This is a genomic window from Candidatus Phyllobacterium onerii, assembly GCF_028331445.1.
GTDB classification, from domain to species: domain Bacteria; phylum Pseudomonadota; class Alphaproteobacteria; order Rhizobiales; family Rhizobiaceae; genus Phyllobacterium; species Phyllobacterium onerii.
Genome location: NZ_JAQMHX010000003.1, coordinates 57,672 through 171,821 on the forward strand (window position 1 = coordinate 57,672; position 114,150 = coordinate 171,821).

Annotated in this window: 106 protein-coding genes, 2 pseudogenes and 2 riboswitches (2 of these 110 running past the window's edge); of the genes and pseudogenes, 48 read left to right on the forward strand and 60 right to left on the reverse strand. The window is 55.4% G+C overall.

Going from position 1 to position 114,150, the window contains the following annotated elements; translation table 11 throughout:
* From phnE to phnG, 9 genes are all read right to left on the reverse strand, one after another.
* Positions 1-398, reverse strand: partial view of a phosphonate ABC transporter, permease protein PhnE gene (phnE, locus tag PHA01_RS08335; RefSeq protein ID WP_271894519.1) — the start only. Its footprint begins 562 nt before the window's first position; 398 of the gene's 960 nt are visible here — the first part of the coding sequence; its start codon is at positions 396-398; its stop codon lies beyond the left edge, outside the window.
* A 71-nt stretch (positions 399-469) separates the two neighbouring features.
* Entirely contained in the window at positions 470-1,381 is a 912-nt protein-coding gene (gene phnD, locus PHA01_RS08340) for a phosphonate ABC transporter substrate-binding protein (RefSeq protein WP_376772113.1), read from the reverse strand.
* 81 nt (positions 1,382-1,462) lie between these two features.
* Entirely contained in the window at positions 1,463-2,296 is an 834-nt protein-coding gene (gene phnC, locus PHA01_RS08345; protein ID WP_271894520.1) for a phosphonate ABC transporter ATP-binding protein, read from the reverse strand.
* 227 nt (positions 2,297-2,523) lie between these two features.
* Positions 2,524-3,234 (reverse strand): phosphonate C-P lyase system protein PhnL, encoded by a 711-nt coding sequence (phnL, locus tag PHA01_RS08350; RefSeq protein WP_271894521.1) that lies wholly within the window; start codon positions 3,232-3,234, stop codon positions 2,524-2,526.
* Between the two features lie 9 nt (positions 3,235-3,243).
* The gene (phnK, locus tag PHA01_RS08355) at positions 3,244-4,020 is read right to left on the reverse strand and encodes a phosphonate C-P lyase system protein PhnK (RefSeq protein WP_271894522.1); all 777 of its coding nucleotides are present in this window, start codon (positions 4,018-4,020) and stop codon (positions 3,244-3,246) included.
* Entirely contained in the window at positions 4,017-4,931 is a 915-nt protein-coding gene (locus PHA01_RS08360; protein WP_271894523.1) for an alpha-D-ribose 1-methylphosphonate 5-phosphate C-P-lyase PhnJ, read from the reverse strand. The genes phnK and PHA01_RS08360 overlap by 4 nt, the downstream gene beginning before the upstream one ends.
* A gap of 256 nt (positions 4,932-5,187) precedes the next feature.
* The gene (locus PHA01_RS08365; RefSeq protein ID WP_271894525.1) at positions 5,188-6,294 is read right to left on the reverse strand and encodes a carbon-phosphorus lyase complex subunit; all 1,107 of its coding nucleotides are present in this window, start codon (positions 6,292-6,294) and stop codon (positions 5,188-5,190) included.
* Positions 6,295-6,297: 3 nt separating this feature from the next.
* A complete protein-coding gene (gene phnH / locus PHA01_RS08370) occupies positions 6,298-6,909 on the reverse strand; it encodes a phosphonate C-P lyase system protein PhnH (protein WP_271894526.1) in 612 nt (203 codons plus the stop codon).
* Entirely contained in the window at positions 6,909-7,391 is a 483-nt protein-coding gene (gene phnG / locus PHA01_RS08375) for a phosphonate C-P lyase system protein PhnG (protein WP_271894527.1), read from the reverse strand. The genes phnH and phnG overlap by 1 nt, the downstream gene beginning before the upstream one ends.
* 90 nt (positions 7,392-7,481) lie before the next feature.
* On the opposite strand from phnG, the gene phnF reads away from it, so the two are divergent.
* Positions 7,482-8,228, forward strand: coding sequence for a phosphonate metabolism transcriptional regulator PhnF (phnF, locus tag PHA01_RS08380; protein WP_271894528.1), 747 nt, complete (start codon positions 7,482-7,484; stop codon positions 8,226-8,228).
* A gap of 1 nt (position 8,229) precedes the next feature.
* Here the strand turns inward: phnF and PHA01_RS08385 are convergent, their stop codons facing one another.
* Complete coding sequence (locus PHA01_RS08385; protein ID WP_271894529.1) at positions 8,230-8,844, reverse strand: pyridoxamine 5'-phosphate oxidase family protein; 615 nt, start codon at positions 8,842-8,844, stop codon at positions 8,230-8,232.
* A gap of 134 nt (positions 8,845-8,978) precedes the next feature.
* Between PHA01_RS08385 and PHA01_RS08390 the strand changes: the two genes are divergently transcribed.
* On the forward strand, positions 8,979-9,896 hold the full coding sequence (locus PHA01_RS08390) for a sugar kinase (protein ID WP_271894530.1): 918 nt from the start codon (positions 8,979-8,981) through the stop codon (positions 9,894-9,896).
* Positions 9,897-9,909: 13 nt separating this feature from the next.
* Here the strand turns inward: PHA01_RS08390 and PHA01_RS08395 are convergent, their stop codons facing one another.
* The 3 genes from PHA01_RS08395 to PHA01_RS08405 form a co-directional block, all read right to left on the reverse strand.
* Entirely contained in the window at positions 9,910-10,935 is a 1,026-nt protein-coding gene (locus PHA01_RS08395; RefSeq protein WP_271894531.1) for an aldose epimerase family protein, read from the reverse strand.
* A gap of 1 nt (position 10,936) precedes the next feature.
* On the reverse strand, positions 10,937-12,394 hold the full coding sequence (locus PHA01_RS08400; RefSeq protein ID WP_271895046.1) for an NAD-dependent succinate-semialdehyde dehydrogenase: 1,458 nt from the start codon (positions 12,392-12,394) through the stop codon (positions 10,937-10,939).
* Positions 12,395-12,539: 145 nt separating this feature from the next.
* Positions 12,540-13,496 (reverse strand): AEC family transporter, encoded by a 957-nt coding sequence (locus tag PHA01_RS08405; protein ID WP_271894532.1) that lies wholly within the window; start codon positions 13,494-13,496, stop codon positions 12,540-12,542.
* Positions 13,497-13,595: 99 nt separating this feature from the next.
* On the opposite strand from PHA01_RS08405, the gene PHA01_RS08410 reads away from it, so the two are divergent.
* From PHA01_RS08410 to PHA01_RS08435, 6 genes are all read left to right on the forward strand, one after another.
* The gene (locus PHA01_RS08410; RefSeq protein ID WP_271894533.1) at positions 13,596-14,183 is read left to right on the forward strand and encodes a histidine phosphatase family protein; all 588 of its coding nucleotides are present in this window, start codon (positions 13,596-13,598) and stop codon (positions 14,181-14,183) included.
* A gap of 106 nt (positions 14,184-14,289) precedes the next feature.
* Positions 14,290-14,571, forward strand: a complete 282-nt coding sequence (locus tag PHA01_RS08415; protein WP_008123430.1) for an acyl carrier protein — start codon at positions 14,290-14,292, stop codon at positions 14,569-14,571.
* Between the two features lie 45 nt (positions 14,572-14,616).
* On the forward strand, positions 14,617-15,801 hold the full coding sequence (locus tag PHA01_RS08420) for a beta-ketoacyl-ACP synthase (RefSeq protein ID WP_271894534.1): 1,185 nt from the start codon (positions 14,617-14,619) through the stop codon (positions 15,799-15,801).
* 11 nt (positions 15,802-15,812) lie between these two features.
* A complete protein-coding gene (locus PHA01_RS08425) occupies positions 15,813-17,090 on the forward strand; it encodes a beta-ketoacyl-ACP synthase (protein ID WP_271894535.1) in 1,278 nt (425 codons plus the stop codon).
* 26 nt (positions 17,091-17,116) lie between these two features.
* Positions 17,117-18,145 (forward strand): zinc-binding dehydrogenase, encoded by a 1,029-nt coding sequence (locus PHA01_RS08430; protein ID WP_271894537.1) that lies wholly within the window; start codon positions 17,117-17,119, stop codon positions 18,143-18,145.
* Positions 18,146-18,151: 6 nt separating this feature from the next.
* Entirely contained in the window at positions 18,152-19,087 is a 936-nt protein-coding gene (locus PHA01_RS08435) for a lipid A biosynthesis lauroyl acyltransferase (RefSeq protein ID WP_271894538.1), read from the forward strand.
* Here PHA01_RS08435 and PHA01_RS08440 read toward each other — a convergent pair.
* Genes PHA01_RS08440 through PHA01_RS08450 form a run of 3 tightly spaced genes read right to left on the reverse strand, consistent with a single transcriptional unit; the run spans position 19,084 to position 23,609 of the window.
* Positions 19,084-19,986 (reverse strand): dimethyl sulfoxide reductase anchor subunit family protein, encoded by a 903-nt coding sequence (locus tag PHA01_RS08440; RefSeq protein WP_271894539.1) that lies wholly within the window; start codon positions 19,984-19,986, stop codon positions 19,084-19,086. The genes PHA01_RS08435 and PHA01_RS08440 overlap by 4 nt on opposite strands.
* A 3-nt stretch (positions 19,987-19,989) precedes the next feature.
* Positions 19,990-20,757, reverse strand: a complete 768-nt coding sequence (locus PHA01_RS08445; RefSeq protein ID WP_271894540.1) for a 4Fe-4S dicluster domain-containing protein — start codon at positions 20,755-20,757, stop codon at positions 19,990-19,992.
* Entirely contained in the window at positions 20,754-23,609 is a 2,856-nt protein-coding gene (locus PHA01_RS08450; RefSeq protein WP_271894541.1) for a molybdopterin oxidoreductase family protein, read from the reverse strand. The genes PHA01_RS08445 and PHA01_RS08450 overlap by 4 nt, the downstream gene beginning before the upstream one ends.
* Before the next feature lie 764 nt (positions 23,610-24,373).
* Between PHA01_RS08450 and PHA01_RS08455 the strand changes: the two genes are divergently transcribed.
* The 4 genes from PHA01_RS08455 to PHA01_RS08470 are packed head-to-tail and all read left to right on the forward strand — an operon-like array spanning position 24,374 to position 28,939.
* Positions 24,374-25,645 carry an acetylornithine deacetylase/succinyl-diaminopimelate desuccinylase family protein gene (locus tag PHA01_RS08455; RefSeq protein WP_271894542.1) on the forward strand — a complete coding sequence of 424 codons (1,272 nt, stop codon included), beginning with the start codon at positions 24,374-24,376 and terminating at the stop codon, positions 25,643-25,645.
* A gap of 24 nt (positions 25,646-25,669) precedes the next feature.
* Positions 25,670-27,151 carry an ABC transporter substrate-binding protein gene (locus PHA01_RS08460; protein WP_271894543.1) on the forward strand — a complete coding sequence of 494 codons (1,482 nt, stop codon included), beginning with the start codon at positions 25,670-25,672 and terminating at the stop codon, positions 27,149-27,151.
* 22 nt (positions 27,152-27,173) lie between these two features.
* Positions 27,174-28,121, forward strand: coding sequence for an ABC transporter permease (locus PHA01_RS08465; RefSeq protein WP_271894544.1), 948 nt, complete (start codon positions 27,174-27,176; stop codon positions 28,119-28,121).
* Positions 28,118-28,939, forward strand: coding sequence for an ABC transporter permease (locus PHA01_RS08470; RefSeq protein WP_271894545.1), 822 nt, complete (start codon positions 28,118-28,120; stop codon positions 28,937-28,939). Before PHA01_RS08465 ends, PHA01_RS08470 begins: the two co-directional genes overlap by 4 nt.
* Before the next feature lie 6 nt (positions 28,940-28,945).
* Here PHA01_RS08470 and cbiB read toward each other — a convergent pair whose 3' ends face one another.
* Genes cbiB through cobA form a run of 4 tightly spaced genes read right to left on the reverse strand, consistent with a single transcriptional unit; the run spans position 28,946 to position 33,102 of the window.
* Complete coding sequence (gene cbiB, locus PHA01_RS08475; protein ID WP_271894546.1) at positions 28,946-29,926, reverse strand: adenosylcobinamide-phosphate synthase CbiB; 981 nt, start codon at positions 29,924-29,926, stop codon at positions 28,946-28,948.
* Between the two features lie 28 nt (positions 29,927-29,954).
* A complete protein-coding gene (cobD, locus tag PHA01_RS08480; RefSeq protein WP_271894547.1) occupies positions 29,955-30,968 on the reverse strand; it encodes a threonine-phosphate decarboxylase CobD in 1,014 nt (337 codons plus the stop codon).
* Positions 30,968-32,266 (reverse strand): cobyrinate a,c-diamide synthase, encoded by a 1,299-nt coding sequence (locus tag PHA01_RS08485; protein ID WP_271894548.1) that lies wholly within the window; start codon positions 32,264-32,266, stop codon positions 30,968-30,970. Before PHA01_RS08485 ends, cobD begins: the two co-directional genes overlap by 1 nt.
* The gene (gene cobA / locus PHA01_RS08490) at positions 32,263-33,102 is read right to left on the reverse strand and encodes a uroporphyrinogen-III C-methyltransferase (protein ID WP_271894549.1); all 840 of its coding nucleotides are present in this window, start codon (positions 33,100-33,102) and stop codon (positions 32,263-32,265) included. The genes PHA01_RS08485 and cobA overlap by 4 nt, the downstream gene beginning before the upstream one ends.
* A 104-nt stretch (positions 33,103-33,206) precedes the next feature.
* Here cobA and PHA01_RS08495 point away from each other — a divergent pair, with 104 nt between their 5' ends.
* Both PHA01_RS08495 and PHA01_RS08500 read left to right on the forward strand, forming a co-directional pair.
* Positions 33,207-34,322: a cobalt-precorrin-5B (C(1))-methyltransferase gene (locus PHA01_RS08495; RefSeq protein WP_271895048.1), complete on the forward strand. Its 1,116-nt coding sequence runs from the start codon at positions 33,207-33,209 to the stop codon at positions 34,320-34,322.
* On the forward strand, positions 34,315-35,061 hold the full coding sequence (locus PHA01_RS08500; protein WP_271894550.1) for a cobalt-precorrin-6A reductase: 747 nt from the start codon (positions 34,315-34,317) through the stop codon (positions 35,059-35,061). Before PHA01_RS08495 ends, PHA01_RS08500 begins: the two co-directional genes overlap by 8 nt.
* Here PHA01_RS08500 and cobM read toward each other — a convergent pair.
* From cobM to PHA01_RS08550, 10 genes are all read right to left on the reverse strand, one after another.
* Positions 35,053-35,814: a precorrin-4 C(11)-methyltransferase gene (cobM, locus tag PHA01_RS08505; protein WP_271894551.1), complete on the reverse strand. Its 762-nt coding sequence runs from the start codon at positions 35,812-35,814 to the stop codon at positions 35,053-35,055. The two genes, PHA01_RS08500 and cobM, sit on opposite strands and share 9 nt — an antisense overlap.
* A gap of 2 nt (positions 35,815-35,816) precedes the next feature.
* Entirely contained in the window at positions 35,817-36,209 is a 393-nt protein-coding gene (locus tag PHA01_RS08510; RefSeq protein WP_271894553.1) for a cobalamin biosynthesis protein, read from the reverse strand.
* The gene (locus PHA01_RS08515) at positions 36,206-36,637 is read right to left on the reverse strand and encodes a tellurite resistance TerB family protein (protein ID WP_334312008.1); all 432 of its coding nucleotides are present in this window, start codon (positions 36,635-36,637) and stop codon (positions 36,206-36,208) included. The genes PHA01_RS08510 and PHA01_RS08515 overlap by 4 nt, the downstream gene beginning before the upstream one ends.
* Before the next feature lie 87 nt (positions 36,638-36,724).
* Positions 36,725-37,363: a cob(I)yrinic acid a,c-diamide adenosyltransferase gene (gene cobO, locus PHA01_RS08520; RefSeq protein ID WP_271894555.1), complete on the reverse strand. Its 639-nt coding sequence runs from the start codon at positions 37,361-37,363 to the stop codon at positions 36,725-36,727.
* Positions 37,364-37,389: 26 nt separating this feature from the next.
* Positions 37,390-41,118 (reverse strand): cobaltochelatase subunit CobN, encoded by a 3,729-nt coding sequence (cobN, locus tag PHA01_RS08525; protein ID WP_271894556.1) that lies wholly within the window; start codon positions 41,116-41,118, stop codon positions 37,390-37,392.
* An 11-nt stretch (positions 41,119-41,129) separates the two neighbouring features.
* Complete coding sequence (gene cobW / locus PHA01_RS08530; protein WP_271894557.1) at positions 41,130-42,182, reverse strand: cobalamin biosynthesis protein CobW; 1,053 nt, start codon at positions 42,180-42,182, stop codon at positions 41,130-41,132.
* A 4-nt stretch (positions 42,183-42,186) separates the two neighbouring features.
* Complete coding sequence (cobU, locus tag PHA01_RS08535; RefSeq protein WP_271894558.1) at positions 42,187-42,708, reverse strand: bifunctional adenosylcobinamide kinase/adenosylcobinamide-phosphate guanylyltransferase; 522 nt, start codon at positions 42,706-42,708, stop codon at positions 42,187-42,189.
* Positions 42,708-43,433, reverse strand: a complete 726-nt coding sequence (locus PHA01_RS08540) for a CbtA family protein (protein ID WP_271894559.1) — start codon at positions 43,431-43,433, stop codon at positions 42,708-42,710. The genes cobU and PHA01_RS08540 overlap by 1 nt, the downstream gene beginning before the upstream one ends.
* 126 nt (positions 43,434-43,559) lie before the next feature.
* Complete coding sequence (locus PHA01_RS08545; RefSeq protein WP_112528662.1) at positions 43,560-43,739, reverse strand: CbtB domain-containing protein; 180 nt, start codon at positions 43,737-43,739, stop codon at positions 43,560-43,562.
* 49 nt (positions 43,740-43,788) lie between these two features.
* Positions 43,789-44,024: riboswitch (cobalamin riboswitch) on the reverse strand.
* Between the two features lie 57 nt (positions 44,025-44,081).
* Positions 44,082-45,539 (reverse strand): cobyric acid synthase, encoded by a 1,458-nt coding sequence (locus tag PHA01_RS08550; protein ID WP_271894560.1) that lies wholly within the window; start codon positions 45,537-45,539, stop codon positions 44,082-44,084.
* Between the two features lie 107 nt (positions 45,540-45,646).
* Here PHA01_RS08550 and PHA01_RS08555 point away from each other — a divergent pair, with 107 nt between their 5' ends.
* Together PHA01_RS08555 and mmsB are read left to right on the forward strand one after the other, a co-directional pair.
* Positions 45,647-46,813 carry an isobutyryl-CoA dehydrogenase gene (locus PHA01_RS08555; protein WP_271894561.1) on the forward strand — a complete coding sequence of 389 codons (1,167 nt, stop codon included), beginning with the start codon at positions 45,647-45,649 and terminating at the stop codon, positions 46,811-46,813.
* A 13-nt stretch (positions 46,814-46,826) separates the two neighbouring features.
* Positions 46,827-47,729: pseudogene (gene mmsB, locus PHA01_RS08560) on the forward strand (3-hydroxyisobutyrate dehydrogenase); the annotation flags it as partial.
* 292 nt (positions 47,730-48,021) lie between these two features.
* On the opposite strand, the gene PHA01_RS08565 reads toward mmsB, so the two are convergent.
* Positions 48,022-48,441, reverse strand: a complete 420-nt coding sequence (locus PHA01_RS08565; RefSeq protein WP_271894563.1) for a hypothetical protein — start codon at positions 48,439-48,441, stop codon at positions 48,022-48,024.
* 231 nt (positions 48,442-48,672) lie between these two features.
* On the opposite strand from PHA01_RS08565, the gene PHA01_RS08570 reads away from it, so the two are divergent.
* The 5 genes from PHA01_RS08570 to PHA01_RS08590 all read left to right on the forward strand — a co-directional run bounded on the left by PHA01_RS08570 (position 48,673) and on the right by PHA01_RS08590 (position 56,088).
* A complete protein-coding gene (locus tag PHA01_RS08570; RefSeq protein ID WP_224508364.1) occupies positions 48,673-49,674 on the forward strand; it encodes an ABC transporter substrate-binding protein in 1,002 nt (333 codons plus the stop codon).
* Positions 49,675-49,802: 128 nt separating this feature from the next.
* A complete protein-coding gene (locus PHA01_RS08575; protein ID WP_106710122.1) occupies positions 49,803-50,690 on the forward strand; it encodes an ABC transporter permease in 888 nt (295 codons plus the stop codon).
* Positions 50,683-51,756, forward strand: a complete 1,074-nt coding sequence (locus PHA01_RS08580; protein WP_271894565.1) for a quaternary amine ABC transporter ATP-binding protein — start codon at positions 50,683-50,685, stop codon at positions 51,754-51,756. The genes PHA01_RS08575 and PHA01_RS08580 overlap by 8 nt, the downstream gene beginning before the upstream one ends.
* Positions 51,757-51,873: 117 nt before the next feature.
* Positions 51,874-53,454, forward strand: a complete 1,581-nt coding sequence (locus PHA01_RS08585) for a trimethylamine methyltransferase family protein (protein WP_271894567.1) — start codon at positions 51,874-51,876, stop codon at positions 53,452-53,454.
* Between the two features lie 57 nt (positions 53,455-53,511).
* Positions 53,512-56,088 carry a GcvT family protein gene (locus tag PHA01_RS08590; protein ID WP_271894568.1) on the forward strand — a complete coding sequence of 859 codons (2,577 nt, stop codon included), beginning with the start codon at positions 53,512-53,514 and terminating at the stop codon, positions 56,086-56,088.
* On the opposite strand, the gene PHA01_RS08595 is transcribed toward PHA01_RS08590, so the two are convergent.
* The gene (locus tag PHA01_RS08595; protein WP_271894569.1) at positions 56,065-56,832 is read right to left on the reverse strand and encodes a PhnD/SsuA/transferrin family substrate-binding protein; all 768 of its coding nucleotides are present in this window, start codon (positions 56,830-56,832) and stop codon (positions 56,065-56,067) included. The two genes, PHA01_RS08590 and PHA01_RS08595, sit on opposite strands and share 24 nt — an antisense overlap.
* A 9-nt stretch (positions 56,833-56,841) precedes the next feature.
* Positions 56,842-57,879, reverse strand: a complete 1,038-nt coding sequence (locus PHA01_RS08600) for a fatty acid desaturase (protein WP_465248733.1) — start codon at positions 57,877-57,879, stop codon at positions 56,842-56,844.
* Between the two features lie 115 nt (positions 57,880-57,994).
* Between PHA01_RS08600 and PHA01_RS08605 the strand changes: the two genes are divergently transcribed.
* A complete protein-coding gene (locus PHA01_RS08605; protein WP_271894571.1) occupies positions 57,995-58,831 on the forward strand; it encodes a helix-turn-helix domain-containing protein in 837 nt (278 codons plus the stop codon).
* A 90-nt stretch (positions 58,832-58,921) separates the two neighbouring features.
* Entirely contained in the window at positions 58,922-59,935 is a 1,014-nt protein-coding gene (bmt, locus tag PHA01_RS08610; RefSeq protein WP_271894572.1) for a betaine--homocysteine S-methyltransferase, read from the forward strand.
* Between the two features lie 52 nt (positions 59,936-59,987).
* On the opposite strand, the gene PHA01_RS08615 is transcribed toward bmt, so the two are convergent.
* The 3 genes and pseudogenes from PHA01_RS08615 to PHA01_RS08625 form a co-directional block, all read right to left on the reverse strand.
* A complete protein-coding gene (locus tag PHA01_RS08615) occupies positions 59,988-60,593 on the reverse strand; it encodes a PadR family transcriptional regulator (RefSeq protein ID WP_271894573.1) in 606 nt (201 codons plus the stop codon).
* A 137-nt stretch (positions 60,594-60,730) separates the two neighbouring features.
* Positions 60,731-61,422: pseudogene (locus tag PHA01_RS08620) on the reverse strand (hypothetical protein).
* A 79-nt stretch (positions 61,423-61,501) separates the two neighbouring features.
* On the reverse strand, positions 61,502-63,088 hold the full coding sequence (locus tag PHA01_RS08625) for a trimethylamine methyltransferase family protein (protein WP_271894574.1): 1,587 nt from the start codon (positions 63,086-63,088) through the stop codon (positions 61,502-61,504).
* Between the two features lie 243 nt (positions 63,089-63,331).
* Between PHA01_RS08625 and PHA01_RS08630 the strand changes: the two genes are divergently transcribed.
* Positions 63,332-64,030: a corrinoid protein gene (locus PHA01_RS08630; RefSeq protein ID WP_112528690.1), complete on the forward strand. Its 699-nt coding sequence runs from the start codon at positions 63,332-63,334 to the stop codon at positions 64,028-64,030.
* A gap of 89 nt (positions 64,031-64,119) precedes the next feature.
* Here the strand turns inward: PHA01_RS08630 and PHA01_RS08635 are convergent, their stop codons facing one another.
* Positions 64,120-64,275, reverse strand: a complete 156-nt coding sequence (locus PHA01_RS08635) for an entericidin domain-containing protein (RefSeq protein ID WP_112528692.1) — start codon at positions 64,273-64,275, stop codon at positions 64,120-64,122.
* Between the two features lie 70 nt (positions 64,276-64,345).
* Here PHA01_RS08635 and PHA01_RS08640 point away from each other — a divergent pair, with 70 nt between their 5' ends.
* The 9 genes from PHA01_RS08640 (at position 64,346) to PHA01_RS08680 (ending at position 72,536) form a co-directional block, all read left to right on the forward strand.
* On the forward strand, positions 64,346-64,972 hold the full coding sequence (locus tag PHA01_RS08640) for a DUF1638 domain-containing protein (protein ID WP_271894575.1): 627 nt from the start codon (positions 64,346-64,348) through the stop codon (positions 64,970-64,972).
* Positions 64,973-65,052: 80 nt separating this feature from the next.
* Positions 65,053-65,631 (forward strand): DUF4893 domain-containing protein, encoded by a 579-nt coding sequence (locus PHA01_RS08645; protein ID WP_271894576.1) that lies wholly within the window; start codon positions 65,053-65,055, stop codon positions 65,629-65,631.
* A 68-nt stretch (positions 65,632-65,699) separates the two neighbouring features.
* Positions 65,700-66,371, forward strand: coding sequence for an exopolysaccharide biosynthesis protein (locus tag PHA01_RS08650; protein WP_271894577.1), 672 nt, complete (start codon positions 65,700-65,702; stop codon positions 66,369-66,371).
* Between the two features lie 122 nt (positions 66,372-66,493).
* Complete coding sequence (locus tag PHA01_RS08655; protein WP_183662365.1) at positions 66,494-66,796, forward strand: virulence factor; 303 nt, start codon at positions 66,494-66,496, stop codon at positions 66,794-66,796.
* A complete protein-coding gene (locus PHA01_RS08660) occupies positions 66,783-67,694 on the forward strand; it encodes a methylenetetrahydrofolate reductase (protein ID WP_417020938.1) in 912 nt (303 codons plus the stop codon). The genes PHA01_RS08655 and PHA01_RS08660 overlap by 14 nt, the downstream gene beginning before the upstream one ends.
* 10 nt (positions 67,695-67,704) lie before the next feature.
* Complete coding sequence (locus PHA01_RS08665; protein WP_271894578.1) at positions 67,705-68,667, forward strand: methyltetrahydrofolate cobalamin methyltransferase; 963 nt, start codon at positions 67,705-67,707, stop codon at positions 68,665-68,667.
* 142 nt (positions 68,668-68,809) lie between these two features.
* Positions 68,810-70,837 carry an ASKHA domain-containing protein gene (locus PHA01_RS08670; protein ID WP_271895052.1) on the forward strand — a complete coding sequence of 676 codons (2,028 nt, stop codon included), beginning with the start codon at positions 68,810-68,812 and terminating at the stop codon, positions 70,835-70,837.
* 65 nt (positions 70,838-70,902) lie between these two features.
* Complete coding sequence (locus PHA01_RS08675) at positions 70,903-71,817, forward strand: ROK family protein (protein WP_271894579.1); 915 nt, start codon at positions 70,903-70,905, stop codon at positions 71,815-71,817.
* Positions 71,814-72,536, forward strand: coding sequence for a copper homeostasis protein CutC (locus PHA01_RS08680; RefSeq protein WP_271894581.1), 723 nt, complete (start codon positions 71,814-71,816; stop codon positions 72,534-72,536). The genes PHA01_RS08675 and PHA01_RS08680 overlap by 4 nt, the downstream gene beginning before the upstream one ends.
* Positions 72,537-72,676: 140 nt before the next feature.
* Here PHA01_RS08680 and PHA01_RS08685 read toward each other — a convergent pair whose 3' ends face one another.
* Positions 72,677-73,585, reverse strand: a complete 909-nt coding sequence (locus PHA01_RS08685) for a LysR family transcriptional regulator (RefSeq protein ID WP_112528708.1) — start codon at positions 73,583-73,585, stop codon at positions 72,677-72,679.
* A 140-nt stretch (positions 73,586-73,725) separates the two neighbouring features.
* On the opposite strand from PHA01_RS08685, the gene PHA01_RS08690 reads away from it, so the two are divergent.
* Both PHA01_RS08690 and PHA01_RS08695 read left to right on the forward strand, forming a co-directional pair.
* Positions 73,726-73,986, forward strand: coding sequence for a hypothetical protein (locus PHA01_RS08690; protein ID WP_271894582.1), 261 nt, complete (start codon positions 73,726-73,728; stop codon positions 73,984-73,986).
* Between the two features lie 221 nt (positions 73,987-74,207).
* Positions 74,208-75,206: a GlxA family transcriptional regulator gene (locus PHA01_RS08695; protein WP_112528712.1), complete on the forward strand. Its 999-nt coding sequence runs from the start codon at positions 74,208-74,210 to the stop codon at positions 75,204-75,206.
* A gap of 1 nt (position 75,207) precedes the next feature.
* Here PHA01_RS08695 and PHA01_RS08700 read toward each other — a convergent pair whose 3' ends face one another.
* Positions 75,208-76,059, reverse strand: coding sequence for a DUF1194 domain-containing protein (locus PHA01_RS08700; RefSeq protein ID WP_271894583.1), 852 nt, complete (start codon positions 76,057-76,059; stop codon positions 75,208-75,210).
* Positions 76,060-76,187: 128 nt separating this feature from the next.
* Complete coding sequence (locus PHA01_RS08705) at positions 76,188-78,704, reverse strand: GcvT family protein (RefSeq protein ID WP_271894585.1); 2,517 nt, start codon at positions 78,702-78,704, stop codon at positions 76,188-76,190.
* Positions 78,705-78,990: 286 nt separating this feature from the next.
* On the opposite strand from PHA01_RS08705, the gene PHA01_RS08710 reads away from it, so the two are divergent.
* Positions 78,991-80,676 carry a hypothetical protein gene (locus tag PHA01_RS08710; RefSeq protein WP_271894587.1) on the forward strand — a complete coding sequence of 562 codons (1,686 nt, stop codon included), beginning with the start codon at positions 78,991-78,993 and terminating at the stop codon, positions 80,674-80,676.
* Positions 80,677-80,721: 45 nt separating this feature from the next.
* Here the strand turns inward: PHA01_RS08710 and PHA01_RS08715 are convergent, their stop codons facing one another.
* The 6 genes from PHA01_RS08715 to PHA01_RS08740 form a co-directional block, all read right to left on the reverse strand.
* Complete coding sequence (locus PHA01_RS08715; RefSeq protein ID WP_271894588.1) at positions 80,722-82,161, reverse strand: aspartate aminotransferase family protein; 1,440 nt, start codon at positions 82,159-82,161, stop codon at positions 80,722-80,724.
* Positions 82,162-82,173: 12 nt separating this feature from the next.
* Positions 82,174-83,184, reverse strand: coding sequence for an NAD-dependent epimerase/dehydratase family protein (locus tag PHA01_RS08720; protein ID WP_271894589.1), 1,011 nt, complete (start codon positions 83,182-83,184; stop codon positions 82,174-82,176).
* 13 nt (positions 83,185-83,197) lie between these two features.
* Positions 83,198-83,620, reverse strand: a complete 423-nt coding sequence (locus PHA01_RS08725) for an EamA family transporter (RefSeq protein WP_271894590.1) — start codon at positions 83,618-83,620, stop codon at positions 83,198-83,200.
* Between the two features lie 68 nt (positions 83,621-83,688).
* On the reverse strand, positions 83,689-85,029 hold the full coding sequence (locus PHA01_RS08730; RefSeq protein WP_271894591.1) for an FAD-binding oxidoreductase: 1,341 nt from the start codon (positions 85,027-85,029) through the stop codon (positions 83,689-83,691).
* A complete protein-coding gene (locus PHA01_RS08735; RefSeq protein WP_271894592.1) occupies positions 85,026-86,465 on the reverse strand; it encodes a UbiA family prenyltransferase in 1,440 nt (479 codons plus the stop codon). Before PHA01_RS08735 ends, PHA01_RS08730 begins: the two co-directional genes overlap by 4 nt.
* Positions 86,466-86,688: 223 nt before the next feature.
* Positions 86,689-86,952, reverse strand: a complete 264-nt coding sequence (locus PHA01_RS08740; protein ID WP_271894593.1) for a hypothetical protein — start codon at positions 86,950-86,952, stop codon at positions 86,689-86,691.
* 437 nt (positions 86,953-87,389) lie between these two features.
* On the opposite strand from PHA01_RS08740, the gene PHA01_RS08745 reads away from it, so the two are divergent.
* From PHA01_RS08745 to PHA01_RS08755, 3 genes are read left to right on the forward strand one after another with little or no spacing between them, the layout of a single operon-like run.
* Positions 87,390-87,665, forward strand: coding sequence for a sarcosine oxidase subunit delta (locus PHA01_RS08745; RefSeq protein WP_271894595.1), 276 nt, complete (start codon positions 87,390-87,392; stop codon positions 87,663-87,665).
* Entirely contained in the window at positions 87,662-90,649 is a 2,988-nt protein-coding gene (locus tag PHA01_RS08750; RefSeq protein ID WP_271894596.1) for a sarcosine oxidase subunit alpha family protein, read from the forward strand. Before PHA01_RS08745 ends, PHA01_RS08750 begins: the two co-directional genes overlap by 4 nt.
* Entirely contained in the window at positions 90,642-91,229 is a 588-nt protein-coding gene (locus PHA01_RS08755; protein ID WP_271894597.1) for a sarcosine oxidase subunit gamma, read from the forward strand. Before PHA01_RS08750 ends, PHA01_RS08755 begins: the two co-directional genes overlap by 8 nt.
* 1 nt (position 91,230) lies before the next feature.
* Here PHA01_RS08755 and PHA01_RS08760 read toward each other — a convergent pair whose 3' ends face one another.
* The 4 genes from PHA01_RS08760 to PHA01_RS08775 form a co-directional block, all read right to left on the reverse strand.
* A complete protein-coding gene (locus tag PHA01_RS08760; protein ID WP_271894598.1) occupies positions 91,231-92,442 on the reverse strand; it encodes an NAD(P)/FAD-dependent oxidoreductase in 1,212 nt (403 codons plus the stop codon).
* A 68-nt stretch (positions 92,443-92,510) separates the two neighbouring features.
* On the reverse strand, positions 92,511-93,821 hold the full coding sequence (gene guaD / locus PHA01_RS08765; RefSeq protein WP_271894599.1) for a guanine deaminase: 1,311 nt from the start codon (positions 93,819-93,821) through the stop codon (positions 92,511-92,513).
* A complete protein-coding gene (locus PHA01_RS08770; protein WP_271894600.1) occupies positions 93,818-95,047 on the reverse strand; it encodes a urate hydroxylase PuuD in 1,230 nt (409 codons plus the stop codon). The genes guaD and PHA01_RS08770 overlap by 4 nt, the downstream gene beginning before the upstream one ends.
* Positions 95,048-95,254: 207 nt before the next feature.
* Positions 95,255-95,965: a 2OG-Fe(II) oxygenase gene (locus PHA01_RS08775; protein ID WP_271894601.1), complete on the reverse strand. Its 711-nt coding sequence runs from the start codon at positions 95,963-95,965 to the stop codon at positions 95,255-95,257.
* Between the two features lie 211 nt (positions 95,966-96,176).
* Between PHA01_RS08775 and PHA01_RS08780 the strand changes: the two genes are divergently transcribed.
* The 5 genes from PHA01_RS08780 (at position 96,177) to PHA01_RS08800 (ending at position 102,902) form a co-directional block, all read left to right on the forward strand.
* Positions 96,177-96,605 (forward strand): hypothetical protein, encoded by a 429-nt coding sequence (locus PHA01_RS08780; RefSeq protein WP_271894603.1) that lies wholly within the window; start codon positions 96,177-96,179, stop codon positions 96,603-96,605.
* A 108-nt stretch (positions 96,606-96,713) separates the two neighbouring features.
* Complete coding sequence (gene secD, locus PHA01_RS08785; protein ID WP_271894604.1) at positions 96,714-99,248, forward strand: protein translocase subunit SecD; 2,535 nt, start codon at positions 96,714-96,716, stop codon at positions 99,246-99,248.
* 188 nt (positions 99,249-99,436) lie between these two features.
* Entirely contained in the window at positions 99,437-101,206 is a 1,770-nt protein-coding gene (ybaL, locus tag PHA01_RS08790) for a YbaL family putative K(+) efflux transporter (protein ID WP_271894605.1), read from the forward strand.
* Positions 101,207-101,233: 27 nt separating this feature from the next.
* A complete protein-coding gene (locus PHA01_RS08795) occupies positions 101,234-102,184 on the forward strand; it encodes a lysylphosphatidylglycerol synthase domain-containing protein (RefSeq protein ID WP_271894607.1) in 951 nt (316 codons plus the stop codon).
* 157 nt (positions 102,185-102,341) lie between these two features.
* Positions 102,342-102,902, forward strand: a complete 561-nt coding sequence (locus PHA01_RS08800) for an RBBP9/YdeN family alpha/beta hydrolase (protein ID WP_271894608.1) — start codon at positions 102,342-102,344, stop codon at positions 102,900-102,902.
* A 4-nt stretch (positions 102,903-102,906) separates the two neighbouring features.
* On the opposite strand, the gene cysW is transcribed toward PHA01_RS08800, so the two are convergent.
* The 4 genes from cysW to PHA01_RS08820 all read right to left on the reverse strand — a co-directional run bounded on the left by cysW (position 102,907) and on the right by PHA01_RS08820 (position 106,082).
* Positions 102,907-103,773: a sulfate ABC transporter permease subunit CysW gene (gene cysW, locus PHA01_RS08805; RefSeq protein ID WP_271894609.1), complete on the reverse strand. Its 867-nt coding sequence runs from the start codon at positions 103,771-103,773 to the stop codon at positions 102,907-102,909.
* Complete coding sequence (gene cysT / locus PHA01_RS08810; RefSeq protein ID WP_271894610.1) at positions 103,757-104,593, reverse strand: sulfate ABC transporter permease subunit CysT; 837 nt, start codon at positions 104,591-104,593, stop codon at positions 103,757-103,759. The genes cysW and cysT overlap by 17 nt, the downstream gene beginning before the upstream one ends.
* A 98-nt stretch (positions 104,594-104,691) precedes the next feature.
* On the reverse strand, positions 104,692-105,699 hold the full coding sequence (locus tag PHA01_RS08815; RefSeq protein ID WP_271894612.1) for a sulfate ABC transporter substrate-binding protein: 1,008 nt from the start codon (positions 105,697-105,699) through the stop codon (positions 104,692-104,694).
* A 191-nt stretch (positions 105,700-105,890) separates the two neighbouring features.
* Positions 105,891-106,082 carry a hypothetical protein gene (locus PHA01_RS08820; protein ID WP_271894613.1) on the reverse strand — a complete coding sequence of 64 codons (192 nt, stop codon included), beginning with the start codon at positions 106,080-106,082 and terminating at the stop codon, positions 105,891-105,893.
* 304 nt (positions 106,083-106,386) lie between these two features.
* Between PHA01_RS08820 and PHA01_RS08825 the strand changes: the two genes are divergently transcribed.
* Positions 106,387-106,836, forward strand: coding sequence for an RrF2 family transcriptional regulator (locus PHA01_RS08825; protein WP_271894614.1), 450 nt, complete (start codon positions 106,387-106,389; stop codon positions 106,834-106,836).
* A 13-nt stretch (positions 106,837-106,849) separates the two neighbouring features.
* On the opposite strand, the gene PHA01_RS08830 is transcribed toward PHA01_RS08825, so the two are convergent.
* The 6 genes from PHA01_RS08830 to PHA01_RS08855 form a co-directional block, all read right to left on the reverse strand.
* Positions 106,850-107,623, reverse strand: coding sequence for a thiazole synthase (locus tag PHA01_RS08830; RefSeq protein WP_271894615.1), 774 nt, complete (start codon positions 107,621-107,623; stop codon positions 106,850-106,852).
* A gap of 2 nt (positions 107,624-107,625) precedes the next feature.
* Positions 107,626-107,823, reverse strand: coding sequence for a sulfur carrier protein ThiS (gene thiS, locus PHA01_RS08835; protein WP_271894616.1), 198 nt, complete (start codon positions 107,821-107,823; stop codon positions 107,626-107,628).
* Entirely contained in the window at positions 107,820-108,785 is a 966-nt protein-coding gene (gene thiO, locus PHA01_RS08840; protein WP_271894618.1) for a glycine oxidase ThiO, read from the reverse strand. Before thiO ends, thiS begins: the two co-directional genes overlap by 4 nt.
* Positions 108,786-108,789: 4 nt before the next feature.
* Positions 108,790-110,610 (reverse strand): phosphomethylpyrimidine synthase ThiC, encoded by a 1,821-nt coding sequence (gene thiC / locus PHA01_RS08845; RefSeq protein WP_271894619.1) that lies wholly within the window; start codon positions 110,608-110,610, stop codon positions 108,790-108,792.
* A gap of 206 nt (positions 110,611-110,816) precedes the next feature.
* Positions 110,817-110,933, reverse strand: a riboswitch (TPP riboswitch).
* A gap of 125 nt (positions 110,934-111,058) precedes the next feature.
* Entirely contained in the window at positions 111,059-111,334 is a 276-nt protein-coding gene (gene rpsU / locus PHA01_RS08850; RefSeq protein WP_112528763.1) for a 30S ribosomal protein S21, read from the reverse strand.
* Positions 111,335-111,734: 400 nt separating this feature from the next.
* Positions 111,735-112,079: a RidA family protein gene (locus PHA01_RS08855; RefSeq protein ID WP_112528765.1), complete on the reverse strand. Its 345-nt coding sequence runs from the start codon at positions 112,077-112,079 to the stop codon at positions 111,735-111,737.
* Between the two features lie 327 nt (positions 112,080-112,406).
* On the opposite strand from PHA01_RS08855, the gene PHA01_RS08860 reads away from it, so the two are divergent.
* From PHA01_RS08860 to PHA01_RS08870, 3 genes are all read left to right on the forward strand, one after another.
* On the forward strand, positions 112,407-113,297 hold the full coding sequence (locus tag PHA01_RS08860) for a fatty acid desaturase family protein (protein ID WP_271894620.1): 891 nt from the start codon (positions 112,407-112,409) through the stop codon (positions 113,295-113,297).
* A gap of 37 nt (positions 113,298-113,334) precedes the next feature.
* A complete protein-coding gene (locus PHA01_RS08865) occupies positions 113,335-113,913 on the forward strand; it encodes a histidine phosphatase family protein (RefSeq protein WP_271894622.1) in 579 nt (192 codons plus the stop codon).
* 116 nt (positions 113,914-114,029) lie between these two features.
* Positions 114,030-114,150: the start of a hypothetical protein gene (locus PHA01_RS08870; protein ID WP_271894623.1), read on the forward strand. 233 nt of this gene lie beyond the right edge of the window; only the first 121 of its 354 coding nucleotides appear in the window; its start codon is at positions 114,030-114,032; its stop codon lies off the right edge, out of view.

The following is a 114,150-nucleotide window of genomic DNA, read 5'->3' on the forward strand; positions in this document are numbered from 1 at the left end:
CCGATAATAGTCGAGACCAGTGCAACGTTGAACGTGATGATCATCAACTCGAAGTATTCGGGAATATAGAAATCGCCCCAGATATAGACCCGGCCCTGATCGAAGTTGAACTCCTGGCCGCCCTTGTCATTGGGGCTTGCGATATCGAACAGCGCCCGCCATACATCGCCCCAATCCTTGGGCACGAGCCAGCTGAGAAAATCGAAGAGGTGGGGAAGTCGATCGAAAAAATGTCCTGCGTTGCTTTCGTCGGCAAAACGAACGGAACCTACGAACCCGATGAACAATATGAGGAAGCCAAGGCCCGTATACATACGCCGGCGCGCGACGACCTTGCGCCACGACTCTGCTATGTCGTGCGAACTTTGCAGTTGCGGTTGAGGGTCGGCAAACGTCATGAGTTGATCCGCATGGAGCGCACAAGAAAAAGGGTGGCCGTTACCAGCCACCCCGTGATTGATCGCAAGCGTCAGCCACCGATCGCGTTTTTACGGATGTCGATGACCGCATTGTAGAATTCGGGCTTCACTGGCTGGTAGCCCTTGAAATCACCGCCCTCTACAGCCTCGAAGCATTTCTTGTCGGTTGTTGGCAATTTCATGAAGAAATCGGCAAGCTTGGCGTGCCATTCGTCACCAATACCATTGCGAACAACCAGCGGGCCGTTCGGGATAAGAGGCGAACGCCATACTTCGACCAGCAAGCTGGGATCAACCGCACCCTTGTCAACTTCCTTGCGGAACGTGCCGGAAGTGTAGCCATCCTTGAAATCGCCGAGGCCGGAAGAATCGTCTACCGCAACGTCGACCTTGCCGTCATAAGCAGCAAGAAGATTGTTCTCGTGACCGCCATTGAACTGGGTCTTGGCGAAGAACTTGTCATTCGGCATGCCAGTGGTCTTGGGGATCTGGGTCAATGGAACGAGATAGCCGGAAGTTGAATCCGGATCGGCATAACCGAGGGTCTTGCCCTTGGCATCGGCAATCGTCTTGATACCGGAGTCCTTACGGGCGAGACCGATGGAATAATAACCGGTCGAACCGTCTGTCTGCTGCGTAGTGAGAATCGGCGTAACTGCCTTGGGATCCTTGATATAGACTGCGGCATAGCCGGAAGCGCCAAGTTCGGCGAAATCAAGTGTACCGCCGAGCAGACCCTGGATCACGCCGTCGTAGTCAGCAGCGGGAAACAGCGAAACCTTTTCAAAGCCAAAAGTCTCTTTGAGGTGGTCGGCAAGGCAACCGAAGTTCCGCAAGCGGTCGGTTTCGTTCTCGCCGCCGAGGATGCCGATGCGGAATTCCTTGAGGTCTTCAGCGCGGGCCATTGTGCCGGTTAGCATTGCGCTGAGCGCGATTGCGCCTAGAAGGGCTTTTTTGAACAACATGGTTCTCTCCTGTCAAACGTCCAATGAGTGATCGGTTTCGTATGGGCCCGTAACGTGGGCAAGACGATCTTTTTACGCTCAACGCGCGGCCAGAATGGCCTCCAACTCCGGGATTGGCTTCCGTGAACCGCGTACGATACTCGTCGATGTAATTGCTTCTGAAAACGCATCCTTGAGGCCATCCGCACCGTAAATGCGGCGGGCGGCCAGTTCAGTCAGATCATCCGGACCACCATCGAAAACGATCTTGCCGCCCTGCATGCCTATGATCCGGCTGCAAAAATGCCGGGCGGTATCAAGTGTGTGCAGATTGGTGATAACGGTCAGGCCTTCCTTCTCATTGATATCGCGCAACGACTCCATGACGACCTGCGCATTGCGCGGGTCGAGCGAAGCGATAGGCTCATCGGCAAGAATGACTTTCGGATTCTGCATCAACGCGCGAGCTATGGCGACACGCTGCTGCTGCCCTCCGGAGAGTGTGCCTGCGCGTTGCAGGGCGGTCTTGGCAATATCGAGCCGATCGAGAGCAGCGACCGCCATGGCGCGCTCATCGTTGGAGAAGATGCCGAGAAGACTTTTGATCGTCGAACGATGGTTCAGACGGCCAAGAAGCACATTGGTAAGAACATCGAGACGCGGCACAAGGTTGAACTGCTGGAAGATCATCGCGCAATCACGCTGCCAATTGCGCAGGTGCGAACCGTGCAGCTTGGCGACATCGACGCCCTCGAACAGGATCGAGCCTTCGGAAGGATCGATAAGCCGATTGATCATACGCAGCAACGTCGACTTGCCTGCGCCCGATCGGCCAATAATGCCCACCATCTGGCCCTGCGGAATTTCAACATTGACGTTGTCGATGGCGATGTTACTGCCAAAGCGCCGCGTCACGTTTTCAATCTTCAGCATTCGTCAATCCCTTTTGGCCGCTGCTTCGTCCTAGAGGGATTGTGTGAACCTGCGATGGCAGTTTCATTTCAGTTGCGTGACAACTTCGGATTGCTTTCTCAGCCTATGTGTTATCCACCGAAAACCCAGCTGGAAGGTGCAAAAGAGAACAGGAGCGGCACACAAATTTGCGTGATCCGCTCCCGAAAAACCGATGATCTAGAATTGAATAAAGCCCAAAGATGGACTTATGCCGCTACGCCATTCGCGACAGAAAACGCCGTGACATCGATGATCCTGTCGGCTACAGCTTCCCGCACATCCTGGTCGTGGAAGATGCCAAGCATCGCCACACCCGTGTCCTTCTTCTGCTGGATCATAGAGACCACCACATCGCGGTTCTTGGCATCAAGCGACGCCGTTGGTTCGTCGAGAAGCAGGATCGGATGATCTGTAATGAAGCCGCGAGCAATATTGACGCGCTGCTGTTCGCCGCCCGAAAATGTCGCCGGTGGCAGCGACCACAGCCGTTCAGGCAAATTGAGTCCGGCAAGCAATGATCCGGCCTTGTCGCGTGCGTCTGTACGATCAACACCGCGTGCAATCAGCGGTTCCGCGACAACGTCCAACGCCGAAACGCGCGGTACCGTACGCAGGAATTGGCTGACATAACCGATCATGTCGCGCCTGATGCCGAGCATCGTGCGCGGATCGGCGGCCGCAACGTCAACAAGCCGGTCGCGGTAAGGCACGATGATCTGACCGCGATCGACGGCATAATTGCCGTAGACCATTTTCAGGATCGAGCTCTTGCCCGCTCCTGAGGGACCGCCGAGAACGGCGCACTCACCCGCTTTAATCGAGAAGGAGACGTTCGCTACGACGGGCAGACGAATACCATCGCGCAAGTGCATGGTGAAATTCTTGGCGACGTCGGAAACAACGAGAGGAGTTGGCATGATTGTCTCCTAGACCTGCAGGATGGAGGAAACGAGAAGCTGGGTGTAAGGCGCCTGAGGATCATCAAGAACGCGATCCGTAAGACCGGTCTCGACAATGTGACCATCCTTCATCACCATCATCCGGTGCGAGAGCAAACGCGCCACCGCAAGATCATGCGTCACGACAATGGCTGCCAGACCAAGATCGCTAACGAGACCACGGAGCAGATCGAGAAGTCTTGCCTGGACCGACACATCGAGACCACCTGTCGGCTCATCCATAAAGACGAGCCGCGGATTGGTGACGAGATTTCGTGCGATCTGGAGGCGCTGGCGCATACCTCCAGAAAAAGCGCGCGGCTGATCATCGATACGGTCGGCGGCAATCTCGACACGGCCAAGCCAATCAGTAGCAGTCGCGCGGATCTTGCCATAGTGGCGGTCGCCAACAGCCATCAGCCGTTCGCCGACATTAGCTCCGGCGGAGACAGTCATGCGCAATCCATCCGCTGGATTCTGATGGACGAAGCCCCAATCCGTACGCATCAGAAAGCGCCGCTCCGCCTCGCTCATGCGGTAGAGGTCGCGGAATTGGCCATCACGCATCCGGTATTCGACCGAACCCGTGGAGGGTGCAAGCCGCGTTGCCAGACAGTCCAGCAGTGTTGTCTTGCCTGAACCGGATTCGCCAACGACCGCAAGAACCTCGCCTGGCCACAGCTCGAAGGCCACGTTTTGGCAGCCGATCCGGCTTCCGTAGAATTTCGAAAGCGCTTTGACTTTCAGGAGTGGGATATCGCTCATTCTGCTGCCTCCGCAGGATTGACTGCTGCCTGTGCAGGATTGGCCGAGAGATGGCCGCGATGGCCCTCCGCCTGCCGATCCTCACAAAAATCGGTATCCGAGCAGACAAACATGCTGCCGCCTTTGTCATCAAGAATGACTTCGTCGAGATAACTGCCTTTGGCTCCGCATAGAGCGCAGGGCTCCGAGAATGTCTGAATCTCGAATGGGTGATCCTCAAAATCGAGGCTGACAACTTCCGTGTAGGGCGGGATGGCATAGATACGTTTCTCACGCCCAGCGCCAAATAGTTGCAATGCTGGGGATTGATGCATCTTTGGGTTGTCGAATTTTGGTGTGGGCGATGGATCCATCACATAACGACCTTCGACCTTCACGGGATAGGCATATGTCGTGGCGATGCGACCGTGACGAGCGATGTCTTCATAGAGCTTCACATGCATCAGTCCATATTCTTCAAGCGCATGCATCTTTCGTGTCTCGGTCTCGCGCGGCTCTAGAAAACGCAGCGGTTCCGGGATCGGCACCTGATAGACGAGCGTTTGCCCAGCCTGCAGCGCAGTTTCGGGAATGCGGTGGCGCGTCTGGATGATCGTCGCCTCCGTCGTTTTTGTAGTTACCTGGACATTCGAAACCTTCTGGAAGAAGGCGCGGATCGACACGGCATTGGTCGTATCGTCGGCGCCCTGGTCGATCACTTTCAATGTATCGTTCGGGCCAATCACCGCAGCTGTCACCTGAACACCGCCCGTACCCCAACCATAGGGCATCGGCATTTCGCGCGAAGCGAACGGCACCTGATAACCGGGAATGGCAATTGCCTTGAGGATGGCGCGGCGGATCATCCGTTTCGTCTGTTCGTCGAGATAGGCGAAATTATATGTCGCAAGCTGAGAGTGAGATTCGATCATATTGCACCGTTCTGCCGGAGGGAATTTGGTTCAAGGTCGAGGGATTTGGCGAGGCCGATGCCTTCCCATCGGACGATGCCGAAGCCCGAAGGATTTGAGCAAAATTCACCCGGCCTTATCGGTTTCCGGCTGGCGGCCAACCACGTTGTCAGGCAGCTTCGTCCGATGGAAAGGCATCGGCCTCGCCACCTTCCTAGTGGATTGTCTAGCCATCCGTGAAACAGAACTGGTGCAACATGGTCGAACCTCACTCTCGTCATTCTGCTGCCTCTTTGGTTTCGCTGTTTTCGCTCTCGCGGCGTTCATGCTCTCCACGCATGCGGCGCACGAGGTCAAGCTCTGCCTGGAAGTCGACATAGTGCGGAAGTTTCAGATGCTCGACGAAGCCGGTGGACTGCACATTGTCACTGTGGGAAATGACGAATTCCTCGTCCTGCGCTGCAGCCGTGATGTCCTCGCCGAGTTCCCTTGCCCGCAACGCGCGGTCACACAGCGCCATCGACATGGATTTGCGCTCACTTTGGCCGAATACGAGGCCATAACCCCGGGTAAATTGCGGGGGCTGTTTGGATGAGCCCTTGAATTGATTTATCATCTGGCACTCGGTGACGCGAATGCGGCCCAGCGTCAGAGGAAAATCAAGCTCGGCGACTTCCAATTCGATTTCGACTTCGCCGATACGGATTTCGCCAGCAAAAGGATGGCTGCGCCCGTAGCCTCGCTGTGTCGAATAGGCGAGACCGAGAAGGAACCCTTCATCACCCCGAGCCAGCGCCTGCAAACGCAAATCGCGCTCCAGCGGGAACGACAACGGCTCGCGTGTAAGATCCCCTGTCTCGAGACCCTCGGGCATATCACCATCGGCTTCAATCATACCGTCATGGCCGAGAATATCGGTGACGCGTGGCGTATGCTCCGGTGCTTCCACCCGATGATCAGGCGTCTCCACCACGCCATCCTCGGCGAGTTCGGGATCGAGCAGACGATGCGTATAGTCGAATGTCGGACCGAGTAACTGTCCGCCTGGCAAATCCTTGAAAGTTGCAGATATGCGTCGTTCGATCGCCATCTGCGAGGTCTCCACCGGCTTGGTATAACCAAAGCGCGGCAATGTGGTGCGGTAGGCGCGAACCAGAAAGATCGCCTCGATCACATCGCCCCGCGCCTGCTTTACTGCCAGTGCCGCGAGTTCGGTGTCGTAGAGCGACCCTTCGGCCATGACGCGGTCGACTGCCAATGCAAGCTGTTCTACGATCTGGTCAAGGCCAATCGCCGGCAGCGAACGATCGCCTCGGCGGCGGTCGGCAAGCAGTTTATGCGCATTGCGGATGGCGGCTTCACCGCCCTTGACAGCAACATACATGGCTCACGCCTCCTTCTTTGAAATGCGCGTCGTGCGCGGCAACGCAGCGAGTGCGCCTTTGCCAGCGAAGACAAGATCGATACCGCGCGGAAATGCTCCGCGATTGGCGGCCCATTGATCTACGAACATTTTTGGCAACTGGCTTGGCGCAAAGCCTTGCGTGCCCTTGATGCCTGGGCCGCTCAGCGTCAGTTCTTCTGGCCCGTTAAAACCATCTATCTGGAGAATGATTGTTGTTGAGCGATCCGGATATTCCGAAGTTCCTTTGGCAAAGGATTCTAACGATGGCATCGTCTCAAGGTCGCCGATCAACGCGAATTGTGCGTCCGATGGATTTGACGTCAGTTCAAGTCCGGTATGAAACTTCAGCCAGCCAATGGCAGCCGCCGAGCTGGTAATCGACTTGTCGCACCAGACCGTCGCGTCATGATCGAACAGAGTAGCCGCAACTGACGCTGCAACCGAAGAAATCGGCGACGGAGCAGCCGCCAGATTGCCGATCTCAATTGCCCGGCCAGGGCTGGCCATAGCGTCCATCAGTGCCCGAAAGACCTTTTGCGAATTGAACACGGCGTCACTGAAGCCGCCCTCATACACCTGCGTCACTGCGCGCATCAATTGTCACCTCGCAACATTGTGAAGAAATCGACCTTGGTCGCAGCCGTTTCGGCACGTCTGTCTTCGAGATTGTCGTTGAGGCGCTGCGCAATGGGGGCGAGGATCGTGTCCTCAACCGTCTGGCGATAGGCCGGTTCCTGCCAAAGCGCATCGAAGATCGCCGCGAGTCGGACTTTCTCACTCGATCGTCCAAGGGCGTAAGCGTGACCAACCGCACCATTACCGAGCCGCACAGTTGCACGCGTGACTGTTGCTTCGCCGAGATTGAAAGGAGCGCCGCCACCACCAATGCGTCCCCGCATCATCACGAGGCCGGTTTCCGGCCCACGCAAGGTCTCGACCTGCGGCTTGTCCGCCCAATGTGCCCAGAAATCCTTCATCTCCTGCACAGTTGCCTGTGCCAGCAAGGCCATGGCAGCCTTGCGCCCGAAATCAGCTTCGCCAGCATTCGTAGTGGCGCTTGAATCTTCGTTGCCCATTGACACCTCGCTGAAATTTGTATAGTCATCTATACAACTAGACAATACATATGTTTATAGATCAGGTCAATGACAGGAGCATGACAGAACGTGACATCGGCACGATTCATCACACGCAACAGTGGCGTCGCAATCTGGCGTCAGATCGCGGATCAGATCAGGGGTGATATCTCGGCGGGAAAACTGGCAAATGGCACGCGCATGCCGCCTGAGATAGAAATGGCGACGCGTTTTGCGGTCAACCGCCACACGATCCGCAGTGCTATAGCCGCGCTCACCAAGGAGGGCGTCCTGCGAGCCGAACAAGGACGCGGCACCTTTGTCGCCAACAGCAGGAAGCTCACCTACCGCATCGGCGAGCGCACGCGCTTTTCGCAGATCCTTTCCACACAGGTACGCGAAACCAAGGGCATATTGCTTGCCCACCGCCTTGAAGAAGCACCCGCCGATGTTGCCGAGGCGCTAGATATGCCATCGGGGCAAGTGATCAGGATAGACACGATGCACACGGCAGACGGCAATCCGGTTTCGTGCGCCACGGCCTGGTTTGATGCGGCGCGCGTACCCAATGTGGCAGAAGACTATCGCTCATCCGGCTCAATAACATTTGCTCTCAAAGCGGCGGGAATAGACGACTACCTGCGCAAATCGACACTCATCGCGGCGCGTCACGCCGAAGCAGAGGAGTTGCGCCATTTGAAACTCTCCCCCGGAGCAATTGTTCTCGTTGCAACGGCCATCAACGTCGATACCGAAGGCCATCCAATTCAATATTCAAAAACCCGCTTTGCCGCGGACCGCTTGGAAATTGCTATCGATAACAACAACTCCGCATAACCTACCACATTGTCTTGGCGGCACGCTCCGGCCATTCGCGATCATAGGTTTCTCCCCCTACCCGATCTTCGCTGAGCACCGCCAGTATCTGCCCCGGAGTGGGAAACTCTTTTGCCGAGCGGTGCCTTGCCGGGTTCCATAGTTCGGAGCGAATTAATGCACGAGCGCACTGAAAATAGGCCTCCTCCACTTCGACAACAGTGACGGAACGCGGCGCCTTGCCATCGACAACAAAGCTGTCAAGCAGCGCCTGATCCGTTTCGACAAATGCACGCCCGTTGACGCGAAACGTTGTCGTCAGCCCGGGAATAAGGAAGAGCAAAGCCACGCGCGGGTCTCGAACTATATTGCGGAGCGAGTCAACGCGGTTGTTGCCGCGGCGATCTGGCATCATCAAGGTCGATTCGTCATGAATCCTTACAAAACCCGCGAGATCACCGCGTGGTGAACAATCAAGACCTTCAGGACCACTTGTTGCGAGCGCCACAAAAGGTGAACCCTCGATCAACTTGCGGTATTCCGGCGTAATCCGAGCGGCAACTTTGGCTGTGGATGCTTCAGTTATGCCGCCACCGTAGATGGCTTCGAGCTGATCGATTGTCGTGATCCGCGACATTGAATTCTCCTTCAAGACGTGTTCGCCGACTAACACGGCATGACGAACTGATTATGACAGTTCTCGTTTTTATGAAATGACAACGGCAATGCACTTGTATATCAGTCGCTGCGACCGGAACAGCGGAGGATTTTATGAGTGGATTTGCAGCCATTGGCGAGTGCATGATCGAATTGTCCGGCGCCAATGGCGATCAGTGGCGCATGGGTTTTGCGGGAGACACCCTCAACACTACCTGGTATGTTCGGGCTCTCACCGATACAGATTTTGCTGTCGATTATGTCACCGCCTTCGGCGATGATCCTTTCTCGGTGAAACAGCGCAGATTCCTCCGCGATAATGCTATCAATACCGCCCATAGCCCGACCATCGTCGGCGCTCGTCCCGGAATTTATGCCATCACGCTAACCGGTAGCGAGCGCTCATTCACCTATTGGCGCAATGATGCCGCAGCGCGCCATTTGGCCGATGATCCTGACGCCTTGGCGAAAAGCCTTGATGGTCGGCAAGTCATCTACTTTTCCGGCATCACGATGGGTATTTTGAGCCCCAAAAGTCGCCAGAATGTCCTCAACGCCGTTAGTAATGCCCGCCGTCAAGGTTCGCTTGTCGTCTTCGATGCCAATTACCGCCCTCGCCTGTGGGAAAATGCCGACACCGCGCGGCAGGTTTTGAGCAATGCATTTCACGTCACCGATATCGCGTTACCAACATTTCCGGATGAGAACGCCCTATTCGGTGATACAACGCCTGCCGATACCGCTACACGCATCACTGGTTATGGTGTGCGCGAGATCGTCGTCAAAGATGGCACGGAGCCGGCGTTAGTCATTGCCGGCGGAACAACTACTGAAGTGCCGGCGGTTCGCGCCAACGCTGTCGATACGACAGGCGCTGGTGACAGCTTCAACGGCGGATACATTGCTTCGCGCCTCGCGGGTCTCGATCCACTTGTCGCCGCGATCAACGCACACAAGGTGGCTGCCCGCGTGGTCGAATTCCATGGCGCACTCGCCCCCATGGATGAAGCGAAGAAGGCATTCAAAGCCTAGAGCAAATTTTGCTCTAGGCTTGCGTTTTCTTGAAGCTGTATTTGGTCATCTGGCTGTAGACTTCGTCAGGACGCAATATCGCCTGTGGAAAATACGGGAAGTGAGTGGAGTCGGGCCAGGTCTGCGCTTCGAAGCAAAGGCCTGCATAGTTATCGTAGGTCTTGCCGGTCAGCCCGATGGGTGGTTTCCCGCCTAATGTATTCGCCGCGTAGAATTGCACGCCAGGCTCGGTCGTGGAAACATTCATCTCGACGCCGGAATGGGCACCTTTTACCGAAGCGACAAGGCACAATGGGCGGCGCTGGCTGGCAAGACAGAAATTATTGTCATAGACGACCTGCTTGCCGTCCGCTTCGCGCCGGACGGCTCGATAGTTACGGAAATCGTGCGCTGTCCCGGCAACTGGCATGACACGGCCATCGGGTAGGAGATCACTGTCCGTCGGCAGATAGGCTTGCGCATCGATCCTGACATGATGATCGAGCGCCTCGGTTGCGCCTCCGTCATCGAGATTGAAATAGCTGTGATGCGCAAGATTGCAGATCGTCGGCTTGTCCGTGACTGCATCCATGCGGATCACAAGAGTTCCCTTGGGCTCCAGCATATAAGTACACGTGATTGTCAGATTTCCAGGAAAACCCATCTCGCCGTCACCAAGCTGGACCGTCAATGTGACGTAATCCGGACCAATAGCGACAACATCCCATATGCGTTTGCCAGCACCACGGCTCCCGCCATGGATATTATGCCTGCCATGAAAGTTTTTTTCGAGCTCGTAGGTCTTCCCGTCGATCACAAGCTCACCGTCGCGAATACGGTTGATACAACGGCCGATCGTTGCACCGAGGTAGGGAGAGTGTACGGGATAATCGGCAAAGTCGCGATACCCAAGGACAAGCGGATGCGCATGCCCCTTGAGGCGCAGGTCTTGGATAACTGCGCCCCACGTCAGTACGTCGGCGGTTAATCCACCACCCGAAATTGTAATGCGGTGAACTGCCTCGCCGTCCGGCGTGTGGCCGAAAACTTCCGTATTCATTCTACAACCCCAAGCCGCCAACGCAGACATATTTCGTGTCGAGATAGTCTTCGATACCCTGATGTCCGCCTTCTTTGCCGAGGCCGGATTCCTTCAAGCCGCCGAATGGGGCTTCCACCGTGGTAATCATGCCCTCGTTGACGCCAATCAGACCGTATTTCAGCCCTTCCGAAACGCGGAACACCCGCCCAAGATCCTGTGTGTAGAAGTAACTGGCGAGACCGAATTGCGTATCGTTCGCAAGGTCGACTGCTTCCTGCTCACTTTGAAACTTGTAGATCGGCGCCACCGGCCCAAAGATTTCCTCCTTGGTGAAGAGCATTTCCGGCGTAGCGTCCGCGATCACAGTGGGCTCGAAGAAACTGCCACCAAGCGCATGACGTTTTCCGCCCGTGATGACCTTGCCGCCCTTCTGCGTGGCATCTGCTATAAATTCCTCGACCTTGGCGACGGCCTTGTCATCGATCAATGGCCCCTGCTGCGTCCCTTCTTCCAGACCATTTCCGATCTTTAGTTTCTGGGTAGCGGCGGCAAACTTCTCGACGAATGTGTCATAGATGCCGGCCTGTACCAAAAAACGGTTGGTGCAGACGCAAGTCTGACCGGAATTGCGGAACTTCGCGATGATCGCTCCATCCACAGCCCGATCGACATCAGCATCGTCGAAAACGATGAACGGCGCGTTGCCGCCAAGCTCCATGGAGACTTTCTTGACCGTGTCCGCAGCTTGTTTGATCAGTATCTTGCCTATTTCCGTCGATCCGGTGAAGGTGATCTTGCGAACAAGCTCATTGCTCGTAATTTCTCCGCCGATTTCCGTCGCCGACCCCGTCAAAATGTTGACGACACCCTTCGGAATGCCAACCTCTTCACAAAGAGAGCCCCAGACCAGCCCTGAATAGGGAGTCTGCGTCGCAGGTTTGACCACCGCCGTGCAACCAGACGCCAGCGCCGGACCGATCTTGCGCGCGAGCATGGAGGAAGGGAAATTCCAGGGAGTTATTGCTGCAATGACCCCCACAGGCTCTTTCGTGACCAGAATTCTACGATCGGCCCAAGGGGAAGGAACAACATCGCCATACGTGCGGCGAGCTTCTTCTGCATACCAGAGGATATAAGCGGCGGACATGCCGATCTCACCTTTGGATTCTGCAAGGGATTTACCCTGTTCCAGTGTCAGCAATTCAGCGAGCGCATCTTGATTGTCCAAAATGGCGTCGTGCAGCTTGCGCATCAGTTTCGAGCGTTCCAGTACGGATGTCTTACGCCATGTCTTGAAGGCCTTTGCCGCGGCGTTGATGGCACGTTGTGTCTCGGCCTTGCCCGAATTTGGGACGGTACCGATCTTCAGGCCGGTAGCAGGGTTGATGACGTCGATTGTCTTGCCCGAATCTGCCGCCACCCACTCACCGTCTATGAGGTTTGCCTGCTTCATGAACTGGCTGGATTTCTGCAACATCATGTTTCTCCCTATGTTCGAAGGGTTATTGTTGTTCGTGAGTTCCGTGAAAAATAAACCCTGCACTGCGCATGGCAATGTCTGCCTTGGTCAAGGCGATATAACTACCCTGCTCCTTTTTGGCAAAAGCTGCAACGGGGTTCCGTCAACCAAATATCCGCGTGGCGACGGAAACCCAGAACGTCAGTGTCAGCGCTGAAAGAGCGGTCGCCATCACCATGGAATTGGAGGCGAGGGCCTGGCCCGTGCCAAAGCGTGTGGCAATCAAGTAAGAATTGACGCCAGCCGGAAGCGCGGCGGCAACCACTGCGATTTTCGCGGTAAATGGTGGTAGACCGATCAACCACGCGGCGCCAAGCACCACGGCAGGCATAAGGACAAGTTTGATGGCAGACATGAGCACCGCTGCTGCTATATTTCCAGAAACGCCGAACTTCTTCAGACCCATGCCCATGGCGAACAGCGCGACGGGTCCTGCCACTCCACTCAAGGTCTCGATCAACGCGTCGGCTGCGTCCGGCATTCGCAAACCCAGCAGGCGCCATATCCAGCCGGCGAGGATGCCCAGCACAAATGGGTTGCGCAGCAAGCTGTTGAAGAACGATCCGATCACTGCGACCCAATGACTCTCGCCCTTGAACACGCCGTCCCTCCTCATGGCCAATTCGTGCAGCGTGATCGAGGCGGCCATCATGACAGGCATATGGACGGCGACGATCAAAGACAGGATCGCAAAGCCATTCTGGCCGAAGACCCCGAGCATGAGCGGCATGCCAAGAAAAACGAGATTGGAAAATGCTCCAGAGACGCCGGCCACAACGCCAGCGCGGTTGTCTCGTCCAAAGAACAGCTTGATCGCCAGATCCGATGCCGCCCACGCGACTATCACACCAATAAAATAGGCGGTCCACAACGACCAAGGAGCTGTGCCATGGAAATCAGCAGTCACCATTGTCCTGAACAGGAGCAAAGGCGCGGCGATCACGAAGACAAAATCAGATAGACCGTCACCCACTCGCTCATCCAGCAGCTTGAAATGCGCTGCTGCATAGGCGATGGCAATCACACCAAAAACGACGATGATTGTTTGAATGAGACCCATCGCATTCCGCAATAGGCCGGCAAATCCGGCGGTGCAAGACGTTCTGGTTGCATGGCTTTATTTTTCTTCAACAAATCCCCATCTCGACTGCTAAGGAGAATGATGTTGAAGCAATTCCGCCCTTGGGCAATTTCTATGTATGCGCTGTTCAGCCTGGTTTTTGTCGTATCGCACGCATATGCGACAGATGCTGCATGGGCGAGAGTACAGCGCGGCGGATACACAATTCTCATTCAAGGCGCCGATGCTTCCGGAACCTTGAGTCCAATCATTGACAGCTCGGCCGATTGTTCGGTCACGCAAACGCTCTCCGACCGCGGGCGCCAGCTGGCGCAAAAACTTGGAGCCCGTTTTGCCGCACGCGGGGTGCGAATCGACAAAGTTCTTACAAGTTCTACCTGCAATGCACGGGAAACCGCACGGCTGTCATTCGATTCAATCTCCGCCGAAATCTTTAAGCCGCTCGATCCATTGCCTGGGGACGAAGCTGCCAAACACGTCCAGATCGACCAAATTCGTGCGGAGATCGTCGCATTCAAGGGCCTTGGCAACCTGGTAATGATGACTGATCGCGCCAATATCATCGCTCTGACCGGTGTCACGCCGCGTCCGACGGAGGCAGTCGTTGTTTCCAAAGCCGAGGAAGGTGAAACCATTCATATCGCAGGAAGAATCATATTCGACTAATCACAGCGCAGCTTTGGTCTTTCCCTGAAGCATGAAAAACGCTAGATACCGGCTTCATTCTACATCAGTGCCCTTGCCTGAGGCACGATAAGCAAAGGAAAATCAATTGTCCGATACATTCGACAAGGTCGCCGACATCATTGCCGAAACCAGCGAGATCGATCGCGACTCCATTACGCCGGAGAGTCACACAATTGACGATCTGGGGATCGATAGCCTTGATTTCCTGGACATCGTTTTTGCGATCGACAAGGCCTTCGGTATCAAGATCCCGCTTGAACAGTGGACGCAGGAAGTTAATGACGGCAAGGTTCCGACCGAAGAATACTTCGTGTTGAAAAACCTGTGTGCCAAGATCGACGAACTCGTCGCTGCCAAGAAGGCCTGATTTTCCAGCTAACCGGGTACACCGTACAAACGGTGTTGCGAGACAATGCAGAACAACACCGTCGTCATTACTGGTATCGGACTGATTTCATCACTTGGCGAAGGCGTCGACGCCCATTGGAAGGCGTTCAATGACGGGCTCGAACCCAGCATCGATGGCGAAACGTTCAAGCCGTATACCGTTCATCCGCTCGTCGAAGTCGACTGGAACAACCAGATACCGAAGCGGGGCGACCAGCGGCAGATGGAGACGTGGCAGCGTATAGGGACCTACACAGCTGGCCTCGCGCTGCAGGATGCAGGCATAAAAGACGACGAATCGCTCTGCGCCAGCATGGATATGGTGGTGGCGGCAGGCGGTGGGGAACGCGACGTCTCGGTAGACACGCAAATCCTTGCCGAAGCGCGTCTGCGCAATGATATCGGAACGATGCTAAACGAGAAGCTCACGACCGAGCTACGCCCAACCTTGTTTTTGGCACAGCTTTCGAACCTGCTTGCTGGAAATATCTCCATCGTCCACAAGGTTACCGGCTCTTCGCGTACATTCATGGGTGAGGAAGGCTCGGGGATCTCGGCGATCGATACAGCTGTAGCTCGTATTCGCTCCGGACAGAGTACACATGCGCTTGTTGGTGGTGCGTACAATTCCCAGCATCCAGACATGTTGTTGGGTTACGAATTGAATGGGATGCTCAAGCGTGACGGTTGGGCGCCGCTTTGGCAAAGAGAAGACAGCGCGGGAGGCGGGATCGTTACCGGATCTGGCGGTGCATTCCTTGTTCTGGAAAGTGCGGAACACGCACAAAAACGCGGTGCACGAGTGTATGCTGCTATCGGTGGAATCTACAGCGCACAAATTCGACGCAGCCGCGATGATTTAACCCAAACCGTTGCCAAGCTGATCGGTGCGGCCAGTGCAGACAAAGCAGCAGATCTGATCATTTCAGGCGCCAGTGGGGCTAAACACGTAACTGCGGCAGAAAAAGCGGCGCTCGATACATTCCCGAGTTCGATGGTGCGCGGCGTCGCGGGCAAACTCGGCCATCTGCGCGAGGCACAATTCCCGCTGGTCGTTGCTCTTGCTGCGCTGAGCGTTTTTAATGGATCTGCCTTCCCGCCTGTCGACGCGAAAAACGAGAAGGCCGGACCGTCCCGCGTCGATACCGCACTCGCAACGTCCATTGGCGGGACTCGTGGCGAAGGCGTTGCCCGCCTGGTCAAAGTTTAAGGGATATCTTCATGTCCAAATATACTGATCATTTCGGCCGACCCCTCGTCGCCATAACCGGTCTCGGGGTTGTCTCATCCCTCGGACAGGGCAAGGAAGAGAACTGGGCTGCGCTGACTTCCGGCACGTCCGGTATCCACACGATTACACGGTTCGCCTTGGACAATCTGCGAACGCAGATCGCCGGGACAGTAGATTTTCTTGAAGAAAGCACCCAAGGTGCGTCGGCACTGTCACAAAAGCTCGCTTCGCTTGCAGCGGAGGAAGCTGTAGCGCAGGCCGGTTTTCCAGTCGATGACTTCAGCGGTCCGCTTTTCCTCGCTGCCCCACCGGTTGAGCTCGAATGGCGCAATCGCTTTGCCTTGGACGCATTGGTCAAATCTGAAGGTGAGCCCGGATACGATCTGCTGCTTGCCGCATGCCGTCGCGGTCCGCAGGTCGACATGTTCAAAACAGCGGAATTTGGCTATATCGCTGAGGTTCTGGCGGATAAATTCGGCACGCGCGGTTTACCGATCACTTTGTCTACAGCTTGCGCTTCTGGCGCGACTGCCATTCAGTTGGGCGTGGAAGCTATCCGTCGCGGCGAAAGCGACAGGGTTCTGTCGATCGGTACCGATGGTTCGGTCTCCGCCGAAGCGCTGGTCCGATTTTCGCTGCTCTCTGCGCTATCCACCCATAACGAGCCAGCCCACAAGGCCGCGAAACCCTTCTCGAAGGATCGAGATGGGTTTGTCATGGCAGAAGGCTCCGGCGCTATGGTGATGGAATCACTCGAATCGGCCATCGCACGCGGTGCAAATATCCTTGGCATCATGCGTGGTTGTGGTGAAAAGGCCGATGACTTCCATCGAACCCGTTCGAAACCGGACGGTTCGCCGGCCATTGGTGCGGTACGCGCGTCCCTTGAAGATGCAGGGATTAAGGAAGACGCAATCGACTATATCAACGCCCATGGAACATCAACGCCAGAAAACGACAAGATGGAATATCTTGCGCTGTCGACCGTCTTCGGCGACCGCATTTCGTCGCTGCCAGTGTCGTCAAACAAGTCGATGATCGGCCATACATTGACCGCTGCCGGCGCGATCGAAGCCGTATTCTCTGTACTGACTATTCAGACCGGTACCATCCCGCCAACGATCAACTATGACAATCCTGATCCGGCAATTGTCATGGATGTCGTCCCCAACGTTAAGCGCGAAGCAAGTGTCTCATCGGTGCTTTCCAGTTCATTCGGCTTCGGCGGACAAAATACGTGTCTTGTCATGACGGCAGAACCGAACTAATCCGTGGCCTGAATAAGGAAACGGATATGCGTGCACTACAATTGATTGAAGACCGCAAGCTCGAGATCGTCGATGTTGCGCCCCCACCTGCGCCCGGTCCCGGTGAGGTCACCGTCAACATCAAAGCTGTTGCACTCAATCACATTGATGTCTGGGGCTGGCGAGGCATGGCCTTTGCCAAGCGCAAGATGCCATTGACGATCGGCGCGGAAGCTTCAGGCGTTGTCGATACGATCGGCGCGGGCGTCGGCAATCTACTACCAGGCCAGCTCGTCTCGATCTATGGTGCACAGACCTGCGGATTGTGCCGTCCCTGCCGCGAAGGTCGCGACAATCTTTGCGAGCATGTTTCAGGGGTGCACGGCTTCCATCTCGATGGCTTCGCCCAAGAAAAAGTAAACCTCAAAGCCCGTTTGCTTGTCCCAGCTCCTCCTGGCGTCGACGAAATCGGTGCTGCCGTTGCGCCGGTGACCTTTGGAACGGTCGAGCACATGCTGTTTGATAATGCGAAACTTGAACCGGGAGAAACGATTCTCGTCCACGCTGGTGGCTCTGGCATTGGCTCGGCGGCAATACAGCTTGCCAAGAAGATGGGCTGTACGGTTATCACGACCGTCGGCTCGGATAACAAGATCGAGAAGGCCAAGGCCCTGGGGGCAGATCACGTCATCAATTATCGCGAGGACCGCTTCGAGGGTGTCGTGCGCAAGTTGACAAAGAAGAAGGGCGTTGATGTTGTCTTCGAACATGTCGGCGCCGATACATGGGCGGGCTCCATGCTGTCGTTGCGCCGCGGTGGGCGGCTGGTCACCTGCGGCTCGACGTCGGGTGTTTCAACCAGCATGAACCTTATGATGCTGTTCCAGCAGCAGTTGAAACTTCTCGGCTCGTTCGGGTGCCGCATGGAAAACATGGCTGATGCCATGCAGAAGATGGCGCGGGGCATTGTCCATCCAGTCATCGACACCGAAGTCGGCTTCGATGATATCGATACCGCATTGAAGCGGATGGAAGGCCGGGACGTCTTCGGCAAGATCATCCTGCGCGTAAACTGATCCAGAATGAAGCTCAATACAAAATTAGCGCTATTCCGTTGGAGCCAGCGGTTGAAGAAATTCAACTACTGGCTGTCGGCATTTGTCATTTTCGGTGTCCTGAAATTGCTCCGTATGCTGCCCGCGAAGGCAGCTATGGATTTTACCGATGCCGCAGCGCGTAAAATTGGTCCATTGATGGGCCGCCATCGCATTGCGATGAGCAACCTGCGTAAAGCCTATCCGGAGAAACCCGAAGAGGAACTGCAGAAGATTGCGCGCGACATGTGGGGAAACATGGCGCGCCTGACGGCCGAGTATGTGTTTCTGGATGCGATCTTCGATTTCGATCCGCACGACGACACGCCCGGATTAGTCGAGGTTCAGGGCCGTGAGATCTTCGAACGCATACGGGACGAGAAGGATCGCCCGCATATATTCTTCACCGGTCATACGGGGAATTTCGAGCTGCTGCCGATCTGCGCGGCGACATTCGATCTGAATGTCACTGCGCTGTTTCGCCCACCGAACAACCCCTATGTTGCCAAGAAAATCCTTGGGGCACGCCGCACCAACATGGGGCATCTCGTTCCATCGAAGGCCGGTGCAGCTTGGTCGCTCGCCACCGTCCTCAACAACAATGGCAATGTCGGCATGCTGGTCGATCAAAAATTCAAACGCGGCATCCCTTCTACTTTTTTCAACCGCCCATGCAAAACCAATCCACTTCTCGCGAAACTCGTGCGTCAATATGAGTGCGATGTCTATCCGGCGCGCTGTGTCCGCCTGCCAGGTGGCCGGTTCCGGCTGGAACTTGAAGAGAAGATGGAGATACCGCGCGATGACAAAGGAGCCGTGGACCTTGCCGCAACTGTCCAGGCTCTGAACGACAAGGTCGAGTCTTGGGTACGCGAATACCCCGGTCAGTGGATGTGGTTTCACAAGCGCTGGAACAGCAATTAGTAGTAGTTCATCACCGCATGTTTGGCTTCGCCAAAGAACAACCAGCGCTCGACAAGAATCCCCAACACATATGCGATGACGCTGAAAACAAGCGCAATCTGCGCGGTCAGCCCTTCGCCAATGGTCATCGCCAGCAAAAGCGCCAGGATAGGGAGGACCACACCGCAAATAAAGGCGATCACCCACAGCTTTGCGGCGTGTTTGCGGGCAACGCGAAAGCCCATCTCCCGCGTCAGATAGTTGTCCAGCGTATGCGGGCGCTCAAACAGCCGCACCTTGCCGATGAAGCCAAGACCAGTTGCCGTTTCCGGCGTCGAAATGGGTAAGAGTGTCGTGGCGCGGTTGCGCCAAACCAGTTTGGCGATTAACGCCAGGAAAACGAACAGAAGCGCCAGCAACTCCTCGACCAACCCATTTCCCACAAAGGCACTTGCGAACAAGAACCCACCGGCTAGCGAAAACAACAGGAAGCACAGTGGTGTCAGTTTCGTATGCCACGAGTCCACAGTCTTGAGCGACGCATAGATCATCGACGTGCAATAGACTGTCACCAAAGCACCAAGCACAGTGATAAACCCCAAAATCACATCATGTCTATCGGCGAAAATTGCCAGCGCAGCACTAAACGTCAGGGGGATAAACGTCGCGATTGCCATCACACCCTCGCGTGACAACCAGCTGGAGCGCCATTGGCTCAAGGCCCGCCATGCACGTTGCGGGTTGCCGAGATGCAAGAGCGAAGCTGCCAGTCCAATGCTGATCAGTGCCAGCGAAGTCAAATAGGCAAGCTTGGTCATTAGCAGCGACGGATCCAGAAAACCGAGCCCAAGCACGACCGCAAGTCCGTAGCCCAGACCTGACAGCGTCGTGAAAACAATAATCGAATACGCTGGATGCATCGCCTAGATCCGGTCCAGCGTCTTGTCGAGCCAAGCGAAAAATCCGCGTGCGCCTTCGGTATTCTCGGCGAGCGGAATAATTGGCGCGCTATCGCTTAGGGACGTGCGAGGGCGCGGCGGGAGATATTTGTTGGTGGGACGCGTCCCCTGTTCCGGCATAAGATCGAAACCACCGCGTTCGACCACCATGATGGCCACATCGGAATTCGGATCGCCAAGGTCGCCAAAATGCCGGGCGTTGACCGGACAAGTCCTGACACAGGAAGGCACGCGGTCTTCTTGCTTGAGTGTCTCATTGTAAACGCGGTCGACGCACAGTGTGCACTTCTTCATCACGCCGGCAGCAAGATCCATCTCCCGTGCACCATAGGCACAGGCCCAGGCGCAGAGTCCGCATCCGATGCACTTGTCCTCATCCACCAGCACGATGCCGTCCTCGACACGCTTGTAAGACGCTCCAGTCGGGCAGACCGTGACACACGGCGCGTCTTCGCAATGCAAACAGGACTTTGGAAAGTGCACAACGCGGGCGTCGCCAGCTTCACCGATAATTTGTCCGCCTTCTGGCGCGACTTCAAAACTGTGGATGCGGTTGAGAAACGTACCCGAAACATCCGCGCCATAGGGATGCTGGTCCGACAGCGCACTGCCGTAGCCGCCAGTGTTCCATTCCTTGCAACTGATTACACAGGCATGGCAGCCGACACATACATCAAGATCAATCACCAGCCCGAGTTTTTTCGCGGTACGATTTTGGGGAAGGCTGGTCATTTTGGCGACCATTCCTGCCCGTAACGCAGTTCATCGACCGGTTGCGATTGGCTGCCAGGAGGTTTGATTGCAGCGAAATACGGTTCGCTGATCTCCACCCCAGCCTCGGCCCTTTCAATGCGCACGCGCAGATCATACCAAGCGGCCTGCCCGGTAATGGGATCGGAGTTCGACCATCGCATCCCATCGGCTTTTGGTGGCAAAAGTTCGTGAATAAGGTGGTTGAGGAGGAATCCCTTGGTTGCTTCGGGCGCTTGCGGATCAAGCGCCCAAGCGCCCTTACGCTTGCCGATCGCATTCCATGTCCACATGGTTTTGCCATTCACCGCATCGGTCCGCGCAATTTCGCATTTGATCCGGCCGTGATGCGAAATAACCCAGGCCCAATCGCCATCCTTCAACCCCAGCTCGTCGCAAATCGTACCAGGGACATACAATGGATTTTTCGTGTGTATCTGTCGAAGCCACGCATTCTGTGAGCCCCAGGAGTGATACATCGCCATCGGCCGCTGAGTGATTGCGTGATAGGGGAATTCTGCAACATCGACGCCCTGTTCTTCGAAGGGCCGGTACCAGTCCGGTAGCGGATCGAAACAATCGAGCAGGCGTTTGCGATATTGTTCAGGCGCGAACGGTTGCCGGACGCCGAGCGCCGACAGCCGGAACTTCTGCAGTGTCTCGACATAGAGCTGCAGGGTGACCGGTTGCGGCGCATCAAAGAAACCCATATCGATGGCGAACTGTTGATAGGCAGCATTGTGATGCTTGAAATAGAGTGCTTCATCGGGAATGTGCTTCATCCAGAAAGCGCCATGACCGATGTAGTTTTGTAACTGGCTTTCGTTAGGTGCGCCCCTGCCCTCATCCATGGCGTCCGCACCCCGCCAACCCGAAAGCGGGCCAATTCCAGGCTTGCGCTGATGATTGACGATATAGTCGGCGTAGTCCTTGTAAAGTGCAGCTCCACTATCGTCGACAAAGCCCGGCAATTTCAAGCGTGCTCCGAGATCGATCAGCACGGACTGAAACCCGCGCACATCCCTGTCCGGCTCCAACACCGGCCAGCGAATCGCGTCGCAGGCGGCGTCAGGTTCGGAGATTGGCCGGTCGAGCAGTGAAATACAGTCGTGACGCTCCAGATAGGTCGTATCTGGCAAGACAAGATCGGCATAGGCAACCATTTCCGATGAATAGGCGTCCGAATAGATGATCTTTGGTATTCTATATTCGCCGGTTTTCGCGTCGCGCTCCTCCAGCATCTTGATCGTGCCACGCGTGTTCATCGACGAGTTCCACGCCATGTTGGCCATATACAGGAACAGTACGTCGACAGGATAGGGATCGCCAGCACACGCATTGGCGATAACCATGTGCATCATGCCGTGAGCCGAGAGCGGTGCTTCCCAAGAAAAAGCTTTGTCGATCCGCTGCGGCTTGCCTTCACTATCCACGAGCAGGTCTTCAGGTCCAAGTGGATATCCAAGATGCGGCCCCGCAAGCGGTTGACCAGGCTTTACATGTTCCGCTCTGCCATGCGGTCTTGGGTGGGCCGTCACCGGTTTGGGATAAGGCGGCTTATACCGATGGCCGCCCGGGCAGTCGATGGAGCCGATGATCGTCTGTAAAACGTGCAATGCACGCGCCGACTGAAATCCATTCGAATGAGCGGAGATGCCGCGCATGGCATGAAAGCTCACCGGCCGTCCAATCATGACATCGTGCTGCTCGCCTTTCATGTCGGTCCACGGCTGCTGGAGGATAATCTCTTCATCAAAAGCTACGCGGGCGATTTCCGAAGCCAGCCCACGGATCGTACTCGCCGCAACGCCGGTTTCGGCCGCGACTGCATCGGGTGCGTATTTCGGATCAAGATATTTCTCTGCCATTAGCCGCAGGACGCTGCGCACCTTCCGGCCATCTTCTGTGACTAATTCAGCATTGAGATCAGCGATATGGCCCGGTTCGTCAAATCGCACAAGCGCACCCGACCTGGGGTCACGCACCAAAGCCTTGCCGAGATCGTCGCGCAGGAAAAGTCCATGGTCTTCGTTACCCTCATCATCGATCACCAGCCAAGGCGCATTGGTGTAGCGCTGGAGATAATCGAGATCTATCTTGCCAGTGCGAAAGAGTTCATGAATGACCGCAATAATGAGCAATCCATCGGTACCAGGACGAATGCCGATCCAGTTGTCAGCGATAGCGGAATAGCCCGTGCGCACCGGATTGACCGAAACAAAACGCGCCCCACGCTTCTTGAGTTTGGAAATACCTATCTTGATTGGGTTGGAATCATGATCCTCCGCCACACCGAACAAAACAAATAGCTTGGTCTTGTCCCAGTCGGGCGCGCCAAATTCCCAGAACGCGCCACCAATCGTATAAATCCCTGCGGCCGCCATGTTGACAGAACAAAAACCGCCATGTGCGGCGTAGTTCGGTGTGCCGAAATTTTGCGCCCAGAAGCTGGTCAGAGCCTGGCTTTGATCGCGGCCTGTAAAGAAAGCGAGCTTCTGCGGCGCGGTTTCTCGTACCGGCTGCAGCCAATCGACAGCCAACGCCAACGCTTCTTCCCAGCTGATTTCTTTGAATTCGCCTGAACCGCGTGGCCCTGTCCGCAACAGCGGCGCTCGCAAACGTGCCGGCGAATAGTGCTGCATAATTCCCGCTGATCCTTTGGCACACAAAACCCCCTTGTTGATCGGGTGGTCCCGGTTGCCCTCGATGTAGCGGATTTTGCCGTCTTTCAGATGGACATCGATGCCGCAACGGCAGGCGCACATATAGCAGGTGGTTTTCCGAATCTCATCACCAACCGGCTCTGATAAAGCGAGGACTGGTTCTGAACTCATACCCGATGCGCCCCTTGTTCACCAAGACAAAACGGAGCGCGAATTGCTTCAGACCCATCCGTCTCGATCTTTTAGCGGCAGTCTTGCAAGAAATCTGTGTGTTTTGCAAAGAGCATGCGCGTTCGACTCACTAGCATCTTAGCGAGTCTACAGGATTGCGTTGTCAGGAAAACGGCACCGGTCTCGGTCGGACTGGTAAAACCAGTGGACTGATCGCTGGTAAGAGCTGGCGGACGGCTGTGCAGATCCCACAGGCCGCAGCCCGCGTTATTGTATTTGCTCCAATGCGGGCTGTTGCGAATGCTCCGTAGCCCGCTCTGGCGTGAGCAGTGCAATTGCCAGGATGAGGCCAATCACGCAGAGGACACCCGGAATGCATGTCCCGCTCCGCTTGGCGGAGAGTCCAGCACTATCCTGGTCAATGGATACAAATTCTTCCTCTGCTACTCTTTTTTCGCGGAGCATTTCGTAGTCCTGTCGATGAATGGAACCGCTATATTGCGGCGACTAGAAGATGGCCCTCACCAAAATGCAGTTCAAGCGGGTGCGACAAACCTGCATAAGGGCGAAATTTACTTTCAACTAGCCCGGTGCTTTCAGTGTTATAGTTGCGCTTGCATCGTCACCAGTGTTTCATTTGTAAAGTTACAACCGGAGCCCAAAATTTGCCCATGGCCAAGTTTCTCAAAGGTTGGAGCGTTCTACTGTCGTCAGACAACAAGTTGCTACTTGCCAAATCGGGAGTGGTGCCGATTTGATAAGGCATGGATGACAAACTCTCCCGTGCCATTGAGAAACGGCGTGACGACCTGATAGCGCTGACGCGCGATCTCATCCGTTTCCCCACTATCAACCCGCCCGGCGAGGCCTATACGCCCTGCGCAGAATTTCTCGCGAAGCGGTTGCAGCTGATCGGCTTCGAGACCCAGTTGATCCGCGGCGAAGGGACGCCTGGCGACACGGACCGCTACCCGCGTACCAATGTCGTCGCCCGCTTTGATGGTCGCACCCATGGCCAGACCGTGCACTTCAATTCCCATATTGACGTCGTGGAGACGGGTGAAGGCTGGACCGTTGATCCCTTCGAAGGTGTCGTCAAGGACGGCAAGATTTATGGCCGCGGCGCCTGTGACATGAAGGGTGGACTCGCCGCTTCAATCATTGCAGTGGAAGCATTTATCGAGGTCTATCCTGACTTCGCGGGCGCCATAGAAATATCCGGCACGGTAGATGAGGAATCTGGCGGCTTCGGCGGTGTTGCCTATCTCGCCAGCAAAGGCTTCTTCTCGAAGCCTCGCGTCGATCACGTCATCATTCCGGAACCACTCAACAAGGACCGTATCTGTCTCGGTCATCGCGGCGTCTGGTGGGCAGAAATCGAAACCAAGGGCGAAATCGCCCACGGGTCGATGCCGTTTTTGGGTGATTGCGCCATTCGCCATATGGGAGCGGTCCTTGAAGCGTTCGAAAAGGAACTTTTCCCCGCCCTGGACAACAAGCAGACCTCGATGCCGGTGGTTCCAGATGGTGCGCGGCGATCCACCATGAATATCAACTCCATCCATGGCGGACAGACCGACGATTATTCTGGATTGCCCTCGCCCAACGTGTCTGATAGCTGCCGCCTGACCATCGATCGCCGTTTCCTGCTTGAGGAAGACATCACTGAGGTTAAACGCGAGGTCGTTTCGATCCTTGACAGGGTGCAGTGGGAGCGACCGAAATTTCACTACAGCATTCGCGACATCATGGAAGTGCAACCATTGATGACCGAGCGTGATGCGCCGGTCGTCACCGCAGTTGCCGAGGGAATCCGGTCAGTTTTCGGCCGGGAACCGCAGTACGTGATCTCACCCGGTACTTACGATCAAAAGCATATTGCACGCATCGGGCTACTACACGACTGCATAGCCTACGGCCCGGGCATACTGGACCTCGCGCATCGGCCGGATGAATATGTCGGCATCGAAGACATGATCGAATCCGCCAACGTCATGGCACTCGGTTTAAAGGTGCTACTGTCGGGATCAGCCTGATCGCCAAAAAGCTGGAGTTACTGAATGAAATCGTGGAAGTTAGCCATCGCCGGTGTGGCAATAAGCTTGGTGATGTCCTCAGCATCCTATGCCGCGAAGACTGATCTTGTCCTTGGCATCGTTTTGGAACCACCGCACCTCGATCCGACCGCGGGCGCCGCGGCAGCTATCGACGAGATCGTCTATGCAAATATCTTCGAGGGTCTGACACGTATCGGGGCAAAGGGGAACGTCCTCCCAGCTCTCGCCGAAAGCTGGGCACAATCGGAGGATGGCAAGCTCTACACGTTCAAGTTGCGCAAGGACGTCAAATTTCACGACGGCACATCATTCGACGCTGGTGATGTCAAATTTTCGCTCGATCGTGCTCGTGGCGACAAATCCACCAACGCCCAAAAGGGTCTGTTTTCGGCCATCGATACTGTCGACGTTGTTGATCCACTAACAGTCAAGGTGGCTCTGAAACAGCCGAGCGGTGATTTCCTTTACAATATGGGCTGGGGCGATGCGGTCATCGTCGCGCCTGAAAGCGCCGGGACGAACAAGGACAAACCTGTCGGAACTGGTCCATTCGAATTCGATAGCTGGGCGAAGGGCTCGCAGATTGTCATTGCGAAAAATGCCGGTTATTGGGGAAAACCAGCATTGCTCGACAAAGCCACATTCCGCGTCATTCCCGATCCGGCTGCCGCGACGGCCGCGCTCTTGGCGGGTGACGTCCAGGCTTTTCCGGTTTTTCCGAGTTATGAAACCATCCCGCAGTTCCAGGCTGATCCGCGTTTCAAGGTTGTTATTGGCACGACGGAAGGCGAGACCGTTCTTGGCATGAATAACAAGAAGCCGCCCTTTGACAATCAAAAGGTCCGTCAGGCCATCGCCCACGCGATTGATCGGAAGTCCTTGATCGATGGTGCAATGTTCGGATTTGGGACGCCCATCGGATCATTCTTTCCACCCCATCACCCCGCTTACATCGATCTGACAGCGGAAACTGCTTACGATCCGGAATTCGCGAAAAAGCTTCTGGCGGAGGCGGGTCATCCAGACGGCTTCAAGACAACGCTGAAACTTCCGCCACCCACCTATGCCCGGCGCGGCGGTGAAATTATCGCGGCCGAACTGCGTGAAATCGGCATCGAGGCGGAAATTATTCCGGTGGAATGGGCGCAATGGCTGGATCAGGTCTTCAAGAATAAAGACTATGACATGACCATCGTCTCTCATACCGAGCCGAACGACCTGAATATTTTTTCCCGCGACGACTACTATTTCAATTATGACAGTCCGGCCTTCAAGGATCTGATCAAACAAATAGACGCCACATCCGATGGCGTTGAACGCACCGGACTTTACCAGCAGGCGCAAAAATTGCTCACAAAAGACGTACCTGCGGCGTTCCTGTTTCAGCTTCCCAAAACTGGCATCTGGGATGCAAAGATCGAAGGACTTTGGGAAAATGGGCCGATCCAAGCCAATGATCTAACTGCTGTGAAGTGGCTGGACTAATGCGATCCGGTGCGCGGGTTCGATGTTGAACTATACGACGAAACGGGCGTTGATCGCCATCCTTACGCTTCTCGCCGCATCGCTTGTTGTTTTTGCGATGCTTGAAATCGTACCGGGTGACCCCGCTCGACTGATGCTGGGGATGAATGCCACCGAGGATGCCGTCCACAATCTGCAAGAGCAGATGGGTCTCAATCAACCGCTCGCTATACGATATTTCAGCTGGCTCGGCGGGCTGCTCACCGGAGATCTGGGTAGGTCCTATACCTATTCGGTTCCCGTGTTTGACCTCATTATGGAGCGGGTTGCTGTTTCATTACCGCTCGCTGCGATCTCGTTGGCACTATCCACGTTGATAGCACTTCCTGTCGGCATTTTTGCCGCGTCAAAACGCGGTAAGTTCTCCGATACGCTAGCCATGGGAGTTACGCAGGTGGGTGTAGCGATACCAAATTTTTGGTTCGCCCTGCTCTTGGTCTATCTATTCGCAGTGACGTTGAGGCTTGTTCCGGCCGGCGGCTTCCCGGGCTGGGGCGCAGGTTTCGGTGTGAGCCTTAAATCACTGATCCTCCCGTCTATTGCACTTGCTCTCCCTCAAGCCGCGATCCTTGCCCGCGTCACCCGCTCTGCTCTGCTGGAAGTACTCGGTGAGGATTATATCCGCACGGCTCGCGCCAAGGGTTTGAGCAAGCGGCAGGTTTTATACCGTCACGCGTTGCGCAATGCTCTTATCCCCGTTCTAACTATTCTTGGCTTGCAATTCGGATTCCTGCTTGCTGGCACGATCATCATCGAGAACGTGTTCTATCTGCCGGGCCTGGGTCGTTTGGTGTTCCAGGCAATCACCCAGCGGGATCTCATTGTGGTGGAGGGCGTCGTCATGCTGCTCATTGCTACTCTCATTCTTGTCAATCTGCTGGTCGATCTTTCCTACGCCATAGTAGATCCCCGATTGCGGGGCCGTTCATGAACATCGGCAAGGCACTGGCGAATAGATCCTTTTGCGTCGGCCTCATCGTCACGAGCCTGATCGCGCTGGTGGCATTGCTATCATTCGTCTGGGCGCCCTACCCCGTGGGAGCCTTCGATATCGCGGGCAAGCTAAAGCCGCCATCCGCAGCGCATTGGCTCGGCACAGATCATTTTGGTCGTGACATTCTGTCGATGATCATGGTCGGGAGCCGTAATTCCATCGCTGTAGCATCAGTTTCAGTAGCAATTGGCGCTGGCATTGGCGTTCCCCTTGGGCTGTGGGGTGCTGCAACCGGCGGTTTTGTCGATGAGGTTTTGATGCGCCTCAACGATCTTGTCTTCGCCTTTCCCGCATTACTCTCCGCTGTGATGATTACCACAGTCTTTGGCCCAGGCGCGATCAACGCAATTATCGCGATCGGCATTTTCAATATCCCGGTTTTTGCGCGTGTCGCCCGTGCCGCTGCCCTCTCCCTGTGGTCGCGCGAGTTTGTGATAGCGGCGGGCGCTATTGGTAAAAGCCCGGCCCTCATTACGCGTGACCACATATTGCCAAATCTCGCGTCTCTTTTAATCGTGCAAGCGACCATCCAGTTTTCGCTCGGCATTCTTGCCGAAGCAGGTCTTTCTTATGTTGGACTGGGTTCACAACCTCCAATGCCGAGCTGGGGTAGAATGCTGTTCGAAGCCCAGACTATGATTGGCTTGGCACCGCACATGGCCCTGTTTCCCGGTCTTGCGATTGTCATCACAGTTCTCGGGCTTAATTTGCTCGGCGATGGTTTGCACGATGTGCTTGACCCAAGATTTCAGTGATAGCCGTTAGAACAGCAGTCCGAGTAGGAACAGCGCCAGGATGGCGGCTGTAAAAATGCCGGTTGTCACGCTGAAAATATTAAGCGCGTCCTCGATGTTCTCGGCTCCGGCATCCCGGCGCCCTGCACCGTTCAGCATTGGTTCGTTCGCCATCACGCCGCCATAGACGCGAGGGCCTGCAAGTGCCACTTCGATCGCCCCCGCCATCGCCGCCTCGGGCCACCCCGCGTTGGGCGAGCGGTGTAGCCGCGCATCGCGCATCATCACATTGAACGAGCGAAGCGCTGCGTCATAGCCATGCACGACCCAGGCTGCTGCCGAGATCAGAAGACCTGTCAGTCTTGCGGGTATCCAGTTGGCAACGTCATCGAACTTGGCCGCGAACCGCCCAAAATCACGGTAACGATCATTCAAATGTCCGATCATCGAATCCGCGGTATTTAACATCTTGTAGGCAAAAAGCCCGGGAAGCCCCAGCAGGGCGTACCAAAATGCCGGTGCGATGATGCCATCCGAAGTATTTTCAGCAAGACTTTCGATGGCGGCGCGGCTTACCGCAGCATCATCGAGCGCTTCGGGGTCACGTCCGACAATCATCGAGACGGCGCGGCGAGCATCAACGATACCTTCCTCGCGCAAGGCTATTGCAACACGCTCGACATGTTCGCCGAGGCTCTTCTGCGCCAGAAATATCGCAACAATCAGCGCTTCGACCAAGCCGCCAAGGGGCTGAATCGTCTGCAGCGCGAGATGCACGAGAAAACCAATGACTGCTGCCAGCACCAGCAAACCCACCATCGCAAGGAGACCATCACGCCGCCTTTCATTGTCCGAATCGCTAGCCTTGTTAAGCTGCTTGTCGGCCAGTTCGATCGCTTTGCCAAATAGGACAACGGGATGGGGGATTTTCCGCCACAACCCATCAGGATCACCGAAAGTTCGATCGGCAAGCAAAGCAAGAAACAGAATCAATAGATTGATTTCCATGAATAATTCGATCCTGTTGAATCAAAAATCAGCCGGGTATTGCACTTAACGCAATACGAAGACGTTGCTGCAATCGTTCAGCCGCATTCTCATCCAATGGCAGACCAAAACGCAACCATTGTGGCGCGTAGTCAAATTTTCTTGTCAACACATGTTGCTCGCATAAGGCTTCGTGAAGCTGCCGAGCCTGCTTAAACTCCACCAACGAAAACAGCATTGTGCCACCAACTTGTAAAAGACCCGCTTCAGCCAAGACGCGTCCAAGCAGCTCACGACGGGCCCTTAACCGCTTCGCAAAACCTGCAAGGAGGATTTCATCGGAAAACGCATGGGATGCGATGGTTAGGGCGGGGCCCGATACTGCCCACGGACCCAGCCGGAGCTTGAGCGCCAGTGCAATATCGTGCGTCGTAAAAGCAAAACCCAATCGCAACCCGCCAAGGCCGAAGAATTTGCCAAAAGATTTCAGGATAATCAGCCCACTTATCCCTGTGTGGTCTGCGATGCTTGCTTCTGGATGGGCATCCGCAAAAGCTTCATCGACAATCAGGACTCCACCTCTGCTCTCCATTCGTCCGGCAAGTTCAAGCAAAGATGCCCTTGAGACAATTCGTCCATCCGGATTGTTCGGATTGACCACAACCGCAACCTTCGAAGATGGCAGAATCTCGTCGATGCTCGCGCAACTCGAAATCCGCCAGCCCGCATTGAGGAACGACGCGCTGTGCTCCTGATACGTCGGACCGACGATCGCGACTTCGCCTTTTGCAGCCACGATATCAGGCAGTATTTGAATAAGCGATTGTGTGCCTGGCGCTGCAACGATTCCCGCCTCAGCCGCCGCGCCATAATATTTTCCGGCAGCGTTAAGGGTTGACGTGAGCAGTTTTTCGTCCGGCAAGCGGTTCCAGATTTCAAGACCAATCGGCCGCAGCGGTAATACTTCCGGATTGATACCGGTAGAAAGGTCAATCCAGTCGGATGGCGCGCCACCGAAACGTTCTAAAGCACGATCGAGCGCGCCCCCATGTTCAATCTGCATTATCCCGCCAAATCAATTATGTGCATGTATGAGCCGCTCACCGATCCAGCACGCAGCCCGGCTTCGCCCAAATCTTCACCCAGTGCGTCCTGAACGCGAAAGAGCCGTTCGGCGACGCCCTCGCGGACAATACTGGCATAGTGAAATTCGTGTCCCGTAAGCTCCGTCTGAAATGGAGCCCCCACAAGTGGTTTGAGGCGACGATAACCGAGATGCATCTTCCGGTTTGCAAAACTTGTTTCCACAGGCAGGAGCCCGAGCATCGGATGCACTTTGCCCGCAGCATCCTCGATGCTCCTGCCCAGCACCATGTACCCTCCACACTCACCGTATATCGCGATTTTGTCGGCAGCAGCCGATTTCATACCCGAGGCAAAGTTTTCTGACTGGGCAAGGCGCCCGGCGTGAAGCTCCGGATAACCTCCGGGCAAATAGATTGCATCGCTGTCTCCGGCCGGCGCTTCATCCGCAAGCGGTGCAAAATAGCTTATCTCGGCGCCGCGCCGCCTCCAGCCGTCCAGCAGATGCCAGTAGGAAAATGCGAATGCGTTGTCACGCGCAACGGCTATCCTTTGTCCAAGAGGCGGAATGCGCGACACATTTGCCATCGATCCTGTGGGACCATAGCGATTGGCCATTTGCTGGATCTGTTCGAGATCGATCCTGTCGCCAATGATATTACCTGCGTGGGTGATGAAAGCCTCAAGTTCGAGATGTTCACCCGCCTGTACGAGCCCGAGATGCCGTTCCGGCAGTTGCAACCCCTCGTCACGCGGCAAGCAACCGAGAACCGGTATGCCGACGGACTCCAGTGCGGAACGCAGCATGGCCTCATGGCGCACACTGCCGACCCTGTTAAGGATTAGCCCCGCAATCATCACATCGCAGCGAAAATCTCGAAAACCACTAACGAGTGCGGCAATCGAATGCGATTGCCGCGCGCAGTCGACGACAAAAATGACTGGAAGCGACAGATGTGTCGCAAGATCGGCGGCGGACCCCCGCCCATCGCTGGCACCATCGAAAAGCCCCATCATACCTTCGACCACGAGCATCTTGTTGCCTTCGGTATGACGTGCAGCCAATGCACTGATCAAATCCGGCCGCATCGCCCAAGGATCGAGATTGACGCAAGGACTACCGCTCGCCACCGCGTGATAAGCCGGGTCGATGTAATCTGGCCCCGCTTTTGCCGGCGCAATCTCCACACCGAGATTTCTAAGAGCGCGCAACAATCCAAGCGTGACGGTCGTCTTGCCGCTGCCAGACGACGGAGCGGCAACAATCATGCCTTTCATCCGGCATCCTTTTCCCGGCGGGTTCCAAGCGGATCCTGCGTAAGCACACGACCTTCTACCGCGCCGAGCCAGTCGAGCGCCGCACGCAAGCGGACAACTTGTCCCACTACCACGATTGCGGGAGGGCGAAGGCCGGACTGCTGAACATCGACCTCCGCTCTCTCGAGCGTTGTCTCAAGCACTTTCTGATGGCCCGTTGTGGCATTGCAGACGAAAGCGATTGGTTCGTCCCTGGAGCGACCAGCAGCCATCAGGCGCGAAGCAATCAGTCCGATATGCTTCATTGCCATATACATGACGATGACCGAAGATCCCTTGGCGATACTATTCCAGTCCATCGAATCGGGAACGAGGCCGGTAGCATCATGTCCAGTCAGGAAGGTAACACTTTGGTTGGTCTCGCGGTGGGTGACGGGAATGCCCGCATAGGCAAGACCACCGATCCCAGCCGTGATGCCGGGGATAATCCGGAATGGCACTTGATGTTCGACCAAGGTCAGCGCTTCCTCGCCACCTCTTCCGAAAACGAAAGGGTCGCCGCCTTTCAAGCGCAGCACTCGCTTGCCGGACTTCGCGAGTTCGACCAGTCGAAGCGATATATCGCGTTGTTGCGGCGACGGTTTCCCGCCTCGTTTGCCGGCATATTCCAGCACTGCGCCGGGAGCAGCGAAAGACAGGCAATCCTCATTGACCAAAGCATCGTAGACGATGACGTCGGCTTGTTCGAGTCCGTTGACAGCGTGCAAGGTCAACAGCCCAGGATCGCCCGGCCCTGCTCCTACCAGCCAGACGTGCCCCGTTTCAAAAACTGGCAGCTTCGAATTCATTGCGCTCATCGCTCATTCCGATCTTTTGCGCATAGCACAATTTTTCTGGCTGTAAGCATGAACTTATTGGAAAAATCATGCAACGGGTGCAGAAGCTGGTCTATAAGACCCGCATGAGCGACGAACCCGATGCAGGACAGCGGAAACCCGACGAGACGAGCGAACGGCCCTTGCGTCGAGGCTGGACTACGGGTGCTTGTGCAACCGCTGCGACCAAAGCGGCATTGATCGCGTTGATCACAGGCGAATTTCCCGATCCCGTAGCGATTATTCTGCCTAAGGGCGAAGTTCCACACTTCCAGCTGGCGATCGAATCGATCGGCGATGGTTATGCGATGGCAGGTATTGTCAAAGATGCAGGTGATGATCCCGATGTCACGCATGGTGCCACGATAATCTCGACGGTGTTTCCCGCACCGCCTGGAACCGGCATACAGTTTGTCGCGGGCGAAGGCGTTGGCACGGTCACCCTGCCAGGCTTGCCGATTCCTCCCGGAGAAGCGGCAATCAATCCCGTTCCTCGCGAAATGATGAGCCGGATTTGCGAGGAAATCTGCGCACAATATGATCTCCCGGCGGATCTTGTCATCACAATCTCTGTGCCCGAGGGCGAAGAGTTGGCCAAGAAAACCTGGAATCCGCGTCTTGGGATAGTCGGCGGTATTTCGATACTGGGAACCACTGGCATCGTTCACCCCTTCTCTTGCGCGGCTTGGATACACTCGATCCACCGCGGCATTGACGTATCACGTGCAGCAGGTCTCAAGCATGTCCTCGCTGCAACAGGCTCCACCTCGGAGGATGCGGCGCAAGCAATCTATCATCTGCCGGAGATTGCGCTCCTCGACATGGGTGATTTCGCCGGAGGTTTGCTGAAATACCTGCGCATGCATCCAATCGATCGGCTGACAATTGCCGGCGGCTTTGCCAAGCTGACAAAACTGGCACAGGGCGCGCTCGATCTTCATTCTGGCCGCAGCCAGGTCAGCATGACTTTTCTTGCTGATGAAGCGGAAAAACTGGGGCTCGATCCAAATGTGAGGGAGCGGATTCTGACTGCCAACACTGCGCAGGAAGTGCTTGAATTGACACAATCTATGGGAATTGATCTCGCCAGTCTTGTTGCCACACGGGCCAGGCAAACAGCTCTTGCCACACTCAAGGGCGCCCCGGTCGAAGTAGAGGTCATCGTTACCGATCGCAAGGGTACAGTTCTTTCCCGTGTCTAATGGTCCAATTCTCATTTTGGGTGGCACTGCCGAGGCTTCAAAACTCGCGTCTCGTCTCGCCGCGCAGGGTCACCGCGTGATTTCATCTTTGGCGGGACGTACGCTTAATCCGGCAACACTCAAGGGCGAAGTTCGCATCGGCGGTTTTGGTGGCGCAAGAGGCCTCATTGCGTATATCGTGAAACAGGAAGTTTCTGTGCTCATCGACGCAACACACCCTTTCGCAACGCAGATCTCCGACAATGCCATCCTTGCAGCAGCTTCAACAAAAACGCATTTCGTCCGGCTGGAACGCCCCGCTTGGCACGCGAAACCTGGCGATAGCTGGTCGATTGTGGCTTCACTTGAAGACGCGGTTTTCCTCATCCCCGCAAAGGCACGTGTGCTGCTCGCACTTGGACGGCAACACATCGCACCGTTTTCCCGTCGCGGCGATGTGCATTTTGTCGTGCGGATGATAGATCCGCCTGAAGCGCCGCTTGATCTCGTGGATTTCGAACTGGAATTGTCTAAGCCTGGTAAAGTTGATGACGAGACTGCTTTCCTGACGACGAAGCGCCTCACGCATATCATTTGTCGCAATTCCGGCGGCACCGCGTCCTACACTAAGATCAAGGCGGCGCGGGATCTCGGCATTCCTGTCATCATGATTGATCGTCCGCATCGCCCCAGCACCCATAGTGTGGCCGATATCGAAAGCGTTATCCTGTTCGTTGATAAACTTTTTGGCTCAGTTTGAACGCTTGCGCAGCGAGTGCGTGTGACCTTTGTGATATAAAGCCGAATCCCGGAAAGTATCTGCCGCCAGACTGCGCCCAACAAAAATCATTGCTGAACGAGTCAAGCCCGACATCTCTACCTTGGCGACAATATCGGCAAGTGTTCCGTGAATGAATTGTTCGTCTGGCCAGCCCACGCGATAAGCAATAATGACAGGACAATCAGCGCCATAGAGCGGGGTAAGTTCGGTTTCGATACGTGCCAGATTGCGGATCGAAAGGTGAATAACCAACGTCGCACCCGATTTCCCAAGAGTTGCCAGATCTTCGCCTTCCGGCATAGACGATGATTTTATCGAAGTACGCGTCAGGATGATGGTCTGGCATACTTCCGGAACCGTCAGCTCTTTTTTCAAGGCGGCAGCAGCGGCTGCAAATGCCGGAACGCCGGGCGTCACATCATATTGGATGCCCAATGCATCAAGACGCCGCATCTGCTCTGCCACCGCGCCGTATATCGACGGATCCCCGGAATGAACGCGCGCCACATCCTTACCTTCCGCATGAGCCATCTCGAACTCTGCAATGATTTCATCGAGCGTGAGCGACGATGTATCGACCACGCGTGCGTTTTCGGGTACTTCCGCAACCATCTCCGCTGGAACCAATGATCCTGCATACAAACAGACCGGACAGGATTGAATCAGTTTTAATCCGCGCACAGTGATAAGGTCGGGGGCGCCTGGGCCTGCTCCAATAAAATGGACCGTCATTTTTATCTCTTTGTTGCAGCCAATGCTGTTGTAGCATGAGCCGATTTTGTTTTTCCAACGACCAATACGCCTGTCGGACCAACACCTGCAAGCGCAGCAGCTTCAGCCACGCCGTGACATCCCATCAGCGCAAAAACACGATCGGACGGGTTCAGCAAACCCGGTGTCTGTTCCTCCAGTGTGGAAGCACTGAAGTAACGAACAGGGCAATGGAATTTCCGCGCCATATCTACAATGGCTGGCTCGCCCCGTCGCAACTCTATCGAGTGTATGCCGTTTAGATCCGATGGCTCAATGGCCACGTCTTGCAAGACCTTGTTGACGAGGTCGAAGAGCTCGTCCGGCGCGCATCCCCGTTCGCACCCCACCCCCAGCGCATAGATTGGCGAAGTCATACCTGCTTCTTGTGCAATTCTTCCGGTGTTACGCCCAAAAGATCAGCCGTCTTGCGGATCAGGTTAGCTTCTTTGGCATCCAATTCATCGTCCGCATTCGCAATCGCCAAAAGATGGCGCAGCAACTGAACCTTACGTTCAAACGACACGTCCGCAAAGGCAAGCGCCGCTTGGGTACTCGTGGTCTCGTAACCGAAGTCCTTGAGGTATTCGGCGACTTCTCCGAACTCCTCAGGCGAAATCCCGAAATCATTCGAAGCGACCCGCAAAATCGCGGCATATTCGGCTTTATCAGTCTTTCCATCCGCCAACGCTATATGCAGCAGCAGCAAAAGTTCTGCTGTCAACACCGGGTCGTCGGCAACCTTCTGCACTGCACTTTTCGTGCCTAGAAACGTTGCGATCCGATCAAAAATGCTTTCGCTCATGTTACCCCCAAATTGTCTCTACTGATTGATTGCAGTACAGACAGCCGAATTCAAGTAGCGAAACGCCTCAGGCCGGCATCTATAAAATTAAAATTCGATGCCTTTCTGAGCCTTGATGCCTGATCGGAACGGATGCTTGATCATTTCCATCTCGGTGACAAGATCTGCAAACTCGATGAGCTCATCCTTAGCGTTGCGGCCGGTGATGATCACATGTTTCATATGCGGCTTCTGCTTCAGAACTTCGATGATTTCATCGACCGCCAGATAGTCATAACGCAGGGCAATGTTCAGCTCGTCGCAGAGCACCAACTCGGTTTCGTCGTCGAGGATCATCATCTTGGCCTGTTCCCACGCATCGCGCGCCATGGCGATATCGCGGGCACGATCCTGCGTTTCCCACGTAAATCCCTCGCCCATGGCGGAAATCGTCACCTGCTCGGGGAATTTCTCGAGAACCCAACGCTCACCCGTATCCCATGATCCTTTGACGAACTGGACGACGCCGATCTTCATGCCATGGCCAAGCGCCCTGAACACAACGCCGAAGCCGGCCGTGGATTTGCCTTTTCCTTTACCGGTATTGACAATGACCAGACCTTTCTCATCCGTCTTTGTTGCAAGTATCTTGTCGCGCACTGCTTTCTTCTTGCGCATCTTGTCGGCATGCCGCTCATTGATTTCCGCTTCGGTCAGATTCTGCAATTTTTGTGACTTTTCAGCCATTTGGCTTTCCCTTCCGAATCAAATTATCAAGCGGCAAGTTTGCTTAAATCGTAGCGCGCCGAGTTGGAACGCGGCCTCCAGAAGTCGCGCGTGACCGCTTGTTCCAGCTTTTCCGCAATATCACGCAAGGCATGCGGGTTCTTCTCGGCCAGAAAATTCCGCACGTCTTCGTCTACCAGAAATGCCTGATAGACGGCTTCGAAATGGTGGTTGCCGACAGCGCCGGTGGTAGCGGCGAAGGCAAAAAGATAATCCACGGTCGCCGCCATCTCGAATGCACCCTTATAGCCATGGCGCATCACGCCAGTAATCCATTTCGGGTTGGTCACGCGGCCACGAACCGTACGGGCGATTTCTTCTTCAAGCGTGCGGATAACGGGTTTTTCCGGACGTGAATGGTCGTTGTGGTAGATGGCAGGGCGCTCGCCCGAGACAAGTTCCACCGCCGCCGACATACCGCCTTCGAACTGGTAGTAATCGTCGGAATCGAGCAGATCGTGCTCGCGGTTGTCCTGATTTTGCACGACGGCGTTGACGTCCCGCAGCCGTTCTTCGAGCAAGCCTCGCTCCGCATTGCCCTCGATGCCCGCACCATAGGCATAGCCGCCCCAGACGAGCCAGGCTTCCGCCAGATCGTCGCGCTTTGCCCAGTCGTTTTCCTCGATGAGTGCTTGCAGGCCAGCACCATAGGCACCCGGCTTGGAGCCGAATACGCGAAAACCGGCGCGTTGTCTTGCCAGCTTTTCTTCTGTGCCTTCTCCAATGAGCCTCGCCTGCTCGCTGCGCATACGCGCGGCGATAGGATTGTCCTCGGCATCTTCATCCAAAGCGCCCACTGCCCGCACTGCCGTGTCGAACAGCGCTATCTGGTCTGGAAATGCATCACGGAAAAACCCCGAAATTCTCAAGGTTACATCGACGCGTGGACGACCAAGCATGGCCGTCGGGATGATTTCGTAACCGGTAACCCGGCGCGAGGCCATATCCCACACCGGCTTGACACCGATCAGTGCCAGCGCTTGCGCAATATCGTCGCCGCCGGTGCGCATATTCGACGTGCCCCATGCGGTGAGTCCGAAGGAGGTCGGCCATTCGCCATGATCCTGCGTGTAGCGTCGGATCAGAAGCTCGGCGGATTTTTGTCCGAGTTCCCATGCGGCCGGTGTTGGCACGGCGCGGCTATCCACCGAAAAGAAGTTTCGCCCTGTCGGCAAGACATCCGGGCGCCCGCGAGTTGGTGCCCCCGAAGGCCCTGGCACAACGAAACGTCCGTTCAGTGCCGTCAGCAACGCATTCATCTCGGCATCACCGCAAGCGGTAACAGCAGAACGCAAGTTGGTGCGGATGCCGTCAAGCACGGCAATTGTCGCTGCCCAATCCTGAGTGCAATCCACCTCTCCGGCCACCAATTTGGCGGCCAGCAGCTCGACGCGTTCGACGGTATCGCCGGCGATGCGCCAAGGCTCATCCGAAATAGCTTGCAAGATATAGGGGCGAGGCCCGTCCCATGGCTTGGCCATCTCACAATCCAGCGGGTCGAAGCCCTCCAGCCCGAGATCGAGCGCAATCGCCCGCTGCAGGCTCTGATCGGCGCCATGGCCGGCTCCGCGTGGCACGCGCGCCAGCGCAACAACGAGATCGGTCAGCAGACGCCCTTCCGGCGATCGTCCGAAAACATGCAGGCCATCGCGGATTTGCATTTCCTTCAAATCGCAAAGATACGCATCGAGTTTCTGCAGAGCGAGATCGTCCGGGTCATGATCGTGAATGCCAGCATCGCTGTCGAGTCCGATATCGCGCACCAGATCGAGGATTTGCGATTTCAGCCGCACGAGACGACGCGGATCGACGCCGGACGCCTCGTAATATTCATCCACCAGCGCTTCGAGGTCCTTCAGCGGACCATAGCTTTCGGCGCGGGTGAGCGGCGGCGTCAGATGGTCGATGATTACGGCGGATGAGCGGCGCTTGGCCTGGGTTCCCTCGCCCGGATCATTGACGATAAACGGGTAGATATGCGGGACCGGCCCAAGCACTGCTTCCGGATAGCAGTTTTCCGACAGCGCTAGAGATTTGCCCGGCAGCCATTCGAGATTGCCGTGCTTGCCTACATGCACAATTGCGTGTGCGCCATAGACCTCGCGCAGATAGGCGTAGAACGCGAGATAGCCGTGTGGCGGCACAAGGTCCGGCGAATGGTAGGTTTCTTTCGGATCGATGTTGTAGCCGCGCGCCGGCTGAATGCCGACCATCGTTTTGCCGAAGCGCGCCAACGGCAGAGCGAACGCCTCGGCATGCTCCATGAAGTACGGATCGGCCTCCGGCTGCCCCCAGCGCGAGGTAACAACGTCTTGAATCGATTGCGGAAGCTTTGCGAAGAAGCTTCTGTATTGATTCAAGGAAATTGTTTCGCGGATTTCCCGTCCATCGCGGGCTGCGTTGGTCGGGCCCGCCATCATATGATTGATCAGCGCGTCGCCGTCGGTTGGTATGCTGGCAACCGGATAGCCCTGCTCGCGCATCGCATGCAGGATATGCCAGGTACCCGCAGGCGTATCCAAACCCACACCATTGCCAAGCCGGCCGTCGCGATTGGGATAGTTGGCCATGATCAGCGCAACACGGCGCGAAGCAGTCTTCGCAGCACGAAGCCGCGCCCAGTTGGCTGCCAGCGCCGCAACGAATTCAACGCGATTGGCCAATGGCTCGTGCGTTACGATATTGGCTTGGGTGCTCTCGTCATAATGCCGAGCGGATTTGAATGACACGGCGCGCGAAAGAACACGTCCGTCGACCTCCGGTAGTGCCACATTCATTGCCAGGTCGCGTGCTGACAATCCCTGATCGGAGCCACCCCATTGTTCGATGCTTGACCCGGAAAAGATAACCTGCAGCACCACGGCGCCGTCGTGTTCGAGCACGGTAGCTTTGCGTGCGCTGCCCGGCGCGGAAACGGCAAAGCCAGTCGAATTGAGCACGACAGAAGGCGGCGCCTCGGCGAAAATGCTCTCTAGCGTCGCCACAGATACTGGATCTTTCAGGCTGGAAACGAAAACCGGTAGAGGGTTGAGCCCCTTGGCTTTCAGCGCATCGATCAAAGCTTCGACCGGCTGCGTCTGCCCGCTCTGCACCAGTGCGCGGTAAAAACAGATGGCAACGACCGATGCATCATCCTGCCATTGTCCACGCAATTCTTCCAGCGATGGCGCGGCGCGGCCCGGCCACCACAACCCGGCTTTCAAAAGCGGCGCTGCGTCCTGCGGCTTATCCTTGCCATCGATCAGTGATCCACAATAATCGAGGAAACGTAGGGCGTTCTGTGCGCCCCCCTCCAGCAGATAGTGCCAGAGCGCATCGCGATCCTGTCGTGAAATCGTTGAAAACCGGTCCAGCCCCGGGTCCGGCTTATCGTCACCTGGCAGCACCGCAAGCTGTACCTTGTGATTGATCGCGCAAGCATGCAACGCTTCCAGCCCGTAAGGCCAATAGCTTTCACCGCCGAGGATCCGCACCACGATAAGCTTTGCATGACGTGCCGTGCGCTCGACATAAGCGTCGACAGACATGGGATGCACTAAGGCCATCATATTGGCGAGGCGCAACGATACGGCATCGTTTTGTCGCCTGGCGGAGCTAAGGCTTGCGAGTTCCGTGTCAGCGGCAGAGAGAAACAGCACATCTCCCGGCGTCTGGCCGAGGTCTATAGCCTCGGTGCCTTCAGCTATCGTGCCTTTCTGGGCAAGCAGGAGATGCATCTGGTTTCCTATCAGGCCGCTGCGGCATTCATCGCAGTGGTGATCCCGGCGGTGTCGATGTCGTGCAAACCGATCACCACGAGCCGCGTCTGACGCTCTTCGCCGGGGTTCCAACTGCGATCGAAATAATGTTCGATCCGTGAACCGACTGCCTGAATTACCAGACGCATCGGCTTGCCGGGAACATCGACGAAGCCCTTGAGCCGCAAGACGTCATGATCGGCAATCACTGCTTTGAGCTTTTCGACAAATGATTTCGGCTCGGTCACCGGCCCAAGTCCCACGACAAAGCTTTCGAACTCGTCGTGGTCATGCTCTTCACCCGCCGCATGCTCCATCTCGTGATGCGACCGGCGATTGGCGATGTCTTCCTCGGTGCCGACACCAAGGCCGAGCAACAATTCATTGCTGAGCTTGCCGTAGCTTGCTGAAACCATGTTGAGCGAACGCGAGGATCGGCTTTGCACATCACCGCGAACGCTCGTCAACTGCGCATCGCTGATCAAATCTGTCTTGTTCAACACGATAAGATCGGCTGCGCGGATCTGGTCTTCGAATAGCTCTTCCAGCGGACTGTCATGATCAAGCGATTCATCCTGTTCGCGTTGCGCGTCGACCTTGTCATGATCGTCGGCAAAACGTCCCTCCGAAACCGCGGCTGCGTCGATGACAGTCACCACACCATCGACAGTCACTTGTGTCTTGATCTCCGGCCAGTTGAACGCGGCAACCAGTGGCTGCGGCAGGGCCAATCCCGAGGTCTCGATGACGATGTGATCGAAGCGATCCGGCCGATCCAAAAGCTTGGTCATGGTCGGAATGAAATCATCGGCAACGGTACAGCAGATGCAGCCATTGTTCAGTTCGATCATATCCTCGTCGCGGCATGCCTCGATCCCGCAACCTTTGAGCAAGTTGCCGTCAACGCCTAGATCGCCAAATTCGTTGATGATCAAGGCAATACGCTTGCCATTGGCATTTTCAAGGAGATTGCGGATCATCGTCGTCTTGCCCGAACCGAGAAAGCCGGTGATGACCGTTGCCGGAATCTTTTGACCCTGCATGGTGTTATCCCTTCATTTTGAGCGGCAGTCCTGCTGCTACGAAATAGACCTGAGCCGCAGCACCTGCCACGGCTTGATGGAGTCGGCCTGCATGGTCGCGAAAGTCGCGCGCCATGCGGTTTTCTGGAACGATGCCAAGACCCACCTCATTGGAGACCAGCACCACGGCACCCTCCAATTCTCTCAGCGCCGCAACAAGCCGCGCTGTCTCTGTTTCGATATCTTTCTCAGACATCATCAGGTTGGTGAGCCACAAGGTCAGACAATCGACAAGAACGGCACGGTTGCCGATGCACTCTCTTTGCAGCACACTGACCAGATCAAGTGGTTCTTCAATGGTTGTCCAGGAGCCGCCGCGCCGTTGCTTGTGCTGCGCTATTCTCTCTGACATTTCATCGTCCCATGCTCCGCCAGTAGCAAGATAGACCGCATCCATACCGGACGTTTCGATCAACCCCTCGGCAAAAGAGGATTTACCGGAACGCGCGCCGCCCAAAACAAAGGTTGTTCTGCGTTCCAGTTGCATCAGGCATCCAGCTCCGATTGCGCGTAGTGTTGAATGGCCCAACCAAGCGCGGTTCCAAGCACCACCCAGAAGAACAGGTTGGTTGCCAGTGTCGACACGGCAAATTCGGAAGCCAATGTCGGCGGTACGCTGGACGTAAGATCGTCGGCTTCAGGAGCACCATAGATATGCGGAGCCACGATCAGCGCTATGCCCAGCACCTTTGCCCAGATCTCGTCGCGAAGCACGATGAAATAAACGCCGCCTGCCGTCAGCAGAACTGTAATCAGCCACCATGCCTGCCTTGTTGCGAGGTCTGCGGCGGGCATTGCCGGCAATTCCGGCGCTAGGCTGAATGCAGGCGCAAGATTGAAAATAAAGAAGCCTGCAAGACCCCAATAGATACCATTTTGCAGCGTGATCCTGCGACCCAGAAAAAGCGCGGCAGCCCCTGTGATGAGGGCAAAGCCAGCACCGGCAACGAGATTGATCAGCAGCGTATTCCCAAAGCGGCCGAATGGAAGCGCAGGGCTTGCCTCTTCTTCATGTTCGTGCGGGGCTACGGCAGCGGGTGCAGCCGCAGTCGCCGCCGCGGCAGCGTCATTGCTATGTTCATGACCGCCGGCGTTTTCATATTCCTCGGCATGCAGAATAAGCGGAACATTCCGCACGTACATCGCCGGTGTCAAAAGAATACCGGCAAACAGACCGGCTACGATGGTAGCCAGAAGATATTTAACCAACATGGAATTCACTCCCCGATCCCTAAAGCGAGACGCCGGGTACCTGAAAAAGGCCCCGGACCAAACAAATTGTAATTTTTCAATGCGTAAGAGCAGATAGCTGAATCGTCTATTCAGCTAGTGAAAAGCTCAATGGCAGGGAAATCCATATGAATGGCGGGTGTCGTGCGCGGTATCATGCAACGTTTCGGAGTGCGAAAGACCGACACCGTAAATGATGAACACGCCGAGCATAAGCGAAAACACCGCCGTGGTCAGACGCGATGCGAGCGGGAGAGAAATCGTAGTCGAAGTACGAGTAGCAGCCATAACAACCTCCGTGCAGGGCCAGAAGGGACAATCCCCTTCGGTTTTGGGCACTATTGCCCTATGACTGGCAGGTCTCCTGGCTCGCGGGTCGTAAGATCAATGCCGCCTTCCCGGTTTCCCAGTGGCTGCCATCAGCTTTCGCTTCTGGCGCTGACATTGACCCTCGCCGTTCTACAGTCGCGGGGTCGGCTGCGGTTAGGTCGCCCTGATGGGTACGGCCGTCGCATTCCCTTTTGATCCCTTGGCCTTTGGCCGATATCGGGAACCAATCATTGCCGTGACGTTATTCACCAAGCGCCATGAATGTCAAACGAAACTGCGACACCAACCGCTGCTGCCGCGTCATCGCTGTGATTTGAGCGCGAGCAGGTCGATATCAAGCACTTCAGACAGTTGGCCGGCTATGGAATCGAGAGCCTGGTCTACCCCTGCACGATAATCGAGCGCGTCCGCAGCAATTCCCATGGATTGTAAAAATGCCGCCCGGAAGCCATCGTCTACGAACAACCCGTGCAAATAGCTGCCAAAAACTTTGCCGTCCCTGGAGGCAGCACCGTCAGCTGTGCCATTGACACGCACTGTTGGCCGCTCGCAGTCCGGTCCCGTTGTTCTACCAAGGTGAATCTCGTACCCCTTCAATGGCAAGTCGAATTGCAGCGAATGTGCCTCTACGTTGCGCACCGTCTTTTCCGGTTCCATGACCGTATGGACATCGAGGTGACCGAGACCTTCTACTTCCGTGACATTTCCTTCAATCCCGTCGGGATCACGCACCGTCCGACCGAGCATTTGATATCCACCGCAGACGCCAATGATATGGCCGCCGCGCCGCCTGTGCATATCAAGATCTCGGTCCCAGCCATTTTCCTTGAAGCGCAAGAGATCGCCAATCGTGGATTTGGAACCGGGAATGATCACAAGTCCGGCATCCGCAGGCAGCCGTTCGCCGCTTCTTACCATGACCACGTCCACCAGCGGCTCTGCCATCAGTGGATCGAGATCATCAAAGTTAGCAATCCGGTCGAGGATAGGGACGGCAACCTTGAGTGCACGACCCTCGCCTTTGACCAGGCGTTCCAGCACGACTGAATCCTCGGCGGGTAACCGCGAGGCATCCTTCAACCATGGCACGATGCCGAACGACGGCCAGCCAGTAAATTGCGTTATGGACTTGAGTCCATCATCGAACAACGAAATATCGCCGCGAAACTTGTTGATGATATAGCCAATGATCATGTCACGATCTTGCCGCTCCAGAATGGCATGAGTCCCGACAATCGAGGCGATCACGCCACCCCGGTCAATATCGCCGACGAGCACGACAGGCACTTTGGCACGAGTGGCAAAGCCCATATTGGCGATATCGCCAGCGCGTAGATTGATTTCCGCAGGCGATCCCGCCCCCTCGACGATGACAAGATCCGCACCGTCTCGCACAATGTCCCAGGACTCCATCACCGCATCAAGCAGTTGTGACTTGAATTTCTGATAGTCGCGGCCCTTGGCCTGCCCCCAGACCTTGCCCTGCACGATGATCTGGCTGCCGGTTTCAGATTGCGGTTTTAAAAGCACTGGGTTCATATGCACCGATGAAGGCACGCCGCAAGCCAGTGCCTGCAGCCATTGCGCCCGGCCGATCTCGCCGCCATCGTCGCTGACCGCGGCATTGTTGGACATGTTCTGTGGCTTGAAGGGCCGCACCTTCAAGCCGCGATTGCGCGCAAGCCGGCAAAGTCCCGCCACGAGGACCGATTTCCCAACATCAGAGCCAGTTCCCTGCAACATGATTGCGTGCGTCATGGGCTTTGAGTAGCGGATATGTCTTTCTCTTCCTAGCCCCACCGAAGACGTTGCGCCACTTGGTGCTTGGGATAGAGTGGACGGAACAAGAATACAGGGAGGTTACCATGGACACGCTGGTCGATTCGGCTACCGGTCAATTCGAGCTGAACGAGGACCAACTGGCAATCCAGGACATGGCCCGCGCGTTTGCCGCTGATCGTGTTGCATCCAATGCGCTCGCCTGGGATCGCGAAAAGCATTTTCCGGCGGATGTAATTCGTGAAACCGGTCCGCTTGGAATGGGCGGTATCTACGTGCGCGAAGATGTGGGCGGTTCAGGGCTGAAGCGGCTCGATGCCGTTCTGATTTTCGAAGCCCTGTCGGCGGCTTGCCCTGCATTCTCGGCGTTCATATCCATCCACAATATGGGGACATGGATGATTGATCTCTTTGGCAACGAGGAACAGCGTCTGCGCTTTGTACCGAAATTGACGTCCATGGAGTGGTTGGCCAGCTATTGCCTGACTGAACCCAATTCTGGTTCCGATGCCGCAGCACTGAAGACGCGCGCGGTGCGCGACGGCGATGAGTATGTGCTCAACGGTGCCAAGCAGTTTATCTCAGGCGCTGGCGACTCCGACGTTTACGTGACAATGGTACGGACCGGCGAGGACGGACCGAAAGGCATTTCAGCGCTTGTAATCCCGAAAGACGCCCCCGGTCTTTCGTTCGGTGCAAACGAGTTCAAGATGGGGTGGAACGCTCAATCGACAAGGCAAGTCATATTCGACAATTGCCGGGTTCCAGTGTCAAACCGTCTTGGCGAGGAAGGCGACGGCTTCAAGATTGCCATGGGTGGCCTCGATGGCGGACGTCTCAATATTGCGGCCTGCTCTCTCGGCGGTGCACAGTCGGCGCTGGACAAAGCCGTAGCCTATGCCTCCGAGCGCAAGGCCTTTGGCAAGGCGATCAACCAGTTCCAGGCGTTACAGTTCAAGCTTGCTGATATGGAGACCGATCTTTCTGCGGCACGGATGCTGCTCTACACGGCTGCATCGAAGCTCGACCGGAAGGCGCATGACGCCTCGAAATGGTCAGCCATGGCTAAGCGCTTCGTTACAGATGTGGGCTTCGATGTCGCCAATGACGCGCTGCAGATCCATGGCGGTTATGGCTATCTGCATGATTATGGCATCGAGAAGATCGTTCGTGATCTACGTGTCCACCAGATACTCGAAGGAACGAATGAAATCATGCGCGTCATCATCTCACGGCATATGACCAGTCACTAAACAATTTCATCAGGAGAAAACTGCAATGGCGACTGTCGCTTTTATTGGTCTCGGGCACATGGGCAATCCTATGGCGGCCAATCTTGTCAAAGCGGGACAAAAGGTGCTGGGCTTCGATCTGCTGCCGGAAAACCTTGAAACAGCCCGAGGGAACGGCGTGGATGTTACAGACAGCGCCGAAACAGCGGTCGCTGAAGCCGATGTCGTCATCACGATGCTTCCTGCAGGCAAACACGTGTTGACGGTTTATGAAGCTGTTGCAAAAAAAGCGCGAAAAGGCACGCTTTTCATAGATTCTTCCACAATAGACGTCGACTCGGCGCGAAATGCTCACGAGATTGCTCAAGCGAATGGGCTGCTTTCGGTCGATGCACCGGTCTCCGGCGGTATTGGTGGCGCAGCGGCTGGCACGTTGACGTTCATGGTTGGTGGCAGCGCTGAAGCATTTGCGAAAGCTGAACCCATTCTTAAACCCATGGCGGGCCGTATCGTCCATTGCGGCGAAGCCGGCAACGGACAAGCCGCAAAGATCTGCAACAACATGATCCTCGGCATCTCGATGATCGGTGTCAGCGAGGCCTTCACGCTGGCGGAAAAACTTGGCCTCTCACATCAAGCGCTATTTGACGTATCCTCAACTTCATCCGGGCAATGTTGGTCGCTGACCACATACTGTCCGGTGCCTGGCCCGGTTGCGACTTCTCCAGCCAATAATGGCTATAAGCCGGGGTTTGCTGCAGCTCTGATGTTGAAGGACTTGAAGCTGTCGCAGGAAGCCGCCGCGAGCGTAGGAGCAGCGACACCTCTTGGCGCCCATGCCGAAGAGCTCTATGCGGCGTTCAATTCAGCTGGCAATGAGGGTTCTGATTTTTCAGCAATTGTAAATTTCTTGCGCGAATCCAACCGCGGTAACTGAAAACACAGAGCAAGCTCTCAGAAAACCTCCAAATTTAGATTTGCTTAAGCACTCGCTAACCTCGCGGTAACGATGTCCGGTTAAAACTTTACAGGTAAGCAGACCAAGACCCTGCTTGCCTGCTCCGGATCAGGTACTGCGTACCGGAGTTGCTGCTTCTTCGAACTATATCCAGTATAAAAAGACCGCACTGTTCCACCCGGACAGGGCGGTTTTTTATGCTCCGGTTCCGGATGCAAAGAAAAAACCGCCGCCTGAAAAGGCAGCGGTTTTGCTTATATCAGCTTGTGAATCAGCCCGCCGAACGTGTCCAGATGAACGAAAGAGCCGACGCCACACCGCTCCTCGCGTTGTTCGATGGCGCATTGCGTTTTTCGGTGGCATTCCACGAAATGTGAACGCGGTTATTGCGGTTGAAAATGTAGAGCATTCCTGCACCTCGAAGAGAAAACTGTTGTTGCCTCTCAAATGCGCTACTTGCCTGAAATTTGATCAGGAAAATTCGCCATGGCGTGTCGCATTTTCTGCATTCAATCGAGCGAGTTTGCATGGCAGGCATGCGGAAATCGCTTGCCTGCGTACGATTGTGCCGTTGGCGACCGAATAACTGCATGGCGCGAACAGAGGAGCTCGCCGCACAATCGCAATCTGGCAAGCGCAACGCTTCCAAATGAATTGATAAAGGAAATTGTCTAAGGCGTTGATCTTTCATCTATTGGTTTGTTACGATGCCCGGATGAACATTGTGCATTGGTCCTCATTCATTGTTCCGGCGTCGTTATATCGACAGGCCTTGTCGCGATGCACCGCATTTATTCAAGGAAAGCATTGCATTCTGCCGGGATAAGGATGCCAAATGGCACATAAGCGAACAACTGGGTAGGACAGTACCAAGTTAGAATTCGTATTCGGGTGAACTGTCAAAGAGTGGGAGATAAAGCACATGAAGAAGCTACTCGCTTCAACTATACTCGCCGCTGGTCTTTTCGGCTACGCTGGATCGGCCTCGGCTGCAGAATGCGGCTCTGTAACAATCGCTAATATGAACTGGCCGTCGGCCGAAGCTTTGGCCAACCTGGACAAGATTATACTAACAGAAGGTTATGGCTGCGACGCCGAGCTGGTCGCTGGCGACACGGTTCCAACTTTCACATCGATGTTGGAAAAGGGTCAGCCGGACATCGCTCCGGAGGGCTGGCTCAACACTGTCCGTGACCTCCTTGAGAAGGCGGTCAAGGAAGACAGACTGGTCTTGGCAGCGCCTGCCATTACCGAAGGCGGCACGGAAAGCTGGTGGATACCTAAATATTTTGCCGATGCGCACCCGGATATCAAGACGATTGCCGACGCCATGAAGCACCCGGAATTGTTCCCCGCTCCGGAAGATCCCAAGAAGGGCGCGGTTTATAACTGCCCGTCCGGTTGGGCTTGCCAGATCACGACAACCAACTTCTACAAGGCCTATGGTGGCGACAAAAATGGCTTCACACTTGTTGATACAGGTTCGGCAGCGGGTCTTGATGGCTCAATAGCCAAGGCCTATGAGCGCAAGGAGCCTTGGCTCGGATATTATTGGGGCCCTACCGCAATCCTCGGTAAGTATCCCATGGTTAAGCTCGACAATGGCGTACCTTTTGATGAAGCCGAATGGAAACGCTGCACTGTCGTTGCAGATTGCCCCGATCCAAAGCCGAATGGATGGGCAAAGTCAGATATCTATACGGTTGTCACGAAGAAATTTTCCGATTCTGCTGGCCCCGCCTTCGACTATCTGAAAAAGCGGCAGCTATCGACTGTAGAGTTCAACAAGCTGCTAGCCTGGATGGTCGACAACCAGGCTACGGGTGAAGATGGCGCCAAATATTACCTCAAGAACAACGAGGCGGTTTGGACAAAATGGGTCTCCCCGGAAGCCGCCGAGAAAATCAAGGCTGCTGTGCAATAATTGTCAGATACGGCGAAGCAAGGCTTCGCCGTATCCCACTCTTGATAGGTTGAACGCAATCACGTTCAACCGCTTCAGCCATTCTGAAAGCGTTGCGCTTGGGGTGGCTATGGAAGGGGCACCGACAAATGGATTGGTTTTACTCATTTCCCAATATGAATGACGACACGCTGCGCAACCTGAAAAAGGCGATGGACGAGGGTTTCAAGGCGTTCACTCGTCAGTACGGCGATGTGATCGAGTCGTTTTTTCAACCCCTGCAGTATTTCCTTATTCAGGCAGAACGTTTTATGACGACGACGCCGTGGCCAGTCATGATCGTTCTCATTGGCGGAATTGCCTGGATCGCCAGTCGCAACTGGAAGATCGTAGGCGGCACCATCCTGACCCTTCTCCTGATCGGCTATTTCGATATGTGGAGTGACGCGATGAAGACCATCGCCATGATCTTCGTCGGCACGGTCGTTTCGATCGTCGTCGGTATCCCGATTGGCATTGTGATGGCGCGTTCTGATGGTTTCCAGCGAATGGTCAATCCCATTCTTGACGTAATGCAGACAATGCCGAGCTTCGTCTATTTGATTCCGGTTGTGATGTTGCTTGGCATCGGCAAGGTCCCAGGCCTCATCGCCGTGGTAATCTATGCCATTCCGCCGATGATTCGCCTGACCAATCTCGGTATCAGGCTGGTTGACAAGGACGTCCTGGAGGCAGCTGACGCATTCGGTTCGTCAAGCTGGCAGCGATTGAGGAATGTCCAAATTCCCCTTGCTCTTCCGACAATTATGGCTGGTATCAACCAGACAATCATGATGGCGCTAGCCATGGTAGTTATCGCGTCGATGATCGGTGTCCAGGGTCTTGGACAGCCCGTTTTGCGTTCGGTGAACGGTCAGTTTTTCTCGCTCGGACTTTTCAACGGCCTTGCCATCGTTGGCATAGCCATCATTTTTGACCGCGTTAGTCAGGCCTATGGCAAGCGTCTTCAGAAGCACCAGGAGGTTGTCCATGGCTGATCGTTCGGTTCAGGGAGCAGGCATCAAGATCAAGAATCTCTACAAGATTTTCGGCCAGAGACCGCAAGCCTATGTCGAGGCGGTGAAGAAAGGCATGTCAAAGACCGAACTCAATGAAGATCATGGACATGTTCTTGGCTTGCGCGACATCAACATCGATATGCCGGCCGGTTGCATCCAAGTCGTCATGGGACTTTCCGGTTCAGGAAAGTCCACATTGATCCGCCACATCAATCGTCTGATCGATCCAACGGCCGGTGAAGTCATCATCGATGGCGCCGACGTCTGCAAGATGAATCAGAACGATCTGCGTCAGTTCCGGCGCCACAAGACGGCGATGGTTTTCCAGAAGTTTGCTTTGCTGCCCCATCGCACAGTGCTGGATAACACCGTCTATGGCCTTGAGATACAGGGCCTGTCGCGGGAAAAGCAGGAGGAACAGGCCAGGCGCTGGATTGGCAGGGTGGGGCTTAAAGGGTTTGAGGATCATTATCCCAACCAGCTGTCAGGTGGCATGCAGCAGCGTGTCGGTCTAGCTCGCGCCCTGACAAACGACGCGCCGATCCTGCTTATGGATGAAGCGTTTTCGGCCCTCGATCCGCTCATTCGCATGGACATGCAATCGGTTCTTCTCGATCTGCAGAAGGAAATCAAGAAAACGGTCGTCTTCATCACCCACGATCTCGATGAGGCTTTGCGGCTCGGCGATCGCATCGCGATCCTTCGTGACGGCGAAGTCGTTCAACAGGGAACCGGCCAGGACATCGTTTTGCAGCCTGCGGACGAATATATTTCGAGCTTCGTGAAAGAGGTTAACCGCGGCCGCGTCATTATGGTCGACACTATCGCCACTCAATCCGGCGCGCCATCTGCAACGGGCGGTGTAACAGTCAAAACCGGCACGATTCTTGAAGAAGCTGCCAAGACAATGACCGACGCCAACCAGCAATACGCAACGGTTGTTGATGATAATGGGAAACCCACTGGCGTCATCAGCATGAACAATTTGATTCAAGCGATGGTCACGCCGATTAGCCATCTGACGTCAAAGGCTGCGGCGGAATAACCAACGCACTAGGTGTCGCTTCCCTTGCGCTCGGCGTCGCTCACGCCGCGCACCCTGAGCCCTGCTCTGGCGATAGTGCACCATCGCCTGTGACAGGTGCGAATGAGGGCATGAGCAATGAGTGAACCTGCAGTTGAGACCGACGCAAACGCATCAGCCCGGGACCATGGCAGACGTGGCGGGCGGGCGCGGCCACGCAGCGTTGAAAGCGGTGCTTTCGATCAGGCACCGTTTCGGCAGCTCAAAATCCCCTTTACACCGACAAAGATCGTTTCCGACGATGAACTTGAATCGATCCACGATGCATCGCTTAAAGTGCTGCAGGAGATTGGGGTGGACGTACTGCACGACGGTGCACGCGAAATCATGAAAGAGGCCGGCGCCGACGTTACTCCTGGCACAATGCGCGTTCATTTCGACAAAGAAATGATCCTTGAGTATGTCAGCCACGCGCCATCCGAGTTCACGCTGCATGCTCGCAACCCCGCACATAATGTGCGTTTTGGCGGCAATAATCTGATTTTTGCCCAAATGGGATCGGCGCCGAATTGCTCCGACACCGACAATGGCAGGCGCTCGGGTAATCAGGCGGATTTCCGCAATTTCCTGAAACTGGCGCAAATGCACAATATCATCAATGCGACCGGGGGATATCCTGTAGAACCGATCGATATCCATCCATCGGTGCGTCACCTCGAGTGCATTCGGGATCTGGCGACGCTCACCGACAAGCCGTTTCACATATATTCGCTCGGCAAGGAGCGGAACCAGGACGGAATTGAAATCGCCCGCCTCGCCCGCGGTGTCAGCCACGAGCGGTTACAGAACGAGGCGTCTTGCTACACGATCATTAACACCAATTCGCCACTGAAGCTCGATATCCCGATGATGGAAGGCATCATTCAGATGTCCGGCAATGGTCAGATCGTCATTGTCACGCCTTTCACTCTCGCGGGGGCCATGGCGCCTGTGACGATAGCAGGAGCGTTGGTTCAGCAGAATGCCGAAGCGCTGGCTGGTATTTCCTTCACGCAGATGGTCAAGAAGGGCGCTCCCGTCGGTTATGGCGGATTCACCTCCAATGTCGACATGAAATCGGGCGCTCCCGCCTTTGGCACTCCGGAATACATGAAAGCCCAGATGGTTGGCGGTCAGTTGGCCCGCCGTTATGGCATCCCCTATCGCACATCCAATGTGTGCGCAGCTAATACGGTGGATGCCCAGGCTGCCTATGAATCGGTGTTCTCGCTTTGGGGCGCGATCCAGGGCGGTGGCAATTTCATGCTGCATTCCGCGGGCTGGCTGGAAGGTGGGCTTTGCTGTTCCTATGAAAAGATGATCCTCGATTTCGATCTACTGCAGATGGTCGCGGAATTCCTGACACCGCTAGATCTGTCGGAGGATGCGTTGGGTCTCGATGCCATGCGCGATGTCGGTCCGGGCGGCCATTTCTTTGGCACTGCCCACACCCAATCCCGCTACAAGACCGCTTTTTATGCACCGATTATTTCAGACTGGCGCAACTACGAGAGCTGGCAAGAAGCCGGTTCACCAACGGCGATCGAGCGGGCCAACCGGGTGTGGAAAGAACGACTGGCAACTTACGTGAGACCAGCGATCGACGCAGCAATCGAAGAGGAAATCAATACCTTCGTTGCAAGGCGCAAGGCCGAAGGCGGCGCGCCCACTGATTTCTGATCCGTTGAATCACACCCTCAACACGTGAATCAAATTTCCAATATGAGGCATAAGAATATGAAATCGCACGTTAAAGCAGTTGTCATAGGAGGCGGTGTTGTTGGATGCTCTGTCCTCTATCACCTTGCGCGTGCTGGATGGACCGACGTCCTGCTGATAGAGCGCTCTGAACTGACATCCGGCTCATCCTGGCACGCTGCCGGCGGCTTTCATACCCTCAACGGCGATCCGAACGTGGCCAAACTGCAGGCCTATACGGTCAGCCTTTACAAAGAGATCGAGGAACTTTCGGAACAGTCATGCGGCCTGCATCTGACCGGCGGCGTCATGATGGCCGACTCGCCGGAGCGTATGGATTTTCTGCGCCTCGCTCACGCGCGCGGCCGTTACCTTGGCATGGATACAGAACTGATCACGCCATCGGAAGCCAAGGCGATGTTCCCGCTGATGGACGAGACCAACTTCGTCGGCGCGATGTGGGACCCAGTCGAAGGCCACCTCGACCCGTCGGGCACGACCCATGCCTATGCCAAGGCTGCGCGCAAGCTTGGCGCGGAAATAAGCTTGCGTAACCGCGTCGTTGAACTGACACAGGAAACGGATGGGACCTGGAACGTCATCACCGAGCAAGGCACTGTGAAAGCCGAGCATGTCGTCAATTGCGGCGGACTGTGGGCCCGTGAAGTTGGCCGCATGGTTGGCCTGGAACTGCCCGTCCTTGCCATGGAGCACATGTATCTCCTCACCGAGGACGTGCCGGAGGTCATGGAGTTCAACAAATCCACCGGGCGCGAACTCATCGGCGTCATGGATTTCAAGGGCGAGATCTATACCCGTCAAGAGCGTAACGGCATCCTGCTCGGCACCTATGAAAAGGCGGCAAAGCCATGGTCGCCCGTGAACACGCCATGGGACTTCGGCCACGAACTGCTGGCACCGGACATTGACCGCATCGCCCCTTCCCTCGAAGTGGGTTTCAAGCATTTTCCGGGCATCGAGAAGGCCGGCATCAAGCAGATCATCAATGGCCCCTTTACGTTCGCGCCGGACGGCAACCCGCTTGTCGGACCGGTTCCTGGTCTCACCAATTACTGGACGGCCTGTGCCGTCATGGCGGGTTTCAGCCAAGGCGGGGGCGTTGGCCTCGCCCTTTCCAACTGGATGGTGCATGGCGAGCCTGGCTTCGACGTCTGGGGCATGGACGTCGCCCGCTTCGGCGAATGGGCGACCCTGCGCTACACCAATGCCAAGGTTCGCGAAAACTATTCGCGCCGCTTTTCCATTCGCTTCCCCAACGAAGAGCTGCCCGCTGCGCGTCCTCAGCAGACGACGCCGCTCTACGACACAATGGTCGCACAGAATGCAGTCATGGGCGATTCCTGGGGTCTCGAAACTCCGCTCTGGTTCGCGCCCAAAGGCACGGAAGCACGCGATATCGTCTCCTACCATCGCTCGAACGACTTCGAGCATGTCGGCAACGAAGTGCGGGCAACACGGACAAATGTCGGCGTCACCGAGATCGCCAATTTCGCCAAGTATGAAGTGACGGGCGCGGGTGCCGAGGCTTTTCTGTCGCATCTGATGACCAACACCATGCCGAAGACTGGACGTCTGGTCCTCACTCCCATGCTGAACGAAGAAGGCAAACTCATCGGAGACTTCACCATCGCCAAGGCCGCGGATGACCGATTCCTGATTTGGGGATCGTCCGCCGCGCAGCGCTATCACATGCGCTGGTTCCAGAAGCAGCAGCCGAGGGACGGTTCGGTTAACATCCATCGTTTCGATCAGACGCTGGTGGGTCTGGCGATTGCCGGTCCTAGAGCACGCGATCTCCTTGCAAAACTCGTCGATGAAGACGTTTCAAACGCGGCTTTCCGCTTCATGGATTTCCGCGAGATGGCTGTCGGTGGAGCGCCTTGCAAGGTCAATCGCATCTCCTACACTGGCGACCTCGGCTATGAGATTTGGATGGAACCTGCATACCAGCGCCTCGTTTACCAGGCGATCAAGGAGACCGGCGCAGAATACAACATCGTGGATTTTGGCATGCGCGCATTGCTCGCCATGCGGTTGGAGAAAAATTTCCCCACATGGTTCCGCGAATTGCGTCCAATCTACGGTCCGTATGAAGGTTCAATGGATCGCTTCATCAAGCTCTCCAAGAACGATTTCATCGGCCGAGAAGTGGCAGCCAAAGAGAAGGCGGATTTTGACGCTGGTACCAGCACGAAGCTACGCCGCGTCTCCTTCCTGATCGACGTGCCGCATGGCGAGGGTGCGGCCGATGTTATGGGCGACGAGCCGATCTGGGCGAAGACCTCGAAGGACTACGGGACAGTGCAGGCTGGTCATGGTGTCGGCGCGCCGCGCTTCGACGCAACTGGTGAAATTGTTTCCCACGAGGGCGATAAGGGCGCCGTACAAGGCGAATGGCGCGTCGTTGGGTGGGTTACATCCGGCGGCTATGCTCATTATGTCGGCCGTTCGATGGCGCAAGGCTACGTGCCGGCAGAACTCGCCAAAAGCGAAGAGCAAGGGTTGTTTGAGGTGGAAATCCTCGGCATTCGCCGGGCCGCCCGGATCAATCTGGAGCCGCCGTTCGATCCGTCAGGCGAAAAGATGCGCGGGTAATTCAAAGGTTGAAATATAGGGCAGGCCTTTGCGCTTGCCCGTCCAGCCGACGACGACCAGGGCGCTGGCTGCTTCATCATAGCGCTGCGCCAGTTCCCAGGATTTGCAATCGATAGCAGCGATATCTGCTCGACCAAATGCAACAGCTTCAACGGAATGGCGATGCCCGCCAGTCTCCGTATGGCTGATAAACAGATCCAGCGTCTCACCCTGGGCCTCAAGGCCTCGCTGGAGGGCGAGATAGCCGGACATCGAGTCGTGACTATTGAACGCGAGCCGTTTCTGCCGCATTACTTCCAGAGGCAGCCTCGCCTCTCCGTCGAGTGGCGCCCCGACAGGCGTCCCCTCACCTCGGCGCATGACCAATGCGCTTGAGTAAAGTTCGCCATTCCCACCATCTACGCCAGAGTAGTCATCCTGCCCAACAACATGGACATAGGCTTGAAGACCCAATTCCAGCGGGCCCCAGCAAGTTTGGGCAAAGAGTAGACCTGGATGACACCACAGCGCCTGCCGATCTAAATCGTCGGGTGGAAGTAGGGCTGGATCCGGCGCGATGACGTTGCCGGCCTTATCCTTGATGCCGCCAGGAACCGCCGGTAGATCAGCATTGCGGCGTGCCAGAAAATCCGGCGCATTAAAACCGTTCGACCGCAATGCGTTACGCAACACAGCCCACTGCGCATCAACTTCAGCGCGCCGTTCCGGCCAGTCATACATCGGCAAAGCCGCCACAAGAGTCATGTAGCTTGTTTACTCTTTCGGCGGCTCGGCGGGAATAGGCATTGTTGAGCCACCCTGCAGACTGATGCCATGGCGGCGTGGCCGGAAGGCCCGCCCGGTAGCCGGCTCACGACGTAGAACGGGGTGAACGACTTCCTGTTTTTTGCGGAATGCGTATGCGCGCAAAATCTCGAAATAATTGCGGAAGACATAGCCGCCATTCATGCGCTGCCATTCCTCGCGCTGTTCGTCATAGAGCTCCGGCAGATCATACCAAGGCACGGTTGGCCGCTTATGGTGCACAAAATGCAGATTGTTATTGAGGAATATGAGAGCGAGGGGTGATTTCTCCACGATAATCGTCCGCCCATCCGGGCGTTCCGACCATTGGTGTTCGCAGTAACTGCGGATAGAGATGATTGACAGACCCCAATAAACAACTGTCAGCGCATAAATCCAAAGCGGAATTCCGAAGACCAGCCATACCAAGCCGAACATTGGAACAAGTCCGGCGCCATGCAAAAGCCAGGCGGTGCGCGTCTTCCTGTCTCCTCCAGTAACCAGTTTCACCTCAGCGATGACAAAGCCAATCGCCATCAGAATCGGGCCAATAATAATCCGGCCACTCAGCGTGTTGTTCCAGTTGAGGAGTGATTTGACAAATGCAGGCAGTTTTTCCCAGTCGCCCATGGCGCGGAAATAACTCTCAGGATCGTCATAGGGGTCTGTCAACCGCTCATCCGCATGGTGCTTGAGGTGAAGATGCTTGTACCGCCGGTAAGGAAAAACGAGACCAATCGGTAACGAAATCAGGATTTCGTTGACAAGACCACTGCGCGTTGGGTGGCCGTGCAGAACTTCATGCTGTAGCGACGAATGCAACGCGACAGAAATTGCCATCGCTACCAAAGCAACCAATGGCATGGTGTCGTAGAGGTAAAAACCGGAGAAAAACCAAAGCCCGTAGCAGGCTGTCATCAAGCCAATCGTTGGCCATTCAATGCCGGTGCGCTTGCGCGAATTCTGGGATTGTGAAGAGGGTATTTTGTTATGTCGTTCTGATTCCATGTTTTTCATGGTCTCATTGTCAGGAGCTGTCAGCAATGCGATTTTTGTGAGTAAGTGTTGATTTTGCGCACCAAATAGCGCAATTGTTGTGTATTATAAACAATGCGGTGCGAATATGGATAAACGCGACCTTTCCCGCCTGTTCCAGGAGCGCATCAAAAGTCTCCTTGTCCGGAGCGGTGAAAACCAGTCAGCCTTTGCTGCCTCAGTTGGTATTGACCGTTCAGCCCTGTCGCAACTGCTTTCCGGTCAATCTACCAGGCTGCCGCGCGTTGAGACGTTGCTCAACATTGCCGAACGCCACGCCGTGTCGCTCGATTGGCTTTTGGGATTGAGCCAGGACGAAGGCATTACAGGCGAACTTCGCCCAAGCATGGAAATAGAAGAAGGCTCGGATAACTTCGAGCGCACGCTCCTCGTCAAATGGCACGCTGAAGCGACCGGCAGCAAAATCCGCTACGTTCCCGCGCGCATCCCCGACCTGTTGCGGACACAGGCCGTGGTCGCGTACGAAACATCAATGGTCCACCGCGACCCGGCAGCCCAGTTGAGCGAGACCGCATTCCGGCTTGATTATAATCGACAACCGGGCACCGACATGGAAGTCTGTATGCCGTTTCAGACGCTAAGCGACTTCGCCGCCGGTTGCAGCATCTGGAGCGATCTTTCGCGCAAGGTCCGTCTCGAGCAGCTTAACCACATGGCCGAATTGATCGACGAGCTCTATCCGTCATTTCGACTGTATCTTTTCGACGGACGCGAGCGTTTCTCTGTCCCCTATACCGTTTTCGGTCCCTACCGCGCCGCTATATTTGTCGGGGAAATGTATCTGGTCCTGTACACAACGGAGGCGGTCCTGACCATGCAACGGCATTTCGACGGACTTATCCGGGTTGCCAAAGTCAATGCTCACGAAGTGGCTGGATACATTTCATCGCTGAAGGTCAGTTGACCATGCGGCAAGCCTTGTCGCAAATGATTATTGACCACATATAAAGACTTCCTTATATCGTTATTTAATTCATCCAAAGGAACGTGCGCCATGGCCATTGCAAACCCACTTGCTGATCTCATCGCCGAGAAGGGCGTTTTGCTGGCCGATGGCGCAACAGGTACAAACCTGTTTGCAACCGGGCTTGAAGCTGGCGAAGCTCCGGAACTCTGGAACGAAACACAGCCGGAGAAAATCATTGCGCTACATCAAGGGTTTGTCGATGCCGGAGCCGACATCATCCTGACCAATTCCTTCGGTGGCACACGCCATCGTCTGAAACTGCATCATGCGCAGGATCGTGTATTCGAACTCAACAAGAAGGCGGCCGAGCTGGCGCGCAGCGTTGCTGACAAGGCAGACCGCAAGGTCATTGTTGCAGGTTCCGTCGGTCCGACAGGCGAATTGCTAGTACCGCTCGGTGCCTTGACCGAAGAAGATGCGGTCGCGGCCTTCACCGAACAGCTGGAAGGCTTGAAGGCTGGTGGCGTGGACGTGGCGTGGATCGAGACGATGTCAGCTCCGGGCGAAATACGCGCAGCTGCAGAGGCAGCCGTCAAAGTTGGCCTTCCTTATGTCTATACCGGATCATTCGATACCGCCGGCAAGACCATGATGGGCCTTCCGCCGAAGGACATTCACGCTGTGGTCGACGGACTCGCGCAACGTCCAGTTGCCGTTGGCGCCAATTGCGGCGTCGGTGCCTCGGATATTTTGGCGTCTCTTCTCGACATGAGTGAAGCCGATCCTTCCGCAACGATCGTTATCAAAGGCAACTGCGGCATACCGGAATTTCGCGGCGCGGAAATCTTCTATTCCGGCACTCCGGAACTGATGGCCGACTACGCCCATCTCGCAATCAATGGCGGCGCAAAAATTATTGGCGGCTGCTGCGGCACATCATTCGAGCATTTGGCTGCCATGCGCAAAGCGCTCGACAGTCACACGCATGGCGAGCGGCCTTCTGTCGAGACAATCGTCGAGACCATCGGACCAATGCGCAACAAACTTGCTGCCCATGCCGATGATTTGCCAAGGCGGGAACGCCGCGGGCGGCGTGCATAGACAGGTTTGGCCGAAAACCGGCGGTTTGACCGCCGGCTCTGCTCAACGATGCTCAGAGATCCTCAATCTCGCGGCGGACCCTCTTCAGGATTTCGCGCAACTGCTCCGCTTTTTCTGTTGTCAGCGATCCACTACGAAGTTTCGAGCGAAGCGCGAAACTCAATGCATGCATCTCTTCGCCCAGAGCAGCACCATGTATCTCGCCTGAAGCGCTGTCGAGTTGGCCGTTGATCTTGTCTAGCTCCGCCCGGTTTTCCTCAAGATAGGCAAGCCCCTGGTCCGTGATCGTGTAGAGCCGCTTGTTGCCAGTTGTGGTGGAAGTGACAAGATCGGTTTCCTCCATCATCTGCAACATCGGGTAGATCGCACCGGCACTCGGAGTATAGGCCCCCTGGAATCTCGCCTCCAGCGCCTTGATAACGTCGTAGCCGTGACGTGGTTCTTCCGCGATCAAGCCGAGGACTACAAGGCGCAATGCGCCCGGATCGAACATGCGTGGGCCGCGCCCACCAAATGGACCGCCTCGGTGCCGCCCGAACGGACCGCCGCGTCCGCGGCCGCCAAAGCGACCGCCTCCCTCCTGCGAACCTGACATTGACTCAACGCGCGACCAGTGGTCGCCGCCGTAGTTGTGGTGATTTCTGCAATGACCGTACACGGAATATCTCCTAGTTATATCTTTCATACGTTATATCTACACAAAGATATATCTTTATGCAAGTCAAAGATATATCTTTTAACGAGATTCCCGCCTAAGAGTTTGAATTAGCTTCTGTATTGATTACGGAAAGCACGTCAGCCCTTCGCAAACGCCTTCATATGAAACCGCATCTGCGGCGCATTGTAGGCCTGCTCGCATCCCACAGGACACGCGCGGCGCGCCAAACAACCGCCTTTCAGGCACTCGTTCCCCTCTCCAGAAGCAAGATGAGAACGACAACGGACGACATTGTATCCGTCACCGGCAAAAGCATTCACTGGGCAAGCCGAAAGGCATGGCTTGTCCTGCAATCCTCGCAGGGATGATGTTGGGGACCACCGCTAGCAAAATCGAGTGCGCGATCGAATAGCAGCGCCCCGCGAAAGGCCTGCCAAAGCCCGTACTGTGGATGGATCAGTATTCCGAGTGGAGAAGGGCGCAGTCCCTCGGCGCGCATCGCCCATTGTTGAAACGGCAGATAGGGCCGATCGGAGGGAAACACGGCTATTGCACCGAACTTCACTGCGACGGCAGTCAGAACATCCTTGGACCATTGATCGAGCGGATCTTGGGAATCCGTGTGGTCTTGCCACCACCGCGTAAAATGCGGCCAAATGGCCGACCCGAAATGGCCAACCAAGACAACGCTTCGAAAATGCCCCCCTCGAATCAAGGGCGAAGGAGCGTTCTCTTCGTCAAAAACAAAACCGCCGCGCGGGACCAAACCATATGGCTCCAGCGCGGCGGCGATTTGATTGGGGATCAGGTTTTCACGGTCATCCTGCATCTGAACCCTTTACAGCAGAGGCCCAGACTTCCTGGTGGATCAGATCGGCCACTTTAGCCCGGCCGTCTTCGGGCTTCTTTCACGTGAACGCGTCGGGCATGGATGCCTTTTTCTTGGCGATGAACTCCTTGAGAGAATCGTCGATGGCCGGGTCGAGATAAGGCGCCTCATATGTTTCCAGCCAACGGCGAGCAAGTTCATTAGCGCGCTGATCCGCCCGCTTTTCGCCTTCCGCCAGCCATTGCTCGTACGAATTGTTATCAGCAATGTTCGAGCGATAGAATGCCGTTTGGAAGTTTGCCTGCGTATGGTCGCAGCCAAGATAGTGGCTGCCGGGACCAACTTGCCGGATAGCAGCCATTGCCTGACCGTTCTCGGAGAGGTCGACGCCTTGGGCGATCTTCTGGGCCATACCGAGCTGATCGATATCCATCATGAATTTTTCATAGGAAGATACCAGACCGCCTTCGAGCCAGCCCGCCCCATGCAGCACGAAATTCGTGCCCGCAAGAAGCGTCGAATTCAATGTATTCGCGCTCTCATAAGCTGCCTGAGCATCGGAAACCTTGGAAGCACAGAGCGAACCACCGGTGCGGAAAGGCAATCCGCAGCGGCGTGCCAGTTGCGCAGCACCATAGGAAACCAATGATGGTTCGGGCGTACCAAAGGTCGGCGCACCTGATTGCATGGAGATCGACGACGCGAATGTGCCGAAAATCACAGGGGCGCCCGGCCGGATCAGCTGAGTGAAAGACGCACCCGCAAGAACCTCCGCCAGGACCTGTGTGAGCGTACCTGCCACCGTAACCGGGCTCATGGCGCCGGCAAGAATGAACGGCGTGACGATGCAAGCCTGATTGTTGCGTGCATAGACCTTCAATGCACCCAGCATCGTTTCGTCGAATACCATGGGAGAATTCGCATTGATCAGACTGGTTAAAACAGTGTTCTGATCGAGATAATCCTCGCCAAACACCAGCTTGCACATGGAGATCGTATCTTCAGCACGTTCGGGTGCTGTGACAGATCCCATGAAAGGCTTGTCGGAATATTTGATGTGGGCGTAGACCATATCAAGATGGCGTTTGTTGACGGGCACATCGACCGGTTCGCATACCGTACCGCCGGAATGATGAATAGACGGCGCCATGTAAGCCAGCTTGACGAAATTATTGAAATCTTCGATCGTCGCGTAGCGGCGAACCCCCTCAAGATCGCGAACGAAAGGCGGCCCATAGACCGGCGCAAAAACGGTAGCATCGCCGCCAATCTGGACGGAGCGCTCCGGATTGCGCGCATGCTGCGTGTAGATCGGCGGAGCAGTCTTCAGCAGAGAACGCGGCAAACCCTTGGGGAAATGTACCCGCTCGCCTTTGACGTCGGCACCGGCTTCTTTCCATAGTGCCAGGGCTTCCGCGTCATCGCGAAACTCGATGCCAATCTCTTCAAGCACCGTATCGGCGTTCGCTTCAATTATCGCCAAGCCTTCTTCATCCAACACTTCGAAGGTGCGTATCTTGCGCGTAATATAGGTCAGTGACTTACCAGGACCACCGCCCGAACGCGCAGCACGACGTGCAGCTGCGCCCGCGCCAGCGCCTCGTCCCCGACGTCCACCGCTTGTCTCCGCTTCCGCAGGTGCATCGACTGACGTTTCCTCAACCATTTTGTATCTCCTCAGCGCTTCACAAGCGCAGACTTCTTCTTAAGCAGGTCAAATCTAAACGTGGCACCAACAAGAGCGTTTCCGTGTGCGGCACCGGGTGGCGCATCGGAGACAAACTGCCGGTCGTTTTCGTCATTTACTAGGTCGCATTTAAGCGATGCGTTTTCAGCAACTTGCCCGATATGTTAAAGAAACACCAGTTATGTTAGTGACATTGCATAACGCTTGAGAGGAAGCATAAAAATGGCCGATGATGAAATCATTCTTTCGGAGCTTTCTGACGATGAACTCGTCGAGCAAATGCATGACGATCTTTATGACGGCCTGAAGGAAGAAATCGAGGAAGGCACCAACATTCTGCTTGAACGCGGTTGGGTGCCCTACAAGGTTCTGACCGAAGCTTTGGTCGAGGGCATGCGCATCGTTGGCGAAGACTTCCGGGACGGCATTCTCTTCGTACCTGAAGTGCTGCTCTCAGCCAACGCGATGAAGGCCGGCATGTTTATCCTGCGCCCTCTCCTTGCTGCAACCGGGGCACCGAAGCAGGGCAAGCTCGTCATCGGGACCGTCAAAGGCGACATTCATGACATCGGAAAAAATCTGGTCGGCATGATGATGGAAGGTGCCGGCTTCGATGTCATCGACCTTGGTATCAACAATCCGGTCGAAAAGTATCTGGCAGCAATCGAAGAACATCAGCCCGACATTCTTGGCATGTCGGCACTACTCACAACAACCATGCCCTACATGAAAGTCGTCATCGACACGATGAAGGAAAAGGGTATCCGCGACGACTATATCGTACTCGTGGGCGGTGCACCCTTGAACGAAGAGTTTGGCAAGGCCGTCGGCGCGGACGCCTATTGCCGCGATGCGGCGGTTGCTGTTGAAACCGCCAAAGCCTACATGAAACGCAAACACAATCAGCTTTCGGGAGCTTGATGGCGTGCAAAACGGCCGCATAAGCATGCGACCGTTTTGTTAGCAAGAAATCAATAAACGGCTGAGGCCCAGACGGCCCTAAGCGTTAATTAATTGGCTGACTTTGCCACGCGATGACCAGCGCTCTGGGTCGCATTGACCGTATTGGCCGTATCTTGACCCATGCCGCGAATCGTATTGGCACAGCCCGCAAGTGCGACGACTGCAAGTACAGCGGCAATTGGAGCGATATGTGATAGTTTCATGGACGGTATCTCCCGTTCTGCTAAAATTAAATCCAACGCTGGAACAACGCGATAGAGCAAGATCAGTTCCATGAATGCAAGCCGAAAGTCGACGAAGACACCAGAGATCGTGCGGGTCATCGCTTGCGGGATGATTGCGCGCGAAATCCTCGCGATACGCGAACAATTCGGCCTCGAGCATATTGATCTCAGGTGTCTCCCCGCGATTTATCATCACTATCCGGATAAGATTGCGCCATCGGTAGATCGCGCAATTGTCAAAGCCAAAGCAGAAGGCATAACACGCATATTTGTCGGCTATGCAGACTGCGGTACAGGTGGCATGCTTGACCGCGTCTGTGAGAAACATGGCGTCGAACGCATCGCCGGCCCGCATTGCTTTTCGTTCTATGTCGGCAATGAAGCCTTCGCCTCACAGTGGGACGACGACATGACATCGTTTTTCATGACGGATTTCCTCGCCCGCCATTTCGAGGCGTTCATGGTCAAACCGCTGGGACTGGATCGGCACCCGGAACTGCGCGATATGTATTTTGGTAACTACACCAAGATGATCTACATGGCGCAGACTGATGATCCTAAGTTGAGCGCAAAGGCCGAGCGAGCGGCAGCTTTTCTTGGCCTGGCTTACGAGCGGCGCGTGACGGGCTATGGCGATCTCGTTCCCGCCTTGACCTCGGCTGCGGCTCCCGATTAGATTCTCTCCCCGATCGCCATCAGATGAACGACTTCTTCTTCTGTATGCCTGAATACCAATAAAACAGGTATCAATTCATTATGCTTCGCGCTGGATTCGCCACGATTATCCTTATTGCTTGGACAACTGTCGCCCAAGCAGATGGTGCGATAACGCGGATTATCACAAAGCCTGATCAAGCGAAGCTCGATAAGTATGAAGAGACGATGGGCACGGCTGTCGATGAAGCAAAAAAAGGCGGCACTCCAGCCGACATAAAATGGCTGGAGGAAATCCTGGCCAAGCCCCACCTGCCCTTTAGTGAAGATTTCGATATGACTGGCGAATGGAAATGCCGAACGGCAAAGCTTGGCAACGCGCCGGCGCTGGTGATCTATAGCTGGTTCAAATGCCGTATCACGGACGATGGATCAGGCTGGATGCTGGAAAAAACGAGCGGTTCCCAGCGTACAAGGGGTCGTTTCTATACCGAGAGCGACAACCGCCTGACCTACCTTGGTGTCGGCTATGTTGCAGGTGAAAAGCCCAGGAACTACAGCGTCGGTCCCGACGTTGATCAGGTCGGGTACGTTTACCGCACGGCAAAAAATGAGTTTCGAATCGAGTTTCCGGCGCCGGCTCGCGAATCTGTCGTGGATATCCTCGAACTGAAACGTTGAGCTGTTTCGTCATTGCAATGTCACCAACCCGGTGCCATATGCGTCAAAATGTGAACAAAGACGAGAAGATGGCCGCAATCGACGCAGAAGAAAAGAACAAGCCAAACCGGCTCCCTGTACGTTTGACGCCAGACAATGACCCACGCCCGCTATCGCAAGTCTTCAGGGATTTGTCGCTCTCTGCAACAGCCCCGGTATCTTTTGACGAACTCGAAGACGCCTTTACAGATCGCAGTTTTGCCGCGCTCCTCACATTTTTTGCTATTTTGAATCTTATCCCGCTACCGCCAGGTACCGGGGTCATCACCGGAATTCCACTTGTACTCGTTTCAGTACAAATGGTGATGGGGCGCGAATCTGTTTGGCTTCCAACTTTCATGCGAACGAAAACCATTTCCCCTGACCGGTTCCGCTTGATATCGGCCAAGGTCGTTCCTTGGCTGGAATGGCTGGAAAAGTTTATCCGGCCGCGCAATTGGCCGTTTGGCCGCAAGCAGGGTGATCGCTGGCTTGGTGCATTTACCACCATTCTTGGTCTGTCTGTGGTTCTGCCAATGCCGCTATCCAACTGGCTACCCGCTTTCGCTACTGCGATTATCGGCATTGCACTTTGCGAGCGTGACGGCAGATTGATGTTGGGCGGACTGATACTCGGTGTCGTCTCAATCGGCATTGTCACGGGCTTTGCCTTGGTTGCCGCGAACGTGCTTGCCTATGCCGCAACCTACTGGCCTTTCTGAACCAAATCCCTGTCGCAAAAACACCAATGATGCACGTCGCATTTGAGTGCGCACGCGTCGTGAGATAGCAAGCTTAGCCCCTGATTTTCCGGCAAAAGGGTCGTTATCGGAGGATGAATTGCATGGCTGATCTTATTGTCGTTTATTGGCGGGATATTCCCGCTCAAGTGACCGTCAAAAAGGGACGCCAGGCAGCCAAGCGCGAGCTTCCGATTCGTTTCACCGAGGCCATCGACATGTGTGCGATGCGCATTGGTGCGAAAGACTCCGATGCCTATTTGGCGGAATGGCGCCGCGGCACTCCGGTGCCTGTGAGTGATGATCTAGAGACCGAGGCGGATAGCGCCCTCGCCCGTATTGACAATGAATATGATCGGGAACGCCTTGTGGCGCTCGTAAAGGCAGGTGGACATGAGCATTCATGAATTCAAAGCGAAGTCGCAGCAGGATCAAATGACCAAGATCGCAGCATCCATTGAAGTCGCGGCTCGCCAGGCTATCGAATCGCAGGATTTGCCTGGTTTGTTCCCGGCAGGTACCCGCGTCTACATCACCGATATGGGTACGGACAGCGTCGATACGCTGACGGCGGCTGCAAAGCGCATTCATGAGCTTGGTTACAAACCGGTCCCGCATTTCGCTTCACGCCGCCTGTCGACCAAAGCAACGCTCGAAACCCGTATCCGCCGAGCCGCGCAGGAAGCTGGCGTGACCGACGTTCTCGTCATTGGTGGCGGCCTCGAGCGTCGGGCCGGTGAGTTCTCCTCGACGATGGAAGTGTTGGAGACTGGTTTCTTCGACAAATACGGCATCACCGAGATGGGCGTTGCCGGCCATCCCGAAGGCAGCCCGGAGTTTTCCGAGGCCGTTGCGATTGAAGCTCTGCGTTTGAAGAAAGACTTCGGCGAACGTACTGGTGCCAAGCTGCGCGTCGTTACCCAGTTCGGTTTCGATGCCGACCGTTTCATTCGCTATTCGGAATCGCTGCGCCAGCATGGCGTCGACCTTCCCGTGCATCTCGGCGTTGCTGGCCCTGCCAAGATTACGACACTGATCAAATATGCAGCCATGTGCGGCGTCGGCAATTCGATCAGCTTCTTGAAGAAGAATGCCCTGTCGCTGACAGCGCTCGCTACAAGTCATTCACCGGAAGGTGTTGTTGGCCCCATCGAGCAGCACGTTTTGGCTAACCCGACATCTGTCATCAAGCAAATTCATATCTTCCCGTTCGGTGGATTGAAGAAGTCGTCTGAATGGCTTGTCGATCGCGGCTCATGGAATTTGAATACAGCACACTATTCTACAAACGCAGTCGCGAATTAAGGATCCTTGAATGACCCGTACGATCGTTGCTTCGGCGACCAGAGAAATAATCATCGGATTTGATCAGCCTTTCTGCGTCATCGGCGAGCGGATCAATCCGACCGGTCGTAAGAAACTGGCCGCCGAAATGATCACGGGCAATTTCGATACAGTCATCAAGGATGCTTTGGAGCAGGTCGCTGCGGGCGCAACCATGCTGGACGTCAACGCGGGTGTGACTGCGGTGGACCCCAACGCGACGGAGCCCGGCCTTCTTGTTCAGACGCTTGAAATTGTTCAGAATCTGGTCGATGTCCCCTTGTCGATCGACAGTTCGGTAAGCGCTGCCATCGAGGCGGCATTGAAAGTCGCCAAGGGCCGTCCACTGGTCAATTCCGTGACGGGTGAAGAGGAGAAGCTCGAAGCCATTCTCCCGCTCATTAAAAAGTACAATGTTCCAGTCGTTGCGATTTCCAACGACGAGACCGGCATTTCCATGGATCCGGACGTTCGTTTCGCCGTTGCCAAGAAGATCGTACAGCGCGCAGCCGATTTCGGCATTCCGGCCCATGACATCGTGGTCGATCCCCTGGTCATGCCTATCGGTGCGCTTGGCGATGCCGGTCGGCAGGTTTTCGCACTGCTGCGCCGCTTGCGCGAAGAATTGAAGGTTAACACAACCTGCGGCCTGTCGAACATTTCCTTCGGCCTCCCCCACCGTCACGGCATCAATGGCGGGTTCATTCCCATGGTGATTGGTGCGGGCATGACCTCGGCAATCATGAATCCTTGCCGTCCGCAAGAAATGGAAGCCGTCCATGCCGCGAATGTTCTCAACGGTACAGACGCCAATTGCACCTACTGGATCAAGAAATATCGCGATCACCAGCCGGCTGCCCCTGGAGCAGCTGCATCGGTATCCGTCCCTGCAGATTCGGCTGGCGGCGGGCGTCGTCGTGGCGGACGCGAGGCGCGGCGCGGCGCCGCAGGCTGACGGTTTGCGTTACGCAAACTGACCAGCATAGAAAGGCGGGAGGCAACTAAACTGCCCCTCGCCTGCAAGTTTTGGAGTATCGATCGTGAACGCACCCGTCAAAGCACCAGAGGCGTCGGCAAAGGAAGCGCTTGTTCTCTTTATGCCATCGGGTAAACGCGGACGTTTCGCCGTTGGTACGCCCATTCTGGAAGCTGCACGCAGCCTTGGCGTATACGTTGAGAGCGTCTGCGGCGGCCGCGCCACCTGTGGACGCTGCCAGGTGGAAGTTCAGGAAGGCAGTTTTGCCAAGCACAAGATCGTCTCTTCACTCGACCACATTTCGGCATTCGGCGCCAAGGAGCAGCGTTACGCTGAAAAGCGGGAACTGAAAGAAGGTCGACGCCTGTCATGCTCGGCGACGATCCTTGGAGATCTTGTGGTCGACGTTCCGCAGGACGTCCAGGTCAATGCTCAAGTGGTGCGCAAAGCCGCCGACACCCGCATCATCGAGCGCAATCCGGCGATCCACATGTGCTATGTCGAGGTCGAAGAGCCCGACATGCACAAGCCGCTTGGTGATCTTGACCGCCTGAAAGCTGCTCTCGATAAGGAGTGGGGCGTACGGAATCTCGAAGTTGACGCTCACATCCTGCCCAATGTGCAGAAAATCCTGCGCAAGGGCGAGTGGGGTGTCACTGCAGCCATTTATCATGACGAGGAAACCTCGCGTCCTGCCATGATCGGCCTGTGGCCTGGCCTCAAGAATGAAGCCTACGGTATTGCCTGCGATATCGGCTCGACGACTATCGCCATGCATTTGTCGTCGCTGCTGTCAGTTCGGACCATCGCCTCTGCGGGTACATCCAACCCGCAGATCCGCTTTGGTGAGGATCTGATGAGCCGAGTTTCGTACGTCATGATGAACCCGGAAGGCCGCGAGGGGATGACCTTGGCCGTGCGCGAAGCGATTAACGGGTTGATCGACAAGGTTTGCGCCGAGGGCGGCGTTGCCCGCGAAGATATTCTGGATGCCGTCTTCGTCGGCAATCCGATCATGCACCATCTCTTCCTTGGCATCGACCCAACGGAACTTGGGGGAGCGCCGTTTGCACTTGCCGTATCTGGCGCAGTGCATATCAAATCTTCCGAAATTGGTCTGCCGATGAATCCTGGCACGCGCGTTTACATGCTGCCCTGCATCGCCGGACATGTTGGTGCCGATGCTGCCGCGGCTACACTTGCAGAGGGACCGCACCGGCAAGACGAAATGATGTTGCTCGTCGATGTCGGCACCAATGCCGAGATCGTTCTTGGCAACAGGCAACGAACAGTTGCGGCCTCTTCGCCTACAGGTCCTGCATTTGAAGGTGCTGAAATCTCAGGGGGCCAGCGTGCGGCGCCCGGTGCCATAGAGCGCGTTCGTATTGATCCCGTTACGTTGGAGCCAAAATTCCGGGTGATCGGCACTGAGCAATGGTCCGATGAACCGGGCTTTAAGGAAGCCGTCCAAGCCAGTGGTATTACAGGAATATGCGGCTCCGCAATTATCGAGGTCATTGCCGAGATGTATCTTTCCGGGATCATTTCGGAGGATGGCGTCGTCGACGGAAGCCTTGCCACGAGATCCCCTCGCGTTAAAGCAAATGGACGCACCTTTTCCTATCTTTTACACGAAGGCTCCCCGACCATCACCATCACCCAAAACGATGTGCGCGCGATTCAGCTTGCCAAGGCGGCGCTTTATGCGGGTGTAAAGCTCCTGATGGACAAGCTCGGAATCGATCATGTCGATCAAATCCGTTTTGCCGGCGCTTTTGGTTCTTTCATCGATCCGAAATATGCGATGGTTCTTGGCCTTATCCCCGATTGCGATCTGGATAAAGTCCAGGCCGTCGGCAATGCTGCTGGCACCGGTGCCCGCATGGCTTTGCTCAATCGCAACTATCGCCGCGAGATCGAGGACACTGTCACACGCATCGAAAAGATCGAGACGGCGCTGGAGCCCAAATTCCAGGAACACTTCGTCTATGCCATGGCGATGCCGAACAAGATCGACCCGTTTCCAAAACTGTCTCAGGCCGTCACCTTGCCCCCACGCAAGAATGTCAGCGAGGATGGTATCGCAGGTGATGCAACCCCGCGTCGCCGGTCGCGCGAGGACCGGGCTGCAAGGCGTTCGCGCGAATAACTTTGTTGGCTGGTATATTTCCGCTATCACACAGCTACGATGATCGATTCCGGAAATAACGTGCCATGATAGCCTGCTTTGACATCGGCGGTTCTGCCATCAAGGGCGCAATCGCCTACTCGCCTGAAGATATAAGGCCGCTACCTAAAATCCCGACGCCGCTGGACGATTTTGATGCCTTCGCCTCAGCCATCGAAAAGATCGCAGCGGATGGAGGCGCTGACCCCAGAAGCTTGATATCGATTTCCATCGCGGGGGTGGTTGATTCCGATTCGGGCAAGATCACGTGCGCCAATATTCCATGCATTCATGGCCGTACATTGGTTGCCGATCTCAGCGAGAAGCTGCAAAGGCCAGTACTCGTCGCCAATGACGCCGATTGCTTTGCACTCTCTGAGGCAGTCGTCGGCGCTGGACGCGGTCACCGCGTTGTATTCGGTGTCATCCTTGGCACGGGTGTCGGCGGTGGCCTAATTATCAACGGCAAGATTCACGAAGGTGCTGGCGGCTTTGCTGGCGAATGGGGCCACGGCCCGGTCTCCGCCACACTTGCAGGCAATCCGCCCGTCGCTATTCCGCGCTATGCCTGCGGCTGTGGCCAAGTCGGTTGCGTTGATGCGGTCGGTGCGGCGCGCGGCTTGGAAAGACTGCACACTCACTTGCATGGTGTTGACCTGCCAAGTACCGCGATTATAGCGGCGTGGAATGCCGGCGACGCAGCCGCTGAACGCACCATTGAAGTTTATATCGATATCGTCAGTGGCCCGCTCGCGATGACGATCAACATCGTTGGCGCGTCTATCGTGCCGGTTGGCGGGGGACTTGCCAATTCTGTGGAGCTCATCAAGCGTCTGGATGAGGCAGTTCGAGCACGTATCCTGCGGAAAACAGATAGACCACTGGTTATTCCTGCAGAATTGAAGATTGAACCCGGTCTCGTGGGTGCCGGCGTTCTTGGGTTGATGGATCTAGCAAAATGAGCATCCTGCTGGAAATTTGTGTCGACAGCCCTAGCGGTCTGGCGGCGGCTATAACGGGAGGAGCCGACCGCGTCGAACTCTGTTCAGCGCTGGAGCTGGGCGGTCTGACGCCGACACCGGGACTGATCGGACAGGCTGCTGTCTCCCCTATTCCCATATACGCCATGATCCGTCCTCGTCCGGGCAATTTCGTTTTTGATGAAGCCGACATTGACGCAATGCTGCGCGAGATCGATGTGATGCGCGCCGCTGGGCTTGCTGGTTTGGTTTTCGGCGCCAACCTCAACAATGGCCAACTGGACCATACGACGCTCGAACGCCTCATCAGGCAATGCGGCGGTCTTGGTGTTACACTGCATCGCGCATTCGATCTCGTCCCCGATCTTTCTGAGGCCGTCAACATGGCGATCGAGCTCGGATTTGAGCGAATCTTGACTTCAGGACGGTCACTGACCGCGCTTGATGGGATCGACGACCTGGAAGCGACATTCGAACTTACTGCCGGCAGGATCAAGATCATGCCCGGTTCCGGTGTCAACATTGGCAATATCGGTGCACTGCGGGATCGCATTCCGCTTGAAGAAATCCACTCATCTTGCGCCGCGACTGCGCCCGTACTCAGCGAAGCAGCAAAGCGGCTCGGCTTCGAAACCGCATCACAGAGGCAAACGAGCGTTGAACTCGTCAGAGCGTTGAAACACTATTGCGCTAGCAGATAAGAAGCTTTTTGAGAATTCAACCTGATGAGTCAGCTGGCGTGATTTTCGAGAACCGAAGCGCAGCGGACTTATTGGTCCGTGAGCATCGGAAGCGCAGAAAATCGCATCAGATGGCCATCAGGATGGATTGGCAGAGGTCTCTAGCAGCTAAGCTTGCCCGTCCGCTCATACCCCTCAAAATAAACCCGCAGATGCTGCGCGACAGCTTTGACATGTGCACCCGCATTCTTCGCAACAAGCATGCCGAGCCTGGATTCGCCAAGCGGTGGCAGACCGTGCTCGGCGCCGAGCTGTACCATGTTGTCTTCCAAAAGGAATTTCGAAAAAGGTGCAACGGCAAGATCCGCAACGATTGCCGCGCGCTGGCCCATCGTATGGGCACTCATATAGGCTACGCGATATTCGCGTCCCGCACTTTCCAGCGCACTGATCGCGTTGGCGCGCCAGATGCACCCCTCTTCCCACATTGAAAGCGGCAGTGGGTTGCGCTCATGGGCCGTCCCACATTTGGCACCGGCCCAGATGATCTCCTCAGTCATGAGGACTTCTATGTCATCCATCTTGGCCAGTGTCTCATTGACATTAACCAAGGTGACGTCGAGACGCTGCTCATCAAGGCGTTTGCGCAGACTATTGCTCTGATCAATCACCACATCGACGGTTACATCCGGGTGAGATTCTGCAAAACGTTTCAAGACAAACGGAAGCACCCGTTCGCCTACATCATCAGGCGCACCGAGCCGAACGACACCGGAAACCGTCGGCGCTATGAATTTAGCCACTGTCTCGCGATTGAGAGCCAGCATGCGCCTTGCGTAGCCAAGGAGAACCTCCCCGCTTGGTGTCAGTTTGACCGAACGCGCGTCCCGTTCGAGCAGCACGTGGCCCAAGGTCTCCTCCAGTTTCTTGATCTGCATGGAAACGGCCGAGGGGGTACGAAACACAGCATTTGCAGCGCTCGAAAAACTGCCTGTTTCGGCAATCATTGCAAAGGTACGCAATACATCTAGGTCCAGGATCGGAATGGGATGATGCATCGGGGCTGACATGGCGCATTCTCCTTCATCAATTTTTCTGAAGCATAGTGTTTCATAATTTCGTTTGATTGAACATCAACTTGGGGCGATAGTCAAGTTCATCAAAGGATATCACGCAAAATGATGCCCTTGCTGAAACAAGGAGAAGGAAAATGAGCACTTGCGATAACCTGTATCAGAGCGACACGAGAAGTTTCGCCGAACGACTTGCGATCTATTTCGCGGATCGTGCGAATCACCTGGCTGCACGAATCAGAACCGCCCGCGATGTTTTAGTCCGGGAACGCCGCTTACGCGCGACGGAAATGGCACTCGACGGGTTGCCGGAAAACATGCGTTGCGACATCGGCTGGCCAGATCTCTACGAGCGCCAAGTCAGCGAATGCAATGAGATAAAGAATTCGCGGTCGTAAGATCATGAAGCAATCAACTCAAGGGAGCAGATAACGGTCTATCTGCTCCCTTTTATCATATGTGATACCTGCGCTTTTGCGACACAGGTTTCCGCCCTTCCATTTAGAATAATTCTATGGTTCTATCTGAAAAAAAGCTCTAGAGACCACGCCCGTAAGTTGAAGTTTTTACTTCAGTTGCGACATGGCCTTAAAGCCAGATACGGGAACCTGGAATTACCATGGATCACATTGGTCTCAATAAGCGCTCATTCGTTTTCTTTCTCGTGCCAAATTTCTCGATGATCGCATTTGCGACAGCCATCGAGCCACTGCGCATCGCAAATCGCATGCTTGGGTATGAAGCCTATCGCTGGCGTCTTGCCTCTGTGGATGCGAAGCCTGTCACGGCCTCGAACGGTGTGGAATGCGCCGCGAACACATCATTGGAAGACGAGAGGCGATACCTGACCGGTGAAGAAAGGCCATCCATGGTCTTTGTGTGCGCCGGTATTCACGTCGAGAAATTCCACAACAAATCAGTCTTTGCCTGGCTTCGCGAAGAATTCAACCGCGGCGTCGCTGTTGGCGGACTCTGCACCGGGGCGCATATTCTCGCAGCGGCAGGCTTGCTTTCTGGCAAGCGGTGCGCCATCCATTGGGAGAATCTGCCAGGTTTTGCTGAGGCCTTTCCAAAGGCCGATGTATACGCCGACCTGTTTGAGGTTGACGGCAACATTTACACCTGCGCCGGCGGGACCGCCGCGCTGGACATGATGCTCAAGCTCATCGGCGATGATTTCGGCGACAATATCGTCAATCGTGTCTGTGAACAGGCACTGACCGACCGTGTGCGCAGCCCACACGACCGTCAGCGACTGCCGTTGCGCGCGCGTCTCGGCGTGCAAAACTCCAAGGTTTTGACAATAATCGAATTGATGGAAGCGCGACTTTCCGAACCACTGTCCTTGATCGAGATAGCCGACCATGTTGGCCTCTCGCGTCGCCAGATCGAGCGCCTGTTCCGCCAGGAAATGGGACGCTCACCGGCCCGCTACTATCTCGAAATTCGTTTGGACCGTGCCCGGCATCTGTTGATTCAGTCATCCATGCCGATCGTGGAGGTGGCTGTTGCATGCGGATTTGTCTCGGCGTCGCATTTTTCCAAATGCTACCGTGAACTCTACGGGCGGTCGCCGCAGCAGGAGCGCGCCGATCGCAAGCAGTTGATTGCAGCGTAACTCATCTCGATTCCCAATCCTGCATCCGCCGTTGCCATATTCGCTCGCCTGAAAGGCAATCGATTTGCGGTTTGTCCTGGGCAAGGATCAACGGCAATCTGTCTGACGGCAGCCAATCTGCTTTCTGCGTGGTAGGAGTATCGCCCGCCAACTCCAGCACCAGTTTCCGGCGCACAGCCTCCGGAAACTGATCCCAGGAATTGACGGGGACCATGAAAGCGCCCGGCCCGCCGATGACGCAGCTACTGTAATAGAGATCGAGGTCCTTTACGGCCCAGTCGGAGTAAAAATCCCCACGCGTCATCAACGGCAACCCGTTGATCGTAATGCCTTTGGCGATCGCTTGATCGCGAGCGTCTGCCACTGGGCGACCATTGTTGTTCGCGCCGTCGCCTGAAATATCGATAACCTTACGCGAGGCCTTGAAGCCATTGTTGTCGAAGAGGGTACTGGAAAAATCGATAGCCCCGGAGATCGATGTCCGACTTTGTGTTGCGGGAATTGGCTGATCCAGCGCATCTGCAAGTTTTTCCGCAGAGTCGGCGCCATCGACCAACGTCCAAGGAACGATAATTCGTTGTACGTTCGATCCGGCCCATTCGACATAAGTAACGGCTACACGACCGTGAATACCGTCGCGAATGGCATCGACGACTTCCTTGCGCCGAAGCGCCGCCACATAGCCATCGCGTTGAATCTTCTGCTCGAAAGTTTCCATAGATCGGGATGCGTCGACGGCTAAGACCAACTCGACATCGACCTCAGTATCCGCTGCTTGCGCGCGCACCGAAAAACTGGCTAACAAAGCTGCCAGTGACAGAAAACTACAAAGAGTCTTCATACGCGATGACATGCATGAAGTGTAACTCAAATCGCGGGAACGCAAAGCGACTTCCAGCGCGATCACATTCTGTTGAACAAAGACACTAAATCGACAACGGCGCCCTTCGGCGCCATTCTCAAGATCGGTTTTCGACAGGTTTAAGCCTTCAAGCGTTCATTTTCGGTATCGAAGGGCGATTCCGAAATCACGATCGCTTTGTGTGTCTTTCCCAATATCTTGATCTCGACCTGAGTGCCGACAGCAGAGTATTCAGGCTTCACCATTGCAAGCGCTATACTCTTGCCGAGACGCCAGCCATAGCCGCCATGAGTGGCACGGCCAACAAGTTCACCCTTCACATATATCGGTTCACTACCACGCGCGTCGACATCCGATACACCCGGAACGAGCACTTCAAGCGTGACGAAGTTCCATTTCAGGCCGTTTTCACGCGCCTTGACCACAGCGTCACGTCCGATGAACTCCCCCTTGTTGGGATGAACGAAGCGATCGAGGCCGCTCTCAAACGCATTGTATTCGATAGACAATTCGCGCGGGATCAAGCGATATGATTTCTCGATTGCCATCGCCGTCATGGCGCGAATACCGAAGGGCTTGATGCCGAACTCAGCGCCTGCTTCGAGCAACAGATCATAGATAGTGTTTTGCTGTTCAATTGGATGGTGTAGTTCCCAGCCAAGCTCGCCAACGAAATTGACACGCAATGCATGCGCCGTTGCAGTACCGACGCTGATCTCCTTGCCGGAAAGCCACGGAAACGTCTCGTTGGACAGATCGGCACGCGTTAGTTTCTCCAGAACCTGGCGGCTCTTGGGTCCCGCCAGAACAAGAACACCATACATCTGCGTAATAGGACGCAAGGTGACCGAGCCATCATTCGGCAGCAGCTTGTGCAGATAATCGTGGTCATGATTTTCGTAAGCGCCCGCCGAGACCAGATAGAATTTCCCTGGTGACCACTCATAGACTGTGAATTCCGAACGAACCCCACCAAGTGGGGTCAAGAGATGGCAAAGCGCGATACGGCCCTGCTTTTTCGGAATGCGATTAGCCAGGATCGAGTCGAGCCAGGCGCGGGCACCTGGTCCGGACACTTCCATCTTGGCGAAAGCCGACATGTCTAGAAGACCGACATTGTTCGTCACATTTTTGATCTCATGACCGACATGGTCGAAATAGTTGGAACGCCGGAACGACCAGAGCTCCTTGATCTTGCCGTCAGCATCGGGCTTGGGATGGTTGTGGTTCATCAACACATCTGGCTTGTCGAGTTTGGCAACGTCGAGCCCGTATCCTTGCGGTGCGAACCAATTGGCGCGCTCCCAGCCATAAACAGTTCCGAACACGGCACCGAGTTGCTTCTGGCGATCATAGGACGGTGAACGCTTCAAGGGCCGGGCAGCACCTCGCTCCTCGTCTGGGTAATGGACCGAGAAGACCTCAGCATAGGCCTCTTCATTCTTTTCTTTCAGGTAACCTTCGGTCGCGTAAGGACCGAAACGGCGTGGATCGACACCCATCATATCGATAGACGGTTCTCCTTCGACGATCCATTCGGCCAGCTGCCAACCGGCACCGCCGGCAGCGGTGACACCAAAGGAATGTCCTTCATTCAACCAGAAGTTTTTAAGGCGTGGCGCGGGTCCAATTATCGGCGAGCCATCGGGGGTATAGGCGATGGCGCCATTATAAACCTTCTTGATGCCGACTTCACCAAACGCCGGGACACGCGCAATCGCGGTTTCGATATGCGGTTCGAGGCGGTCGAGGTCTTCCTGGAACAGTTCATATTCGCTGGCATCCGAAGGGCCGTCGACGTAACAGACGGGGGCACCCCGCTCGTATGGTCCAAGCAGCAAGCCGCCATTTTCCTCGCGCATATACCAGGAACTGTCGCTTTCGCGTAAGACACCCATTTCGGGTAAGCCTTTTGCCTTGCGCTCAAGAATTGCCGGGTGTGGCTCCGTCACGATATACTGGTGTTCGACGGGAATAACCGGGACATCGAGGCCGACCATTTTGCCGGTCTTGCGGGCAAAGTTGCCGGTTGCGGACACCACATGTTCCGCGGTGATATCACCCTTGTCAGTCTTTACCAGCCATTGGCCGGACGGCAATTGTTCGATGCCAAGCACGGTCGTATAGCGGTAGATTGTTGCACCACGATCGCGCGCACCTTTGGCAAGCGCCTGCGTTAGATCCGCCGGCTGGATATAACCGTCTTCCGGATGCTGGATTGCGCCAATAATGCCGTCCATCTCTGCAAGCGGCCAGATCTCCTTGACCTGCTCGGGTGTCAGGAGTTTCACCGGAACGCCGATCGTTTCGGCCACGCCCGCATAATACATGTATTCGTCCCAGCGATCCTTCGTGCGAGCAAGGCGAATATTGCTGCAATTGGTGAAGCCGACATTCATGCCGGTCTCTTCTTGCAGCTCTTGATAGAATTTGACCGAGTATTTATGAATCTGGCCAACCGAATAGCTCATATTGAACAATGGCAAAAGCCCGGCAGCGTGCCAGGTTGAACCGGATGTCAGTTCCTTGCGCTCAATCAGGACAACATCACTCCAGCCCTTCTTGGCCAGATGATAGAGTGTCGATACACCTACTACCCCACCGCCGATAACGACAACACGCGCCTCAGTCTTCATTTCACTTTGTCCTTTGGTATCGATCGATGGCCGGAACGGCTCCAACAATTTTTTGCACTATGGCGTTTCGTATGTCCATCGCTAAGGCCTGTTTGCGACATGGCGAAAACACGCCGCGACGCCTGGCAAACAGGCCGTATTTTATAGGAGCATTCGACAAATTTCGGGAGGCGTTTAACGCAATGTGGAGGATTAAAGCTCTAAGGATAGTGGTCACGCGCCGCGGAACCTGAGTCGAAGTCGAATGCCGGATATTTCCAGAAGCTCCACCAGAACTTCAGCAAAAATGTTCTCACCATTGGTGTTGCTGGCGCTTGTTCTGGTGTTCCTTGCTGTTCTCTTGTCGCTGCCCTTGGTCATCCCAATCGGCCCGATGTACTGGGATACCTATATCTATCTCGATGCAGCCCAGCGCATAAAACTTGGCCAGGTGCCGGCTGTGGATTTTCTCGCACCCGTCGGCGCCCTTGAATATTATCAGTTCTACTGGCTTCAGAGACTTTTCCCCGGCGGGCAGCCTACGTTGATTGCACAATGGTCCGTGCTGATTTCTGCCGCACCTTTGATGGCGATCATTCTCGCTGAGATCGACAAGAAGAGCCGAAAGATCGCCTTTGCGATCCTTGTTCCATTTCTTGTTTTTGCGCTGTGCCCGACCAACACACAGAGCTTTCATTCCTATCCCGGCGTCAACGGTTTCGGCATTTACAATCGCCACACCTCCCTACTGCTCTATGTTCTCGTCAGCGCACTGGTTTTCTTGCCTAATGGCCGAAAGCTCGCCATCATCGCGTCGTTGACGATGCTTGCGCTGTTCTTCACCAAGATAACGGGGTTTTTGGCAGGCGGACTGATCGGTCTCTATGCGATCCTCTCAGGCCGTCTCCTGTGGCGCTATGTATTGCTGGCGTTATGCATCTTCGCCGTGGCGCTTCTGGTACTCGAGTTCAATCATGGAATGGTGTCTGCCTATGTCGAGAGCATCGCAGCGCTGGTGAGGTTAAACGAGGGCCTGCTTCTGCCTCGCTTTCTGACTGTTTTTTCAATCAAGCTCGACGTCATCCTTGCGGCGGCCGCTCTGATACTTTTCCTGTTCTGGCTGGACTGGAGTCCCCTTACGGGTCGTTGGTACAATCTTCGCCAAAAACCGACAACAGCAAATATCGCCGCTTTACTGGATCGAGATTGGCTGTGGATCGGGATCACTCTGGCCGCGGGCATATTCCTTGAGACGCAGAATACCGGCAGCCAGGAATTCATCTTCCTCTGGCCGGTTCTGCTCGCGATGCTGCGCAAAGCGCCGAAACTGCCGGAAACGAATAGGATGATGGTCTATTGCCTCGTTGCGTTTACTGCGATCCCAACGATCACTAAGGTTATGCAAGGCACGTTGCGTTTTGTCGCGGTTGCGCCGACCTACGTGACAGCGCCAGTCACTGATGTAAAAACAATGGGCCTCGTTTCCACTCGCAAGGATATCATGGAACGGGTGAACCTCCTGGAATCCCACTACGCTACTAATGCCGGGGCCTACCGCCAGCTGGCGGAGGCGGGACAACTGCCGAGCTGGCAGCTCTATTCTGAACTTGACTACCAGATGTTCTGGGTTGTCTCCGCCGATCGCGCAGTCAAAGCTCTCAAGCAGTTCGAAAGCCAGAACGGCGTTCATCTGAACAGTTTGATGACACTGGATTTCGTCAATCCGTTTCCGTGGATACTCGATCGCCATGCAAGCCGAAATATTCAGATCGGTGCCGACCCATTCCGCACTGTTGGTGATCTGACAGAAGCAGAAGAAACCTCTCTGCGCCAGACGGACGGCGTCTTGCGCCCGTCCTGCCCCACAACCAGCGCACGGCTTTCCCTGCAGCGCATCTATGAAAAAGCCCTGGCAGACCGGATCGTCGTGAAGCTTGACGATTGTTGGGACCTGCTGCTGAGGCCAAGTATCAAACTTTCCGGCCAATCGTGACAGCAGAAAGCCGGACCAAAGCCCGGCTCTCCTGGAATTCTAATCCTACTTTACCTGCGCTTTAACGAAGTCTTTGACGATACGAACGATACCGCGTGAAAGAACTTCATCGAGCGCCTTGATGAATGCGTCCACATGTTCCCGGCCGCAAATCAGTGGCGGCTCCAGGCGGATGACATTTCGATTGTACTCGGTGAATGCGACCAGCACGCCATGATCGCGCAAGAGGTGGCTGCCGATAAAGCCCGGAAGCGATCCCTTCAGCTTGTCATCCAGTACAGCAAGCACTGGGCGCAACACCATTGGAACCGTCTTGGAGAAATCGTGGAATTCGAGACCGATCATCAGGCCCTTGCCACGTACGTCCTTGATCATCGTCGGATATTTGACTTTCAGCTCTTCGAGCTTTTGCAACAGATAGTCGCCAGTTGCTGCGGCGTTATCGATCAGATGCTCGTCGTAGAGAATGTTCATTGCTTCGATTGACGTGACACAGGCTTCGCCAATCCCGCCAAATGTGGCCATGGCATGGATCATTGCTGTCTTGGGCGTGCCATAAGCTTTCATATAAACCTCGCGCCGGGCGATCATCGCGCCGACAGCTGCCTTGCCTCCACCCAATGATTTGGCCAACGCGGTCACATCGGGCACGACGCCCGCATGTTCGAAAGCATAAAACCGGCCCGAGCGCCCAAATCCACACTGGACCTCGTCGGCAACCCAAAGCACGCCATGCTGATCGCACAGCGCGCGCAGCTTTTGCCAGTACTCTTTCGGCGCTTGAATGATGCCACCACCGCCCTGGATGGTTTCCAGTACAATGACACCGATTTCAGGATCGGAGCGGAAAGCATTCTCAACGGCATCGATATCGCCAAACGGAACACGAACCGTATTCTCCACCAGCTTGAACTCACCGCGATAGAGCCCACCGTCGGTAATCGAGAGAACGCCCTTGGTCTTGCCGTGAAATGAATTCTCGGCATAAACGATCTTGGGTTTTTTGGGGCCGGCGGCACGCTCGGCAACCTTTATCGCCGCCTCCATCGCCTCCGATCCGGACGATCCAAGGAACACCATGTCGAGATCGCCGGGTGAGCAAGCGGCAAGGTTGTGCGCCAAGGCGGTCGCATATTGCGACATGAAGGCAATGGCTATTTCCTGACGTTGTTCATCCTGGAATTTCTTGCGCGTACCGACAATCCGCGGGTGATTGTGGCCGAATGCAAGAGATCCGAAGCCGCCGAAGAAATCCAGAATGGCGCGGCCGTTTTGATCGTAATAGAACATGCCTTCCGCGCGGTCGATTTTCACTTTGTGGAAACCGAGTAGCTTCATGAAATGCAGCTGACCGGGATTGAGGTGTCTGGTGAAAAGCTCGGTCATGCGCGGCAGCGTCATGGCCTTGGCCTCATCGACCGTGAGCAGATCTGGCTTTCCTATAAGTCCCTGGACCGCCCCGTGCTGTGCTGTAACCTTGTTCATCGCCATTCCCCGTTATTCCGCCGCTATCGACGATGGTTGCTGCACGGCTTTGCCGTCTTTGATGTTGCGATACTCCTTATATGCTGCAATCAGCATATCCTCATCGCGATATTGCGGTACCCAGCCCAGTTGACGCTCCGCTTTCGACACGTCGAGTACGCACATTTCGTCCGCGATCAAATATTGTTCCGGATCCATGATCGGCTTGTTCATCCAGTCGAAGAAATCGAGTGTGCGTTTTACCGCCCAGGCAGGTGTCGGCAGCAGGATCGATTTCGATCCTGCGAATTTCACCAGGTCGCCGAGCAGTTTGCGGACAGGCGGCGGGTTCAGCGAGCCGAGATTGTATGCCTCATTTGGCACGCCAGCCTTCCATGCCGCACGCGCTGCTTCGGCACAATCGAACACCGAAATGAACTGATAAGGGTTCTTGCCGGAGCCAATCATCGGTACCGGCAGGTTGTAATCGATCAATTTGAACAACTTTTCGAGGATACCAAGTCGGCCCGGCCCAATGATCAGGCGTGGGCGAAACAGGGAGATATTCATTCCGCGCATGCGCCATTCGGCTGCCAGTTCCTCGGTTTTCAATTTCGACATTCCATACTCACCAAGCGGTGCCGCCGGGTGGTCTTCGGTCTGGGGCCAGACATAGGTGTGGCCATAGATCATGTCGGTCGTATAGTGTACGAGCTTCCTGGCACCCGCCTTGTCCATCGCCTTGATAATGTTCTCGGTACCGAAGTAATTGACCGGAAAGAAGAAATCGTGCCGCTTCGCCCGCACCTGCAACGGCGAAAGCATCTTGGCTGACAGGTTGTAGACCATGTCTTCGGCCTTGATACCGACTGCGGCGATGGACTTCGGTTCGGTCACATCGCATTTGACGAAGTTCACATCGCCATAGTGGGGCAGATCGCTCTTGGCGATGTCCGCCACAACAACTTCCTCTCCCCCGGCAATCAGCTTCGGTGCCAGATGCCGCCCGACGAAACCGTCGCCACCAAAAATAATGTGTCTCATTTCTTCAACTCACTTACGAGGATGTTGTGGAAGCAGGTGGCGTTTGCTCGCCGGGCGTTTCGTGACGTCCGCTCTGGGCGATCAGAATGGTTCCGATCATGATGAAGGCGATACCCGCAATCTTGAACGTTCCGAGTTCCTCCTTGAACACTGCCCAGGCGAACAGTGCGACGGCCACATAAGCCAAGCTGAGGAACGGGTAGGCGAAGGATAGATCGACCTTTGAAAGCACATAAAGATGTGAGGCCATGGAGATGACAAACACCGTCAATCCGGCGAAAACCCAAGGGTTGAAAATGATCTGGAATATTCGCTGGATGATCGTATCGGCGCTGAAGCTGATCGGCCCCAGCGTTATCATGCCGTATTTCAGCATGACTTGTGCCGCCGCATTGGTCATGACGGTGAAGAGGATAAACGGAATGTATTTTGTCATGTCAGAACGGCCCCTCTAGTTCGTCGAGTGCATAGCAAAGCTGCGTTGAAAAGACCCCAAGCACATTGTTAAAATTTGATGCATCCAGCAGTTCCACCTGCCAGTGCGGTTCGCGCCCAAAAATTGGAGTTGAATGCGGGATCCCGCTCCTTCTCCAGTTCTTGCCATCCCGGAAATCCGGCTTTGAACACTGCGGAACTCATGCGTTGGTCCTTGTAGGGATTAACCCGCCCGTCCGCATCGATCGTCATACTGTCGAGGCGCTCCAGCAGGGCCAAGGTGCGCGCTCCGCGATTGGGAAAATCAACCGTCAACGTGTAGCCCGCCCGCGGAAACGACATGATCCCGGGTGAAGCGACGTCTCCAAAACGTTTGAGCACAGTCAGAAATGAGCTTTGTCCCGCCTCGCGCGTGGCGGCCAGCATCTGCGGAATTACAACAGAGGCGGCATCTTCCGGAATGACGCTTTGATGTTGGTAAAGCCCGGTCCTTCCATAAAGCCGGTTCCAGTTCGAGACACTGTCGAGTGGATAGAAAAAGGCCTGATAGGTACTGAGATGAGGTTCGCGTTTACGCCCTTTGAAATGAAAGTAGGCCGCGTTGAACAGTTTGAGGCTCGGATAGTTCAGTGCCGATATGGGAAGCTCGAAAGGCACGCCCAGCCTGGATTCCTCCGTTGTGGCTTCAAAACTTCCATTTTCTGCATGATTTCCTGTAAGAAGAACGCCGCGTCCCGCACGTCTCCCTGAACTCAATTGATCGACCCAGGCAACGGCATATTCATTGTCATTGTCGGCCTGCGGCGCCATTTCGAAATATTCGGCAAGGCTTGCAAACGGCTTTACGCTCTCCACCACATCAAGCGAATTCACTTTCATCAATCTGATGCTGGCAGAAAGGATAATGCCTGTTAGTCCAAGCCCTCCGATTGTCGCGGCAAACAATTTTGAATTCATCGATGCAGAACAGGTGACGACCGTTCCATCGGACTTCAACAGGTCGAAGCGTTCGACATGGCAGCCGAACGTGCCGCGACGATGATGATTCTTGCCATGCACGTCGTTGGCGATCGCGCCTCCGAGTGTGATGAAACGTGTGCCTGGTGTCACTGGCAGGAAATACCCGTGCGGCGCGGCGAGCGCAATGATATCCGACAGCATCAGGCCAGCTTCGGCGGCGAGCAGACCCGTTTGCGGGTCGAATGAGATAAGCTGGTCGCTCTCCCGCATATCGACCAGCGTACCACGATCATTGTGACAGCTGTCGCCATAGGATTTGCCATTGCCAAATGGCAGAAACCCATCCCGATCCGGAGCACCACTCTCGAAAATCCGTCGCGCAGCATCGAGCGAGATCGCAGCACGCGGATGTCTGTCGATAAGCCCGAAACTGTCATAGCCAGCCATCATGAGCGCATGCCACCATAGAGCAGCAACGCCGCGCCAATAGCTATTACGATCTGACTGCGCCAATCAGAAATGATGAACACGACAGGGTCGTCGTGCATCTCACCGCGATGCGCCAGAATCCAGATGCGGATGTTGAGATAAAGGACGATCGGACAAAGCGGCCAGATCAACCAAGGATATGAGTAGAGACTAACCACAGCATCGCTATTTACGTAGAGAGCCAGGACGAGTGCAGCAGCAAAGGCCGACGAAACGCCGCATTGCGCCACGACTTCACGATCGGCCTGTCTGTATCCCCTGCCCGCAATACGATTCTTTTCGACAAGTGCCGTATTCTGGAGTTCGACATAACGTTTGACGAGCGCGAGTGAAAGAAAGAAGAACGACGAAAACGCCAGCAGCCAAAATGAACCCTCGATCTGGCTGGCCGCTGAACCCGCAAGGATACGAAGCGTATAGAGCCCTGCCAGCATCAGGACATCGATCAGCAACATACGCTTCAGCGATAGCGAATAAGCCGTCGTCGAAATGAGATAGACCAGCAACACGGCGCTAAACACCCAAGGCAATTGCGTGGCAAGCAGACCGGCAAGGACAAGCAGCGCGACAGCAACTTTCAGACCGAAGGAAATAGAAATTAGGCCGCTGGCAAAAGCTCTATTCCTCTTTCGCGCGTGCTGGCGGTCCAACGGAAGATCAAACAGGTCGTTGACGATATAGATTGCCGAAGCAGCGAATGAGAAAGCAAAGAATGCAATGATCGAGTTGATGAGAATCTGCCAGTTCATGATCTGGTGATCGAGTATCGGCGGAACAAAAATCAGCGTGTTCTTCATCCATTGATGCACGCGCAACATCCTGGCGAAAGTTTTCCAATCGGTCTTCGGCGCTTCAAACAATTTCGCAGAATGTGTACGCTGCCATTTCTCTGCGGCCCGATCCGGTGCCACAACGACCGCTTCGCTTGCTGCATTGAACACCGGAACGTCTGCTCGGCTGTTCCCCGCGTAGGCAAACTTGACGTCACCGAAGGTCTCCAGCAGAAATTTGGTCTTGTGAATGGACGTCAGGTTGCGCGTTTCATCTGTCGCATAGACAGCATCGAAAAAACCCAGATATGCGGCAATACTCTCGGCAAACTTGCGCGCCGCGCCAGTCGCAAGCACCAGCCTTCGACCCTTGCGGTGCTCCTCGCGCAGGTAAGCGACGAACTCCCCCCGGTAAGGGAGTATTGCGGGGTCAATCGCGACGCGAAGCGATATCTGATATTTGAGATGACCTTTTCCCTTTAAAGCCCAAAGGGGCAGAAGAAAGAGATACAGCATGTTCTGTTTGAGCAGCTGAAACGTACTTTCCCATAGAAGATCAGTGGCTATAAGCGTGCCGTCGAGATCTACTACGAGGTCAACTGTCTTGTTGTCAGAACGAGCATCCACCACAACATATCCCTGAAATCATGCGCCTGTTCAAGCTGGCAAGAATATTGCCTATCAGTCGATGACTTATCGGGAAAGTAAAAATGAAAAGTGAAGTTGATTTGGCCGCGCGAAAGATAATCTGAAAAGTAGTATCAACAGTGAATGAAGCATTAAAAAACCGGCCGAAAATTGATTCCAGCCGGTTCGTAAACTTCGCGTGTAATGCTGCAAATCGCTGAGCTTACTTGATCGAAACCTTACCGCCTTTGATTTCAACGGTCTCGCTGCCTTTCAAGGCTTCGCGATCACCATTCGGAAAGGTAACAAAGCAACCGCCATTGCAGAACTCGACAGTTTCGCCGGCGCCGACCTGCAATTCGGTTTTGCTCGAGCCCTCAGTAACAACGATAGTCTGGGCGCTGGCCTCATCGTTCTTGACGCTGGCGGCAAATGCTGATCCCGCTGAAACGGCAGACAAAAAAACGGCAACGACAAACTTGTTCATATCTCTACGGTGCTTCCACCGCCTCTGTTACGGAACCCCAACGGGCTCCTCGACAACAGTTATAACGGGATCAAGTTGAACGGCAACTGAACGGCCGAGGGTTTTTCAAGTTGGGCGACCCCGTAACCATCATTGAACCGTTTTCGATTGTGGATATGCCCAATGATCCAGACGATTCTGGATGCAACAACTCACCGCCTAAACCAGTCGGCGGAACGACATTGCTTGACGTTATGGTTACGATGCGGATGATAATTTGACGGTAGTCTTACTATATTGAAGAATATAATCGGGGCGTGAAGTATTTTTTTTTAATGTGCATGCCAACGTTTATATTCCCGTCGTCAACCTTGACCAGTCGCGACACATTCTGTTGATTGGTCCTTGAAGCAAACTACTCGCGAGTCACTCGTTTCGCCATCGAGACAAATGAGATCATGATAATCAAATGCCCCTATTGCGGACCTCGGGATGTCATCGAGTTCACCTATCAAGGCGATGCAACGCGTAAACGACCAGATCCGGCATCCATCGACCAGAACGCGTGGAATTCGTACGTCTTTGATCGCACCAACCCCAGCGGTCCCCATCGAGAGTTCTGGCTTCATACGGGAGGTTGCCGCCAGCATCTCCTTGTCACGCGGGATATGGCAACTCATACGATTTCGTCGGCGGTATTTGCGCGCGACACCGCAAGTGGTGGCCGTCCATGACAAGTTCGCGGCTATCGAAGGGTGGACGTATCGACCGCTCCAAATCCATCCGATTCACGTTCGACGGAAAGGCCCATAGCGGACATCCGGGAGACACGCTCGCTTCCGCGCTCCTTGGCAATGGCATTACGCTTTTCGGACGCTCGTTCAAATATCATCGCCCGCGCGGTGTGTTCGCCGCCGGTAGTGATGAGCCGAACGCCCTCGTCACAGTTCTTTCCGGCGATGTCCGCGAGCCGAACGTCCGGGCTACGGAACTGGAGATTTTTGACGGTCTGGTCACCCAAAGTCAAAATCGCTTTCCGTCGTTGGAACATGACTTCATGGCCATCAACCAATTGGCTGGCCCCTTGTTCTCGGCGGGATTTTATTACAAGACATTCATGGGACCAGCGATCGGCCCACTGAAAGGCACACGCTTCTGGATGTTCTGCGAGAAGTTCATCCGCCGCGCAGCCGGACTTGGCAAAGCAGGCACGGCCCCCGACCCAGATCGTTATGAGCGCATGAACGCCTTTTGCGACGTCCTTGTCGTCGGCAGTGGTCCTGCCGGCCTGATTGCCGCGGAAGCAGCGGCCGCAACGGGCGCGCGAGTCATCATCGCGGAGGAACGCCCGCTACCCGGCGGCTCACTGCTTGGCTCCGGTGAAATGATCGATGGACGCAACCCTGCCGTTTGGGCTCGTGAAAAGGCTGACGCTTTGGCGATTCTGCCGAATGTCCGGTTCCTGACCCGGACGTCTGTCTGGGGCTACTACGACGGCAATGTTCTCACAGCCGTCGAACATGTTTCCGATCACAAGCCGAACCGGACCAAGGGGATGCCACGCCAGCGTCATTGGGTAATTCGCGCCGGCAAGGTGATTCTAGCGACTGGCGCATTCGAGCGGCCGATCGTTTTCCCCGGCAATGACTGTCCAGGTGTCATGCTCGCCGATGCAGTCCGCCGCTATGCGGTCGAATACGGTGTCGCGGCCGGAAATAATGTCACCCTCTTCACCAATAATGACGGCGCTTATGATGCGGCCCGAACGCTGTCGATTGCTGGCGTCAACGTGATCGCCATAATCGATGTTCGCTCTGACGTTTCCGGCACATGCAGGGATATCGCGAGTGTTGCCGGCGCCGAGCTGTTGCTCGGTCATGCCGTTACGGCGACCCATGCCGGCAAGACGCTGAGTTCGATCTCGGTACAGCATTTCAACGCCGAGACCGGCCGCGTGTCAGGCGCGCCTCGCGAAATCAAGACCGATTGTCTTGGTGTTTCGGGTGGCTGGTCGCCGGCCATCCACCTTGCAAGTCAAGCAGGCGGCAAGCCTGAATGGGACGAGGATCTTCAGGCTTTCCTGCCGCCGGAGCCAAACCAGAACTGGGTGATGACCGGTTCCGCAGCCGGTTACATGGATACGATCAGCGTCATGTCCGACGCGGCGACCAAGGGTTCCGCCAAGAGCAGGCTCATCCTTCCGCCGGTAGAAGCACCGATGCTGGACTCGTCTCCTGCACCTGTGTTTGAGATTGAGCCAGCGGTTAAATCCCAGAAAGCCTTCGTCGATTTTCAGCATGACGTCACGGCGGATGATATTCGCCTCGCCTACCGCGAAGGTTTTCACTCGGTCGAACATCTGAAGCGCTACACCACGCTTGGGATGGCGACCGATCAGGGCAAGACCTCCAATGTTCCCGGCCTTGCCATCATGGCCGACGTGCGCGGCATCTCGATTCCCGAAGCGGGTACGACCCGGTTCCGTCCGCCATTCACACCGGTTTCTCTAGGCACCCTGGCTGGCGAACGATACGGAGATTTGCGTCCGCATCGTCTGACTCCCATGCATGATTGGCATCTGGCAAACGATGCGAAAACCTATGAAGCCGGCCTCTGGCATCGCCCCATGATTTATTCCAGCCACGGCGAAACAATCGAACAGGCATATATTCGCGAGGCCCGGGCAGTTCGCGAGAGTGTCGGCATCGTCGATGTTTCAACCCTTGGCAAAATCGACATACAAGGTCCCGATGCAGCGCAACTCCTTGACCGCGTTTACACCAATATGTTTTCCACCCTGCCGGTAGGCAAGGCACGTTATGGTCTGATGCTGCGCGAAGATGGCATTGCCTTCGACGACGGCACAACCTGGCGCCTTGGCGAAACACAGTTCCTGATGACGACGACCACCGCCAACGCCGGCCCTGTCATGCAGCATCTGGAATATTATCTCGACTGTATTTGGCCGGAGTTGCGCGTCCACCTGACGTCGGTCACTGACGTATGGGCGGGTTCGGCCATCTCTGGTCCGAAGTCGCGCGCTGTACTTGAGTCCTGCGTGACTGGAACGAAAGTTGACAATGACACCCTGCCCTTCATGGGTATCGTTCACGGCAAAATCGCCGGTGTTCCAGCCATGATCTGCCGCCTGTCCTTCTCGGGGGAACTGGCCTACGAAGTTTATTGCGGTGCCGGATATGGGACGCAGGTCTGGGAAGCCCTTCTTGCCGCCGGAAAATCTTTTGACATTATCCCATACGGACTTGAAGCCCTCGGGACGCTGCGTATTGAAAAAGGTCATGTCACCGGTGCCGAAATTGACGGCAGAACCACGGCGCATGACCTGCATCTCGACTGGATGCTGTCGAAGAAGAAGCCGTATATCGGCTCCGCCATGATCAATCGTGAAGGGCTCAAGGATGAAAACCGCTTGTCGCTCGTGGGTTTGATTTCGCTCGACAATCAATCGATCAATGGTGGCAGCCACATTGTAACCGACCCCAACCCCCGCGAACCCGCTGACAGTTTTGGTCACGTCACGGCGGCCTGTTACTCACCGGCCCTTGGCAAATATATTGCACTCGCACTGGTCAAACACGGCACGTCGATGATTGGCAATCGCGCCTTTGCAACGGACCTGCTCCGCGACAAACATGGCGCGGTAGAGATCGTCAGTCACCACATGTTCGATCCAGAAGGAAGCCGGATGCATGGCTGAATCTCAATCTCCACTCGGCAGGACCTTCATTCCAGGCGATCACGGCAATTCCGCTGCCGGTATTGGTGTGACACTGCTGGAGCGTAAAAACCTGTCGATCATTCAGGTTACTGCATGGCCAGATACGATACCGACCGTGCTGACTGCAATCGGCAGTGCCACGGGTCTTGTTCTTCAGAATAAGCCGGGTCTCGGCCGCGTCGCAGGCGAAAAATCTGTCTTTGGCTTTGCGCCCGGTCGTTATTTCGTCGTCAGCGCAACACCTGACCTCGAATCCCGGTTGCGCTCCGCCATCTCTCCAGAACTCGGGACGATGGTTGACCTCACCCATGGCCGCACCGTCATTCGGATCAGTGGACCGCGCTCGGAATGGATATTGTCGAAACTCTTCGCCATCGACTTTTCCGAGCATGCCTTCCCCATCGCCTACGGACGTGCCACGTTGCATCACGACATTCACGCCAACATTCAGCGGATCGATGACGAGACCTTCGACATCTACGTGTTCCGCACGTTTGCCCGCTCGTTTTGGCAAACACTGGGACATGCGGCGGAGGAAGTCGGCTACCGCGTGGAATAGGCTATTTGAATGCAAACAGGTCTTCGTCCGGATCGCCCGTCCGGGTTATCAGCCCGCGAACGAGTTGCGCCGCGACCATCGAGAACGTGATGCCATTCCCCCCATAACCGAGGACGGCAAAGCATCGATCCATTTTTGGGATGGCGCCAATTGTGGGCAAACCGGTCTTGCTCGAGCCAAAACTTCCAGTCCAGGCGTAGTCTGCTTCGGCGATAACCTGCGGAAACAACTTCTTGAGCTTTGCCAGGATAGCCTTTGTCTTCGCTGGCAATTTCGCGTCGCGCTTTTCCTCATCCTCGAATTCTTCATCTTCGCCCCCGACGATGATCCGCCCCTCTTGAGTCGTGCGCATATAGAGATAGGGGTCCGAGGCTTCCCAAATCAGGCATTGTTCGGGCCATAGCTTCTGCTTCTGTGGCGGTGTCGCCAGCGCCCAGGTAGAAATGATCTGGTGTCCTTTCTGCGGCACTTGCTCGGGTATTTCATAGCCCGCTGCGAAAACCAGATATTTGCAGCGTATTTTTCGCCCCTCCTTTGTTGCCGCAATGACATCGCGCGACCTTGGTTCGACCGACACGATCTCGACCGGTGCGAAGATCTTGGCTCCACGCGAGATTGCAAAGTTCAGATAACCAAGCGCCAGTTTGCGCGGATTGGCTTCAATATTATCAAAACTCATCAACGCCGCCGGCCGATCAATATGAAACCTGGCATTTAGTTCGGCCCGGTTCAAAAGTTTTGTTTCAAAGCCCGCTCGGCGACGCGCCAACAACTCTCGCTGCAAGCCTTTTTCATCGAGAAGATCGCCGGCAAGGTAAAGCGAATCCCGGTTCTGCATCTCGCAGTTTATTCCAAGCTCACGGGTTCTTTCGCGCAGTGCGTCGACCGCAAGTTTTGATCTACGCCAAGCACGCTCGGCATCGTTACGACCGGTTTGTTGCGCAAGGTGATGCAAAGGTGTGTCAATTTCGAATTGCAGCAGTGCGGTGCTCGCGGGCGTTGAACCGGTCACTGGCTTTCGTCTGTCAAAAATGGCAACCGAATACCCGGCTTCACTCAAGCTGTCGGCCATGAGAGCACCACTGATGCCGGCGCCAACAATCGCGATATCTATTGTTATATCTTCAAGTAGCAGGTTGAACTCAACTCCTGCAGCCCGTCGGCCAAGCCAGATGGGCTGGCCGGTTCGCAAATTCCGATGCTGTGTTGTCATGAAGGGTCCCGGAGACGAGGCATTGATCGACCCGAACGGCCGAATGCGTTCTTTGGTTCCCTGCGCTACTAGCTCGGCAAAGTACTCTTGGCTGCCACACCGGCGATATAAACCTCGGCGATTGTTCTATCATCGCCCATGGTCTGCATCAGCATGAGTTCTTCCACCAGTGTTTCGACGGTTTCCATGCGAACGCGCATTGCGGCCGTGGCGCGTGCATTTAGAACGATGCAGTCAGCTTCCGCACCTGTCACGAACGAGCCGATAATACCCTCCAGCGCAAGAGCCCGCGCATTGCCTAGGGTCGCCTGGTAAAATGAGCGGAGTGGATGGTAGCGCTGGCCCTGGATATTGAGAATTTTATAGCCCTCATCCAGCGTTCTCAGCATGGAATAAGATGTGCCGCCGCCGATATCCGTCGCGATCGCGTTGCGAATGTTTGACGCCAGAATGCGCGCCAGATCGAACAATCCGCTGCCTATGAACAAATTTGACGTCGGGCAGAAAACTGCAATCGATCCGCTATTGGCAATCGTGCTCACTTCGGCATCGCTCAAATGGATGCAATGACCGAGCAGCGTCTTTGGCCCCAGCAGGCCATAATGTTCATATACATTCGTGTAATCCCTGCTCCACGGGAAGAGTTGAGCAACGAAGGCAATCTCTGCAGTGTTCTCGCAAAGATGCGTCTGCACATGCATATCCGGAAATTCGCGCACCAGCGTGCCGCTCATCTCGAGTTGCTCGTGTGAGGAGGTTGGTGCGAAACGCGGCGTGATCGCGTAGAGTTGACGCCCCTTGCCATGCCAGTCCGCGATAAGCGCCTTGCTGTCATCATAGCCCGATTGTGGCGTATCGAGCAGACCGGGCGGTGCATTGCGATCCATCATCACCTTACCGGCAATCATGCGCATGTTGCGCCGGTGCGCCTCCGTAAAGAATGAATGCACGGAGGCTTTGTGCACCGAGCAATATGCTGCTGCGGTCGTCGTACCGTGGCGGATCAACTCATCGAAAAACGCAGAGCCGATCTTTTCCGGATGGCCTTGATTGGAAAATTTCTGCTCTTCGACGAATGTATATTTGTCCAGCCACTCCATCAACGCACCGGCATAGGAACCGACCACCTGCATCTGCGGATAATGGATATGACAGTCGATGAAACCCGGCATGATCAGATGCGGATGATGGTCGATGACTTCGGCGTTGCGACCGTCTCCCGCCCGCAACGTTGCAAATTCATCCATTGCAACGATCTTGCCGTCGCGAATGAGAAGCCCGCCATCCTCGAGATATGTGAATGTTTCGGCGCTCGTCTCACCGTTCAACGGCTCATCATGGAATGTCAGAATACGGGCACGCAACAATAGTTCTGTCATGGTGTTGCTTTTCCGGCCATTGCACCCCGATACCACGCGACGATCAGCGCGCGCTCGCCATCGGTGATATGGGTCAGGTTGCCAGGCGGCATGGCATGGCTCGCTCCCGCCTGAATATAGATCTGGCTCGCATGGGTCGCGATCAATTCATCCGTATCGAGACGAATACCCTTTGGCGGCAGCATGATGCCCTCCCACGATGGCTCCGCTGCATGGCACATCGAACAACGTCCCATTACCGTGTCGCGAACTTGCTCGAAATCCTGCGCAGCCAGGAAAGGTTCAGCAGCGCGGGACACTTTCTCCTCGCCTGTCAGGATCTTGGGAACCGTCGACAACCATATGATAACGATAAACAAAATGGCACTGGCAAGCCATGTCCAATGCGGATTGCCTGTTCCTGCATGTCTTGAGTTGAAATAATGCCGGATGAGCACGCCGATGATGAATATCAGCGCGGCAATTATCCAGTTGAACTCAGTGGACGTCGCAAGCGGATAATGGTTCGACAGCATCAGGAAGATAACCGGGAGCGTCAGATAGTTGTTGTGTGTCGAGCGCTGCTTGGCCTGTTTGCCGAGCCTGGGGTCGGGTATCTTGCCCGCGATCAAATCGGCTACGACTTTTTTCTGGTTTGGGATGATCAGCAAGAACACGTTGCCGGTCATGATCGTCGCAGTGAATGCGCCAAGGTGCAGGAGTGCGGCACGTCCAGTAAACAGATGCGTATAACCCCATGCCATGAATACGATCACGCCATAGAGTATGAGCATCAGCAGGGTATCATTGGACTCGAGTGGAGACTTGCAGAGAAGGTCGTAGATCAACCAACCTACTGAAATCGACGCCAGCGAGATCAGGATAGCTACAGGCGTCGAAACATCGAGCACATTGCGATCGATCAGAAATAGATCGGCGCTGCCGTAGTAGACGATGCAGAGCAGCATGAACCCGGACAACCAGGTGAAGTAGGATTCCCATTTGAACCAGATGAGGTGCTCCGGCATATCAGGCGGCGCGATCATGTATTTCTGGATGTGGTAGAAACCTCCCCCATGAACCTGCCACTCCTCGCCATTAACACCTTGTGGGAGATTTGCGTGCCTCCGCAATCCAAGATCGAGCGCGATGAAATAGAAAGACGAACCTATCCAGGCGATTGCCGTGATCACATGCAGCCACCGCGCGGCGAAGCTCAGCCATTCCCAGAAGATCAGATAATCCATCGAGGCCCCATTTGAAATTTGAGGCTACAATGCTGTTCTTCACAGACCGACGCAACTGGCGAGACAAACGTGCGCTGAGATTCGGATCAGGGCGCGCCGAAAATGGTGAATTTCGAGAATCGGAGCGGAGTGAACTTTTGGGTTCATGAGCACCGGAGCGCAGAAAAGCGCCATTTGCAGGCCGTCTTGGCCCGAATCACGATGCAGCTATTGAGAATCGTGGAAGATGATGCCGAGCGTATGGCGTTTTCCGCTGCGCAAGCGGCTGACGCCGTGGCGCATATTCACGCAATAGTAGCCGCGCGTGCCCTTTACCGGACGCTGGCTGACCGGAAAAACCACGGCGTCACCCTGCCTTAGCGGCACGATCTCCGCACGCGACTGCATACGCGGCCGTTGTTCCGTCAGGACGAACTCGCCACCGGTGAAATCCTCACCGGGTTTCGACAATAGGAACGCCACCTGCAGCGGAAACACATGCTCGCCGTAGATATCCTGGTGCAGGCAATTGTAGTCGCCCTCGCCATATTCCAGCAGCAACGGTGTCGGACGACTCTGACCGGCGGCGTGGCACCGCTCGATGAATGCTTGATGCCTGTCCGGATACCGGACAGTGATGCCCATCAACTCATTCCAGCGATTGGCGATGCTGGCCAAGGGAGAATAGAGCGATTGGCGCAAATCGTTGATGACATCAGGCAAAGGATAGGCGAAATACTTGTACTCACCCCGGCCAAACCCGTGCCGCGCCATGACGATACGTTTGCGAAATTGCTTATCGTCCGGATAACCTCCGGCCAATCCTTCGCATTGTGCCTTCGACAAAACGGCCTTCAAAATGGCGCAGCCGAAATTGTCCAGTTCCGCTTCTATCGTATCCCATCGAATGGTCGATGTGCTGCTGATGGCGTCAGCCATGATGACCTCCATTTCGAACTAGGTCGTGAACTTATCTTCAGCAAAGTGGACAACTTGGCCATTTCGTTCCACCCGTTTCCTGCAAAACGACATATTTTCCAGCCATTGGTGGCGAAACGCGACGATTTTGAGTGACTCACGCTTTCAGACTTCATAAAGAGAGTCGCAGCGAGGCGCTTTGCGCCGCGACGTATTGATATTGGATGACAGGATGAGCGTTCACGGAAATAGCAAAAAAGGAAAGCGAAGCGCTGCTCCGCTCCTGATTTCTATTTTCTGGCTTGTATCCACGATCAGCGCCGCTCTGGGCACAGTGTATGTGACCGGTGCGGAGACCAATATTGCGGCAAAGGATGCCGGTACGCCAACGCGCAATGAAACGCGCTTGGCCCACGAAGCCAACAATCAGTCCACCCCCGTGCAGAGCCCAATGCGCGTCGCGGCACTTGAAGCTTTGCACCTGAAGATTAAAAGTGGCCTCGGATCCGATAGCCGCTCACTGGATGCTTTGGTGCCTCAAGGGCATGCGTTTGTTATTGCGAACGGGAAAAGCGTCATTTCGGTTCCGTCCGGAACGAGTCCGGCGCTAGACTGCAATTCTGTTTTCCACGCCCGCGCTCCGCCTCTGACCGCGGCCTGACATCACCGTTTCCAATAGGGAACGACGAAAACAAATCCGGCGGCCGCCAGGCAAACTCGTAGATCAGTTCTCGGCAGCGCGCCCGCACTCCATAACGGAATTTAAGATATGCGTACGTCGAGATGGGTCCTTTGGACCTACATTGCTATTATCCTGGTGGGTATTGTCCTCGCCCTTCCCAACGCTTTCACCAAGGCGCAGCTCGAAGCTATGCCAAGCTGGTTCCCCAAGAAGCAGGTCGCCCTGGGCCTCGATCTTCGCGGCGGTTCCTATCTCGTGCTCGAAGTAGACGCGGCAGCACTCAAGAAAGACCGTATTCGCTCAATTCTCGACGATACGCGCGGTCATCTGCGTACGGCGAAAATCCAGCCGCAATCTGTCCGTGTCGCGGGTGACAGCGTCATCGTAACCCTGGCGGATGCGACACAAAGCGACGCGGCCGTTGCAGCCCTGCGTGATCTGACCACGCAAGTCGCACAAGTCGGGTTTGCCGCACCTGTCAGTGACATCGATATCACCACAAACGGCAACCAGATACGCCTGACGCTGACCGAAGCCGGAATGAAGGACAAGCTGGACAATGCACTAACGCAAAGTCTGGAAATCGTCCGTCGTCGCGTCGATCAGGTCGGCGTTGCCGAACCTTCCATCCAGCGCGTCGGTTCCGATCGTATCGTCGTTCAGCTCCCCGGGTTACAGGATCCGAGCCAGCTGCGCGCCCTACTCGGCAGCACGGCCAAGATGACCTTCCACATGGTTGCGGATCGTAATTCCGGCGCTGCGCCGCCCACCGGCGTATCGATCTTGCCGGATGCGAAAGATCCCGCCATTACCTACCCGGTTGAAGACCGCGTGGCTCTCAGCGGTGAACGCCTGACCGATGCCCGCGCCGCCTTCGATCAGCAGACCAATCAGCCGATCATTTCATTCCGCTTCGATAATGTCGGCGCGCGCCAGTTTGCCGACATCACCAGCCAAAATGTAGGTCGCCCCTTTGCCATCGTGCTCGACGGCAAGGTTCTGACAGCTCCCGTTATCCAGGTCCCGATCACCGGCGGCTCCGGTCAGATCACTGGTAACTTCACGGTTCAGGATACGGTCACCACCGCTGCGTTGCTTCGCGCTGGCGCTTTGCCGGCGCCGCTGACCGTCATCGAAGAACGTACCGTGGGTCCGGACCTTGGTGGCGACGTCATCAAGATGGGCGTTCTCACGGGCCTCATCGGCTTCGCACTCGTGGTCGGCTTCATATTCGTTCTCTATAGCGGCTGGGGTCTGATTGCCAATCTGGCGCTCGCTCTCAACGTCATTCTTACATTCGGCATTTTGAGCCTGCTCGGCGCGACACTGACCCTCCCCGGCATCGCCGCCATCATCCTCGGTATCGGCTTTGCTGTTGATGCGAACATCCTCATCAACGAACGTATCCGTGAAGAAGCCCGCAAGGGTATCGGTGCGATGGCTGCTGTCGATCGCGGTTTCAAGCTCGCCTATTCAACGATCATCGACTCGCAAGCCACGCACCTTATCGCGACGTTTCTGCTCTTCCTCTTCGGCACCGGCCCGATTCGTGGCTTCGCCATAACCATGATCATCGGCGCACTCGTCTCAATGTTTACGGCAGTCACCGTCGTCCGTGTCATGATGACGGCGATCGTCCGCCGCCGGAAGATGAAGACAATCCGTATCGAACATCTCTTCAAGCTCGTACCGGAAAATACCAACATCTCGTTCATGAACGCGCGTTTCTTCGGTATCGGCGTTTCGATTTTTCTGTCGATCGCTTCGATCATCCTCTTCATCCATCCCGGCCTGAACTACGGTATCGACTTCAAGGGCGGTATCCAGGTCGAAGTCACGACCTCCAAACCCGCTGACCTGGCCATGATGCGTTCGACTCTTGAAGGCCTCGGTCTCGGTGAAGTCGCCCTCCAGCAGGCCGGCGGCGACAACAAGGTGCTTATCCGCGTCCAGCGTCAGGACGGCGGCGAAGAAGCGCAGACCGCGGCCGTCACTAAAGTCAGGGCTTCCGTCCAGCAGCTTGACCCTGGTGTGAAGATCGAGAGTTCGGAAGTCGTCGGGCCGAAGGTCAGCCAGGAACTGGCTCGGTCCGGCGTCCTCGCCGTTACCCTCGCCAGCCTTGCCATGCTGCTCTACATCTGGTGGCGGTTCGAATGGCACTTCGCCCTTGGTGCAATCGCCACGCTGATCCTCGACACCACGAAAACCGTTGGCTTCTTTGCGTTGATGGGGCTCGATTTCAACCTCACGGCCATCGCCGCTCTGTTGACGATCATCGGTTACTCGGTCAACGACAAGGTCGTGGTTTACGATCGAATGCGTGAGAATTTGCGCATCCACAAGAAGATGCCGCTGCGTCAGATTATCGATCTGAGTATCAACCAGACCTTGGCGCGTTGTATCTATACCTCGCTGACCGTCTTCCTTGCCATGCTTCCCATGGCAATCTGGGGCGGCAAGGCCGTGGAGAACTTTGCTCTGCCGATGCTTTTCGGCGTGGTCATTGCCACGAGTTCGTCGCTGTTCATCGCAGCGCCGATTCTCTTGCTGCTCGGAACTTGGTGGGAAAAGAACCATGCTTCGCGCATCGGCTCGGGCGAAAAGCCGGCCATCCAGAGCTGATCGGCTGCCAACGTAGCGTTCAACGCTAACTATTTGCGGCGCAGGGAAAAAATCGCGTTTCCTGCGCCGCAGAGCGGATGAAATCGGTTTGCAAGCCACCGGAGGTACGCAATACTGCTGCGACAGCACCTGTTCGCAGGACCCATTGATTTTAACCATTGATCATCTTACGAGGGAGACGCCGACATATGCCTCATGAAACGCCGCTGATTGCGACAATCGTCATAGGTCTGGTTTTGGCCTTTATTTTCGGTGCGATTGCCAATCGTCTGCGTATTCCTCCCCTTGTCGGTTATCTCGTAGCCGGGGTATTGGCCGGCTCGCATACCCCCGGTTTTGTCGCCGATCAGGAGCTGGCTTCCGAGCTCGCCGAGATCGGCGTCATTCTGCTTATGTTTGGCGTCGGCCTGCATTTTTCCTTGAAAGATCTGCTTTCGGTTCGTGCCATCGCGATTCCAGGCGCGATCGTGCAGATTTTGGCAGCGACTTTGCTTGGCGCGGGCCTTGCCTGGATTCTCGGCTGGAGCATGCAGGCGGGTTTTGTCTTCGGCCTCGCGCTCTCGGTAGCAAGTACCGTGGTTCTGCTGCGCGCCATGCAGGAACGGCGGCTGATCGAGACGGAACGGGGTCGTATTGCCGTCGGTTGGCTTATCGTTGAAGATCTTGCCATGGTTCTCGCACTGGTTCTGCTGCCAGCTATTGCCGGCGCCATCAACGGCGGTAGCGAAACGGGCGATATGGTTCGCGCCGCGAGCGATCCAATCGTCAGATATTTCGATCTTGGCATCGGCGGCGTCATCGCGCTGACACTTGGCAAGGTTGTAGCTTTCGTTGCAGTCATGCTCATCGTGGGGCGCAGGGTAATCCCCTGGACCCTGCATGCGATCGCACATACCGGATCACGCGAGCTTTTCCGCTTGGCTGTGCTGGCGATCGCATTGGGCGTCGCCTTCGGTGCGGCCAAGTTGTTCGGCGTGTCGCTGGCGCTCGGCGCGTTCTTCGCTGGCATGATCATGAGCGAATCCGAACTTAGCCACCGCGCAGCAGAAGAATCCCTGCCGTTGCGCGATGCTTTTGCGGTGCTGTTTTTCGTCTCGGTCGGCATGCTGTTCGACCCGATGACAATCGTCAATGATCCCTTGCCGCTGCTTGCAACGCTCGCAATTATCGTCGTTGGCAAGTCGCTCGCGGCATTTTTCATCGTTCGCGCCTTTGGCTATCCAACGGGCACTGCCCTGATCATTTCTGCAAGCCTGGCGCAGATCGGTGAATTCTCTTTCATTCTCGCCGAGCTTGGCGTCGGGTTGGGAATGTTGCCCGAGGAAGGCCGCGACCTCATCCTCGGTGGCGCCATCTTGTCGATACTTGTCAACCCATTGGTGTTCGCGGGGGTTACGTATCTTAAGCCGAGACTCGAAAAGCGCGTGCCAACCGAAGAACCCTCGACCGAAGATTTGGTAGCAATTGAAACACCCGATGTGGAAATTCGCCCGACCACACTTACCGACCATGCCGTTCTGGTGGGCTATGGCCGTGTCGGCAGTCTTGTTGGTGAGGCGCTTAAAGAAGTCGGCAAGCCGTTTCTCGTTATCGAGGACGCCGACAAAACCGTAGCGAAACTGCATGAGGAAAACATCGAAACGATCGTCGGCAACGCAGCCAATGGCGATATCCTCGCCGCCGCCAATCTTGCCCAGGCCCGTCAACTGATCATCGCCATCCCGAACGCTTTTGAAGCCGGCCAGATTGTGGTCAAGGCACGTGCCGCAAACCCGGTCATCAGCATTTTGGCGCGGGCTCACTCGGATGCGGAGGTCCAGCATCTGCAGGATCTCGGCGCAGACGCAGTTATCATGGGTGAACGTGAAATAGCGCGCGGAATCGTCGCCCACATCCTCGATCTTGAAGACCCCAAGCCGGAGAAATCGAACCGTATAGAAGCAACAAAAGCGGTATAGAGTCAGAAGAGGCGAACGGGAAAAAGCATGAAGTTGAAGGATTACGTATGGCCGGTTGTTGGGCTGGCCGCCGTCGGGATTTCCGTATGGCTCCTTTACAAGGAGCTGCGGAGCATCTCGTTGGATGACGTGATCCACAGCCTCTATGCCATTCCTGCACACCGCTGGATCCTGGCAGGCTTTGCATCCCTCGTCGCCTACGCCGCCTTGGCCGGCTATGATCGCATTGCGCTACTACACCTGCGCCGCAGGATTTCCTGGTTGTTCATCGCGCTCTGTTCGTTCACCACCTACGCACTTTCGCACAATATCGGCGCCTCGGTCCTCTCTGGAGCCGTGGTTCGCTATCGCGCCTATTCCTCGCAAGGTATGAGCGGCCCCGAAATTGCGCTGCTCATAGCGTTCTGTTCATTTACTTTCATTTTGGGCGTATTGACACTGAGCGCAGTCGTCCTGCTGATGGAGCCGCATCTCCTTCAGCGTTTCAACGCGGAACTGCCGCCTTCCCTGAGCTACGTGCTGGGTTTCGGTGCCTTGGCAATCGTGTTGCTCTATGTGTTCGGCAGTTGGCTGCATTTCAGGCCACTTCGCATCCGGCGCTTCACGCTCGAATATCCTCGTGTGCCGGTCGTCGCCCAGCAGCTGATCGTCGGGCCATTGGAGCTCATCGGTGCCGCCGCCATCATTTATTTTACGCTCCCTACAGAAGGTAATCCCGGCTTTCTCATTATTCTCGGGATATTTCTCGTGTCATTTTCCGCGGCGCTGATCTCCCATGCGCCCGGCGGCCTCGGCGTATTGGAACTGGTTTTCCTCACCGGTTTGCCCGATATGAATCAGGCCGACGTATTGGCCGCGCTGATTATTTTCCGCTTGTTCTACCTCTTGATTCCATTTGCCCTTTCGCTGCTTGTCGTCCTTTATTTTGAGCGCTCGCAGTTGCTGTTGCGCTGGTACAAGAAGGACAGCGATACCTGACGGGTCATTTTACGATAATCGCAATTCGCGCAGGGAATATTTTCCATTTCTGACCGAGTTTAGTGCGCTGTTCCTTCATGGATCAGCGTAGTCACCCTATTTTGAGGCCACATTACGAATTCTTCTCCAGGCAATGGCACAAAAGGAGTGGTGGCGCATGACGACATTGATCATTCCGGGATATCGCGGGTCCGAAAAAGGCCACTGGCAACAGCAATGGCTGCTGGAGGATGAAACGGCGCGCCTTGTCGAACAGGACGATTGGGACAATCCAGTCCTATGTCAATGGCTTCACGTTCTTGAAGCAAGCCTTGCCGAAACACCCGGCGCGGTCCTGGTCGCGCATAGTCTCGGCTGCATACTCGTTGCGCATCTCGCCAGCCGTCCATCAGCAGCGCATATCGCCGGTGCGGTTCTGGTTGCGCCAGCCGACGCTGAACGTATGGCCGTTCAGGATTCAAAGTTTCGCAGCTTTGCACCCCTGCCACGCCACAAGCTCGGCTTCCCGTCAATTGTCGTCGCCAGCCGCAACGATCCCTACATGTCGTTCAACAAGGCAGAAGCTCTGGCCAATGTTTGGGGTTCAGGCTTTGTCGATATGAAAAATGCCGGACACATCAACATTGAAAGCGGCTTCGGCTCATGGCCGGAAGCGCATATTCTAGCGGATTCAATGCGCAGACCGCAGCAGGATTTTCGCGCCCAGCAAGCGGCTTGATGCCCTAACTCACCTGCTTGCGTTCAAGCAAATACTTGAGGACCAGCGTCACGACGGCGATCAAAGCCAGTGTCGATGAGGCAGCAAATGCCCCTGTAACGTTATAATCATTGAATAAAAGTTCGATCTGCAGTGGCAACGTGTTGGTCTGACCACGAATGGCGCCTGAAACAACGGAAACAGCGCCGAATTCGCCCATGACGCGAGCATTACAGAGCACCGCGCCGTAGAGCAGCGCCCAGCGGACATTTGGCAACGTGACATAGAAAAAGGTCTGTAGCCCAGTCGCGCCAAGGGTGATCGCGGCTTCCTCGTCCTCGCTACCCTGCGCCTGCATCAACGGAATAAGCTCACGTGCCACGAACGGGCTCGTTACGAACAGGCTCACAAGAAATATCGCAGGAACTGTGAACATGATCTTGATGTCGTAACTCTCAAGCAACGGCCCAAGAAGGCCTTGGCTCCCGTAGAGAAACAGGTAGGTCACACCGGCGACGATCGGCGATACCGAAAACGGTATCTCGATCAGGGTAATCAGCAACCGCCGCCCAGGAAAACGAAACCGCGTCACCAGCCACGCCACACATATCCCGAAGATCATATTGATGGGCACAACGACGATCGCCGTGAGAACCGTCAACCAGACAGCGTGTAGTGTCGCGGGTTGCAGGATCTGGGTGAAATAGACGGCGATACCCTCTCGGAAAGCATAGGTGAAAATCACCGCCATAGGCACGCCGATGAAAAGGATCGAAAGGAAGACCGCCGACGCGATCAGCAAACACTGCGACAGTCGTGATGGCTTGGTGCCATGCCTTCGCGACGGCTGTCCTATAGCCGCTGGTGAAACGAGACTAGTTGCGGTCTGCATAACGCAACTGCCAGGCCTGAATTGAGTTGGTGACGAACAGCATGACGAACGCAGTGGCCAGCATCACCGTCGCCAGCGCAGCGGCTGCCGGGTAGTCGTATTCATCAAGGCGAATGAATACGAGGAGAGACATGACCTCCGTCTCGAACGGCAAATTTCCCGAGATGAAGACTATGGCGCCAAACTCTCCAAGGCTTCGCGCAAAAGAAAGGCTGCATCCTGCAATGAATGCCGGAAAAATCGCCGGCCATATGATCCTGGCAAATATTTGCCAGTTGGTGGCGCCCAATGATCGTGCCGCCTCTTCGACATCGACAGCAACGTCTTCCAACACCGGCTGCACCGTCCGGACAACAAAAGGAATGCTGGTAAACATCATCGCAAGGGCGATGCCGAGCGGCGCATATGCAACTTTTATTCCCAACGGCTCCAGATATTGGCCAAACCAGCCATTCGAGGAAAACACCGTCACCAACGCAAGCCCGGCAACTGCAGTCGGCAACGCGAAAGGCAGATCGACCACCGCATCGAGAAGGCGTCGCCCCGGAAACTCATAACGAACCAGAACCCATGCCAGCAGGACACCGAAAATCGCGTTGAGCACTGTCGCAAGTGCCGCTGCACCGATCGTAATGCGATACGTCGCAAGCGCGCGCTCGGAGGATACGATGCTCCAAAAATCGGCCCAACCAAGGTTGACGGATTTATACAGCATGGCCAAAAGCGGCAGCGCAACGATAATGACGAAATAAAGCAGGGTCACACCAAGCGTGAGACCGAAACCCGGCAATATTCCTCGCTGACTGGACCTTGAAAACATGAGCAGTTTCTAGCCTATATTCGGATGAACGCAAGCGTTGGTTGAATAGAAAGCAGTGCGGCTCTGAACCGCACTGCTTTGCCAAACATCGGGTAAGGTCAGCGCTTGGTGAACACCTTGTCGAGCGTTCCGCCCTCGGAGAATTGGTCCTTGGTCACTTTTGCCCAACCGCCAAAGACATCTTCGACAGTCAGCAGGCGCGTTTCCGGAAATTGCGATGCATATTTCGCCTTCACCGTCTCGTCGTTCACACGGTTGTAATTCTGCGCGAGAATATTTTGCCCCTCCGGCGAATAGAGGAACTTCAGATAACTCTCCGCGATCGCGCGCGAGCCGCGTTTATCCACGACCTTGTCGACCACAGTGACCGGAAACTCGGCAAGCAAGCTCACCGGTGGGACAACCGCTTCGTACTTGTCCTCGCCGAGTTGCTTGCGCGTCCCGAGAACTTCTGCCTCGAAGGTGATCAGCACATCGCCAATACCGCGCTCGGCAAAAGTCGTCGTTGATCCACGGCCACCTGTGTCGAACACCGGCACGTTTGACAGCAGCTTCTTCACGAATTCTTGCGCTTTGGCGTCGTCCTTGTTGAATTTTTCAAGCGCAAAGGCATAGGCCGCCAGATAGGTGTAGCGCGCATTGCCCGACGTCTTGGGGTTCGGAAATACCACCTTCACATCATCGCGAACCAGATCATCCCAGTTCTTGATATTCTTCGGGTTTCCGGCCCGCACGAGAAACGCCGGCAAGGAATAGTACGGCGAAGAGTTGTTCGGCAGACGCGACTGCCAGTCAGCGGGAATGAAGTTACCCTTGTCATGCAGAACCTGAACATCTGTCACCTGGTTAAAAGTGACTACATCGGCTTCAAGACCTTCGAGGATCGAGCGAGCCTGCTTGGAAGAACCAGCATGTGATTGGTTGACCGTGATATCTTTGCCAGATTGCTGTTTGTATTCGGCAGTGAAGGCCTTGTCGATCTGCTCATAAAGTTCACGGGAGATATCATAGGAAACATTAAGTATTTCAGTGGGTTCGTCTGTGGCCTTGACCGGCGTCAAACTCATACTGAGGGCCAGAGCAGCATATACCAACAATCTTTTCATCGAATTCTCCCACAGCCTCGCCGGCACAAAGGCACCGGACATTTTTTGCGAGATTGACCGGAAAACCATCGATGCGGAAGAATTTATTTTCCAATATAGCCGAGCTAATTGAAATCAAATACTGCAAACCGACCTGAACAGAGCTGGCCGGTCAACTGCGGCCGTGCTCAGAAGGCAAGCTGGTGGAATTGTCACCAGAATCCGCGATGTTGCCAGCACCAGAGGAAATCCTCCTCGGTCCAGTTGCGGTTTTTCTTGGCCGCCGCTTCTTCGCGATCTCGCTGCTTGGAATCGCCGGCATTCCGGTCGAGAGTTTCAGCTGTAAAAACGTCCCGCCACAGGCGTTCCGCCCGGTTAAATATGCCTGATACTTCACTGTACATTGCGACCTCCATGAAACAATCTGGTTGCAGAGTGCAGTTGCCTTTAGGTCAACCGATACCCCAATGATGACGGCTTGAAATCATTTGTCAATAATCTCTACCTTTTTAATCGTGTATTGGATTCACCCACTCCGCCGCTCCGTCCGAAATGAATTCTTAATGAATTATTATTTTTCAGCGCCTTACACACCATTTTTAAGACATTTCTCGGCCGTAAAAAAACTTAGTTTTTAACATTTTTGGGCTAGAAAATGTAGTGCAAGGGACTATGACTGCGTCACACCGGTAGTCAGGCAAAAATGAAATGATATCGCAAAAGGCCAAATATGCTCTGCGGGCGCTTGTCGTTCTGGCCAGGGCAGACGCCGAGAAATCTCTCTTCATCTCGGATATCGCGGAAGAACAGAATATCCCGAAGAAATTTCTCGAACAGATACTGCTCGATCTGAAACATCAGGGTATCGTCATGAGCCGTCGCGGCAAGATGGGCGGGTATCTGCTGCTGAAGCCAGCTGAAGAAATTACGTTCGGCGAAGTGCTGCGCCTCATTGATGGCCCGATTGCTCCCCTGCCCTGTTTGAGCAAGATCGCCTATCGCCGCTGCGAGGATTGCCAGGACGAAGCGACATGCGAAATACGCCACGTCTTCAATGAAGTCGCCAATGTCACCCGTGCGGTCCTGGACAAGACGACAATCGCCGATTGCCTCGTATATGGCGGCAATGCCAAGGTGGCTGAACTGCTCGACAGCTGAGAGCCTTAGGCTATCATGTAAAAACCGCCCTGCCGATTACCGGCGTTGACGGCACGGCAACGTCGCGAGGTTCGAGCATACCTGCTTGAAAAGCCGCATGCCCCGCATCGACTGCCTTGGCGAAAGCCCTGGCCATCGCCACCGGATCGCCGGCCTTCGCCACGGCGGTGTTCAGCAGAATGGCATCAAATCCGAGTTCCATGACTGTCGCGGCATGGGATGGCCGCCCGAGGCCCGCATCGATGATCAGCGGAATGTCGGGGAAATTGCCCCGCAATGAACGCAGTGCGTGCAAATTCAGCGGTCCGAGACCCGAGCCGATCGGCGCGCACCATGGCATCAAAACCTCGCAACCCACCTCCAGCAGACGCTCGGCGACGATCAGATCATCTGTCGTATAGGGGAACACCTTGAAGCCGTCATCGGATAATATCCGGGCAGCCTCGACCAGTGCAAAGACATCCGGCTGCAACGTATCATGATTGCCAATGACTTCGAGCTTGATCCAGTCGGTCGCAAAAACATCCCTTGCCATCTGTGCCGTGAGCACAGCTTCTTTCACCGTATGACATCCCGCCGTATTCGGCAGTACGTATGTTCCAAGCGACCGGATGAGCGACCAGAACTTGTCACCGGATTTGCCGCCTGCCATTTCCCGCCGCAGCGAGACGGTGACGATTTCCGTGCCGGACGCCTTGATTGCATCCATAAGGATGGCGGGCGAAGGATACTGCGCTGTTCCCAGCAAAACCCGCGACGAAAGTTCGGTACTATAAAGTTTCAGCATGCTCATCCTCCTTGCCGCGGTGTAAGGATCTCGACTTTGTCGCCCTCGTTCAGACGGCAGGCTTGACGTTCCGGTGACCGCACGAGTTCCCCGTTTAATGCCGTCGCCAGCCATTCGCCGTCGAACTCCAGTTCGGCAAGCAAAGCATCGAGCGATTGCGCAACGACATCATGCGGTTGTCCATTGACGAGCAGTTTCATCGTGTTGCTCTCCTTTCATTCAAAACCATGTCCGCCACCAGCATGGCCATCGCGGGGGCAAGCAGGAAACCGTGTCTGTAAAGCCCGTTGATGCTGATGGTTTTACCCTCGCGGACGACACGGGGCAGATTGTCCGGATAGGCGGGGCGAATGCCCACCCCTGTTTCGACAATCTCGGCCTCACCGAAGGCGGGGTGCAGGCTATAGGCCGCGTTCAGCAATTCCATCATCGAGCGCACGGTGATCGGACCAGCCGAGTCACTTTCGAGCATTGTTGCGCCCACCATGAACGTATGATCCGCCCTCGGCACGACATAGATAGGAAAGCGCGGATGGACGAGCCTGACAGGACGTGACAGGGCGATATCGATGGTCCGCACGATCAGCATTTCACCGCGCACGCCGCGTATCGTTTGATCGTCGCGGGAATAGCCGGTGCACTGAACGGTCCAATCAAAACCAGCTGTCGCGGTCCGCACTGGATCAGTTTCGAATGCGACACCGGCCGCCGCCAGTTTCGCCGCAAGACTGATCAACACATGTCGCGGATCAAGGTGTGCTTCATCCTTGAAAAACAGGCCCTTGCGGAAGCGTCCGGCAAGGTCAGGCTCCAGCGTTGCAACAGTATCCTCGTTAGCCCACTCGAACTCTGAAGTTCGCGAGCCGAACCGTTCAAGCTCCCTGACGTCACGGACAGGCGCCAAAACCAGTGTACCATTGTGTGTCACGGAGCCGGGCAGCGCCGCTTTCCACCAATCAGCGGCACCAAGCCCGAGCTCGACAACTGCCTGCTCAGCGCTTTCCCGCTCGCAATAGGGCGCAAGCATTCCCCCTGCAAACCAGGATGCCGCCGCGCGGCTGCCCGGTTGCGGATCGAGCAGTGTCACGCGCGCGCCGCGTGACGTCAATTCGTGGGCGACCGACAATCCGGCCACGCCGGCGCCCTTTACAAGAACGTTCATTCTCTCAGGCGCCTTTGTTCAACGGCATATAGAGATCGCCGCCCTCGCGAAATTTCTCCGCCATGGCAGCCATGCCTTCCTTTTGCGCCTCGGCACGGATGTCGTGCGAGATCCGCATGGAGCAGAATTTCGGCCCGCACATCGAGCAGAAATGCGCCACCTTATGCGCTTCCTTCGGCAGGGTTTCATCGTGGTAGAGCCGCGCCGTTTCCGGGTCGAGCGACAGATTGAACTGATCCTCCCAGCGAAACTCGAAACGCGCCCGTGACAACGCGTCATCGCGCAGTTGAGCCGCGGGATGCCCCTTGGCAAGGTCAGCAGCGTGAGCGGCAATCTTGTAAGTGATCACGCCGACTTTCACGTCGTCGCGGTTCGGCAGACCAAGGTGCTCTTTCGGCGTCACATAGCAAAGCATCGCCGTTCCAAACCAGCCGATCATCGCTGCACCGATGCCGGACGTGATGTGATCATAACCGGGTGCTATATCGGTTGTGAGCGGTCCGAGCGTATAGAATGGCGCCTCGCCGCAAACTGCGAGCTGCTTGTCCATGTTTTCCTTGATCTTGTGCATCGGCACATGGCCAGGGCCCTCGATCATCACCTGGCAATCCTTGGCCCAGGCAATTTGCGTCAGTTCACCCAAGGTTTCGAGTTCGGCAAACTGCGCAGCATCGTTGGCATCGGCAATAGAGCCGGGGCGCAAACCATCCCCCAGCGAAAAGCTCACATCGTAGGCGCGGCAGATATCGCAGATTTCCTCGAAATGCTCATAGAGGAAACTTTCGCGATGGTGGTGCAGGCACCACTTTGCCATGATCGAACCGCCGCGCGAGACGATGCCCGTGACGCGGTTCACCGTCAGCGGAATATAGTGCAGCCGCACACCGGCATGGATCGTGAAATAATCCACCCCCTGCTCCGCCTGTTCGATCAGCGTGTCGCGATAAACCTCCCATGTGAGGTTCTCCGCAATGCCATCGACCTTTTCCAGCGCCTGATAAAGCGGCACCGTGCCGATCGGCACCGGCGAATTCCGGATGATCCACTCGCGTATATTGTGAATGTTGCGCCCGGTGGAGAGATCCATCACCGTGTCCGCGCCCCAGCGCGTAGCCCAGACCATCTTTTCCACTTCTTCGGCCATGGAAGACGTCACTGCGGAATTACCGATATTGGCGTTGATCTTGACCAGAAAGTTGCGCCCGATGATCATCGGCTCAAGCTCGGGATGATTGATATTGGCAGGAATGATCGCGCGGCCCCGCGCTATCTCTTCGCGGACGAAGTCCGGTGTCACGTGATCGGGGATTGATGCACCGAACGATTCCCCATCTCGCACCGCACCATTCTTCGCACTCTCCCGGCCCAGATTTTCGCGGATCGCGACATACTCCATTTCCCGCGTGATGATACCTGCGCGTGCGTAAGCGAGCTGGGTAACGGCCTTGCCGTCCTTTGCCTTCAACGGATTGTTGCGGATAGGAAATTCCGGCGTCAGCCGTTCGCCCGTGGCGAAGCCATTATCCGCCGGGATGACGCGGCGGCCGTCATAGGAATGGACGTCATTCTGCGCGGCGAGCCAGCTTTCGCGGACACGCGGGGTGCCCTTGGCGATATCGATTTCTGCTGACGGATCGCTATAAGGACCTGAGGAATCATAAACCGCAACGTTGGGCTCGCCGGCAGTCGGGTGAACCGCGATTTCGCGCATGGGTACGCGGATGTCGGGGTGGAAATGTCCGGTTTTGTATACTTTGGTCGATGCAGGGAGTGGTCCGGTCGAAACGGTCGGAGTGCTTGAAATAGTTGGAGTAAAAACGGTCATCGTCAGGTTCCTTTGCCCGCTCATGACCCCAAAAAGTGCTTCCTTTTTGGATAAGGATCATGAGCCATTAAAAGTGTTGCTGCGACCTTTGTGCGTCCATCCAAGTGGACGCATGGCGCAGCAAGTGCGTGGAAACCCAGTTCTGTGCCGGAAGGATGAAAGGAGTTCGCGAGTCTGAATAGAGACCGAGTGCCAAGACACTCTACGCGAAGACTTTTGCACCGTCCCTACGCCAGTATGAACTGGATCAGGTTCAACGGGTCACTGCGCTGCAAAAGCCAGCAGTATCTCAGCCCCTTGTCGGGACTCCCCTGGTGAATGTGTTTATGTGACCCGCTGTTGAAGCAGTTGTCAAGCAGGTCGATCTCCAGACAAACGAAAACCCGCTACGGCCTGGACCATGCGGGTTCTGTCGCGTTTATTTATAACCGGATGACCGGTCACAAAATTATCGGTTGTTGTAATCGCTACCATTGTTGCCGGCTGGACGGGCAACGCGTTCCTTTTTCTTCGGACCCGGCAACAGGCCTTCGCGCTGAGCCTGCTTGCGTGCAGCCTTGCGGGCACGGCTAACGGCTTCTGCTTTTTCACGGACACGGCGCTCGGATGGCTTTTCGAAAGCCTGGCGCGCCTTCATTTCGCGGAAGAGACCTTCCCGCTGCATCTTCTTCTTCAGGACCCGAAGGGCCTGTTCAACATTGTTATCACGGACGAGAACTTGCAATCGTTTTCCTTACCCATGCTTGTCTCGCCTTGCGGAAGGAAATGAACCACAATCAGACAAGCGTTTGAAGAATTGCCCCTACGGCAATCCGGAGAAGCGCGGACTTTATTCATTTCCGCGCCAAAAATCCAGTGCACTCAAGCAATTTACTTGAGTATTCCTGCCACGACGCCAACTATTCTGGTCAGGGGGCCGGGATAATTCTGTGTGCCGTCCATCTCTGTTGATTCAGTCTGACTATGCAGAACCAGAGAAGATTCTAGGGCGTGATGAGATTCGCGATCATGACGAGTCGAAAACGGTAGTTTTCGAGAACCGGAGCGGAGCGTACTTGAAGTACGCGAGCACTGGATCGCAGAATGCCGTTTGCAGACCGTCATGGCGTGAATATCAACACATCCTAGATCGCGGCGGTGATGATGATCTCGACCTTGTATTCCGGCGTTGCAAGCTTGGCTTCGCCCGTTGCGCGTGCCGGAGTGTTTGCCGGATCGACCCAAGCATCCCACGCAGCATTCATCTCGCCGAAATCCTTCATGTCATCGAGCCAGATGATGGCCTGCAACAGCTTGGATTTGTCGGTGCCGGCCTCCTTGAGCAAGCGGTCGATCGAAGCCAGGACATCCTTGGTCTGCTCTGTCACGCTCTTGCCTGGGCTGCCGACCTGACCGGCGAGATAGACCGTGTTGCCATGGATTACGACCTGGCTCATGCGTGGACCAACTTCAATACGGCGAATGCTCATGGAAATCTCCTCTAACGATTTGCTGGCAATTTAATGCTTGCCTTGCATCCATGAAAAAGGGCCGATGTGGCCCTGTTTTCAAAGGATAGTAGCGTGGTTGCAGATCTTGCCTTTGACCCGCTGATTGAGCACTACGATTATTTTAACATCGTAGCGCTTTGATTTTGAATGATTTTCTGCCCATAACGGCGTGCAACATTAGCAGCGAACGTCAATAACAGTCGATTCGGCGACACACTATTTGCCACATACCGTAGAGTCAAATTTCATGTCTAGACCGTTCGAGAGGTTGTATAAATAAGTGCTCCGTTCGCTTATCATTGCCAAATGGATCACCGTACTGTCATTGCATCCTTGACATCGGAGCAGCGCAATCGTCTGACCGCCAAATCAGACCTCGCGGGCCTTCTTCAACTCGCCGTCCATTGGGGCTCAATCATTCTTCTTGGATGGTTGATTGCCATAGGGGCGCCGCTCTGGCCGCTCTTGATGATCCCGCAGGGCATTCTGATCGTGTTCTTGTTCACCCTTCTACACGAGTCCGTCCACCGCACGCCATTCAGGACGCAGTGGTTGAACGACTGCGTCGCGCGCGCATGCAGCGTCCTGCTTGTACTGCCCTCGGACTGGTTTCGCTACTTTCATCTGGCCCACCACCGCTTCACTCAGGATCCCGAGAACGATCCTGAGCTGATGTCCCCCAAGCCAGAAACCATGCGGCAATACCTCGTGCACCTGTCCGGCATTCCTGTCTGGTGGGGCCACATCAAGACGCTTGTGATAAACGCTTCGGGGTATTGCAGCGATACATTCGTGCCGGCAAAAGGTCACCGGAAGGTCCGCAGCGAGGCACAGACAATGATTGCGGTCTATGCCTTGATGATCGCTGTCTCCGTTTACCTGCAGACGGCAGTCCTTGTGTATATATGGGTCCTGCCGGCGATATTGGGACAACCTTTCCTGCGCATCTATCTTCTGGCCGAACATGGCCGCTGCCCCTATGTCGCCAACATGCTCGAGAACAGCAGGACAACCACCACGACTTGGCTGGTGCGCAAACTTGCATGGAACATGCCTTATCATGCCGAGCACCATGCTTATCCGACTGTTCCTTTTTACCGCCTGCCGGAGTTCCATGCGTTGATCGAGACTGAACTCAAGCAGACCGAGAATGGCTACGTCCGGTTCCACGCCAAATACATTGAGCAGATTCGTTAAACGATCAGCTCGACGTGCATCATCAAAAGGAGTCCATATGACTAGTGCTTTTCCGGAGATCTATCTCGTTCGCCATGGAGAAACAGAATGGAGTGCCTCCGGCAAGCACACAGGACGTACGGACATACCACTGACGCCCGCTGGGGAAGAGGCCGCGCGCCATATCGCTGCCCGTCTGTCGGGCCTGACTTTCTCCGCTGTGTGGTCAAGTCCATCACAACGTGCTTCCAAAACGTGCGCGCTTGCAGGATTTGGCTCAGCTGTGACGAAAGCCGAATTGGCGGAATGGGACTACGGCGCATATGAGGGATTGACGACGAAGCAGATCCTTGCCGAACGCCCCGGATGGCGTCTGTTTCGAGATGGCTGTCCGCGGGGTGAACTGACATCGGATGTGGGCGCACGGGCGGATTTGATTGTTGGCAAGCTCCGCCAAACCGATGGCACGATTGTCATATTCTCGAGCTCTCATTTCTTGAGAGTCCTTGCGGCACGCTGGCTCGGATTACAACCTGAAGCCGGTGGACTCTTCGTCCTCGATACGGCGAGCATAAGTATCCTCGGCTACGAACACGACCTCACTGAACCCGTCATAAGAAGGTGGAATCAAAAGTGACTTGATTCCACTGATTGAAGGGATTCCGGCGCCGCGCCTTCTCATGCAGATATATCCATTGAAATGCCCATGATCATCTGATTACGTGACAAGGCGGCTGGACTTTTGGGGGAACCATGCCTTTTTCTCGAACGGAAGAACTGACCTATTCGTCGGCTGATTGGCAGATAATGGAGCATGCCTTTTCGCAAGCTTCAGCGCTGCTGAAGAGGTCACCAAAGACAGATCCGCGTGCCA

What these genes read in the sequence shown, in the direction of transcription:
- PHA01_RS08400 (WP_271895046.1), bottom strand. Translation starts at nt 12,394, where the DNA reads ATGTTGCAGAAATCCAGCCAGTTCATGAAGCAGGCAAACCTCATAGAC.
- PHA01_RS08435 (WP_271894538.1), top strand. Translation starts at nt 18,152, where the DNA reads ATGAAGCTCAATACAAAATTAGCGCTATTCCGTTGGAGCCAGCGGTTG.
- PHA01_RS08645 (WP_271894576.1), top strand. Translation starts at nt 65,053, where the DNA reads ATGCTTCGCGCTGGATTCGCCACGATTATCCTTATTGCTTGGACAACT.
- PHA01_RS08740 (WP_271894593.1), bottom strand. Translation starts at nt 86,952, where the DNA reads ATGAACAAGTTTGTCGTTGCCGTTTTTTTGTCTGCCGTTTCAGCGGGA.
- cobW (WP_271894557.1), bottom strand. Translation starts at nt 42,182, where the DNA reads ATGCAGGGTCAAAAGATTCCGGCAACGGTCATCACCGGCTTTCTCGGT.
- phnC (WP_271894520.1), bottom strand. Translation starts at nt 2,296, where the DNA reads ATGCTGAAGATTGAAAACGTGACGCGGCGCTTTGGCAGTAACATCGCC.
- PHA01_RS08595 (WP_271894569.1), bottom strand. Translation starts at nt 56,832, where the DNA reads ATGACTCTTGTGGCGGCTTTGCCGATGTATGACTGGCCGGAACGGCGC.
- PHA01_RS08635 (WP_112528692.1), bottom strand. Translation starts at nt 64,275, where the DNA reads ATGAAACTATCACATATCGCTCCAATTGCCGCTGTACTTGCAGTCGTC.
- phnK (WP_271894522.1), bottom strand. Translation starts at nt 4,020, where the DNA reads ATGAGCGATATCCCACTCCTGAAAGTCAAAGCGCTTTCGAAATTCTAC.
- PHA01_RS08690 (WP_271894582.1), top strand. Translation starts at nt 73,726, where the DNA reads ATGAGCACTTGCGATAACCTGTATCAGAGCGACACGAGAAGTTTCGCC.
- thiS (WP_271894616.1), bottom strand. Translation starts at nt 107,823, where the DNA reads ATGAAACTGCTCGTCAATGGACAACCGCATGATGTCGTTGCGCAATCG.
- PHA01_RS08460 (WP_271894543.1), top strand. Translation starts at nt 25,670, where the DNA reads ATGAAATCGTGGAAGTTAGCCATCGCCGGTGTGGCAATAAGCTTGGTG.
- PHA01_RS08625 (WP_271894574.1), bottom strand. Translation starts at nt 63,088, where the DNA reads ATGGTTGAGGAAACGTCAGTCGATGCACCTGCGGAAGCGGAGACAAGC.
- PHA01_RS08430 (WP_271894537.1), top strand. Translation starts at nt 17,117, where the DNA reads ATGCGTGCACTACAATTGATTGAAGACCGCAAGCTCGAGATCGTCGAT.
- PHA01_RS08555 (WP_271894561.1), top strand. Translation starts at nt 45,647, where the DNA reads ATGGACACGCTGGTCGATTCGGCTACCGGTCAATTCGAGCTGAACGAG.
- cobO (WP_271894555.1), bottom strand. Translation starts at nt 37,363, where the DNA reads ATGGCTGAAAAGTCACAAAAATTGCAGAATCTGACCGAAGCGGAAATC.
- PHA01_RS08395 (WP_271894531.1), bottom strand. Translation starts at nt 10,935, where the DNA reads ATGAATACGGAAGTTTTCGGCCACACGCCGGACGGCGAGGCAGTTCAC.
- thiC (WP_271894619.1), bottom strand. Translation starts at nt 110,610, where the DNA reads ATGACCGTTTTTACTCCAACTATTTCAAGCACTCCGACCGTTTCGACC.
- PHA01_RS08410 (WP_271894533.1), top strand. Translation starts at nt 13,596, where the DNA reads ATGATGTTGAAGCAATTCCGCCCTTGGGCAATTTCTATGTATGCGCTG.
- PHA01_RS08800 (WP_271894608.1), top strand. Translation starts at nt 102,342, where the DNA reads ATGACGACATTGATCATTCCGGGATATCGCGGGTCCGAAAAAGGCCAC.
- PHA01_RS08630 (WP_112528690.1), top strand. Translation starts at nt 63,332, where the DNA reads ATGGCCGATGATGAAATCATTCTTTCGGAGCTTTCTGACGATGAACTC.
- PHA01_RS08540 (WP_271894559.1), bottom strand. Translation starts at nt 43,433, where the DNA reads ATGTTGGTTAAATATCTTCTGGCTACCATCGTAGCCGGTCTGTTTGCC.
- PHA01_RS08820 (WP_271894613.1), bottom strand. Translation starts at nt 106,082, where the DNA reads ATGTACAGTGAAGTATCAGGCATATTTAACCGGGCGGAACGCCTGTGG.
- PHA01_RS08565 (WP_271894563.1), bottom strand. Translation starts at nt 48,441, where the DNA reads ATGAAAGATCAACGCCTTAGACAATTTCCTTTATCAATTCATTTGGAA.
- cobU (WP_271894558.1), bottom strand. Translation starts at nt 42,708, where the DNA reads ATGCAACTGGAACGCAGAACAACCTTTGTTTTGGGCGGCGCGCGTTCC.
- cysW (WP_271894609.1), bottom strand. Translation starts at nt 103,773, where the DNA reads ATGCAGACCGCAACTAGTCTCGTTTCACCAGCGGCTATAGGACAGCCG.
- PHA01_RS08660 (WP_417020938.1), top strand. Translation starts at nt 66,783, where the DNA reads ATGAGCATTCATGAATTCAAAGCGAAGTCGCAGCAGGATCAAATGACC.
- PHA01_RS08700 (WP_271894583.1), bottom strand. Translation starts at nt 76,059, where the DNA reads ATGTCATCGCGTATGAAGACTCTTTGTAGTTTTCTGTCACTGGCAGCT.
- phnL (WP_271894521.1), bottom strand. Translation starts at nt 3,234, where the DNA reads ATGCCAACTCCTCTCGTTGTTTCCGACGTCGCCAAGAATTTCACCATG.
- cobN (WP_271894556.1), bottom strand. Translation starts at nt 41,118, where the DNA reads ATGCATCTCCTGCTTGCCCAGAAAGGCACGATAGCTGAAGGCACCGAG.
- PHA01_RS08405 (WP_271894532.1), bottom strand. Translation starts at nt 13,496, where the DNA reads ATGGGTCTCATTCAAACAATCATCGTCGTTTTTGGTGTGATTGCCATC.
- PHA01_RS08365 (WP_271894525.1), bottom strand. Translation starts at nt 6,294, where the DNA reads ATGTATGTTGCTGTCAAGGGCGGTGAAGCCGCCATCCGCAATGCGCAT.
- ybaL (WP_271894605.1), top strand. Translation starts at nt 99,437, where the DNA reads ATGCCTCATGAAACGCCGCTGATTGCGACAATCGTCATAGGTCTGGTT.
- secD (WP_271894604.1), top strand. Translation starts at nt 96,714, where the DNA reads ATGCGTACGTCGAGATGGGTCCTTTGGACCTACATTGCTATTATCCTG.
- PHA01_RS08855 (WP_112528765.1), bottom strand. Translation starts at nt 112,079, where the DNA reads ATGAGCATTCGCCGTATTGAAGTTGGTCCACGCATGAGCCAGGTCGTA.
- PHA01_RS08720 (WP_271894589.1), bottom strand. Translation starts at nt 83,184, where the DNA reads ATGAGACACATTATTTTTGGTGGCGACGGTTTCGTCGGGCGGCATCTG.
- PHA01_RS08580 (WP_271894565.1), top strand. Translation starts at nt 50,683, where the DNA reads ATGGCTGATCGTTCGGTTCAGGGAGCAGGCATCAAGATCAAGAATCTC.
- PHA01_RS08705 (WP_271894585.1), bottom strand. Translation starts at nt 78,704, where the DNA reads ATGAAGACTGAGGCGCGTGTTGTCGTTATCGGCGGTGGGGTAGTAGGT.
- PHA01_RS08545 (WP_112528662.1), bottom strand. Translation starts at nt 43,739, where the DNA reads ATGGCTGCTACTCGTACTTCGACTACGATTTCTCTCCCGCTCGCATCG.
- PHA01_RS08450 (WP_271894541.1), bottom strand. Translation starts at nt 23,609, where the DNA reads ATGAGTTCAGAACCAGTCCTCGCTTTATCAGAGCCGGTTGGTGATGAG.
- PHA01_RS08725 (WP_271894590.1), bottom strand. Translation starts at nt 83,620, where the DNA reads ATGACAAAATACATTCCGTTTATCCTCTTCACCGTCATGACCAATGCG.
- PHA01_RS08755 (WP_271894597.1), top strand. Translation starts at nt 90,642, where the DNA reads ATGGCTGAATCTCAATCTCCACTCGGCAGGACCTTCATTCCAGGCGAT.
- PHA01_RS08865 (WP_271894622.1), top strand. Translation starts at nt 113,335, where the DNA reads ATGACTAGTGCTTTTCCGGAGATCTATCTCGTTCGCCATGGAGAAACA.
- PHA01_RS08675 (WP_271894579.1), top strand. Translation starts at nt 70,903, where the DNA reads ATGATAGCCTGCTTTGACATCGGCGGTTCTGCCATCAAGGGCGCAATC.
- PHA01_RS08570 (WP_224508364.1), top strand. Translation starts at nt 48,673, where the DNA reads ATGAAGAAGCTACTCGCTTCAACTATACTCGCCGCTGGTCTTTTCGGC.
- PHA01_RS08685 (WP_112528708.1), bottom strand. Translation starts at nt 73,585, where the DNA reads ATGTCAGCCCCGATGCATCATCCCATTCCGATCCTGGACCTAGATGTA.
- PHA01_RS08750 (WP_271894596.1), top strand. Translation starts at nt 87,662, where the DNA reads ATGACAAGTTCGCGGCTATCGAAGGGTGGACGTATCGACCGCTCCAAA.
- PHA01_RS08440 (WP_271894539.1), bottom strand. Translation starts at nt 19,986, where the DNA reads ATGCATCCAGCGTATTCGATTATTGTTTTCACGACGCTGTCAGGTCTG.
- PHA01_RS08550 (WP_271894560.1), bottom strand. Translation starts at nt 45,539, where the DNA reads ATGACGCACGCAATCATGTTGCAGGGAACTGGCTCTGATGTTGGGAAA.
- PHA01_RS08425 (WP_271894535.1), top strand. Translation starts at nt 15,813, where the DNA reads ATGTCCAAATATACTGATCATTTCGGCCGACCCCTCGTCGCCATAACC.
- PHA01_RS08600 (WP_465248733.1), bottom strand. Translation starts at nt 57,879, where the DNA reads ATGGAATCAGAACGACATAACAAAATACCCTCTTCACAATCCCAGAAT.
- PHA01_RS08455 (WP_271894542.1), top strand. Translation starts at nt 24,374, where the DNA reads ATGGATGACAAACTCTCCCGTGCCATTGAGAAACGGCGTGACGACCTG.
- PHA01_RS08715 (WP_271894588.1), bottom strand. Translation starts at nt 82,161, where the DNA reads ATGAACAAGGTTACAGCACAGCACGGGGCGGTCCAGGGACTTATAGGA.
- PHA01_RS08665 (WP_271894578.1), top strand. Translation starts at nt 67,705, where the DNA reads ATGACCCGTACGATCGTTGCTTCGGCGACCAGAGAAATAATCATCGGA.
- PHA01_RS08830 (WP_271894615.1), bottom strand. Translation starts at nt 107,623, where the DNA reads ATGCTGAAACTTTATAGTACCGAACTTTCGTCGCGGGTTTTGCTGGGA.
- PHA01_RS08670 (WP_271895052.1), top strand. Translation starts at nt 68,810, where the DNA reads ATGCCATCGGGTAAACGCGGACGTTTCGCCGTTGGTACGCCCATTCTG.
- PHA01_RS08495 (WP_271895048.1), top strand. Translation starts at nt 33,207, where the DNA reads ATGAGCGACGAACCCGATGCAGGACAGCGGAAACCCGACGAGACGAGC.
- PHA01_RS08695 (WP_112528712.1), top strand. Translation starts at nt 74,208, where the DNA reads ATGGATCACATTGGTCTCAATAAGCGCTCATTCGTTTTCTTTCTCGTG.
- PHA01_RS08760 (WP_271894598.1), bottom strand. Translation starts at nt 92,442, where the DNA reads ATGACAACACAGCATCGGAATTTGCGAACCGGCCAGCCCATCTGGCTT.
- cysT (WP_271894610.1), bottom strand. Translation starts at nt 104,593, where the DNA reads ATGTTTTCAAGGTCCAGTCAGCGAGGAATATTGCCGGGTTTCGGTCTC.
- PHA01_RS08640 (WP_271894575.1), top strand. Translation starts at nt 64,346, where the DNA reads ATGAATGCAAGCCGAAAGTCGACGAAGACACCAGAGATCGTGCGGGTC.
- PHA01_RS08730 (WP_271894591.1), bottom strand. Translation starts at nt 85,029, where the DNA reads ATGATGGCTGGCTATGACAGTTTCGGGCTTATCGACAGACATCCGCGT.
- cbiB (WP_271894546.1), bottom strand. Translation starts at nt 29,926, where the DNA reads ATGGAAATCAATCTATTGATTCTGTTTCTTGCTTTGCTTGCCGATCGA.
- PHA01_RS08585 (WP_271894567.1), top strand. Translation starts at nt 51,874, where the DNA reads ATGAGTGAACCTGCAGTTGAGACCGACGCAAACGCATCAGCCCGGGAC.
- PHA01_RS08780 (WP_271894603.1), top strand. Translation starts at nt 96,177, where the DNA reads ATGAGCGTTCACGGAAATAGCAAAAAAGGAAAGCGAAGCGCTGCTCCG.
- PHA01_RS08825 (WP_271894614.1), top strand. Translation starts at nt 106,387, where the DNA reads ATGATATCGCAAAAGGCCAAATATGCTCTGCGGGCGCTTGTCGTTCTG.
- PHA01_RS08510 (WP_271894553.1), bottom strand. Translation starts at nt 36,209, where the DNA reads ATGACTTCGCCAATCTATGCGCTGGGGGTGGGGTGCGAACGGGGATGC.
- guaD (WP_271894599.1), bottom strand. Translation starts at nt 93,821, where the DNA reads ATGACAGAACTATTGTTGCGTGCCCGTATTCTGACATTCCATGATGAG.
- PHA01_RS08775 (WP_271894601.1), bottom strand. Translation starts at nt 95,965, where the DNA reads ATGGCTGACGCCATCAGCAGCACATCGACCATTCGATGGGATACGATA.
- PHA01_RS08745 (WP_271894595.1), top strand. Translation starts at nt 87,390, where the DNA reads ATGATAATCAAATGCCCCTATTGCGGACCTCGGGATGTCATCGAGTTC.
- cobA (WP_271894549.1), bottom strand. Translation starts at nt 33,102, where the DNA reads ATGAGCGCAATGAATTCGAAGCTGCCAGTTTTTGAAACGGGGCACGTC.
- PHA01_RS08470 (WP_271894545.1), top strand. Translation starts at nt 28,118, where the DNA reads ATGAACATCGGCAAGGCACTGGCGAATAGATCCTTTTGCGTCGGCCTC.
- PHA01_RS08590 (WP_271894568.1), top strand. Translation starts at nt 53,512, where the DNA reads ATGAAATCGCACGTTAAAGCAGTTGTCATAGGAGGCGGTGTTGTTGGA.
- PHA01_RS08360 (WP_271894523.1), bottom strand. Translation starts at nt 4,931, where the DNA reads ATGATCGAATCTCACTCTCAGCTTGCGACATATAATTTCGCCTATCTC.
- PHA01_RS08860 (WP_271894620.1), top strand. Translation starts at nt 112,407, where the DNA reads ATGGATCACCGTACTGTCATTGCATCCTTGACATCGGAGCAGCGCAAT.
- PHA01_RS08770 (WP_271894600.1), bottom strand. Translation starts at nt 95,047, where the DNA reads ATGGATTATCTGATCTTCTGGGAATGGCTGAGCTTCGCCGCGCGGTGG.
- PHA01_RS08485 (WP_271894548.1), bottom strand. Translation starts at nt 32,266, where the DNA reads ATGAAAGGCATGATTGTTGCCGCTCCGTCGTCTGGCAGCGGCAAGACG.
- PHA01_RS08465 (WP_271894544.1), top strand. Translation starts at nt 27,174, where the DNA reads ATGTTGAACTATACGACGAAACGGGCGTTGATCGCCATCCTTACGCTT.
- phnG (WP_271894527.1), bottom strand. Translation starts at nt 7,391, where the DNA reads ATGGGCAACGAAGATTCAAGCGCCACTACGAATGCTGGCGAAGCTGAT.
- PHA01_RS08680 (WP_271894581.1), top strand. Translation starts at nt 71,814, where the DNA reads ATGAGCATCCTGCTGGAAATTTGTGTCGACAGCCCTAGCGGTCTGGCG.
- PHA01_RS08795 (WP_271894607.1), top strand. Translation starts at nt 101,234, where the DNA reads ATGAAGTTGAAGGATTACGTATGGCCGGTTGTTGGGCTGGCCGCCGTC.
- PHA01_RS08385 (WP_271894529.1), bottom strand. Translation starts at nt 8,844, where the DNA reads ATGTCGCGGATCACGACAATCGATCAGCTCGAAGCCATCTACGGTGGC.
- PHA01_RS08515 (WP_334312008.1), bottom strand. Translation starts at nt 36,637, where the DNA reads ATGAGCGAAAGCATTTTTGATCGGATCGCAACGTTTCTAGGCACGAAA.
- PHA01_RS08815 (WP_271894612.1), bottom strand. Translation starts at nt 105,699, where the DNA reads ATGAAAAGATTGTTGGTATATGCTGCTCTGGCCCTCAGTATGAGTTTG.
- PHA01_RS08445 (WP_271894540.1), bottom strand. Translation starts at nt 20,757, where the DNA reads ATGACCAGCCTTCCCCAAAATCGTACCGCGAAAAAACTCGGGCTGGTG.
- PHA01_RS08605 (WP_271894571.1), top strand. Translation starts at nt 57,995, where the DNA reads ATGGATAAACGCGACCTTTCCCGCCTGTTCCAGGAGCGCATCAAAAGT.
- PHA01_RS08650 (WP_271894577.1), top strand. Translation starts at nt 65,700, where the DNA reads ATGGCCGCAATCGACGCAGAAGAAAAGAACAAGCCAAACCGGCTCCCT.
- bmt (WP_271894572.1), top strand. Translation starts at nt 58,922, where the DNA reads ATGGCCATTGCAAACCCACTTGCTGATCTCATCGCCGAGAAGGGCGTT.
- PHA01_RS08420 (WP_271894534.1), top strand. Translation starts at nt 14,617, where the DNA reads ATGCAGAACAACACCGTCGTCATTACTGGTATCGGACTGATTTCATCA.
- PHA01_RS08575 (WP_106710122.1), top strand. Translation starts at nt 49,803, where the DNA reads ATGGATTGGTTTTACTCATTTCCCAATATGAATGACGACACGCTGCGC.
- PHA01_RS08710 (WP_271894587.1), top strand. Translation starts at nt 78,991, where the DNA reads ATGTTCTCACCATTGGTGTTGCTGGCGCTTGTTCTGGTGTTCCTTGCT.
- PHA01_RS08390 (WP_271894530.1), top strand. Translation starts at nt 8,979, where the DNA reads ATGAGTGGATTTGCAGCCATTGGCGAGTGCATGATCGAATTGTCCGGC.
- cobD (WP_271894547.1), bottom strand. Translation starts at nt 30,968, where the DNA reads ATGCAGATTGAACATGGGGGCGCGCTCGATCGTGCTTTAGAACGTTTC.
- cobM (WP_271894551.1), bottom strand. Translation starts at nt 35,814, where the DNA reads ATGACGGTCCATTTTATTGGAGCAGGCCCAGGCGCCCCCGACCTTATC.
- PHA01_RS08655 (WP_183662365.1), top strand. Translation starts at nt 66,494, where the DNA reads ATGGCTGATCTTATTGTCGTTTATTGGCGGGATATTCCCGCTCAAGTG.
- phnH (WP_271894526.1), bottom strand. Translation starts at nt 6,909, where the DNA reads ATGCGCGCAGTGACGCAGGTGTATGAGGGCGGCTTCAGTGACGCCGTG.
- thiO (WP_271894618.1), bottom strand. Translation starts at nt 108,785, where the DNA reads ATGAACGTTCTTGTAAAGGGCGCCGGCGTGGCCGGATTGTCGGTCGCC.